Raw genomic sequence first — 103,843 nt, forward strand, 5'->3', positions numbered from 1 at the left:
CATCCAGATGTATTCGGATGTGGTGCTCGAGGTCGACCACCACAATTTCGAAGAGATCCTTGAGTACTACAAGGAAGAGCATGAGCGTACGCTCGACACGGACCTTACCGCCGAAGACTGGCTGGCGGTGATCGAGCGCTACAAGGCGCGCGTCGCCGAAGAGCTTGGCCGTCCCTTCCCGCAGGATGTGAACGAGCAGCTCTGGGGCGCGATCGGCGCCGTGTTCGGTTCGTGGCGCAATGCGCGCGCGGAGACCTATCGCCGTCTTCACAACATTCCCGAAAGCTGGGGCACCGCCGTCAACGTGCAGGCGATGGTTTTCGGCAATATGGGCGAGACGAGCGCCACGGGCGTTGCCTTCACGCGCAATCCCTCGACCGGCGAACGCGCGATCTATGGCGAGTTCCTCGTGAATGCGCAGGGCGAGGACGTGGTGGCGGGCATCCGCACGCCGCAATCGCTGACGAAGAAGGCGCGTCTTGAATCGAAGGACACGAAGCCCTCGATGGAAGAGGCGATGCCGGAAGTCTTCGGCGAGCTGACCGCCGTTTTCGAGCGCCTCGAAAAGCATTACCGCGACATGCAGGACGTGGAGTTCACGGTGCAGAGCGGCAAGCTCTGGATGCTCCAGACGCGGTCGGGCAAGCGCACGGCGAAGGCCGCGCTGAAGATCGCAGTCGAGATGGTGGGCGAAGGTCTCATCGACGAGAAGACGGCGATCACGCGCGTCGATCCGGCGGCCCTCGACCAGCTTCTCCATCCGACGCTCGATCCCAACGCGCCGCGCGACGTCATCGCGACGGGGCTTCCGGCCTCGCCGGGTGCGGCGGCGGGCGAAGTCGTCTTCTCTTCCGACGAGGCGGCGGCCGCCAAGAGCGACGGGCGCAATGTCATTCTGGTCCGCATCGAAACCTCGCCTGAAGACATTCATGGCATGCATTCGGCGGTTGCGATCCTGACCACGCGCGGCGGCATGACGAGCCACGCGGCGGTGGTTGCGCGCGGCATGGGCCGGCCTTGCGTTTCGGGCGTGGGCTCGATCCGCATCGACTACAAGGCCGAGCAATTCACGGTCATGGGCGTCACCATCAAGAAGGGCGACATCATCACGGTCGATGGTTCGACCGGTCAGGTCATCAAGGGCGAGGTGCCGATGCTCCAGCCGGAGCTTTCGGGTGATTTCGCCACGCTGATGGCTTGGGCCGACAGCCACCGCCGCATGAAGGTGCGCACCAATGCCGAAACGCCGCTCGACGCGGCGACGGCCCGCAAGTTCGGCGCCGAGGGCATCGGCCTTTGCCGCACCGAGCATATGTTCTTCGACGAGACGCGCATTGTCGCCGTCCGCCAGATGATCCTCGCCGACGACTCCAGGGGCCGCCGCGAGCCGCTGGCCAAGATCCTGCCGATGCAGCGGGACGACTTCCGCCAGCTCTTCGTCATCATGAAGGGCCTGCCGGTCACGATCCGTCTGCTCGATCCGCCGCTCCACGAGTTCCTGCCCAAGACGCCGGAAGAGATCGCCCAGGTTTCCGAGGCGACCGGCATCGCGGCGGACAAGCTGGCCCGCCGCGTTCAGGAGCTTCACGAGTTCAACCCGATGCTCGGCCATCGCGGTTGCCGCCTCGGCATCACCTACCCCGAGATCTACGAGATGCAGGCCCGGGCGATCTTCGAGGCGGCCATCGAGGCCGCCAGGGAGACAGGCGAGGCCGTCATACCTGAGATCATGATCCCGCTCGTCTCCATGAAGGGCGAGCTCGATATGCTGAAGGAAAAGATCGTCGGCGTGGCCGCGGCGGTCGAAAAAGAGAAGGGCGTGAGCCTCGTCTACCAGATCGGCACCATGATCGAGCTGCCCCGCGCCGCCCTGATGGCTGGGCAGATTGCCGAATCGGCCGAGTTTTTCTCCTTTGGTACCAATGACTTGACCCAGACGACCTATGGCATCAGCCGGGACGACGCGGCCAATTTCATGAACGACTACATGGCGAAGAAGCTCATCTCGCAGGACCCATTCGTCTCGCTCGACACCGAGGGCGTGGGCGAGCTGGTGCGTATCGCAGCGGAGCGCGGCCGGGCGACCCGTCCCGACATCAAACTCGGTATCTGCGGCGAGCATGGCGGCGACCCGGCATCGATCGCCTTCTGCGAGGAGGTTGGGCTCAACTACGTCTCCTGCTCGCCCTACCGCGTGCCCATCGCCCGCCTCGCGGCGGCCCAGGCGGCTCTTTCCGTCGCCGCCAATGCCGGCCACGAATGAGGGGCGGCGGCCGCTGAAAGACCGATTTTCCGGGCATTTTAGCGATTTCGTTAACGATTTGAGGGGGCCGAAAGGCCCCCTTTTTCGTTGCCTCGGGAGGCGTGTCGGGGCGCCGCGCGAATGGGCCGATGGGCCGGAAAAACTTCCGCGCGGCTCTCGCTATATATCAGTATACGGATATATATCTCGATTGTCGTTGTCGCCATATAATCCGTAAACGGAATATATGGACTCGTCCTCGTTCAAAACCGATTTTTGAAACGTTCTCATGGTGCTGAGATGTGCGGGTGCGAAAGATGCATGGGCCCCATGCGCTTCTTCGCTCACGCGTGCCATGTTTCTGCCGCAGTTGTGCCTGAATCAGTCTGCGTATCAATGCGCGAGATGCGACGATTGGACACTTCTGGTCGCGCATAAGGTGGCAAATTGGCCGTATTTTCCGATTTATTTCTCCACAAAAGCCCCGGAAACCCAACGACATAGCGGAATCTTGCTGGGGCACAGCAATGAAATGGTTGTCGTGCCGTTTTGTGTGTGCTACTTCGGGGTCACTTGTTAAGTGTGTGAATGCCCAGGTGTCGGGATGGCATCGGGCTCTGGCACGTACTGTCGGCGCTGTCCGCAGTATCTCGGTAAATCCCCAGTAGGGGGCAAAGGCAAATCGCACGAGCGAGATGCTCCGGGGACTGATTGAACAACAAAGCGGTCGGATTGGAGAACGATGCGTAAGCTTCTCGAGTGGCTCGATGCGAGCCACATCATATCTGGTGCACTTCATGTGACGGTTGGCCTTATCGGGCTCACCGTCGTCTCGGCAACGCTTCTCACCAGCATTACTTCGACCGAAGCGCTTCCCGTCGCGAGTCTCGCGAAGCAGCTCGCTGCCGTGCCGCAGGACGGCGGGCGCGTGGTGCAGGCGAGCTTCGACGGCGCCGCGCCTGCGTCGATCGCCATTCCCGCGGTCTTCCGGCCGTCGAACACAAAATCGGCGCTTGTCGAAAATGCAGTTCCGCTCGCTCCCGCGATCAAGATAGATCTGCGCAATCTCGAGAAGGAAAGGCGCTGCCTGACCGAAGGTATTTATTTCGAGGCGCGTGGCGAGAGCGCGATCGGCCAGCTTGCCGTCGCCGAGGTGATCCTCAACCGCGTGACGTCGGGCCTTTATCCAACGAGCATTTGCGGCGTCGTCTTCCAGGGGCAGAAGTCGAAGCAGTGCCAGTTCTCTTTCGCCTGCAACGGTGATCTCGATCGTCCGCGCGATCCGGTGGCGTGGCGTAAATCGCAACGCCTGGCGCATTACGTGCTGTCGGGCAGGGTGCGCAGCAGCCTTGTCGGTCCGGCGACCTATTATCACGCGAGCTATGTGAACCCGAACTGGGCGCAGCACATGGTCGAGGTCGCGAAGATCGGACAGCACGTCTTCTATCGCACGGCCGATGTAAGCAATTCCAATCCGTCGTAATGGGTGCTCCTTTGGCGGATTGAAAATGGCGGAGCCTGAGGCTCCGCCATTTGTTGTTTACAAGAGCCGCGAAGCCGAAATTATCAACCGGCCTTCGCTGCCTCTTCCGCGAGTTTCAGCATGTCGGCGATGGGACCAGTGGTCGCGAGCTGTTCGCGCACGAGTTCCGGTGTGTTGCCAGCCGCCTTGTCGAGTTCGACGAGTTCCGGCGGAACATACCAGTGCAGCTTGTCGGAACCATAGGCTTCCCAAACGGTCTTTGCGACTTCGACCGGCGGAATGGCGCGGAAGATGCCTTCCTTCGGCGCATTGGCGGCAGCGCCCGGCGGCAGGATCGGCGTGTCGATGAGGCCGGGCAGAACGTCCGCGGCGCGCACGCCATGGCGACGGAACTCGATGGAGAGCGCTTCCGTCAAACCCTTCACCGCATGCTTCGTTGCGGAATAGACGGCAATGCCCGGCATGCCATAAGTCGCGGACGAAGAGGAGGTGGTGAAGCACATCGAATTTGGCGTCGCCTTCAGAAGTCCGATGGCCGAATGAATACCGTTCAGTACACCGATGAAATTGACATTGACGACGCGAAGCACATCCTCGAAGGGCTGCTCGTCGAAAAATCCACCCGCGCCGATGCCGGCATTGTTGAAGAGAATGTCCATCTTTCCGCCGGTAGCCGCGCCGAATTCGGCCAGCGCCTGCTCGTAGTCCTTCTTGTCGGTGACATCGAGGCGGCGTGTGACGCAGTTCTCTGCGCCAAGCTCGGCTTCGAGCTTCTTGAGGCCCTCGGCGTTAACGTCGTAGCCGCCGACGAACCAGCCCTTTTGGTTAAAGAGCTGGGCCGTTTCGAGGCCCATGCCTGACGCAGCGCCGGTGATGAAAATGGACTTACGCCCGTTCGCACTTCCCATAATACATCCCTATTGGTCGTTTCTGATTTTAATAGACCGCATCCTAGTCAAGGTGCGGCCTTAAAGGCGAATAGAAAGCCGCGGGAACGGGGCACATCTGAACATACTTGCCGCGTTCGCGTCGCGATGCGCTCCACGGACGCACAGAGGGCCGGGAAACGCCGTTACAGGGGGTGGGCGGAGCTCAGGCCCTCAGGCTGTCGAAATCGAGGCCGAGGTCGAGTGTTTTGGCCGAATGGGTGATGGCACCCGACGAAATAAGGTCGACGCCAGCGGCCGCGATGGCGGGTGCGGTTTCGACGGTCACGCGGCCTGAGGCCTCCGTGATGGCGCGGCCCGCGACGAGGTCCACTGCCTCGCGGAGCTGGGCGGGGCTCATATTGTCGAGGAGCACCAGTTCAGCCCTGGCGGCGAGCGCCTCGCGAAGCTGGTCGAGCGTATCCACCTCGACCTCGATCTTGACCATATGGCCGACATGGGCGCGGGCGCGCTCGATGGCGGCGGTGATCCCGCCTGCAACGGCGATGTGGTTGTCCTTGATGAGAACCGCATCGTCGAGCCCGAAGCGATGGTTCTGGCCGCCGCCCGCGCGGACCGCATATTTCTCCAGCGCGCGGAGGCCCGGTGTCGTCTTGCGCGTGCAACAGATGCGCGCCTTTGTCCCTTCGATGGCGCGGGCGATGGCGCGGGTCGCCGTCGCGATACCAGAAAGATGGCCCATGAAATTGAGTGCGACGCGCTCGCCGGTGATGATCGCGCGCGCGGAGCCTTCGATGGCGCAGACGATGTCGCCGGGCATGACGTCCGATCCGTCGGGCTTCTGCACGGCGACTTTCAGCGAAGAGTCCATCAGGCGGAAAGCGGTGCGGGCGCAATCGAGGCCCGCGATGCGGCCGTCTTCGCGCGCGCGAATGACAACGCGGGCTTTCGCGCTAGCAGGGATCGTCGCATTGGTGGTGATGTCGCCTGCGCGACCCAGATCTTCCAGAAGCGCGGCCTTCACCGCCGGCTCGATCAGCATCGAGGGCAGGGGTTCGAGTTCCAGTGCGGTCATGCTTACGCGCTCGCCTTGCGTGATTGGGTCGTTGCCTCGGCGGCGATCCGGTTCGCCTCCGCCAGCGTGATGAAGGTGCGGTGGCGCCAGGCCTCGCGTGGTTCGGGGAAATCGCTGCGGAAATGCCCGCCGCGGCTTTCCTCGCGGGCGTAGGCTGCGGCCGCGATGAGACGCGCTGTCGTCGTCATGTTGATGAAGATGCTTGTTTCGTCCGCAGCCGCTTCGAGCCGCGCAATTTCCTCAAGCGCATGCGCGATGCCGTCGCCATTGCGAATGACGCCGACGTAGTCGGTCATCAACCGGCGAAGCGCCGTGACGAGGTTGGCCGGGCTCGGCTTCACACCGGAAAGCGTCGGCGGCGCAATCTTTCCTTCGATGGCGGGAAGCTCGCGCCCGTCTATGTCTCCCGCGATGCGCGCGCCATAGACGATCGCTTCGAGAAGCGAATTGGAGGCGAGGCGGTTCGCGCCGTGCGCGCCGGTCGATGTGACCTCGCCGCAGGCCCAGAGGCTGTCGAGGCTGGTGCGGCCCGTCGCGTCCACGCTGATGCCGCCCATATGGTAGTGCTCGGCGGGCGCGACGGGGATCGGGTCGCGCACGGGGTCGATGCCCATGCCGACGCAATTTTCATAGACGGTCGGAAAAGCCTCGGGCAGACGTGCGCCGACGGCGGCGCGCGTGTCGAGATAGACGGTGCGCCCTGCGGCAATCTCGCGGAAGATCGCGCGGGCAACGATGTCGCGGGGCGCAAGCTCCGCATCCGGATGAATGGCCGGCATGAAGCGACGGCCCGTCTCGTCGATCAGGATCGAGCCTTCGCCACGCAACGCCTCGGTGACGAGGGGCGCGGGATCGCGTGTGCCGGCAATGGCCGTCGGATGGAACTGGACGAATTCCGGGTCCGCGATCACGGCGCCGGCGCGGGCCGCCAGAGCGACGCCCTGTCCGCGCGCCTGAGGTGGATTGGTCGTCACCGCATAGAGTTGGCCGATGCCGCCGCTCGCAAGCACTGTCGCGCGGGCGGTGAGCAGCAGGCTCTCGCCTGTCACGACATGGCGCGCATAGACGCCCGCGACGCGATTACCCGCCTTGGCAAGTTCATAGGCCGAATAATGTTCGATGACGGTAATGGAGGGCGTCTGGCGGACAGCGGCGATGAGCGATTCCATGATCGCCTTGCCCGCGCGGTCGCCGCGCACATGCACGATGCGGCGATGGCTATGCGCCGCTTCGCGACCCACCGCGAGATGGCCTTCGAGATCGCGGTCGAAGGGAACGCCATAGCTCAGCAGATCGGCGATGCGGGCCGGGGCTTCGCGGGCCATCGAGATTGCGACATTCTCGTCCACGATGCCCGCGCCCGCGATGACGGTATCCGCCGCATGAGACTCGGGCGTGTCACCCTGTTCAACGGCGGCCGCAATGCCGCCTTGCGCCCAGGCGCTCGACGCGCCATCGCCGAGAGGGGCGGCGGCGAGCACGGTGACGGGACGGGGCGCGAGTTTCAGGGCCGTAAAAAGACCGGCAAGACCTGCGCCGACGATGAGAACATCGCCGGCATCCTTGGCATCGACGTGGGACATGGGCTTTGGCCCCTCATGCGCGAGGCTGCGCGCTTCAGTTCCCGAGATTGATCATCCGTTCGACAGCCCGGCGAGCGGGAGCGGCGATGGCGGGATCGATCGTCACTTCCTCGCGCATATAGACGAGGCTTTCGAGAATGTTCTTGAGCGAAATGCGCTTCATATGCGGGCAGAGATTGCAGGGGCGCACGAATTCGACGTCCGGATTCTCAACCGCGACGTTGTCGCTCATCGAGCATTCCGTGACCATGACGACGCGGGCAGGCTTGTGTTCCTTCACCCAGGAGATCATGCCGCTGGTTGAACCGGCAAAATCGGCCTCCGCGACGACTTCCGGCGGGCATTCGGGATGCGCGATGATGACGACGTTCGGGTCGTCCTTGCGGTACTGGCGGAGTTCTTCCGGCGTGAAGCGCTCATGCACTTCGCAATGGCCCTTCCAGGCGATGACCTTCACCTTGGTCTGCTTGGCGATGTTCTGCGCGAGATATTCGTCGGGGATGCAAAGCACGCGATCGGTGCCGAAGCTCTCGACCACCTTCAGCGCGTTGGACGAGGTGCAGCAGATGTCGCTCTCTGCCTTCACTTCGGCGGAGGTGTTCACATAGGTGACGACCGGCACGCCCGGATATTTCTGGCGAAGCAGGCGCACATCGGCGCCCGTGATCGACTCGGCCAGCGAGCAGCCAGCGCGCATGTCGGGAATGAGGACGGTCTTTTCCGGGTTCAGCAGCTTCGACGTCTCGGCCATGAAGTGGACGCCGCACTGAACGATGACGTCGGCATCGACCTTGGTGGCTTCCTTGGCGAGCTGCAGCGAGTCGCCGCGAATGTCGGAGACGCAGTGGAATATTTCCGGCGTCTGATAGTTATGCGCGAGAAGGACCGCGCCACGTTCCTTCTTCAGGAGGTTGATGGCGTGGATATAGGGCGCGAAGAAAGGCCATTCGATCGAGGGAATGACATGGCTCACCTTCTCGTAGAGAGGTGCCATCTCCTTGGCCAAGCCCGGCGTGTATTCGAGATGCGGCATTTCGAGCTGCTTGAACTTGCGCGGCTCTACGGTCGGCGATTGGGGTTTGCGAACCACCGTGTCGCGCTGCATTTCACCTGCGAGGGCCATCCCTGCCTCCTTTATGCTCATTGTGAGCATATCTTAGGGATCAAAAACGCCGGCACCTCTTGTCAGGGCCGGTTTGTGATCTTGGGATATGCTACGGCTGAGCATTAGCTGCGGTCAACACCGAATATGAAGGGAGCGCGACAGGCAGATTCAAGGGCCGATTTCCCAGGAAGCCGGTCCTTTACGAAAAAGGCCGGGCAGTTCGCGACTCCGCCTGGAGAAATCAGCCCTCCGCCGGATTTCGGAACACGACCTTCTGGTAGAAAAGACCGATTCCGATCAGTGCTCCGCCCAGACCCAGGAACGATGCCGCCCGCAGAATGCCGGTGAGGCCTGCCATGTCCAATATGAAGACCTTGGCGACCACCAGCATGACCACGGCAAGGGAGGTGAACCGCACCATTTGCGAGCGCGTGACGAAGGCGGCAGCGAGAAGCGCGCCGCCAAGGATGAGCCACGCGGCTGAGAAAGCGTAGCTCTCCGCCTCCGAACCCGGCGCAACCGACAGTGCGATGCTTCCGGTGTGGAAGAAGCGGCGCACCTCGAGCGAATAATACGCAAATCCGGCGATGAACGAGGCCGATGCCATGATCAGCGCGAGCCGGTGCCGGCTATCGCGGTTGGCGAGCGCCGAATAACAGGCGGCGATGAGAGCGGGCAGGAAATAGGCGAGCAGCATTCTGTCGAGAAGCAGCGGCTCGGTGATCGGCTCGTCGTCGATCAGGGGGCTGAAGAACGTCAACCCAATGATCAGAAAGATGTATGAGAGGAAGCGAAGAATAGTGGCTCCCGCGCGATAATGAGCGCGGGGAGTACTCATGTTACGTCTGAAGAGCAGGGCCGACGCAAGGAGCCAGACGATCAGATGCGCGCCATTCTGGGCGAGATCGTATTTGGCCAATGTGAAGGCATGGCCGTGAGCGAAGGCGTGGTTGATTTCAAGGTTGCTCAGAACTACGGCAAGCAGAATGGCCGCCGCTTCGAGCGGATCGGCAATCTCGTCTCGCGCGAGGCGACGATAGAGCCACGCTCCCCATGCGAGGAAGGCTGCCGGCGCGCCATAGCCATAGAGCAGCGCGTTGAAGATGATCGTTTCTCCGATGTCGTGCTGGAGCAGCGCAGGATTGAAGATCAGCCGCACAATGACGACGCCGGTGAGGATCACGGCGAGCCGTCCAAGCATGCGGAGCGGCAGATAGCTCTGGACCCATGCGAGTCCCGGCACCAGAAGCGCGAGCGCAACCGTCAGCCATTCATTTCGCAGGATGATGGCGAATGCCGCGGCGAGAAAGCCGACCGTTGCTGTCGCATAGGAGGCGGTCGCGGTCTCATAGCCGGGTTCGCTCAGGCGCAGGCTCATCTGCTTGGTGAGCATGCCGCAAAGAATGGCCAGGCCGATTGCAAATCCGGCCCACGGCGCTTCTGGCGTGAAGTTCGTTACGCGCGCATAGGCGACGACAAAAAGAGCGAGCGGCGTCAGGGCGGAAGCCAGCGACCACGTTCTGTGCGGACGACCTGAGGCAAGTCTGGCATATCCCGCGATAGCGTAGAGCGCCCCGGCAAGCGCCGAAGCCCAAAGAAAGGTGGAGACCGCATCTGCCGGCAAGGGCTGCGCGAGGAAATGCGTGAACCAGAAATCCGGCTCGCCCATCCAGTCGCCAAGCGGGATCGACCAGAGCGAAATGCCGATAATGGCGATCGGCGCCGAGGTTGCGACGGCGGGCAGGAACTTCTCACGTGCCCATGCGGCGGCGACGGATCCACTCGCATAGATGGCGAGGATCGCGAGTGCAGCCGGGCCGTCATGGCCTGCATCCAGAAGGGCTACGACGAAAAGACCGGTCAGAATGGCGCTTGCGCGTATCAGAGCCCCGGTCGATATGCGCCTTGGAGCCTGTGTTCCCGTCTCTTCGCTGCTTTCGCCCAGGTTGAGAAAGAGGCGAAGGCCGTAAAGCGCGAGCAGGTGAAACCCGACGACTAGCTCGTCGCCCGGTTGCCACGGCCCGGCGATCCAGAGCACTGGCCATATGATGCTCGCCACAAGCGTCGCCGCATCGAGCCAGCGCCATCCCCTGATGTTGCTTGTCGCCATGGACGTGCCGAGCACGAAGGTCAGATAGAGAAAGAGGATCTCCGGCTTCGGGCTTTCGGACTGTACAAGCGCTGGCGTGAGTACGCTGCCCATAAGACCGATGGCACCGACATAGCTTGCATGCAATCCAGCGAGCAGCATGGCGGCGATGGAGAGAAGGCCGAGAAGGATGAACGCGGCCATCGGCCCGATCATGTCGTAAAGGGCATAGGCGGCATATGTCGTCGCATATGCGGCGACGAGGCCTGCCGCAGTCAGGATCGGCGGCACTTGCGCGGCCCTGTCTTGCGGCAGCGGCGCGATGTGAGGTCGGCGGCGCATGAACTCGCCCGTCGCCAGCAATATTGCCGAAAGCAACGTGCTCAGCGCGACGCGGACGCCGGGGCCGAAATATCCGCTCTGAATGGAATATTGGACGAGGAAAATCGCGCCGAGGGCGATAGCGACGCCACCGAGCCACACGGTCCAGCGTGTGCCGAAAGCCTTCTCGAGACCCTCCCTCGCGGCGATGGGCTTGGCAGGCGCGGATGCGGCGGGCTGCGGGGTGGCAGCGGGCGGCGCGACGCTCCAGCCCGGATGAGCATGCGGTTCTTCGGCGGTTGGTTCTTCCCGCGCCGCAACCTCGGCAGGGATTCCGGCGTTCGTCGTCTTCTCAGCGTCGGGCGCGGCCGCTCTCGTTTGTTGCAATTCGCGTTTGAGGGCGGCGACCTCGCGTGCGAGGCCGTCAATTCGGGACCGGGATGTGGCGGTCGAGACCGTGATCCAGATGAACCAGCCGACAAGCCCGAGCGCGAGTAATGAGAAGAATTCCATTCCATCCCCCCTCAAGGAGGGAAAAGCATAGCCACAGGTGAGACGGACGGCCAGCGAGGAAGGCTCAGGAGTTCGCGCGGCTCTTCGAAGGTGCGAGCCGTAGTCCAGGGGCGGGGCGCTCGTTCAGCACTTCGCGGCGGAAGCGGAACTGCTCGGCGGGGCGTCCGCCCGTGCGCGTCGTCATGCGGCCCGTGCGCTCGACAAGGCCCGCATTCTCGACGAGGCGGCGGAAATTCTGCTTGTGAACATGAAGCCCCAGCAGCGCTTCGACTGTCTTCTGCAATTCGAACAGAGTGAAGGTCGGCGGCATGAGTTCGAATGCGACCGGGCGATATTTGAGCTTGGCGCGAAGGCGGCTCATCGCGGTCGCAAGGATGCGGCGATGGTCGAACTGCATCGGGCGGCCGAGGACGGGATCGTTCGGCCCACCGCGGGCGATGGCGTTGGGGCGTCCGTCGCGTGCCGCCTCGCGCACAAGGCCCGCTTCGTAAAGCAGCTCGTAGCGCTCAAGCACCTTTTCGTCGTCCCACGGCACACCATCGAGGCCGAAGCAGAGGCGCATGCGGTCGCGGCGTTTGCCGCGCGTCAGCTCGTCGTCGCTCGCATCCGCCTGATGCGACGCCCATTCGCGCAGCAGCGGCGCGATCACCTGATCGATGATGGCAGGCTTACCCTGCCGCCAGTCTTCCCATGGGCAATGCTCATACCAATCGCGCCAGGCGGCGCCGGAAAGATCGCCGTCATGTGTACGCGTCAGCGCAAGATAGCCGACGGAAACGACATGCTCGCCCGGCGCTTCAACTTCAAGCGCATGGCGGCCGCGATCGCCGAATGTGTAGAGCTGTTCCACATAGCCGAGTGCCAGATGCGTCTGCTCCTGCACCCAGTCGCGCAGACCGATTTCGAGTGTGCGATGCTTCAGGGGGTCGAAGGGGCCGAAGGGCAGGGCGTCCCAGCTTCCGGCGGTATTGGAGCGCTCGGCGGCCTGTGGCACGACAAGGATCTTGGGTTCTTCTTCCGTGACGGTGACGATCGCCGCGTTGAGGCCGATAATGACGGCCTTGCCCGCAAGCCCGGCGCCCAGCATGGCGCTGTATGACGATTGGGACTTCGAGGCTGCGGCAGGCCGCTCGGTCGATGTCATGGGCTTTGGCGCTCGGGATGAACGGGGATGGCGAAGAGTTCGCCTTCCCAGGTCGCGCGGCCCGGACCCAGCGCCTCGACGGCAGTGCGCATGCGGCCCTCGCGACCGAGAAGGTCGTCGGCGATGCGGACCATCAGCTTGTTCGGATGGGCATGCGAGCCTCGCTCCCGGACGAGGCGGGCGAGCTGCTCCTCGGGATAGTCTTCATTCAGTGTACAGAGCGCGATGAAGGCGGCCGCCGTCGAGCGGCTGATGCCGGCCCAGCAATGGACAAGCATCGGGCTCTGCTGATCCCAGTCGCGAATGAAGGCGATGAGGTTCGAGACATGCGCCTCGCTGGGCGAAACCAGCATGTCGGTCGGCTCCGCAATATCGTTCACCGAGAGGCGCAGATGGCGCTCGTGGGCGATGCCTTCCGGCGTATCGATCATGCTTTCGGGATCGAGCAGGCTCACCAGATGCGACGGGCGGACCGTCCGGATCGCCTCTGTCACGGCGCTGAGGGGGCTTACATAAATCATTTGCTAACAATAGCACGGATTCGTGAAAAGCACCCTTAAAATGCCTTTAATTATACGCTTTTTGACAATTTGGCGACGGCGCGAGACCGCACACCACGGCGTCAGCCGGCGGAAAGCTCGGCAAAGCGCTTGAGGAAGCGCGCCTGCGCGTCGCGGGTCGGCAGCGGCTTCAGGCGGAAGGGTGTGAGGCCGCGCGGGCGGCCGAAGATCACGGCGGCCTCCTCGTCCTCGAAGCCGGCGATCTGCGTCGCCTCGAAAAAGGCGGAGGCCTTGTCGGCGCGCTTGATGAGGTCTTCGACCGACTGCGGCAATTCCGGCGGCAGGCCGAAACGGCGATGGATTGCGGCGGCGAGACGATGCTCGAACGCCTTGTAGTCGACGCCGAGCGCCGCCTTGAAGGGGCTGATCATGTCGCCGATCACATATTCCGGCGCGTCATGCAGCAGCGCCGCGAGACGCCAGCGCATGGGCCAGCCGGGACGGAGGCGGGCGCAGATGTCGTCGACGAGGACGCAATGTTCGGCGACGGTGAAGGCGTGGTCGCCTTTCGTCTGGCCATTCCACCGGGCGACACGGGCGAGCCCATGCGCTATGTCCTCAATCTCGATGTCGAGGGGCGAGGGATCGAGCAGGTCGAGCCGCCGTCCGCTCAGCATGCGCTGCCAGGCCCGGGGAGCTTTATGCTGTTTGCCATTCTTGCTGCGGGTCGGCTCGGCCATGATCTGTCCCATTTCAGAAAGGCTGAAACTTAAGGCGAGGCCGCGGTCTTGTCACCAAGACGCTCGGCCGGGCAAGGGGTTTGCCGGACGGCATCGATGGACATAGACTCCGGGGCCGAAGGAATTCGCCCCGATAAAAGTAATGCCGCGTCCGCTCGCGGCTGGCAAAAGGCGACAAAGGAAAAGCATGGCCGTCGATCCAATTCCGGTGGATCTTCTCTATCGCGCTTGCGATCTCACGCAGTTCACCTTCGACACGACGGCCGAGCTCGAAGAGCTGCCCGGCCTCATCGGACAGGAGCGTGTGCTCGATGCGCTGAAATTCGGCACAGGCATCAAGCGGTACGGCTACAACCTTTTTGTGCTCGGGCCGGATGGTGCGGGCAAGCATGAGGCGGTGACGCGCTTCCTGGGCACCGTCGCCGCGCGGCAGAAGGCGCCTTCCGACTGGGCCTATGTGAATAACTTTCAGGCGCCGAACAAGCCCATCGTGCTGGAGATCGCGGCGGGCTCCGCGCGGGCGCTGAAGGAGGGCATGGGCCGGCTCGTCGAGGAATTGAAGGCGACCGTGCCGAGCGTCCTCGAAAGCGAGGAATATCAAAACCGCCGTCAGTCCATTGATGAGGAATATCGCGAACGGCAGGAACGGTCCTTCGAGGCGTTGCGCGAAAAGGCGGAAGGCGAAGGCATCGCCCTCCTGCGCACGCCGGCGGGCTTCGCGCTCGCCCCTGTTCATCGCGGCGACGGGCAGGAAGGCGAGGTGCTGAAGCCCGAAGAATTCAACAAGCTCCCCGAGGCCGAGCGCAAGCGCGTCGAGATGACGATACAGGGCCTGCAGAAGGAGCTCGCCGACATCCTCGAACACATCCCCGGCTGGGAGAAAGAGCATCGCGGCCGCGTGCAAAAGCTCAACAGCGAAGTGGCGGAAAAGCTCGTCGAGCAGGCGATGCGCGACGTCAGGGCACGTTTCGACACCATGCCTGCGGTGCGCGACTGGCTTGCCACTGTCGCCGCCGATCTCATCGAGAATATCGCGATCTTCGCCACTCCCGGCGACCAGCAACAGCAGCAGGCGATGCTGGCGATGCAGGCGATGGTGCAGGGACAAACGGTGCCCTTCGGCGCCCTCAATCCTCTTCGCCGCTATGAGGTGAATGTCGTTGTCGAGAACAACGATCTCAAGCGGCGCCCCGGCAGTTCGCCCTGGCAGGCTGAACCGGTGGTGGATGCGGGCGGCTATATCGGCGGCGGGGCGCCCATTGTCTATGAGGATCATCCGACGCTTCAGAACCTCGTCGGCCGCGTCGAGCACATACCTCAGATGGGCGCGCTCATCACCGACTTCATGCTGATCAGGAGTGGATCGCTTCATCGCGCCAATGGCGGCTATCTGCTCATCGACGCGCTCAAGATCTTGCGCGAGCCGCTGGCATGGGATGCGCTGAAGCGCGCGCTTCATCGCCGTAAGGTTGTGATCGAATCGCCGGGCGAGTTCCTGAGCCTCGTCAGCACCGTGTCGCTCGAACCCGACCCGGTGCCGCTTGATCTCAAGGTCATTCTTCTGGGCGACCGCTATCTCTATTACGTGCTTTCGAATGCCGATCCGGAATTCGGCGAGCTGTTCAAGGTGGCGGCCGATTTCGACGACGAGTTCGATCGCGAGCCGGAAAACGATATTCTCTATGCGCGGCTGCTGGCGGGCCTCGCGCGGAAGGAAGAGCTTCTGCCGCTCGACAAATCGGCTGTCGGCCGCGTCATCGAGCGGGCGTCGCGGCTCGCGGAGGATGCGGAGAAAATCACCACGGCGGTGAGGCCGATCGCCGACCTTCTGCATGAAGCCGATTTTCTGGCGCGGCGGTATGAAGCGACGCGCATTTCCGCCAAACATATCGACGAGGCAGTGGATGCGCAGATCGCGCGGGCGGATCGCATGCGCGAGCGCAGCCTTGAAATGATCACGCGCGACATTGTGATGATCGACACCGAAGGCTCTGTCATCGGTCAGGTGAACGGTCTTTCCGTGCTCTCCATGGGCTCCGTTTCCTTCGGGCGGCCGAGCCGCATCACGGCGCGGGTGCGCATGGGGATGGGCGGCTCGCGCGTTCTCGACATCGAGCGCGAGGTGGAGCTTGGCGGGCCCATTCATTCCAAGGGCGTGCTCATTCTCTCGGGCTATCTCTCGGCGACCTTTCTGCCGGAAATCCCTTTCTCCATGAGCGCGAGCCTCGTCTTCGAACAGTCCTATGGCGGCGTCGATGGGGACAGTGCATCCTCTGCGGAACTTTATGCGCTGATCTCGGCGCTGGCCGAGGTGCCGATCGAGCAGGGGCTCGCAGTCACAGGGTCGGTGAACCAGCTCGGCGAGGCGCAGGCGATCGGCGGCGTCAATGACAAGATCGAGGGATTCTTCGACATCTGCATGCGGCGCGGGCTGACGGGCGATCAGGGCGTACTGATCCCCGCGGCCAACGTGAAGCATCTGATGCTCAGGCAGGATGTGGTCGATGCAGTCGAGCGCGGCATGTTCGCGATCTATCCGGTGGAGCGCATCGAGGAAGGCGTCGAGCTTCTGATGGGCAAGCCCGCAGGCGCACGCGGGCCCGATGGAAAATTCACGCCGGGTAGCGTTTTCGCGCTTGCCGAGGCGCGGCTCGCCGCTTTCGCCGAGAACCAACGCCGTTTTGCTATGCGTCCTGCCGACAGCAACGGAAAGAAATAGTCATGGCGGAGAAGAAGGGAGCAGCCCCGCTTTCCGTTTCTCCTCCTAAGGGGGAAACCGCCGCTGCGCCTGTCGGGACACAAAAGACGCAAAGCCGCATCGTCGTCGGCCTCGACACCAATACTGCGGCGCGCGAGGCACTTTCGCTGGCGGCACGTCTGGCCGCCTCTGTCGATGCAAGGCTCAAGGGCGTCTTCGTCGAAGACGAAAATCTGCTTTCGCTTTGCGGCCTGCCTTTCGCGCGGGAAATCTCTTTCTCCGGCGAGGTGCGCCAGATAGATCATGAGCGCATGTTGCGGGCGATCCGGGCGCAGGCCGAGACGGCGCGGCGCGTCCTTCAGCGCATCGCCTCGGAAACGCATGTGGACTGGAGCTTCGACATAGCGCGCGGGCGCCCGCTGGCATCGCTCGCGGCATCCGTGACGTCCGAAGACACGCTCGTCATTCGCTCCCCGGAGGGGACTGCGCGCGAAGTCGGCCGCGCCGTTCGCTCGGCGACACATGAAACGAAGGCCGATGTTCTGCTCGTCGCGCGGGGCGTCGCGGCGAGCGGTCTTTTCGGCGTCACGGCGTCGCGAGCGTCGGGCGCTGTGGTGCTGCAGCCGGCGCGGCCCATTGCCGCGGTCGATGACGGCTCCAGCATCGGGCAGGCTTGCAGCGGCTTTGCGGCGGCGCTGGCGGCGCGGGCGGGGCTTCCCTTCTATCGACTGGCCCTGGGCGGGCGTGACCCGGCTGAAATCGCGGCGGCAGCGCGGCGGGCCCATGCGGGATTGATTGTCATCAATGCGGAAAGGCTCGGTAGCGACGAGGATGCCGCGAGGCTTTCGGCGGCAGCCGGATGCCCACTTCTTCTTCTTGGGGCCGGGCGTGAGCCACGGGGGCCTGCCATCAGTACAGAGAACAAAAACAGGGAGACCGGGCGATGAGCGTTCGCAAGATTCTCGTGCCGCTTTCGGGCGTGAGTGTTGAGGCCCCGGTGATCGGAACGGCGCTGGCCGCCGCGCGGAAATTCGGCGCGCAGGTGGTCGGCCTCTTCGTGAGGCCCGACCCGACGGAAGCCTTGCCCTATCTGGGCGACGGCGTTTCGGGTCAGGTTATCGAACAATTGATGACCGCGGCGAAGGAGGCATCCGATCTTTCCTCCTCCAAGGCGCGCGAGGCATTCGCCAATGCGGCGCAGACGGCGGGCGTGCCGCTTGTGCAGGAAGGCGGCGCGGGTACGCTGCCGTCTGCGCGTTTTCTCGACGTCACCGGCCACCGCGATGATGTGGTGGCGGCGCATGCGCAGCTCTCCGACATCATCGTTTTCGGCGAGGCGACATCCGGCGTAGCGGGCGGCAGCACGCTTGAGGCGGCGATGATGAGCGCAGGTCGCCCGGTTCTGATCGCGCCCAAGACGGCGGTGCCCGCCATTGGCTGCACGGTCGCCATAGGCTGGGACGACAGCCCCGTCGCCGCGCATGCCGTTACGGCGGCCATGCCCTTTCTCGACGAGGCGAAGAAGGTCATCATTTTCAGCATCGGCCGCAAGGAGCTCGATCCCGCGCCCGCCAGCATGCTTGCCGACTATCTCGCGCTGCATGGCGTCGTGGCCGATATCCATCTCGTCGAGGCGCAGGGCCAGCCCATCGGTAGTGTGCTGCTCTCAAATGCGGAAAAGGCGGGCGCCGATCTGCTAGTCGTCGGCGGCTACGGGCATAGCCGGCTTCGCGAATTCATTCTCGGCGGCGCGACGCAGCATATCCGCTCGCACGCGACGATCCCGGTTCTGATGGCGCATTGATCCTCGCGCCGCATTGAAGGAAGAAAAATATGACTCTCTATCGCGTCCGCATGGTGCTGGCCCGCAACGATGAATTCCCGGAGGGCTCGAACGCCCATGGTTACGATCTCGTCGTGCCGCTTGACGAGGCGGGCAAGCTCGATCCCGTGTCCTGGAAGAACCATACGAAGGATTGCATCGTGCATCGCTTCTGGGCGAACGCGGAAGACCGCCGCGGCATCCTGCGCCATTCGGGCAAGAACTGGTTCATCGACTACGATACGAAGACCGAGGGCGACGAAGAGCCCTTCTTCAAGCTCGAACGGCATGAGGTGAAGATTGGCGAATATCTCTCCGTCACGGAACCCGATGGCGACAGCCACACGTTCCGCGTCGTCACTCTGGAGCCCTATGTGAAGAAGTGACCCCCGCCCCGCCCACCTCGGCTCAGCCCGGGGTGGGCGGGGGCGTAGCGCTTACGCCCGCTTCCGCAGCAGAATATTGCCGGCGGAATAGCCTGCCCCGAAGCTGCAGATCAGCGCGAGGTCGCCGGCTTTCAGGTCTTCATTGTATTTGCTGAAGGCGATGATCGAGCCGGCCGAGCTCGTATTCGCATATTCGTTGAGAATGTTCGGCTGTTCGCCGGGCTCCGGTTCGCGGCCGAGCACCTTCTTGCCGATCATGTCGTTCATGCCCTTGTTGGCCTGATGGAGCCACATGCGTTTCAGATCTTTCGGGTCGAGGCCCATGTCGGCCATGTGCTCGAGAATGAGCTTCGAGACCATCGGCACGACTTCCTTGAAAACCTTGCGGCCATCCTGAACGAAGAGCTTGTCCTTCGCGCCGATGCCTTCCGGCGTCGCGCGGTTGAGGAAGCCGAAATTGTTGCGGATGTTGTTCGAGAACTTCGTCAGCAGGCGCGTACCGAGAACTTCCCACGCGCCCTTCGCGGTGCAGGTCTCCTCACGCTCGACGATCATGGCGGTGCAGACGTCGCCGAAGATGAAGTGGCTGTCGCGGTCGCGGAAGTTGAGGTGGCCCGAGCAGATTTCCGGATCGACGATGAGGACGCAGCGCACCGAGCCCGAGCGCAGCATGTCATAGGCGGTCTGGATCGCGAAGGTGGCCGACGAGCAGGCGACATTCATGTCGAAGCCGAAGCCCTCGATGCCGAGCAGGTCCTGCACTTCGACGGCGATGGCCGGATAGGGGCGCTCCAGGTTCGAGCAGGCAACGAGGACGGCGTCGATCTCGGCAGCGGTCTTGTTCGCCCGCGCCATCGCCTTCTTCGCGGCGTCGACCGCCATTTCGGCGAGAATGCCGGGTTCCTCGTTCGAACGCTGGCGCAGGCGCGGCGCCATGATCTCGGGATCGAGAATGCCTTCCTTGTTCATCACAAAGCGGGCTTCGATGCCGGATGCCTTCTGGATGAACTCCGCACTCGACTCGTTCAGCGGTTCGATCTCTCCCCTGGCAATCGCTTCTGCGTTCTTCTCGTTGAAGTTCCGGACGTAGGTATTGAAGGATTCGACGAGTTCCTGATTGCTGATCGAATTGGACGGCGTGAAGACACCGGTCCCGCTGATGACGACTTTTGTCAATTGCTCACCTGATTATTGTCGGCACGATATCCGGCGGCCCGCGGGTTAGCTCCCGTTCTGGCTCGCCTGGAGGCAACGTCCCACCCCAGAATGGGCGCTAAACTAGAACACCCCGGTGATGGTTTCCACTCCCTAACCGTAATATGGGGCGTGGCGGGTGGAGCGCCGAAGGCGCCGAACCCTTCTCAGGGCCAGCGTTCCGCTGCGTCGGGCCGGGTTCAGGTGGTTAATCACGAGGACGAGGTTCGCCGTCGCGGACACCGGCGTGCGCGCTCCCGGGAGAGCGTCGGAATACGCGCACGCAGGCTGGGTCCCCTTGCGTCGGCCTATTCAGGCGATTCAACGGGACTTCTGGAGACAGGTGAAGCGGTCGACGACGTCGGACGGGCAACGACCGCGCCGGCTTCGGCGGCCTCCACCTGACCGGTCAGGCGGCCTCCCTGTTCGACCTTGAGCTCTCCATAACGGATCGTGCCGGTGACCTTGCCGGTCGCGTTGATCGTCAGGCATTTGCGGACGACGAGCGTGCCGTCGAAGCGGCCCTGGATTTCCGCCTGATCGACGGTGGCCTCGCCGCGCACTTCGCCTGTTTCGCTGATGGTGAGCGTTCCGCTTTCGATGGTCGCCTGCACGTCACCTTCGATAACAAGGCTGTCGCAGGACTCGATCTTGCCCTCGAGCCTCAATCCGCGGCCGACATGCAGATTGGCTGGCGTCGCGTTGGCGGAATAGGAGGGGGGGCTCTGAAGCGTTCGCACGGCTGGTTTCCTTATCTCGTAAGCGGGGGTCACTGCGCGATTGGCGGACGAAGCATCGCCCTCGGTCCGCGCCGTTTTCTCGACGATGCGAGTGCCAACTGGCGGCGACTTGTCTTCCGCCGGCTTTGAATCCGGCGTGTCCTTTGGGCGTTTGAACATCGTCCCAAGCCTCCCTACGTTGTGTTTCGATACGACGCGAAACTAGAGCGGCAACTTGACGTGCATGCGTCCACAATGTGGCGAAACAAGGCGAAGCGGAAATAGAGCCGTTATTTCAGCGTTTTTTTGAACGCGCGAGTTCTGCGCATTCCTTGTGTCGCGTGCATCCGATCATGTGATCGTTGACCATTCCGACGGCTTGCGCAAATGCATAAACGATTGTCGGGCCGCAAAAACGGAAGCCTTCGGCCTTCAGCGCCTTCGAGAGCTTCTTGCTCATCTCGGTTTCCGCCGGAACCTCGCGCATGTTTTTCCACCTGTTCTGCAGTGGTTTTCCGTCGACGAAGCTCCAGATGAAATTGGAAAAGCCATCACGATCCATAATATCGGCATAGGCGCGCGCGTTGCCGATGGTCGCTTCGATCTTGCCGCGATGGCGAATGATGCCTTCGTTCTTCAGAAGCTTTTCCACGCGGGCCGGCGTGTAGCGCGCGATGCGCTCCGGGTCGAAATTGTCGAAGGCTTCGCGAAAATTCTCGCGCTTGCGCAGAATGGTGATCCACGAAAGGCCCGCCTGAAATCCGTCGAGGATCAGTTTTTCGAAAAGCGCGCGGTCGTCATACTCCGGTACGCCCCATTCGGTGTCGTGATAGGTGAGATAAAGCGGATCGGTGCCGGGCCATGCGCAGCCCGTTGTGGCTTCAGGCTTCATCGATCGCGCCCTCGAGTGCGAAGCTGGCCCAGTCGGGCTTTTCGGGCGTGAGGCTCGCGTCGCCCGCTTCGAGCACTGCGCCGTCGATGAGATCGAGGCGAAGCAGAGCGAGAATGCGGCTCGTCGGCGCGTCGCCCGAGAACACCATGCCCGCCTCGCGGCCTGATGAGCGCACCGGTGTATGCGGCTTCGGCAGATCGCCTTCGACGCGGCAGGGGAGCAGGCGCTTTCTCACGCTGCCGCGCCGCTTTGTGCGCGAGGTGACTTCCTGTCCGACGAAACAGCCCTTCTTGAAGTCGATGCCGTTGAGTTCGTCGAGATTCACTTCGAGCGGGAAGGTGCGGTCGGGCTCGAAGTCGCGGGCCGCATCACCCACACCGAATGCGATGCGGTGGCGGTGATAATCGGCGGGCGTCGCCGGGGTGAAGCTTTTCAGCGTTTCATCCGGTGTCGAGGTGACGATGCGGTGGCCGAGCGCGGCAAGGCGCGGATCTGGGAAGGCGCCCGCGGGTGCCGCCTCGCCATCCCACAATGCGGCGACGGAATGGGTAGCTCCCAGATTTTCGAGCGTCACATCGGCGCGGAGCTTGTAGAAGGCCAGGCGCTTCATCAGATCGGCGGCGCGGGCGCCGTCGCAATCGAGAAGCAGCCCGTCACCATCGGCGACGATGAAAAAATCGAAGAGGAACTTGCCTTGCGGGGTGAGCAGTGCGGCGTAGATCGCGCGTGGCCCCTCCACCAGATCGATATTGTTGGTGATGAGCCCTTGCAGGAAGGGCCGCGCATCGGCCCCGCCGACCCTTAAAACCCCGCGCTCCGGCAATATCGACGCCTTCAAGCCACTCATGTCTCTTTTATGACTTCCGTTCTGGTGTCCCGCCCGGTCCGGGCCTCACGGGACATTTGGTGAGCCCATTTGTCGTCCGCAAGCACCCTGCCTTGGCAGGGGCTAGCGGCACTCCTATACTCCGCACCCTTTTTCATTTTACGGCAAGGTCGGCGTTCCGCCGGATGCGTATTCTCTTCATCACTTCGAACCGGATCGGCGATGCCGTGCTCTCAACGGGGCTTCTGGCCGGCCTGATGGAGCGCTATCCGGGCGCCAAATTCTGGGTGGCGTGCGGGCCGCTCGCGGTTCCCATTTTTGAACATGCGCCGGGCGTCGAAAAGGTCATCGTCCTCAAAAAAGCCCCCTGGGCCGGACATTGGCGCAAACTCTTGCGCGAAACCATGTTCCGGCGCTTCGAGGCGGTGGTCGATCTTCGCGGCTCGGCCACGGCTTATCTGCTCTGCGCGAGGAAGCGGCATGTGCTGAAGGCCAACCACACGCTGCACAGGGTCATTCACAATGCGGGCGTGGCGGGCTTCGACCCTGCGCCCTGGCCCCGCGTCTGGCCGGGGAAGGAGGCGCGCAAACGGGCTCGCGAGTTGATCCCGGATGGCCGCGTGGTGCTCGCCCTCGGCCCCTCAGCCAACTGGCCGCGCAAGATGTGGCCGATCGAATATGGGGCAGAGCTTGTTCGCCGCCTGACGGGCCCGGGCGGTCCGCTCCAGGGCGTGTATGTGCTCATTGCCGCTGCGCCGGGCGAGCGCGAGCTGGTGAAGCCGATCATCGACGAGGTGCCGGACGAGCGGCGCATCGAACTCATTGGCGAGAATCTGAGCCTCGTCGCTGCTTGTTTCGAGCGAGTGCGGCTCTATATCGGCAATGATTCCGGGCTGATGCATCTTTCCGCCGCGGCAGGCGCGCCGACGCTCGGTCTTTTCGGGCCGACGCCGGACGGACGCTACGATCCCTGGGGCACGAACACCGCCCGGGTGCGCGGCCCGCGTTCCTACGAGCAGATTTTGGCCGAAGAGGGTGAGAAATATGCGGGCGAGAGCGCCATGCGCGACCTCTCCGTCGACAAGGTTTATGATGCCGCCTGCGCCCTTCTCGCGCGGACGGAACCCAAATCTCAGGAAAAGGACATCGCGTGAGCGCCAGCTACGATCTCATCTTCCGGGGCGGCACCATCGTCAATCACGACGGCGTGGGCCGGGGCGACGTTGCGGTGAAAGACGGGCGCATCGCCGCCATCGGCGATCTTTCACAGGCCAGCGCCGGTGAAATCGTCGACGTGACGGGGCTTCATGTGCTGCCCGGCGTCGTCGACAGTCAGGTGCATCTGCGCGAGCCCGGCAACGAGCATAAGGAAGACCTCGAGACGGGCGGCCGTGCGGCGGTGCTGGGCGGTGTGACCTCCGTCTTCGAAATGCCGAACACCAAGCCGCCGACGACGACGCCCGAGGCGCTGGCCGACAAGGTGGCCCGCGCTCGCCATCGTATGTATTGCGACTTCGCCTTTTATGGCGGTGCGACGACTGAGAATGTCGATCTGCTGCCGGAGATGGAGCGGATGGCGGGCTGCTGCGGCATCAAGATTTTCATGGGCTCGTCCACGGGTACGCTTCTCGTCGCGAGCGATGAGGATGTCGCCCGCGTACTTGCCGCAATCAGCCGCCGCGCGGCGGTTCACTCGGAAGATGAATTCCGGCTACGCGACCGGCGCCCGCTTGCCGAACTCGGCAAGGTCGAGACGCATCCGGTCTGGCGCGATGCCGAGGCGGCGGTGCTTTGCACGACGCGGCTTCTCAGGCTCGCGCGTGAGGCGGGCAAGCGCATCCATGTGCTGCATGTCTCGACCGCCGACGAAATTCCGCTGCTCGCCGCGGCGAAGGACATTGCCAGCGTCGAGGTGACGCCGCAGCATCTGACGCTCGCCGCGCCGGAATGCTACGAGGAACTCGGCTCCTACGCCGTGATGAACCCGCCGATCCGCGACGCGCATCATCGCGCCGGGCTCTGGGCGGGGCTCGCCGCTGGTGTGGTCGATGTGATCGGCTCCGACCATGCGCCGCATACGCGCGAGGAAAAGGCCGAGACCTATCCGAAATGCCCTTCGGGCATGCCGGGCGTGCAGACGCTGGTGCCGATCATGCTCGACCATGTGAATGCGGGCAGGCTGACGATCGAGCGTTTCGTCGATCTCACCTCGCACGGGCCGCAGCGCATCTTCGGCATGGCGCGCAAGGGCCGCATCGCCGTCGGCTATGACGCCGACCTCACCATCGTCGACATGAAGGCGAAGCGCACGATCACCAATGACTGGATCGCCAGCAAATGCGGCTGGACGCCTTATGACGGCAAGACCGTTACCGGCTGGCCCATCGGCACGGTGGTGCGCGGACGGCGCGTCATGTGGAACGACGAGTTGATCGGCGCCGCGGCGGGCGAGCCGATAGTCTTCCTCGAGGCGCTGCCGAGAGGGTAACGCCCACATTACGAAAGCGGCGCTGCGTCAATGCAGCGTTGCCATGTAATTCGCATACGGAAATTCGGTCGGACCGATGATCCGCTTCGTGGCGACGCGCACGGAGTGGAGCGGACCGTCGAGGTTTTTCTCCCAATGGTCGAGGAACTTCGTCAGCTCCGGATAGCGCGGGGCGAGGTCGTATTCCTGCCATAGGAAGGTCTGGATGAGGCCGTGATGATCCGGCATGTGGTAGAGGATTTCGGCTGTCACCAGACGGTAGCCGTCGAGCATTCTGGCGAACTCGGAAACTGTCGTCACGCAAGCACCCCCTGCTGTCCAATGACGGACGCGTGAGGCCCAACGACTCGCCCGGCCTGACGCGCCGATGAACGAATCCTAACGAAGGGGCAGGCGGCTCGTCGATGCCGGCGCGATCGTCGATCCGTGATTTTTCCTTCGTGTGACATTCACATTGGCACTCGTGGAGCCGGATGGCTGCCTGAAGTCTCGGAGTGCCGGAAAGCGTCGCTTGACCGGGGCGGCGATTTGGGTTCGTTTGTTCCCCAAAATGCCGGGCCGTCAGAGGCCCTTAGCCAGAAAAAACCCACGGGGAAGCCCATGTCCGAGACATTTCACGCCATTCGCGTGTCGAAATCCGATGCTGGCCAGAAGACGGATTTCGTCGATATCACCCTTGCCGATCTCATGGAGGGCGATGTCACCGTCGCCGTCGATTACTCGACCGTCAATTACAAGGACGGGCTGGCGCTGACCGGCTCGGCGCCCATCATCCGCAGCTTCCCGCTGATCCCCGGCATCGATTTCGCGGGCACGGTCGAGACCTCGTCGCACGCGGGCTTCAAGCCCGGCGACAAGGTCGTGCTCAACGGCTACGGCGTCGGCGAGGGCCATCACGGCGGTTATGCACAGAAGGCGCGGGTCAAGGGCGACTGGCTGGTGAAGCTCCCGGCCAATATCTCGACCGCCCATGCCATGGCGATCGGCACGGCGGGTTACACGGCCATGCTTTGCGTGCTCGCCCTCGAACATGAAGGCGTGACGCCCGATAAGGGCGATGTGCTGGTGACGGGCGCGGCGGGCGGCGTCGGCTCGGTGGCCATCGCGCTTCTTGCGAAGCTCGGCTATCGTGTCATCGCCTCGACGGGCCGCGCGTCCGAGGCGGCTTACCTGAAAGGCCTTGGCGCCGCCGACATCATCGACCGCAACGAGCTTTCGGCGCCGGGCCGTCCGCTCGGCAAGGAGCGCTGGGCAGGCGCCGTCGATGCGGTGGGCAGCCACACGCTCGCCAACGTCCTCTCGATGACGCGGTATGGCGGCGCGGTTGCGGCATGCGGCCTCGCGCAAGGTCTTGATCTTCCGGCCTCCGTCGCGCCCTTCATTCTGCGCGGCATCACGCTTTGCGGCATCGATAGCGTGATGGCGCCGATGAAGAAGCGCGAAGCGGCCTGGGCGCGCCTCGCGAAGGATCTCGATCTGGGCAAGCTCGACGCCATGACCTCGCGTGCGACGCTGAAGGATGTGCCGCAACTCGGCACTGACATTCTGGCGGGCAAAGTTCGCGGCCGCGTCGTCGTCGACGTGAACGCCTGACGTATTGGGGGAGAGAAGTATGGATATGTCGAAGCCGCCGTTCCGCGAGCCGAAATATGTCGAGCGCAAGGTGGAGGTGGAGCACAAGCCCGACGGCTCCATCATCCTGCGCAATCCGCATCCGCTGCGCGGCGTGCCGGAAAACCTGATTGCGCCCTTCCGCCGCTGGGCGGTTGAAGCGCCGGATCGCGTCTGGCTCGGCATGCGCAAGCCCGCCAAGCAGGGCTTCGGCGAATGGGAGCTTCTCACCTACAAGGATGCCGAACGGAAGATCAGCGCCATTGCGCAGGCGCTGCTCGACCGCGGGCTGGGTCAGAAGACGCCGCTGATGATCCTGTCGGGCAATTCGATCGAACACGCGCTCATCACCTATGGCGCGATGCTGGCCGGCGTGCCGGTTGCGCCCGTGTCGCCTTCCTACAGCACGATCAGCTCGGCTTTCGACAAGCTCGAATATGTCTTCGAGCTGATCGAGCCGAAGATGATCTTCATGCAGTCGGGCGCGCCCTTCGAGCGCGCGCTCGGCTCGCTCAATCTCGAAGGTATTGAACTCGTCTCGGTGGATGGATTGCACGGCACGCGCTTTGCCGATCTTCTGGCGACGGCGCCGGGGCAGGCGGTGGAAGAGGCCTATGCGCGTCTCAACGACGACATGGTCGCGAAGTACATGCTGACTTCCGGTTCTACCGGCATGCCCAAGGCCGTCATCATGACGGCGCGCATGATGTGCGTGAATTCGGTCATGCCGCGAAGTCTGACGCGACCGGAAGAAGACAATGTGCCGCCGGTGCTGCTCAACTGGTTGCCCTGGAATCATTGCTTCGGCGCCAACGCCATTCTCAACAACAACACGGTTGCGGGCGGCACGCTCTATATCGATGGCGGGCGTCCCGTGCCGGGCGGCTTCGCGGAGACGGTGCAGAACTTGCGCGAAATCGCGCCGACCAATTTTTCGAGCGTGCCCGCAGGCTACAACATGCTGGTCGACGAACTCGAAAAGGACGACGACCTGGCGCGGCATTTCTTCTCGCGCCTTCGCACGCTTGCTTATGGCGGCGCGGCCCTGTCGCAGGATCTTTACGAGCGCATCCAGCAGGTCGCGATCCGCATCACCGGCGAGCGCATCGTCTTTTCGTCGGGATACGGCGCGACGGAGACGGCGCCGACCATCATGAACGTGCATTGGGCGACCGAGCGCATGGGCCTCATCGGCCTTCCGCTGCCGGGCGTCGAGATCAAGCTAGCGCCGGTCGGTCAGAAGCTCGAAGTGCGTGCGCGTGGCGCGTGCATCACGCAGGGCTATCTCAACAATCCGGTGAAGACGCAGGAAGCCTATGACGAGGAAGGTTTCTACCGCCTCGGCGACGGCGCGCGGTTCGTCGATCCGGAGCATCCGGAAGAGGGCCTCGTCTTCGACGGCCGCGTGGCGGAAGATTTCAAGCTCTCCACCGGGACATGGGTGAGTGCGGGCAAGCTGCGCGTCGATGCGCTGGCCTTCACGAACGGCCTTCTCCAGGATGCGCTGGTGGCAGGGCTCGACCGCGACTATATCGGCATTCTCGGCTTCCCGAATCTCGTCGCTTGTCGCGCAGCTGCCGGCAAGCCCGATCTCGACGCTGAGGATATCGTGCGACATCCTGCCGTCCTCGAAAGTCTTGCGGCTGGATTACGCGCGCATAACAAGGACAATCCCGGATCGAGCACGCGCATCGAGCGGGCGCTTCTGATGGTCGAGGCGCCAAGTATCGGCGCTGGCGAATTGACCGACAAGGGGTATATCAATCAGTCTGTCTCTCTGGCCCGACGCGCGGCGCTGGTGGAGAAGCTCTATGCAAATCCGCCCGGCAACGACGTCGTGGTTGTGTAACGAGGAAGACGGACGGCGATGCTGGATCTGGGGCTTGTGGCGAGCGGACTTGTGATCGGAATTGCGGTCGCCGCTCCCATTGGGCCAGTTAACCTTATCGTCATCCGCCGCACACTTCGCCTGGGCACGCTGGTTGGATTTCTTTCCGGTGCGGGCGCGGCCGTCGGCGACGGAGTCTTCGCGACGATTGCGGGTTTCGGCCTTACCGCTGCCATCGATTTCGTGGTGCGCCATGAAATGACGCTGCAACTCATCGGCGGCCTGTTTCTTGTCGCGCTCGGACTTCATACCTTTCGGGCGCATCCTCATCTGGAGGATGCCGAAAATGAAAATCCGTCGGGTGCATTGGCGCGTGTCTTTGCGACGACATTCGCGCTCACCATCACCAACCCCGCGACCATGCTGGGCTTCATCGCCATTTTCGGTGGCGTGTCCCGGCTGACGGTGCAGGGCAATGGGTACGGCCACGCGGCTATGCTGGTGGGCTCAGTCTTTCTCGGTTCGATGCTCTGGTGGGCGGGACTTTCCGGCTTTGTCAGTCTTTTCCGCCAGCGCATGAATGATCACCTGCTAGAGCTGGTCAATCATGTCTCGGGCGGCCTTATCACGCTGTTTGGCCTTGCCGTGCTTGGACGTGTGGCATGGCGCTTTTTCGGTTAAGGTCGCAGGCCAAACGAAGCCGCGACGACAATAAATGAATATGGGAGACGGCGATGAGTGAGATGAACGGCGCAGAAAGCCTTGTGCGGACGCTTGTGGCTTCCGGCGTCGAGGTTTGCTTCAGCAATCCCGGCACGTCCGAAATGCATTTCGTCGCCGCTCTCGACAAGGTCGACGGCATGCGCGCGGTGCTCGGCCTTTTCGAGGGTGCGGTGACGGGCATGGCGGATGGTTATGGCCGCATGGCGGACAAGCCCGCGGCGACGCTGCTCCACCTCGGGCCGGGCCTCGCCAATGGTCTTGCCAACCTCCACAACGCGCGCCGCGCCTCGACGCCCATCGTCAATATCGTCGGCGATCACGCCACCTATCATGCGCAGTATGACGCGCCGCTCGCGTCCGACCTCGCGGGCTTCGCGCGGCCCGTTTCCGGCTGGCTGCATTCGAGCCCCAACGCGAAGACGGTCGCCGCCGACGGTGCCCGCGCGGTGCAGGCGGCGCGTTCGGCTCCTGGCCGTATCGCGACGCTGATCCTTCCCGCTGACACGGCCTGGCTGGAAGCGGATGGCCCCGCGCCGGCGCTTCCCGTGGCCGATCCTGCGCCCGTCGCGCCCGAGATGATCGATCTCGTTGCCAAGGCGCTGAAGAGCGGCCGCAAGGCGGCGATCATCATTCGCGGGCCTGGTCTTCGCAAGCGCGGGCTTCATGCGGCAGGCCGCATCGCGGCAAAGACCGGCGCGCGCATCATGTGCGATACCTTCGCGCCGCGCCTCGAACGCGGGGCAGGCATCGTTGCCGTTGAACGCATTCCCTATTTTGCGGAGCAGATCGTCGATACCTTCAAGGATGTCGAGGAACTGATCCTTGTCGGCGCGCAGCCTCCCGTCTCGTTCTTCGCCTATCCGGGCAAGGCGAGCTATTGTGCGCCGGAAAGCGCGAAGATCCATTATCTCGCGCAAGCCTATGAAGATGGCGTCGCCGCGCTCGAGGCGTTGGCGGACGCGCTGGGCGCGCCGAAAGATCCGATCCATGTGGCGCAGGGAACGAAAGGCGATCTGCCCAAGGGCAGGCTCGATCAATTCAGCGCCGGCCAGATCGTTGCGCACTTCCTGCCCGAAGGCGCGATCATTTCCGACGAGGCGGCGACATCCGGCCTTGGCTCGATGATTGCGACGGCGGCAGCGCCGTTTCACGATTACCTGTCGCTCACCGGCGGCGCGATCGGTCAGGGCCTTCCGCTGGCGACGGGCGCGGCAGTGGCGAAGCCCGACCGCAAGGTCGTCTGCCTGCATGGTGATGGCGGCGCAATGTACACGTTGCAGGCGCTCTGGACGCAGGCGCGCGAAAAGCTCGACGTTGTGAACGTCATCTTCGCCAACCACTCCTATGCGATCCTGAATATCGAGCTCGCCCGCGTCGGCGCCGGCAATCCGGGGCCCAAGGCGCTCTCCATGCTCGACCTGCACAACCCGGAACTGAACTGGGTGCATCTCGCGCAGGGCATGGGCGTCGAGGCGACGCGCGTCGAGACGGCGGAGGAATTCGCCGACGCCTATTCGAGCGCGATCAAGGCCAAGGGGCCGCGCCTCATCGAAGTGATGCTCTGAAAAAGGTAGCCGGGGCTAGTTCATTACGCGGTTGAGCGTGAACTCGCCCTGGCGGACACGATCCGGGAGGCCGGCGGCCATTTCGGCCACGGCTTCCTCTCCATAAGCCTCTACCATGTCGGAAAGGGCGGCGAAGATCGCAGTCGTGGCGAGGATATCTGCGGAAACGCCTTCGGCCAGCGCTTCGTCCCAGGCATCCAGAATGTTCTGGAGCGCCATGCGGCGCTGCTCGCTCTCATTCGGGGCGGAAGGGTCGAGACCTTCGTCGTCGATCGAATTGAACCAGGAATCACCGGAAGAATCTTCGGCCATCACGCCCTCTGCTTGCGCCCTCGGAGAGAGGGCACGGGCGGCACGGCGATGGAGAACGTCCCCATCAGGCACCCAAACCACCCATATTTTGCTCTTGTAACATATTTTGGGCAAAAGTCGCCTGTGTCGTGAAAGAGAGGTTAACGGCCGTGATGCATCGGCCACAGCTTCTCAGGAGCCGATGCGTTGCGGCTCGTTCACTTTTTCGGGCCATTGGGACCCACAAATGGCGCGTCCCGCCCCTTTGGGAGCGGGACGCGACCTTGCGGACGTCGCTGCGGCGATCAGAAGATCGAGTAAGCGCCATCGATGATGAAGGTATCGCCTGAATGATAGGAGGACGCATTCGAGGTCAGGTAGACGGCGACGCCGCCGAAATCCTCCGGCTCGCCCCAGCGGCGGGCGGGGACGCGCGGGATCACTTTTTCGGCGAATGCGCTGTTGGCCTGCGCGCCCGCCGTCATGTCGGTGGCAATCCAGCCCGGCAGGATGGCGTTGGCGCGGATACCGTAGCGCGCGAATTCGACGGCGCAGGATTTGATCATGGAGATGACCGCGCCCTTGGTGGCCGCATAGGCCTGATTGCGCGCTGCGCCCTCAATGGCGGCGAGGCTCGCGACGCCGATCAGTGAGCCGCCCGTGTCGCCGGTCTTCGCGCGCTCGACCATGTGGCGCGAGGCTTCGCGCAGCGTCCAGAACACGCCGTCGAGATTGACGGCCAGCGTCTTGCGGTAGATCTCGGTCGTCATGCCGATGAAGGAGGGCGCGCCGAAGCCGACGCCCGCATTGGCGAAGACGCTGTCGATGCGGCCGAGTTCGGCAACCGTCGCGTCGATGCCGTCGATGACTTCCTGTTCCCTGGAGACGTCGACCTTGCGCGCATAGACCTTGCCGCCATGCGCCTTCAGCTTCTCGACGGCCTTGGCCGTCTTTGCCTCGTTGGTGCCCCAGATGGCAACCGAGCCGCCGGCCTGGGCGATGGCATCGGCCATGCCGAGCCCGATGCCGCCATTGCCGCCGGTGACCAGCGCAACCTTGCCCGTGAGATCGAAGGGTTTGTAAGCCATGCATATTCTCCCTGTTTTGAATTCCTTATGGGGCGTTTATGCCCTCTTGGCCGATTGCGCTCAATGCGTTCCGGGCGCGAGGCCGGGTTGCGCAGGGGCGGCAGGCTTTTCCGGCGTTTCTTCCTTCAGTTCCGAACAGACGAAGCGAGGCTGATAGCTCAGATGCTCGGGGTCGGGTGGGATCATGCAGGAAAAGATCGAAGGACCTTTTTGCAGCACCAGCGAGGTGCCCAGATTGCCGCGGATCTCGTAGCCATCTTTCGCAAGCTCGCCAAGCGACCGGGGGGTCACGACGAAGGGTCCGGAGCGTGTGCCCACGGCATAGGGCTCTCCGGCAAAGACCGGACTCGCTGCGAAAAGCGACGTGGCGAGAAAAAGGGCAGCCGAAGCCGCGAGGCGGAAAGTCATGATGGATCCTGATTGGGTCCGAAACGGAGAGGCGTTCATTCGCCTGCGCGGCGAGTCTAGCCGAAGGAGGGCCTTGCGTCAGCCCGCGCAGCGGCCGCAAAGGCCCGCAATCTCGACCACCTTGCGTTCGACGGTGAACCGGGCGCGCTTCGCCGCCGCGTCGAGCGCCTGATCGAGTTTGGGGTCGACGATCTCCTCCGTCGTGCCGCAGGAACGGCAGATGAGAAACTGGCTCGTATGGGCCACGCCCGCTTCGCCGCAGCCGAGATAGGCGTTGAGAGACTCGATCTTGTGAATGAGGCCCTCGGCGATCAGGAAATCGAGCGCGCGATAGACCGTGGGCGGCCGCGCCGCCTTGTGCGTGCGGGAAAGCTCGTCGAGCACCTGATAGGCGCCGACCGGCTTGTGCGAGCGCCAGACGATCTGCAGCACCTTCTCGCGAATGGGCGTGAGCTGCACCGAGCGTTCTTCGCAAAGGGCGCGTGCCCGCGCGATCGCCGTGTCGATGCAGGCGTCGTGGTCATGCGGCTTTTCGGCGGCCCGGCCAGGACCAGAGTGATGGGGGCTCGTGCGATGCTCAACCATGGGGGGATGATACAATATAACTTTGGGGCTTGTCGCCCTCCCGCTACACTCGGCCCATGTGCGGACGCTACACCATCACCACGCCGCCGGAGCCGATGCGGACGCTTTTCGGCTTCGTGGAACATCCCAATTTCCCGGCGCGCTACAATGTGGCGCCGACGCAGCCCGTGCCCATCATCCGCCTCGACAGCGGGCAGCGGCATTTCGCGCTGGTGCGCTGGGGCCTTGTTCCCTCCTGGGCGAAAGAAGAGCCGCAATCGCTGCTCATCAATGCGCGGGCGGAAACCATCGCGGAGAAGCCCTCCTTTCGCGGCGCGTTCCGGCATCGCCGTTGCCTGATGCCGGCGGACGGCTTCTATGAATGGCAGGCGAAGGGGAGGGGGCCGAAGCAGCCCTATTACATCCGCCGCCGCGACGGTAAGCCCTTCGCCATGGCGGCGATCTGGGACAACTGGATGCCGGCGGATGGAAGCGAGCTCGAGAGTTGCGCGGTAGTGACGACCGATGCCAACGCCACGCTCGCGCCGATCCACAACCGCATGCCGGTCATTCTCGATGAAAAGGACTGGGCGCTCTGGCTCGATCCGGCGGCAACACCTCAGGAACTCGCGGCGCTCATGAAGCCCGCGTCCGACGATCTTCTCGAAGCGATCCCGGTGAACGACGCCGTCAATCGCGTCGCCAACGATCAGCCGGGGCTGATTGTCGAGGCGCATGTCGTGTCGCCCGAACCCTTGCCCGAGAAGAAAAAAAGGAAGTCTACGGATGATCGGCAGAGCAGTCTGTTTTGATCAGCGCGGTGCATCCGGATCGATATGCGGCGCGGGCTGCAACCGCTTCGACAGGGGAACCGTCTCGTCTTCACCATAGCCGAGCGATTTGTAGAAATCGATGACCGGGAGGTTCGACTTGCGAACCTGAAGGTTGAGCTTCCAGACGCCGCGGTTCACCAGCCAGGCTTCGGCAGCCTCCATGATGAGGCGGCCGAGGCCTTGCCCGCGATGCTCCGGGTCTGCCGAGACGTAGTAGACGCAGCCCCGGTGGCCATCATGGCCGACAATGACTGCGGCGAGGAGCTTGCCCTCGCATTCCGCGACCAGAACGTCGGAGTTCGGCCCGCGGCGGGCGAAGGCTATGTCGGTTGGGGCATCGTTCCAGGGGCGGGTGAGGCCGCAGGCGTCCCACAGAAGGACAAGGGCGGGCACGTCGCCGTCGCGGGCGGGGCGGACGGAAATGCCGGGCTTTGATTCGAGACGGGTGGGCGGCGCGGTGTCGGTCATGGGGCTTCCCCGAAAAAGGCGAGAAAGCGCGGAAGCCTAGCATATATCGCCGTTCCGGCGAGGTTGATTTCCACATATGGGGTGAGGTCTTAAGTCATTCGCGTGAAATGCCCTTGTGCCTGTATAATGAAGATTGACCGTGGTCCCCGGGGACAAGATGCTATCTGACATAGTCATTCTGCTCGTGATGATCCTTCTGAACGGGTATTTTTCGCTCTCGGAAATGGCGATTGTTTCCGCGCGCCGTCAGCGGCTTCAGGCGCTTTTGTCCGCCCGCAAGCGCAATGACGGGAATACGGCGGGCTATGAGGCCGCGCTGGCCCTTCATGCGGAACCCGGACGTTTCCTCTCCGCCCAGCAGATCGGCATCACGCTGGTCGGCGTGTTCAGCGGCGCCTTCGGTGGCGCGACGCTTTCCGACCCCATTGCCAAGGTCATCGCGCCGCTGCCCCTCATCGGCGCCTATGCCGAGACGATGAGTCTCGCGGCGGTCGTCATCGTCATCACCTATCTCTCGCTCATTCTCGGCGAGTTGGTGCCCAAGCGCCTTGCGCTCGCCAACCCCGAAGCCATCGCGGGCACCATCGCCCGGCCCATGACGGCCCTGTCGCGCATCCTCAGCCCGGCAGTCGATCTGCTTTCGTGGTCGACGGAAGCGGTGCTGAAACTCTACGGCATCACCGGTCAGCAGGTGCCGAAGGTCACGGAAGAAGAGATCAAGCATCTCGTCGAAGAGGGCGCCGCCGCAGGCGCAATCGACGGCGTGGAGCGCGACATCGTCAACCGCGTCTTCCGGCTCGGCGATACGCGCGTCACCGAGATCATGACGCCGCGCGTGCAGATGGTGTGGCTCGATACGGATTTCACGCTCGAGGAAAATCTCGCGCTCATCCGTTCCGAGCAGAAGATGCGCTATCCGATCCGGCGCGGCGCGACCGGCGAACCGCTGGGCGTAATCAGGCTCGAGGATCTTTATCTGACGCCAAAGTCCAATGATGAGCTGATGCGGAAAATGTCTCCGCCGCTCTACATTCCGCGCACGACGTCGGTGCTCAAGGCGCTGAGCATTCTGCAGGCGGAAAGCATGTATATGGCGCTGGTCATCGACGAATATGGCGATGTCGTCGGCTCGATCACCATGGCCGAAATTTTCTTTGCCATGATCGGCGACATTGCCGACCATTCGGCGGATTCGAACCCTGCCGTCGTCACGCGCGACGATGGTTCGTTCGTCGTCGATGGCGTCGTGTCGGTCGATGAAGTGCGCCGCCTGCTCAACCTGACGAAGCTGCCCGGCGACGAGCATGTCGAAGTGAACACGCTGGCGGGCGTCATGTTCAACTGGTTCGGGCGTCTGCCGCGGGAAGGCGATTATTTCGGCTGGAACGGCTATCGCTTCGAGATCGTCGACATGGACGGGCCGCGCATCGACAAGGTGCTGATCGTGCCCGCGCAGAACCTGCCCATCGGCAGTCCGCTGGCGCGAACGGCGGACTGAGGCAAGGCCCTCAATCCACCGAGACAACCTTGCCCGGATTGAGGATTCCCTTCGGATCGAGCGCGCGTTTCAGCGTGCGCATCAGTTCCATCTCGACCGGAGATTTCGTCGCTGCGATCTCGTCGCGCTTCATGCGGCCGATGCCGTGCTCGGCGCTGATGGAGCCGCCGAGTTCGCGGACGATGCCATGCACGATGGCGCTCATCTCGTCCCATCGCGCGAGATAGGATTCCTTGTCGCTGCCCACCGGCTGCGTCAGGTTGAAGTGGATGTTGCCGTCGCCGACATGGCCGAAAGGCACGGGGCGGATGCCTGGAAGTGCTGCTTCGACGGCCTTGGTCGCGCGGGAGATGAACGCGGCCACGGCGGAAACGGGGACGGAGACATCATGCTTGATGCTGCCGCCTTCGAGCTTCTGCACATCGGACATGGATTCACGCATGCGCCAGAAGGCTGAACGCTGTGCCTGCGAGACGGCAATCGCGGCATCGGTGACGAGGCCCTTTTCCATCGCGTCGCCGAGCAGGGTTTCGAGTGTTGCGGTCAGGCCGCTGCCATTGCCCGCTGAAAGCTCAATCAGCACATACCAGGGCGAGGGCGATGTCAGCGGATCGCTCGCGCCAGAGAGATGCTTCACCACGAAGTCGATGCCGATGCGGGGCATGAGCTCGAAACCGGTGACGAGGCCGCCCGTCGCGGCATCGGCAAGGCGCAGAAGTTTCACCGCCGCTTCGACATTGGGGACCGCGACGTAGGCAGTCGTCATGGCGCGCGGGCGCGGGAAGAGCTTCAGCACCGCGCCGGTGATGATGCCGAGTGTGCCTTCGGAGCCGAGGAAGAGCTGCTTGAGGTCATAGCCCGTATTGTCCTTGCGCAGACCTTTGAGGCCGTTCCAGATGCGTCCATCGGCCAGAACCACTTCGAGGCCGAGCACGAGTTCGCGCGCATTGCCGTAGTGGAGAACGGCGGTGCCGCCGGCATTGGTCGCCAGGTTGCCGCCGATTTGGCAGCTTCCTTCAGAGGCAAGGCTGAGCGGAAAAAGGCGGTCCGCGTCTTCGGCGGCGGCCTGCGCCGCGGCGAGCGTGACGCCTGCCTCGACCGTCAGCGTGTTGTTGTCGACATCGAGCGCAAGAACGCGGTTCATGCGCTGGAGCGAGAGGACGACTTCCTCGCCCGTCTCGAACGGAATCTGGCCACCGACAAGGCCGGTATTGCCGCCCTGCGGCACCACCGGCGTTCCTGTCTCATGGGCAATGCGCATCAGCGCGGAGACTTCTTCAGTGGACGCGGGTTTCAGGATCGCCGCCGCGCGGCCCTTGTAGAGGTCACGGCGCTCGACGAGATAAGGCGCCATGTCGGCTGCGCCGTCGATGAAGCCCTTCGGCCCGACGATCGCCTTCATCCTTGCCAGCATCTCCGCGGAGGCCATCACGCACCAGGCCTTCCGCAGGGGCGGCTGCGTGTCAACTCGTCAAGCAGAGATTTCATATCCGGCATTGTCGTCTTCGTTCTTCGCATTATGTTTCGCGAAGTCTAGCATGGCTGCAACAAAATGAAGCGTTCGAGGGTGGAATGACGGGAGAGGCACTGGTCGACGGTATAGACCGGATCATGATCGGCGTGAGGGATGTTGCAGAAGCGGAGCGTATTTATACGCGCATGCTTGGCCGTTCGCCCTCATGGCGATATCGGGATGGCGGCACGGAGCGCGTCATATATCGCCTCGGTAACATGTCGGTCGATCTTCTGTCCTCCTCCGAAACAGGCGCGCCTTGGGGAAGCCTCCTTTCGTCCCAGCTCGACAAGGCGGGCGAGGGCATTGTCGGTATCGTTTTCTCGACGCCCGATGCCGCGCGGACTGTCGAGGGGTTGAAGGCCCGGGGGTTGCCCGCCGTCCTTTTTCCCGAGGCGGAGGTTTCGGGCCCGGCCGGAGAGCGGCGGCGCTGGCGGAGCCTGATGGTTCCCGCCGAGATCGCGCGCGGTCTCTTCATGATGGGGCATGAACAGCTTTCGCCCGAGCCATTGCCCGGGGCGGCGCTGCGGCCCGGCTTGCGCGAAGACGAGGCGATTTCCGCGCTCGATCATGTCGTGGTGATGACGTCGGACGCCGACGCCTGCAAGCATCTCTTCGGGGAGCAATTCGGCATCCGGCTGGCGCTCGACCAGTCGAAGCCCGAATGGGGCGTGCGGCAGCTCTTCTTCCGCCTTGGCGGGGTGACGCTTGAGGTCGTGCAGCCGCTCGACAGCGGCAAGGCGCCGGAACGCGATCAATATTGGGGCCTTGCCTGGAAAGCAGGCAATGTCGGCACCGTCCGGGATCGGCTCGCGCGAGAAGGGGCGGATGTGTCGGAAGTGCGCAAGGGCCGCAAGAAGGGCACCGAGGTTGCGACCATTCGCAAGCCAACATGCGGCGTACCCGTGCTTCTCGTCGGCCCGGCGGCGGAAAGCGCCTGATCCCTCTGGAAATCTGGCGCGACGACGTTATATGTCGTCGTCCGCCATCTATAGAGGGTCTCATGAAATCCGTTGAGTTGCTGATCGAGCGCGTCATCCTGTCGAGCCGCTGGGTGCTCGTGGTCTTTTATCTCGGACTTGCGGCGGCGCTCGCGCTTTATGCAGCGAGCTTCACGCTGAAACTCGCCAAGGTGTTCCTCAATGCCTTCAGCTACAGCGAAGCCGAAATGATCCTGGCCATGCTCGGCCTGATCGACGCGGCGCTGGTGGCGAGCCTCGTTCTGATGGTGATGATTTCGAGCTACGAGAATTTCGTCAGCCGTTACGATGCGAAGGTCGATCTCACCTGGCTCGGAAAGCTCGATGCGGGGAGCCTCAAGGTGAAGGTCGCCTCCGCCATCGTTGCCATTTCATCGATCCATCTGCTGCAGATATTCCTGAATGCCGCGCAGTACACGGGCACGCAGATCATGTGGATGACGATCATGCATATGGCTTTCGTGGTGTCGGCGGTGGCACTCGGCTTCCTCGATCGCATGTCGCTCAAGGCGCATTAGCGCGGGGCGCGGCGGCGCGGCGCAGGCGGTCGTTGATCGCCTCGCCAAGGCCATGCGCGGGAATGGGCGTCACGGCGATACCCTTCCCGTGCGCCTTTTCGTCGAGCGCGCGCAGCATGGTGAAGAGATTGGCGGCTGCCTCGCGCAGGTCGCCGGCAGGCGAGAGATTGAGCGCGGCATTTTCCACGGCCCCGAAGCCGAGCAGCAATTCGCCGTTTCGCGCTTCCGCCGCGTCCAGCCGGAGCGCCGCGCGGGGCGCGTAGTGGCTGGCGAGCTGTCCGGGCGAGGAGCGGCCCGCTTCGCCGGAAGCTACATCGGCAGACGCTAGTGGCTGCCCCAGCACATGTTCGATGTCCTCGCGCGGGATTGCGCCAGGGCGCAGAAGTGTCGGCGTGCCGCCTTCCGGAAAGCCGATGACGGTCGACTCGAGGCCGAGCGGGCATTGCCCGCCATCGAGGATCAGCGACAGCAGATCGGTATGTCCGAGCGAGGCCATGACATGCGCCGCGCGAGTGGGGCTCACTTCGCCCGACGCATTGGCTGACGGCGCGGCGATGGGCCTGCCTGCCGCGCGGATCAGAGATTGGGCGATTTCATGCGCGGGCGCGCGCAGCGCCACCGTGTCGAGACCGGCGCTGACGAGCAGCGAGATCGGCGTCGTCTCAAGGCGCGGCAGCACGAGCGTTATGCCGCCCGGCCAGAAGGCGCGGGCGAGCGCATCCGCCTCCGGCGTGAAGCGGGCGTGCCGCGCTGCCTCCTCGCGGCCGGAAACATGCACGATCAGCGGATTGAATGTGGGCCGCCCCTTCGCCTCGAAAATGCTCGCGACGGCGCGGTCGTTCGTCGCGTCGGCGCCGAGGCCGTAGACGGTTTCGGTCGGGAAGGCGACAAGCCGTCCTTCGCGGATGAGCGCGCCGCCGCGCGTAATGGCTTCTTCGTTCGCAGGCAATAGTTCAGGCGGCACGGGGCTTCGCCTTCGCATTGCGCTGGTTCCGCGCCATCAGGGAATGGACGAGGCGCTGGGGCAGGAGCCGCGCAAGCAGCGCAATGAAATTGTTGATGCCGCCATTGATGATGACGGGCCGTCCCGCCATCACCGCGTCAAAGGCCTGCCGAGCGACGACGTCGCCCGTCATCCAGATGATTTTCGGCAGCTTGTTCATTTCCTCGCGATTGCCCGCGACGTCATGAAATTCCGAATAGGTGAAGCCGGGGCAGAGCGCCGTCACATGGACGTTGTTGTTGATATTTTCGAGAGCGAGGCTCTCGGACATCTTGATGACGAAGGCCTTAGCCGCTGCGTAGAGCGTGCCGCCCGCCGCGCCCGGCAAGTGGCCCGCGAGCGAGGCGACGTTGATGATGCGGCCATAGCGCCGCGCGGCCATGCCCGGCCCGAACAGATGGCACAGCTCGGCGACCGCAGTCACCATAACTTGTATGAGGCCCTTCTGGTCCTCCCAATGCGTGTCGCGGAAATAGCCCGGAACGGAGAAGCCTGCATTGTTGACGAGGGCATCGACCATGATGTGGCGGCGGGCCATTTCGTCGAAGATCTGACGCGGTGCGGCGGGGTTGGCGAGATCGATGGTCATAATATGGGCTTTCACACCGAATTTGCCCTGCACCTCCTGCGCCAGCGCCTCCAGCCGCTCCTTGCGGCGGGCGACGAGCACCAGATCGAAGCCGTGTTCGGCGAAAACCAGCGCGAGTTCGCGCCCGATGCCCGCCGAGGCGCCGGTGACGAGCGCAGTGCGTGTTTTTTGGTCATTGCCCGTCGTCATGCGGGCCTCCTATCTGTCGCAGTTCAAACGCAGGCCAGAATAGATTAAAACGCCCCCGGCTGTTAGAACCGGTTCAATATTTGCTTGAGGATTTTCCATGACTTATCGCGCCCCCGTCCGTGACATGGCTTTTGTGCTTCAGGAAGTAGCGGGGCTCGGATCGCTCGCCGGGAAGGGCGACTTCGCCGAATTGACGCCCGATCTCATCGAGGCGGTGCTTGAAGAGGGCGCGAAGCTCGCGGGCGACGTTCTGGCACCTCTGAACAAATCCGGCGACCATGAAGGTGCCCGGCTTGAAGCCGATGGTGTGAAGACGGCGAAGGGCTTCCGCGAAGCCTATGCGCGCTGGGTCGACGGCGGTTGGGGAAGCCTCGCAGCCTCGCCTGAATTCGGCGGACAGGGGCTTCCGCTGGCGCTCTCCACGGCCATGCAGGAGATGTGGAACGCCGCCAATATGGGTTTCGGCCTTTGCCCGATCCTGAGCCAGGGCACCGTCGAGGCACTGACAGCGCATGGCACGGAGGAGCAGAAGCGGCTCTATCTTCCCAAGCTCGTCTCCGGCGAATGGACCGGCACGATGAACCTCACGGAACCGCAGGCGGGTTCGGATCTCAATGCGCTGAAGGCCAAGGCCGTGCCGCAGGGCGACGGCACCTATCTCATCACCGGCACCAAGATCTTCATCACCTATGGCGATCACGACATGGCCGAGAACATCGTCCATCTCGTTCTCGCGCGTCTGCCGGATGCGCCTGCGGGCACGAAGGGCATTTCGCTTTTCCTCGTGCCGAAATTCCTCGTCCATGCGGATGGATCGCTGGGCGCGCGCAACGATGCGAAATGCGTCGGGCTCGAAGAGAAGCTCGGCATTCATGGCAGCCCCACCTGCGTCATGTCCTATGGCGATAATGGTGGCGCCATCGGAACGCTGATCGGGCAGGAGAACAAGGGCCTCGCCTGCATGTTCACAATGATGAACAATGCGCGGCTTCTCGTCGGCACGCAGGGTGTCGCGGTGGCGGAGCGCGCCTATCAGCATGCGCTGGCCTATGCGACGGAACGCAAGCAGGGCAGGTCCATCGGTTTGACGCTCGCGCCGGGCGAGATGGAGCCTATCGTCGTGCATCCCGATGTGCGGCGCATGCTTTTCACCATGAAGTCGCTGACCGAAGCTTCGCGCTCCATCTGCTACGCCAATGCGGTGGCGATCGACCGCGCGCATCATGGCGCAACGCCGGCGGAGCGCGCCGAGGGCCAGGCCCGCGCCGACCTGCTGACGCCGATTGCGAAAAGCTTCTCCACCGATATTGGCTGCGAGGTCGCCTCCATCGGCGTGCAGATCCATGGCGGCATGGGCTTCATCGAGGAAACCGGCGCGGCGCAATATTATCGGGATGCCCGAATTCTGCCGATCTATGAAGGCACCAATGGCATTCAGGCGATCGATCTTGTGACGCGCAAGCTGCCGCTCGGCAATGGTGCGGTGGTGAAAGGCTTCATTGCCGAAATGCGTGAGACGGCGGCGAAGGCGCGGGGCGCGAACCATGAATGCCTCGCTTTGATTGGCGCCGCGCTCGATCAGGGGCTCGACACGCTCGACAAGGCGACGGACTGGATGCTCGCACGGCTGAAATCTGCGACCGATGATTGCCTTGCTGGCGCGTCGCCCTATCTGCGCCTCTTCGGCACGGTGGCGGGCGGCCATTTCCTTGCGCTGGGCGCGCTCGTGGCAGCGAAGGCCGAGGGCGACGCTTTCCTCGCGGCGCGGCTTGCGACGGCGCGCTTCTATGCAGTCCAGCAGCTGCCGCTCGCGGAGGGCCTGCTTGCGCCCGCGACAGCCGGTGCGGAGACGCTCTACGCGCTCGATGCCGAGGGCCTCGGCGCCTGAGATTCCCCAGCGGCGGCCTGCGGATAATTGCCAGCGTTTGACCTCTCCCGCCGACGCGCCTATCACGGGTGCAAGGAGAATTCATATGTCAGACGTGTCATTGACCGAACCGGTCGAAAGCGCCTTGCGCTATCCGTTGTCGAGGATTCCTGCGCCCGGAGAAGCGATGGAAGCGGCCCCGGGGATTTATTGGGTCCGTATGCCGCTGCCTTTTCAGCTCGACCACATTAACTTGTGGCTGCTCGAGGAAGATGACGGCTGGACGGTGGTCGACACCGGCGTCTCCAGCGACGAGGTCATGGATCTCTGGCGGCAGGTCTTCGCGACGGGCCTCAAGGGCAAGCCGATCACGCGGCTCGTCGTCACGCATCTTCATCCGGATCATGTCGGTCTTGCGGGCTGGTTCACGCGCGAATGGGGCATCGATCTCCATATGTCGCGCACCGATTTCCTGATGTGCCGCAACCTTGTTCTCGACACAGGCCGCGAGGCACCCAAGGCCGCGCTCGACTTCTACCGTGCGGCGGGCTTCAGCGAGCGCGGGCTCGAAAGCTATTCCAAGCGCTTCGGCGGTTTCGGCGAGCGCGTGTCGCCGCTGCCCGATATATTCCGCAGACTGAAGGCTGGAGACGAAATGACCATCGGCGGACGCCGCTGGCAGATCGTCATCGGCTCCGGCCATGCGCCCGAACATGTCTCGCTTTATTGCGAGGAAGCGAAGATCCTGATCTCCGGCGATCAGGTCCTGCCGCGTATCTCGTCGAATGTCAGCGTGCATCCGACCGAGGCTTACGAAAATCCGCTGGAGGACTGGCTCGAAAGCTGCCATCGCATACGTGCGACGCTTCCCGCCGATCTGCTGGTTCTACCCGCGCATAACGAGCCCTTCTACGGACTCCATACGCGCATGACGCAACTCATCGACGGCCATGAGGAAGGGCTTTCGAGGCTCCATGATCTGCTTGCGGAGCCGAAGCGCGTCATCGACGTTTTCCCGGCGCTCTTCAAGCGCAAGATCGGGCCGGAAGTCTTCTTCATGGCGACGGGCGAAAGCATCGCCCATCTCAACTGCCTGCTGGGGCGAGGCAAGGCAAGTGTCGAACGCAACGAGAAGGGCGTCGACTGGTACCGCGCCATCTAGACAGCGCGGTACCGCGTCGTTTGTCTAACGCTGCTCAGGCAGCGTTCTGGGTGCCGCTGGTCAGACCTTCGAGAATCGTTTCCATGCTCTGGCGCAGGCGGTGGGCAGCTTCGCTCACCTCGCCCGAGACATCGCGCAGATAGGTGCAATGCTCGGTGGCGGTGCGCGTCTGGCCCGCGACTTCGACGATCTTCGCCGAGACGTCCTGTGTGCCGGCCGCCGCTTCATCGACATTGTGCGAGATATGCGCGGCGGCGGCGGTCTGCTGCTGCACGGTCGCGGAAACCTCGATCGAAATGCCGTTGATTTCGCCGATCGTCTCGTTGATATCGGCAATTGCGCTCATGGCGAGGCCGGTTGCTTCGCGGATGCTGTTCACCTGACTGGTGATGCCTTCCGTTGCGCGCGAGGTCTGGTTCGCGAGAGCCTTAACCTCGGCGGCGACGACCGCGAAGCCGCGTCCCGCTTCGCCCGCGCGGGCGGCCTCGATGGTGGCGTTGAGCGCCAGAAGATTGGTCTGGCTCGCGATGTCGGCGATGAGCTTCACCGTGTCCGAGATATTTTCGCTGGCGCTGTGAAGCGCGGCGATGCTTTCTGCCGCGCGTTCGGCGCGGACCACGGCTTCCTGTGCGATGATCGCGGAATGGCCGACGCGCTGATCGACGTTTCTGACCGCATCGGAGAGTTCGCGCGTGGCCCGCGCGCTTTCCTGCACGTTGGTCGTTGCTTCTTCCGAGGCCGAGGCGACGGCGCTCGCGCGGTCCTCGACCGCGATCATCGCGTCGGTAATCTTCGCCGCTGCATCGCGCACTTCGTTGCCGCGCTGCGCCATCTGCTCGACGGCCTCGCCAATGCCGCTGCTGAGCTCCGCCGCGACGGTACGCAGGTCCATCAGGCGGCGTTCCTGACCTTTTTCGAGATAGACGGAGATCGCAAGTTCCATGTCGAGAGCGATGGCCTTCGACATAGCTGCGATGGCGGCGGCGAGCCGTGCCGGCTTCCAGCGATATTCGCTTGTCAGCGCAGGCGCGAGTTCAGACATCACATAGGCATAGGCGCCGATATACCAGCGCGGCGTCAGGCCGATGCGCTCATGCGCCTCGCCGATGCGGATGGCCTGTGCGATGAACTGCTCGCTGAAATCGCCCCTGAAAAGACCAGCCCAATGCTGCCTCTGGGCAGCCTTGAGCCGGGGAATGTTGGAGGGGTCGCCGATCAGTTTGGCGAGTTCCGGCTCGCGGCTCACATGAGCATAAAAGCCGTCGAGGATGCGCTCGATATGCTTGGGAAGAACGGCGTTGATATCGTCAAATGCTTGTTGGTCGGCGTCGCTGAGACGAACGAAGGCCAGATGCTCGAAGCGGGACATAATTGTTACCTTACTCACTTAATGGAGATCCCTTACTCAAATATGCAACGCTACGCGGACAAGGGACCGCGCTCGTTCATTTCGCCGGTCCAGACATTTGGAATGGTATCGGCAGCGCATTAACGAGGCGTTGAAACCAGGGGTCCTGCGACCTTTGACCGCGCCTCCCGCGCATCGTCACAAAAAAGACGGAGCGGGCGATGGGACGTTGGCCACGCGCCGGTGCTAGGATACGAAGTCTCAAGCTCCGGATTGTTCATGGATACTCTTCTCGTCAGCCATTCAGCCTGTCTCGCCCACGAGACACCCGAAGAGCATCCCGAATGCCCCGACAGGCTCCGGGCCGTGCTCGGCGTCCTGGAGGCGGAGGAGTTCATGCTGCTCCATCGGGTCGAGGCCCCGCGCGCGACGGTCGAGGCGATCGAACGTGTCCACCTGCCGATCTATGTCGAGGCGATCCTGAACGGCGCGCCCGAGCAAGGCTTTCGCCGCGTCGATGCAGACACCATGCTTTCGCCGGGCTCTGTCGAGGCGGCGCTTCGGGCCGCGGGCGCGGTGACCTTCGCCGTGGACGAGGTGATGTCGGGCCGGGTGCGCAATGCCTTCTGCGCGATTCGCCCGCCGGGGCACCATGCGGAACCCGACCGGGCGATGGGCTTCTGCTTTTTCAATAACGTCGCCATCGGCGCGCTTCATGCGCGGCATGTGCATGGGCTCTCGCGCATCGCCGTCGTCGATTTCGACGTACATCACGGCAATGGCACGCAGGCCTGCTTCGAGACGGACCCGAACCTCTTTTATGCGTCCACGCATCAATGGCCGCTCTATCCGGGTACGGGCCGGGCGGGCGAACATGGGCTCGGCAACATCCTCAACCGCACGCTGCCGCCGGGCTCTGGTTCCGCCGAGTTTCGCGAGGCGTTCAGCGATGTGATCCTGCCTGCGCTGGAGATGTTCCAGCCGGAATTCCTGCTGATCTCGGCGGGCTTCGACGCGCATACCGCCGATCCGCTTGCCAATCTGCGGCTCACGGAAGACGACTTTGCCTGGGTTACGACCGAGCTGGTGCGGCTTGCCAACAAGTTCTGCAACGGCCGCGTTGTTTCCACGCTTGAGGGCGGGTATGACTTGGCTGCGCTGGCTTCGAGCACCAGAGCCCATGTGCGGGCGCTGCAACTCGGGGCCTGACCGAAGGAGAATGACATGGCGGCTCCCGCATCCGACATCGAAAAACTGAGCTTCGAGGATGCGCTGGCGCAGCTCGAAAAGATCGTGAGCCAGCTTGAATCCGGCGAAGCGCCGCTCGAAAAGTCGATCGAGCTTTACGAGCGCGGCACGGCGCTGAAGGCCCATTGCGAGGCCCGGCTCAAGGCGGCGGAAGCCAAGGTCGAGAAGATCACGCTGTCGGCAGGCGGTGAGCCCACTGGCACCGAACCGCTCGACGTTGAATAAGCCCGCATGACCCGCTCAGACGCCGCGCAGAGCTTTGAAGAGGCCATGGCCGAGGTCGTGGCCAAGGTTGAGGAGGCCATCGACCGGTTCCTGCCGCGTACCGACGGTCCCGAAGGACAGCTCTTCGAGGCGATGCGCTATGCGGTTTTTTCGGGCGGCAAGCGTTTCCGGCCCTTCCTCGTTTGCGAAAGTGCGCGGCTTTTCGGCGTCGGCAGTCAATCGGCGCTCAGGGCGGCAGTCGCCATTGAATGTGTGCATATCTATTCGCTGATCCATGACGATCTGCCCTGCATGGACGACGACGATCTGCGTCATGGACAGCCGACCGTGCACCGGAAGTTCGACGAGGCGACCGCCGTGCTGGCGGGCGATGCGCTGCTGACGCTTGCCTTCGAGCTGCTTTCGGGCGTGGATACGCATGAGGATGCGCGGGTTCGTCTCGATCTCGTCCGCCGTCTCGCGGAGGCCGCGGGCGGGCACGGCATGGTGGGCGGCCAGACGATCGATCTGGCGAGCGAGGGCGTCACCCTCGATATCGGCTCGATCACCCGGCTGCAGCGGCTGAAGACCGGTGCGCTGATCGCCTTCGCCTGCGAGGCAGGCGGGGTGCTTGGCCATGCTTCCCCGGAAGCGCTGCATGCGCTCCATGCCTATGCCCATGATCTCGGGCTTGCCTACCAGATCGCCGACGATCTTCTCGACGCCGAGGGAGATGCCGAACTCATGGGCAAGGCTGCCCGCAAGGACGCGGAGGCGGGCAAGGCGACCTTCGTTTCGATCCTGGGGCTCGACCGTGCGCGGGACCAGGCTCGGCTACTGTCGGATCAGGCGATCCAACACCTTGATTTATTTGATGAAAAGGCCGACCTTTTGCGTGAGGCGGCGCGGTTCGTTATAAACCGCCGCAACTGAGCTTCCGGGGGTTCCGGAAGGTACCGGCTGCGGCCGAGGGTAGACTTGAGCAATATTTCCAAAACGCCTCTTCTCGACGGCATCAACAGTCCTGCCGATCTGCGCGCGCTGCCGGAATCCGACCTGCGCCAGGTGGCGGACGAGCTACGTGCCGAGACCATCGACGCTGTCTCCGAAACAGGCGGGCACCTGGGTGCCGGCCTTGGCGTGGTCGAGCTAACGGTTGCGATCCACTACGTCTTCAATACGCCTGACGACCGTCTGATCTGGGACGTGGGCCATCAGGCCTATCCGCACAAGATCCTGACCGGTCGCCGGAGCCGCATTCGTACGCTGCGGCAGGCGGGCGGGCTCTCCGGTTTCACCAAGCGCGCGGAGAGCGAATACGACCCCTTCGGTACCGCCCATTCCTCGACCTCCATTTCGGCGGGTCTCGGCATGGCGGTGGGACGCGACCTCAAGGGCGCGAAGAACAATGTCGTTGCCGTGATCGGCGATGGCGCCATGTCGGCCGGCATGGCCTATGAGGCGATGAACAATGCCGGCGCGATGGACAGCCGGCTCATCATCATCCTCAACGACAACGACATGTCGATTGCGCCGCCCGTGGGCGGCATGAGCGCCTATCTCGCGCGGCTCATTTCCGGCAGCACCTATCGTTCCGTGCGTCATCTGGGCAAGCAGATCGCCAAGCTCTTTCCGAAGGGCATCGAGGAAAGCGCGCGACGCGCCGAGGAGTTTGCGCGGGGCATGGCGACGGGTGGCACGCTCTTCGAGGAGCTGGGCCTCTATTACGTCGGGCCGATCGACGGCCACAATCTCGATCATCTGCTGCCCGTGCTGAAGAATGCGCGCGATGCGGGCGAGGGGCCGATCCTCGTTCATGTCGTGACGCAGAAGGGCAAGGGCTATGCGCCTGCCGAAGCCGCCGAGGACAAGTATCACGGCGTGTCGAAGTTCGATGTCATCACCGGCGCGCAGGCAAAGGCCATCGCCAATGCGCCGAGCTACACCAAAGTTTTCGGCGAAAGCCTGATCGCCCATGCCGAAAAGGACGACAAGATCGTCGCCATCACGGCGGCGATGCCTTCGGGCACGGGCATCGACATGTTCGGCGAGCGTTTCCCGACGCGCACTTTCGACGTCGGCATCGCCGAGCAGCATGCGGTGACCTTCGCGGCGGGTCTTGCGACGGAAGGCTTCAAGCCCTTCTGCGCCATCTATTCGACCTTCCTGCAGCGCGCCTATGACCAGGTCGTGCATGATGTGGCGATCCAGAAACTGCCGGTGCGTTTCGCCATCGACCGCGCCGGTCTTGTGGGTGCGGATGGGCCGACCCATGCGGGCTCCTTCGACCTCACCTATCTCGGTTGCCTGCCGGATTTCGTCATCATGGCCCCTGCCGACGAGGCGGAGCTGAAGCATATGGTGGCGACTGCGGTTGAGATCGACGACCGGCCTTCCGCCTTCCGCTATCCGCGCGGCGAGGGTGTCGGCGTCGAGATGCCGGCGATTGGAATGCCGCTCGAGATCGGCAAGGGCCGCATCGTCCGTGAGGGGACGAAGGTGGCGATCCTCTCGCTCGGCACAAGGCTTGCCGAGGCGATGAAGGCGGCGGAACAGCTCGCCGCACTCGGCCTTTCGACCACGGTGGCGGATGCGCGCTTTGCGAAACCCCTCGACGAGACACTGGTGGCGCGGCTCGCCCGCGAGCATGAAGTGCTCATCACGGTCGAGGAGGGCACGGTGGGTGGCTTCGGCAGCCATGTGCTCGACTATCTCGCGCGGTCGGGCGCTCTTGATCACGGGCTGAAAGTTCGGCCTATGGCCTTCCCGGATGTCTTCATCGATCAGGACAAGCCGGAAAAGATGTATGAGCGCGCCGGCCTCAATGCCTCTTCCATCGTCGAGACGGCGCTTTCGGCGCTCGGCCTGCAGAACGAGATCGCCGAACTCGCGGCGATCCGGGCCGCCACCCCGAAGCTCGTCTGAACATCATGAGCGAGCCACGCAGGCGCCTCGATCAGATGCTGATCGAGCGCGGCATATTTCCATCGCGCGCCAAGGCCCGAGCTGCGATCGAAGGCGCTCTCATCCATGTCGATGGAAAGCTCGTCACCAAGGGCGCGCAGATGGTCGGCGAGCATGTGACGATAGATGTCGACCCCTCGGCGCATCTCTATGTTTCGCGTGGCGCGTTGAAGCTCGAACATGCGCTGAAGAATTTCGCCATCAATCCGGTGGGGCTCGACTGTCTGGATATCGGCGCTTCGACAGGCGGGTTCACGCAAGTGCTTCTCGCTCATGGGGCGCGCCATGTGACGGCCGTCGATGTGGGCCATGGTCAGCTTGCCGCCGAGCTTGCGTCCGATCCGCGTGTCACGTCGCTTGAAAATCTCAATGCCAAGGACCTGACGGTGGGGCATCTCTCGCATGAAGTCGATCTCATCGTCGCCGATGTGAGCTTCATCAGCCTGACCAAGGCGCTGCCCGCCGCACTGGCGCTGGCCACGCCGGGCGCGAGGCTCATTGCGCTCATCAAGCCGCAATTTGAAGTCGGCAAGGGCAAGGTCGGCAAAGGTGGTATCGTGCGCGATGTGGCGCTACACGCAGAAGCCTGCGAAACCGTGACCGGCTGGCTCGCCGCCCTGCCGGGCTGGCGGGTGCTGGGCGTTACCGACAGCCCCATTGAGGGCGGCGACGGCAACAGGGAATTCCTTGTCGCCGCCGTTCTGGACAGAAAGAACACGTGACCGATATTCGCACTGCAGAAATTGAAGTGACTATTGCCTCGCTCGGGCATCTGGGCGACGGCGTTGCGGAGACACCCGCGGGCGAGGTCTTCGTGCCTTTCGTGCTGCCCGGCGAGCGTGTGCGCATTCGCCCGACAGGCGAGGGCAGGGCCGAGCTTCTCGGCATCGTCACACCGTCGGCGAGCCGGGTTGCGGCACCGTGCCGTCATTTCCGCCAATGCGGCGGTTGCGCCCTCCAGCATGTGGAGGCGAAGGCCTATGGCGAATGGAAACGGGAACAGGTCGCGGCGGCCTTGGCCCCGCGCAGCATTGAGATTGAGGTCGATCCGATCGTTCCCGCCACACCGAAGAGCCGCCGCCGCGCGACCTTTTCCGCGACGCGCACCAAGAAAGGTGTGACGCTCGGATATTACAGCCGATCCAGCCACACGATCATTCAGCTGACGGAATGCCCGCTGGTCGTGCCTGAGATCGAGGCGGCGTTGCAAGGCCTTGCCCATCTCGTCGAGCCCGGACTTTCGCGCAAGGGCCACGCCTCGGTCGCTGTGACGGCAACCGAGACCGGCCTCGATGTGGCAGTTACCGGCGGCAAGGATGTCGATGGGCCGCTGCGGGCGGAACTTGCCAAGCGCACATCGGCGCATGATCTCGCGCGGCTCGTCTGGAACGGCGAGATGATTTCCGAACGCCGCGCGCCTGTGGTGACGCTTTCGGGCCTCAAGGTCGCACCGCCGCCGGGAAGCTTTCTTCAGGCGACGGCCGATGGCGAGGCGACACTTGTTCGCCTTGTGGTCGAGGCGGTGGGCGATGCAAAGCGCGTCGCCGATCTCTTCGCGGGCTGCGGCACATTCACGGCTGCGCTGGCGAAGCACAGTTCGGTGCTCGCCGTCGAAAGCGAGAAGCCACAAATCGGCGCGCTCGACCGGGCGCTCCGCGAGCAGGGGCCGGCGCTCGGCCTCAAACCCGTCGAAATCCTGATGCGCGATCTTTTCCGCCGTCCGATCCTGCCGAGCGAACTGCTCAAGACCGACGCCGTGGTCTTCGATCCGCCCCGCGCGGGCGCCGCGGCGCAGGCCGAGCAACTGGCGAAATCGGCCGTGCCGCTCGTCATCGGCGTGTCGTGCAATCCGGCCACCTTTGCGCGGGATGCCCGGACGCTGATCGATGGCGGCTATCGCCTGACGCGCGTAACCCCTGTGGACCAATTCCTCTGGTCGCCCCATATTGAACTGGTCGGCATTTTCCGCAGGGAGTGACGGATGGCAGGGCCCTTGTCCCGGATCGGCTATGGCGTGCAGCAAGGTGCGCGGGTCGCCTGGTATGCGGGCCATTACATCGCGCTCAATCGCATGCGCGGGCCGCTGGTGCCGCCGGGCGAGGAGCCGGTATCCGTCAAGGGCAAGGTGCCGAAATGGCCGACCCTTGTCGCCGGGATGCGGGAGCTTTTCGAACGCGACTGGAAGAACATTGCGGCGGGGCTTTATCGCGCGCCGGACGGATTGCTTCCGCCGTCAGCCGCCATTCGCGCCAGCCTTCGTTTCTTCAAGGATGCGCGAAGGGTGGATGAGCGGCGCTTGTCGCGGCGCCATTCCGAAGTGCTGACGCCAGAGCTTCGCAAGCGCTATCCGCGCTACTATCTCCAGAATTTCCACTATCAGACCGGCGGCTGGTTCTCGGACGAATCCGCGAAACTCTATGACACGCAGGTCGAGGTGCTGTTCACCGGCACGGCGGACACGATGCGCCGTCAGGCGCTGGTGCCGCTCGCCAATGCGTTCAGGGGGCGCGACCAGCGCAAGCTGCATCTCCTCGACGTCGCTTGCGGGACGGGGCGGTTTCTCGATGACGTGACCGCGAATTATCCGCGTCTCAAGGCGGCGGGGCTCGAACTGTCTCCCGCTTATGTCGCAGAGGCGCGCAAGCGGTTGAAGCGGCGGCGTTCTGTTGAGGTCATGGAGGCCAATGCGGAAAAGATGCCGGTGGCCGACGCGTCGCAGGATGCGGTTACCTGCATCTATCTTTTCCACGAATTGCCGCCCAAGGTTCGCAAGATCGTGGCTGCGGAGATTGCCCGTGTGCTGAAGCCGGGTGGCATCGCCGTCATTGTCGATGCGCTGCAGACAGGCGACCGGCCTGATTATGACGGGCTTCTCGAATTCTTCCCCGTCGGCTTTCACGAGCCTTATTTCGGCTCCTATCTTGCCGAAGATTTCGCGGCGCTTTTCGCGCGCACGGGACTCGCTTTCGATGGTTCAACACCGGCCTTTCTGTCGAAGGTCATGGTCTTCCGGAAAGTTGTGGACTGATGGCTAGCCTCTTTGCGCGATATATCGTCTTTGCTCTTTGTGTGGCGGTGATGCTGCTGACATTACCCTTCGTCGCAGGGGTGAACGGGCTCTGGATCGTTACGCTTGGTGCTGCGCTCCTTTCGTTTCTCGGCATTGTCGATATCTCGCAAGCGCGGCATGCGGTCCGCCGCAACTATCCCGTCATCGGCAATATCCGCTATCTCGTCGAAGAGATCAGGCCTGAGATAAGGCAATATCTCCTTGAGGGCGATGACGAGAAACTTCCCTACTCGCGCGCGCAACGCTCGCTCGTCTATCAGCGTGCGAAAGATGTTGTAAGCGAAAAGCCGTTCGGAACGCTGCTCGACGTTTATGGCGACGGTTATGAATTCATCGGGCATTCGGCGCAGCCGGCGTTGAATGTCGATCCGTCGGGCTTCCGTATCTCGATCGGCGGGCCGCAATGCACGCAGCCTTATTCGGCTTCCGTCTTCAATATTTCCGCGATGAGCTTCGGCGCCTTGAGCGCCAATGCGATCCGTGCCCTGAACAAGGGTGCGAAAGCGGGTGGTTTCGCCCATGACACGGGCGAGGGAAGCATCAGCCCTTACCACCGTGAATTCGGCGGCGACCTCATCTGGGAAATCGGCAGCGGCTATTTCGGTTGCCGCACCAGGGATGGGCATTTCGATCCCGGGAAATTCGCCGCTCAGGCCACGACGCCGCAAGTGAAGATGATCGAAATCAAGCTGAGCCAGGGCGCGAAGCCCGGCCATGGCGGGATCCTGCCCAAAGGCAAGGTGTCGGCTGAAATTGCGCTGACGCGCGGTGTCGAGACGGGCGAGGAATGTATTTCTCCCGCGCGGCATTCGGCTTTCAGTACCCCCATCGAGATGATGCATTTCATTGCTCGGCTGCGGGAGCTTTCGGGCGGAAAACCCGTCGGTTTCAAGCTCTGCCTCGGCCACCCATGGGAGTTCATGGGACTCGTCAAGGCGATGCTCGAAACGGACATCCTGCCGGATTTCATCGTCGTCGACGGCGCGGAGGGCGGTACGGGCGCGGCCCCGGTGGAGTTTACCGACCATATCGGTGTGCCAATGCGCGATGGACTGCTTTTCGTTCACAACGCGCTGGTCGGCACAGGCCTTCGCGACCGGATCAAGATCGGCGCTGCCGGGAAGATTGTCAGCGCCTTCGACATTGCGAGCACACTGGCCATCGGTGCTGACTGGGTCAATGCGGCGCGCGCATTCATGTTTGCGGTTGGCTGCATCCAGTCGCAGAGTTGCCATACCAATCGGTGCCCGACCGGAGTTGCGACGCAGGACCATCTGCGGCAGCGCGCGCTTGTCGTTCCAGACAAGGCGACAAGGGTTTTCAACTATCACCGTCATACGATGAAGGCGCTGGCCGAGATCCTCGCCTCGGCTGGTCTCGACCATCCCGATCAACTGGGCCCGCATCATCTCGCGCGCCGGACCGGTTCGACGGAGATCAAGCTGTTCTCGCAGATTCATTATTTCGCCAAGCCCAGCGAGCTGGTCGCCGGTACATCGGCCAGCGAGTTCTATCGCGCGAACTGGGCGATGGCGCGGACGGACAGCTTCGATCCTATCCGTCTCTAGAAGCCGGCTTCAGCCGTTCTGGCCGCGATGGCGCAGGAAATGATCGGCCAGCACACAGGCAAGCATGGCTTCGCCGACCGGCACTGCGCGGATGCCGACGCAAGGGTCGTGACGGCCCTTGGTCATGATCTCTGTTTCCTCGCCCGTCACCGTGATCGACTTGCGCGGTGTGAGGATTGAAGAGGTCGGCTTCACGGCGAAGCGCGCGACGATGTCCTGACCCGACGAAATGCCGCCCAGAATGCCGCCCGCATGGTTCGTCGTGAAATAGGGGCCCTCATTGCCGATGCGGATTTCGTCGGCATTTTCTTCGCCGGTGAGCGCGGCGGCGCCGAAGCCTTCGCCGATCTCGACGCCCTTGACTGCGTTGATGCTCATGAGCGCCGCGGCGATGTCGGAATCGAGCTTGCCATAGATCGGCGCGCCCCAGCCTGCGGGAACGCCCGAGGCCACGAGTTCGATCACGGCGCCGCAGGACGAACCGCTCTTGCGCACACCGTCAAGATAATCTTCCCAGAGCGTGGCGGCTTTGCTGTCCGGGCACCAGAAGGGATTCCTCTCGGTTTCCTCCCAGCTCCAGTTTCCGCGGTCGATCTTGTGCGGGCCCATCTGCACGAGGGCGCCGCGAATGGTAACCCCGGAAAGGATCTTCCGCGCGATGGCGCCAGCGGCGACGCGCGCCGCAGTTTCGCGCGCAGAGGAGCGTCCACCGCCGCGATAGTCGCGGATGCCGTATTTCGCCATGTAGGTGTAGTCGGCATGGCCCGGGCGGAACTTGCTCGCGATGTCGCCATAGTCCTTCGAGCGTTGATCGACATTTTCAATCATCAGCGAGATCGGCGTGCCGGTCGTCACTTCCTCGCCCGTATCATCGGAAACGAAGGTGCCGGAAAGAATCTTCACTTCGTCGGGTTCGCGGCGCTGCGTCGTGAAACGCGACTGGCCGGGCTTGCGCTTGTCGAGATAGGTCTGGATGTCCTCTGCCTTCAGCGGAATGCGCGGCGGCGTTCCGTCGACCACGCAGCCGAGCGCGGGCCCGTGGCTTTCGCCCCAGGTCGTGACGCGGAAGAGTGTGCCGAAGGTGTTGTAGGACATGGTCTGTCAGACGATGCTGATGTCGGGCGCGTCTTCGGCCTTCATGCCGATGACGTGGTAGCCGGCATCGACGTGATGCACCTCGCCGGTAACGCCGGAGCCGAGGTCGGAGAGAAGATAGAGCGCGGTATTGCCCACCTCCTCGATCGTGACCGTGCGCTTCAGCGGCGAGTTCAGCTCATTCCACTTGAGGATGTAGCGGAAATCGCCAATGCCGGAGGCGGCAAGCGTCTTGATCGGGCCGGCGGAGACCGCGTTGACGCGGATATTGTTGCGGCCGAGATCGACGGCGAGATAGCGCACGCTCGCCTCGAGCGCGGCTTTCGCGACGCCCATGATGTTGTAATGCGGGATCACCTTCTCGGAGCCGTAATAGGTCAGCGTCACGATGGAGCCGCCATCCGTCATCAGCTTTTCCGCGCGCTGGCAAAGCGCGACGAAGGAGTAGCAGGAGATCGCCATGCTCGCGGTGAAGTTGTCGAGCGACGTGTCGACATAGCGGCCGTCGAGTTCGTCCTTGTTCGAATAGGCGATGGCATGGACGAAGAAGTCGATCTTACCCCAGTCCTTTTTCAGCGTTTCGAACACGGCGTCCATGCTGGCCGCGTCGGTCACGTCGCAGGGCAGGATGTGCTGGGAGCCCACCGATTCCGCGAGCGGCACGACGCGCTTCTGCAGAGCTTCGCCCTGATAGGTGAACGCGATCTCGGCACCCTGATCGGCGCAGGCTTTGGCGATGCCCCAGGCAATCGAGCGATTGTTGGCGACACCCATGATGAGGCCGCGTTTGCCGGCCATCAGGCCGCCCCTGGCGCCAGTTTGGGTGTTTGTGATGGCTTCGCTCATCGCGTCCTCGTGGTTCTTCGCTCGCAGCCTAAATTCGCGCGCATCCTACACAATAGCCGGGTTCGGTCCACCAAAAAGCCGGGGGCGAGCCGGGGCGCGTGTCGGATTTTGTCGTTGCTTCAAGCACTTGCACTGATCGGTTGTCAGAAGTTTCGCCGCGGGTCCTGCGAAAGCCCCGCCGCCCAGCCTGCCGCGAAGTTGCGGAGCGCGTCGTCCTGAACATCGGGAAGGACGAGTTCCAGCGTTACATACTGGTCGCCGGGCGGGGCCACGGTCTCGGGCGCAATGCCCCGCCCCTTGAGGCGAAGCCGCGTGCCCGTATTGGCGCCTTTGGGGATCGTGAGGCTCACCGGGCCGGAGATGGTCGGCGCATCGACCTTTGCCCCCAGCACAGCCTCGGGCAGCGTCACGGGCAGCGTCAGGTGGATGTCGAGACCGTCGCGTCGGAAATGGGGGTGCGGCTCGATCGAAACCTCAATCAGCGCGTCGCCCGGTTCGGCACCGCCATGACCTTCACCGCCCTGGCCGCGCAGCCGGATCTGGCGGCCTTCGTCGACGCCGGCGGGGATGCGAACCTCAAGGACCTTGCCGCCGCCCAGGGCTATGCGCTTTTTGCTGCCGCAGGCGGCCTCGAGGAAGGTGACAGGGAGGCGATAGGTCTGGTCTTGCCCGCGCGCGCGGAAGACGCGCTTGCCTGCGCTGCGCAGGCCCTGAAAGAGCTCGGAGAAGAGGTCGTCGGAGGGCTTTTCCGGGCCGGCCTCATAGGTCGCTTCGAAAATATGCTCGGTCTTGCGGGCGGAATTGGCGAAGGGCGCTTCCTCGAAGGGGGCGGGCTTCGCGGCGGATGCGGGCCGAGCGTGGGGCCTCGGACCGCGATGGCGTTCCGCGTCGAAACGCGCGCGTGCCGAGGCGTCCTTCAGAAGATTGTAGGCGGCGGTCACTTCCTGAAAACGCGCCTGTGCCTCCGCGCCCGCAGGATGACCTTGCGTGTCGGGGTGCAGGCGTTTCGCGAGCCGCCGGTAAGCGGATTTGATCTCCGCAGGGTCGGCAGCGGGCGTCAGGCCGAGAATTTCATAAGGGTCACGCAAAGCTCACTCCGGCGGGCCGAAAGCCTGAGCATAGGGCTCACGCCGATACGAATTCGTTAACCGTGCCGGTGGGGATTATTGGCTGTCCGTGCCGCGCAGTTCGAATTCGGGCAGAGGCGGAGCGGGCGCGACCTGCTGCGCCGGGGCATCGGCAGGCTTCGGCGGCTTGGGGCCTGCAAGGCTCGGGACAAGAACGGCGAGCCGGTCGAGCGCGAGTTGGCTACCGGAGCGGGACGCGATCGCATACCAGCCGAGTGCTTTCGGGAGATCCTTCTCCACGCCCTGTCCGCGCTCATACATGACGGCGAGGTTGTATTGGGCGATGGGGCTCCCGGAGAGCGCGGCGGCGTGAAACCAGAAGGCTGCGGCTTCGAGATTCTCGGGAATGCCGTCGCCCTTCAGATGCATGAAGGCGGCATTGAGCTGGGCGAGGCCGAAGCCCTTGCTGCCGGCCTCTTCGTAGAACCAGAGGGCGCGCTTCGGGTCGCGGTCCGTTCCCTTTCCGGTGCGGAGCAGCAATGCGACATTGCGCATGGCCGCGAGGTCGCCACCCTGGGCGAGCGGTAGCCAGATATCGAACGCTTGTTTGAAATCGCCTGAATCATATGCCGCCACGCCCTTGAGGAATCGTTCGCTGGGCGGCGGCAGGGGGGCGGGCTGTTTGAGCGTCTGGACGGGCTCTGCCAAGGCAACGGCTGCGCTCCAGAGGAACGCAGCCGCCACGAGGCCGAGCAGAAAGATGGCGGGCCTAGCCCGGATGACCGATGCCATGCCCGCGGTATCCGCTTACTGGTTCACGATCTGCCAGGAACCGTCCGGCTGACGGCAGGCCGTGCCATAGGCGCGTTCGGTCTTGCCGCCGATATTCACGGTCTGGGTGTATTCGCGGCAGTAGGAACCATTGTCCTGATACGCCTTCTGCGGCGTCACGGAGCCGTAATGGCCCGAATCCGGATTACGCCATTCGACGGCCTGACCCGAGGGGGCGCTTTCGAGCGCATACTGGGTCCGGTCGGACATGTACTGGCGGTCGGCGCGGTCGAGCGATTTGCCAATCTCGCTGCCGATCAGGCCGCCGAGAAGCACACCGGCACCGGTCGCCCAGAGGCGGCCCGTGCCGCCACCGATCGTGGAGCCCGCAAGGCCGCCAAGGACAGCGCCGCCGACGGTGCCGATATTCTGCTTCGGGCCTGCGCCCTCCTGGCAGCCAACGAGCGACACTGCGAGGAGGCCGATTGCCAAACCTTTGAAAACTTTCATCTCATTCAATCCTGTTTCTGCGTCCGCAACGGCCCCCCCAACTTGGCCAGCGGGACAAACCCCTATGGGGGACTATATAAGACATCAATTGTGGCAGGAAATATGGCAAGACCATAGAAGACCCGCCAGATTTACGCCCTCTTGTGCGTTGGAGTGACGAAGTGAGCGATCAGCCAGAAAATACCGAAAGAGATGACCCCGCCGATTGGGCAGCGGCCGGCGATCCCTTCCGGCTGTTTCACGAATGGCTGGACAAGGCCAGAGAGACCGAGATCAACGATCCCAACGGCGTGGCGCTGGCGACGGCCGATGCTTCCGGCTTTCCCGACGTGCGTATGGTGCTGCTGAAGGATGCGGATGAGCGTGGCTTCGTCTTCTACACCAATCTGGGGAGCGCAAAGGGGCAGGAACTGGCGGAAAATCCGCGCGCCGCGCTCTGCTTTCACTGGAAGAGCCTGCGCCGTCAGGTTCGTGTGCGCGGGCATGTCAGCCCGGTGACGCCGGAAGAGGCGGATGCCTATTTCGCCACCCGCCATCGTGAAAGCCAGATCGGTGCCTGGGCCTCGCGCCAGTCGCGCCCGCTGGAGACGCGCTTCGAGCTCGAAAAGGAAGTCGCCCGCTATGCGGCAAAATTCGGTCTGGGCAAGGTGCCTCGTCCGACGCATTGGTCGGGCTTCCGTATTGCGCCGGTGAGAATCGAATTCTGGCGCGACCGTCCTTTCCGCCTGCATGACCGGCTCGTCTTCGAGCGCCCCCAGCCCGAGGGCGGCTGGCAAACGATGAAGCTCTTCCCATGACCGCCCAGGTTTCGCGCAGCGAGAAGAATGGACAACTGATGCGGCGCGCGACCTATGCGGCCGTGCTGGTCGCGGTCACGCTGATCTGCATCAAGGGTGTCGCGTTCTACCTGACGGGCTCGGTGGCGATGCTGGGCACGCTGATGGACTCGCTGCTCGACGGCGCGGCCTCGCTCCTGAACCTCGTCGCCGTTGGTCATTCGCTGACGCCTGCCGATGACGAGCACCGCTTCGGCCATGGCAAGGCCGAGGCGCTGGCGGGGCTCGGTCAGTCGATCTTCATTTTCGCATCGGCCGGCTACATCGTCATTGAAGCCGTGACGCGCTTTTTCACGCCGGAGCGGGTGGAGAATTCGGGTATAGGCATCGCGGTGACGATCGCGGCCATCCTCATCACGCTCGCGCTTGTCGCGTTTCAGCGCCATGTGGTGGCGCAGACGAACTCGCTCGCCATCGAAGCGGATTCGACGCATTACCGCGGCGACCTCTTCATGAACCTTTCGGTGCTTGCGGCGCTGGCACTGTCGGGCCTTTTCGGCGTCGACTGGGCCGACCCTTTCTTCGGCATCGCCATTGCCGCGCTGATCGGCATTTCAGCGGCGCAGATCGTCTATGGCGCTTACAACCAGCTCATGGATCGCGAGCTTTCGGAGGATGAGCGCGAGCGCATCAAGGCGATCGCGCTTTCGCATCCCGAAGCGATCAATATTCACGATCTGAGGACGCGCACCTCCGGCACGAGAAGCTTCATCCAGTTCCATCTCGAACTGGACAGCTCCATCTCGCTGATGAACGCTCACCGCATCTCCGACGATGTCGAAGCGCGGATCATGGAGGCGTTCCCCGATGCGGAAGTCATCATCCATCAGGATCCGGCGGGACTCGAAGACCTGACGCTCCTGCAGCGCATTTGAGCGCCATGACGGACGAGGGCACCGGAGCAGATATCGCCGCCTTTCTTTCGCGGCCCGAGACCTATGGGCTTGGCGCCGAGGACAGGATCGGTTGCATAGAGACCCATGCCTCGCGTGTCTATCTCGCGGGCGAGCACGTCTACAAGCTGAAGAAGCGCGTCGATTTCGGCTTTCTCGATTTTACGACGCTCGAAAAGCGCCACGCGGCTGCCGAAAACGAAATCGCGCTCAACCGCCGTACGGCGCCGGATATCTATCTCCGCACGGTGCCCGTGCGCCGCAAGGATGGTGAGTTGCGGCTCGGCGGACACGAAGGCGAGATCGTCGATTGGCTGGTCGAGATGCGCCGCTTTCCCGCCGAGGGGCTTTTCGCGCGGCTGGCCGATGAGGGGCGGCTCACCCGCGATGAGATCGAGACGCTGGCCGCCGATGTCGCCGTGTTTCACGCGCATGCGGAAGTGAGACGCGAGCGCGGCGGGGCGGCGCTTTTCGCCCGCATCGTGGCGGGCAATGATGACAATCTGAAAGATTCGGCCGGTAAGGTTTTCGAGGCTGAAAAGGTCGCGCGTCTGAAGGCGGAGAGCGACCGCCTGATCGCGACCCATGCGGCGTTGCTCGACGGGCGGCGCGACGCGGGCTTTGTGCGCCGGTGTCATGGCGATCTGCATCTCGGCAATGTGACGCTGATCGGCAATCGGCCCGTCATTTTCGACTGCATCGAGTTCAGCGACGACATCGCCTCGATCGATATCCTTTACGATCTCGCCTTTCTGCTGATGGACCTTGCCTTCCGCGCGAACACCGATGCGCGGCTGGCGGGCTTCGCCAACCGGGCGCTCAATGTCTATCTCGATCATGTCGGTGAGGAAGCTATAGCGCCGACGCTTGATGGCCTTGCGCTGTTGCCGCTGTTCGTGGCGACGCGGGCGGCTGTGCGCGCGAAGGTGACGGCGGTGATCGCCGATACGGAAGAAAAACGCGACCGTTCCCGCTCCTATCTCGATTTCGCGCTGGCGGCGCTTGGCGCCTCGCCTCCGCATCTTCTCGCGGTGGGAGGACTGTCCGGCACCGGCAAGTCGACGCTCGCCGCGGCGCTTGCGCCCGGACTCGGCGGTCCGCTCGGCGCGATCCATCTGCGCACCGACATTATTCGCAAGCGTCTCTTCCATGTCTCACCGCTCGAGCGCCTGCCTGAGGCTGCCTATGCGAAGGAGGTGGGGCGCCGCGTTTACGACGAAATGCTGAAGCTCGCGGGCGTGGCGCTCAGGGCCGGTATGCCCGTCGTGGTTGACGCCGTTTTTTCGCGCGAAGGGGAGCGGGGACGAGCGGAACGCCTTGCGGCCGAGACTGGCGTTCCCTTCCGGGGGCTCTGGCTGGAAGCCCCGGCGACGACCCTTGAGGCGCGGGTCACGGCGCGCACGGCAGAAGCGCGCGACCCGTCGGATGCGGATGTTCGCGTGCTGCACCAGCAACTTGGCTATGATCTCGGCCTCATGCGCTGGGCGAAGGTCGACGCTTCCGCGACGCCGGGCGAGTGCCTTGCGTGCGCCATGAGGCTGCTCGAAAAGCCGCAGGACTGATGGTTTCCACCGCTGGCGCCTGTCGCGGCCATGGACTAGATTGCCCCTCATGAGCACCCAGGACAAATCCGAACGCAAGACACTGATCCTTACCGGCGCGAGCCGGGGCATCGGCCACGCCACCGTGAAGCGCTTTTCGAGCGCGGGCTGGCGGGTCATCACCTGTTCGCGGCACCCCTTCCCCGAGGATTGTCCCTGGGAGATGGGGCCTGAGGATCACATTCAGGTCGATCTCGCGGACCCGAAAAACACCGAAGAGGCCATCGCCGTCATGCGCGAGCGGCTGAAGGATCAAGGCAGCCGCCTTCATGCGCTGGTCAACAATGCGGCGATCTCGCCCAAGGGGCCGGGCGGCGCGCGGCTCAACGTGTTCAGCACCGACATGGAGACGTGGCACAAGGTTTTTCAGGTGAACTTCTTCGCGCCGGTCATGCTTGCCCGCGGCCTTGTAGATGAGTTGAAGGCGGCGCAAGGCTCGGTCGTCAATGTGACGTCGATTGCTGGCATGCGCGTTCATCCATTCGCGGGTTCGGCCTACGCGACGTCAAAGTCGGCGCTTGCGGGCCTCACGCGCGAAATGGCGGCAGATTTCGGACGGCTTGGCATTCGCGTCAATGCCATCGCGCCCGGCGAGATCGATACGGCAATCCTTTCGCCCGGCACGGAAAAGATCGTCGCCGAAATCCCGATGCAGCGCCTCGGCAAGCCCGAGGAAGTGGCTCGCACGATCTATTTTTTGTGCACGGATCAGTCGAGCTACGTCAACGGCGCCGAAATCCACATCAATGGCGGGCAGCACGTCTAGGCGGGCGCCTCACGCGAGAAATATCACCGCGCTCTGGCTGTCGCGCAGCATGGCGTTCTCGCCGACGGTGAAGGCGGAAACCATATAGCCTGTCGCGCCTTCGAAGGCGCCGGTGCCGCTGACGATGCGGCGAATGACATAGCCATATTGCTGCGAGGGATCGGGGCACTCGCCGATGAGGCCTTCGCCTTCATTGACGAAGTTCACCGTGCCGCCGCCGAAGACGATCTGGCCTTGCTCCGTGAAGTGGCCATATTGGTCGGGCTCCACTACCGCTTCGAGGACTGCCTGCGGTGCGCCAGTCGTGAAGACCGGGTCGAGGCCAGCGCCGAAGCTTGCGCGGGTTTCGATGCGCATGCGCGAGCCCATTTCGTCCTCGGGCGTAACCTTGCCTTCGAAAAGAAGCTGGTAGCGAACTTCCTTCATGGTCAGGCGCTCCTCAGACTTTCTTTCGTCACCGTCGCTTCCACATCGTCGAGTGCGTGTTCGGCGCGGTCGAAGATATCGTCTATATCGGCGTCCTTGACGATGAGCGGCGGGCAGAAGGCGACAATGTCGCCACCCAAGGCGCGCACGATGAGGCCGTGCTTCTCGGCGGCCTTCACCACGGCGGCGCCGATACCGGCCGCGGGATCGAAGCTGCGCTTCGACGTCTTCTCGGCGACGAGTTCGATGGCGCCGATGAGGCCCTTGGCGCGGGCATGGCCGACCAGCGGATGCTCGGCGAGGCGCGCCACGCGGGCTTCGAATTTCGGCGCGACGCTACGCACATGGCCGACGATGTTGCGCTTGTCATAAATTTCGAGTGTCTTCGCCGCGACGGCTGCAGCAACCGGATGCGCGGTATAGGTGAACCCGTGGCCGAAGGTGCCGATCTTTTTGCTCTCGTCGAGCATCGCCTGATACATGTCCTCACCGATGGTGACGGCGGCGATGGGGACGTAGGCGGATGAGAGCGCCTTGGCGACCGAGATCGAGTCCGGCTTGATGCCGAAGGTCTGGCTGCCGAACATGTTGCCGGTGCGCGCGAAGCCGCAGATGACTTCATCGGCGATGAAATAGATGCCGTATTTGTCGAGCACGGCCTGAATTTTCTGGAAATATCCTTCGGGCGGAATAATGACGCCGCCCGCACCCATGATGGGCTCGGCGATGAAGGCTGCGACCGTTTCGGGGTCTTCCTCGATGATCATCTTTTCGAGGTTCTGCGCGAGCCGCGTCGTGAACTCGTCTTCCGTCTCGCCCGGCTCCGCATAGCGATAGTAATGCGGGCAATCGGTGTGGCGCGCAAAGGAAAGCGGCAGGTCGAAATCGCGATGATTGGGCAGGAGGCCGGTGAGGCTCGCCGACGCCACCGTAACGCCGTGATAGGCGCGTTGGCGCGAGATGATCTTCTTGCGTTTCGTCTGACCCCTGGCGTTGTTGTAATACCAGACGAGCTTCACCTGCTGGTCGTTCGCTTCCGAGCCCGAACCGCAGAAGAGGATCTTCGATGCCTTGTGCGGCACGATCGCCTTCAGCTTCTCGGCGAGTTCGGCCGCGCGCTCATGGCTCTTGCCGCCAAAGACATGGGTGAAGGGAAGCTGGCGGAGCTGCTCGGTCGCCGCCTCGATCAACTCCGGCTCGTTATAGCCGAGCGAGGTACACCACAGACCGGCGAGACCTTCGATATATTTGCGTCCGTCCGCGTCCCAGACATGAATGCCTTCGCCGCGCTCAATGATCATGGGCCCTGTGCCGCGGAAAGCATCGAGATTGGTATAGGGGTGGATCACCGTCTCGATATCGCGGACAGCGGCGTTGCTCAAACTCGTCATCGTTAGCTCCCTCGGGCTTTGCGCCGAACGGGGCGTAATATGGGAGCGTTGGGGCAGGGTGTCAAAAGGGCTCAGAATCCCGGCGGGGCGCGGAAGCCGCCGAGGAGTTCTTCGAGCATGCCGGCCACTGCGATGGTCGTGCGGTCGCCGAAATGCGGGCCGATGATCTGGACGCCGACGGGAAGCCCTTCGCTGGTGAGGCCAACGGGCGCGACGCTTGCCGGGAGATGCGCGACCATGGCGGGGCCCGCCCAGATCAGCACGTCGAAATATTCGCGCTCCTTGCCGTTCACGGCGATGCGGCGCTTGTGCCAGTTCGATTGCTGGTCATGCGGGAAGGCGGGGCGCATCAGCATCGGCGCGAGGACGACGTCATAGTCGCGGAAGAAGTCGACCCAGGCCGCCTTCAGTCGAGCCTGATGCTCGTGCCAGACGAGACGGTCGGCATAGGAAATATTCGCGCCGCGCGCTTGCAGTGAGAGGTGGCTCCGGTCATCGGCGGGAAGTTTTGCGCGCATGTCGGAAAGGCGCTGCTTCACCGTTTCGGGGAAACGCGACGCGGTGATCGAGTGTAGCAACGTCAGATAAACCTCGTTCGACCATTCGAGCGTGAAGTCGGGACGCGCGGACCAGTCGACCTTCGCACCCGCATCCTCAAGCGCCTTCGCGGCGTTGTTCAGAAGAGCGGCGGATTCCGTGTCGATGTCGCAGAAGGGGTCGTCGATCCAGACGGCGACACGCAGGTTCTTCGGGCTTGTCGCGCGCGCCGGTGCAAGATCGAGCTTCCATCCCTCCGATGCGATCTCGTCGGGACCTGCGACGATGGAGAGCAGGAGGTCGAGGTCTTCCGCGCTGCGTCCCAACGGTCCGGCGACCGACAGATCGCCTTCCGCCAGATGACCGGGTGGCGGCGAGATGTGGCCGCGCTTGGGAATGATGCCGAAGGTCGACTTGTGCCCGAAAACGCCGCAGAGATGCGCGGGCGTTCGGATCGAGCCGCCTATATCGCTGCCGATTTCGAGGCCTGTCAGGCCTGCGGCCAGTGCCGCCGCAGAACCGCCCGATGAGCCGCCGGGACCGCAGGCGAGGTTCCAGGGATTGTTCGTCGTGCCATAGACATCGTTGAAGGTCTGGAGATCGCCGGAGAGGAAAGGCACGTTGGTCTTGCCGAAGATATTGGCGCCCGCCTTCTCGATGCGCTCCACTGGCGCCGCGCTTCTCTCCGGCACATGATCCTCATATTCGGGCGAGCCGCCCGTCGAGGTCAGGCCCTTTACCTCGTAGGCGTCCTTGATGGTCATGGGGAGACCGTGGAGGGGCCCCCAGACCTCGCCGCGTGCCAGCGCTTCATCGGCGGCCAGCGCCTTTTCGCGCGCGGCGTCGAAATCGCTGGCGACAATGGCGTTGATCTTCGGATTGTGGAGAACCGTGCGGGCGATGAAATGCTCCAGCAATTCGCGCGAGCTGATTTCGCGAGACTGGATCATGCGGGCGAGCTCGGCGGCGGATTTGAAGTGAAGTTCGGTTGCTGCGGCCATGTGGTCCTCGACTTTCCCTTTTCCGCCAAGATTAACGGTCAGCGGCCCGGCCGACGCAATAAAATTGCCGTCCGGCGCCCCTTCCGACGACATTGTCGGCGAGGGGCCGAGCCGCTAGACTGCGCCAAAACCTGCGCAAAACGCTGCGTCCGGCTGGAACGGCGCCGTTTTTCGCCAATTATTGTCAGGGACAGGGAACTATGAAGGGATTGATGCAGGATTGGCCGCTGCGCGTGTCGAGCATTCTCGATCATGCGGCGCGCTTTCACGGGGATCGCGAGATCGTTTCGCGCTCGGTGGAAGGGCCGATTGTCCGCACCACTTATGCCGAGATGGCCGTTCGCGCCCGCAAGGTAGCGCAGGCGCTCCGCCGGCTCGGGGTCAACGAGGGCGATGTGGTCGCCACGATGGCCTGGAACACAGGACGGCACATGGAGGCCTGGTACGGCATCATGGGCCTCGGTGCCGTCTGCCACACGCTGAACCCGCGCCTCTTCGCCGAGCAGCTCGTCTACATCGTCAATCACGCCGAAGATAAATATATCCTGCTCGATCTGACCTTTGTGCCGATCGTCGAGGCAATCGAGGCGGAGTGCCCGAATGTGAAGGGCTATATCATCATGACGGACGCGGCCCACATGCCGCAGACCAAGCTCAAGAACGCGCTCTGCTATGAAACGCTGCTCGAGGCGGAAGACGGCAAGTTCGACTGGGTCGAGGTGGATGAGAACGCGGCTTGTGGGCTCTGCTACACGTCCGGCACGACCGGCAATCCGAAGGGTGTTCTCTATTCGCATCGCTCCAATGTGCTGCACGCGCTGATTTCGGCGACGGCCGACGCGATGGGCCTGGGTTCGACGGATTGCGTGATGCCGGTGGTGCCGATGTTCCATGCGAATGCCTGGGGCATCACCTTCTCCGCGCCCATGGTCGGCGCCAAGATCGTCATGCCGGGCCAGAAGATGGACGGCGAGAGCATCTATGAACTTCTCGATACGGAGGGCGTGACCTTTACCGCCGCCGTGCCGACCGTCTGGTTGATGCTGCTCCAGTATCTCGAAAAGACGGGCAAGAAGCTTCCGCATCTGACGCGTGTCGTCATCGGTGGCTCGGCCGCGCCGCGCTCGATGATCGATGCGTTCGAGCGCAATTACGGCGTCGATGTACGCCATGCCTGGGGCATGACGGAACTTTCACCGCTGGGCACTCTCGGCAGCTTCAAGGCGGGCATGGAGACGCTTTCGTATGACGAGAAGCTCGACATCAAGGTGAAGCAAGGGCGGCCGCCCTATGGCGTCGAGATGAAGATCACCGACGACAATGGCAATGAGCTTCCTTGGGACGCCAAGGCTTTCGGCCATCTGCTCGTTCGCGGTCCGGCTATCGCCGGTGCCTATCTCAAGGGCGAAGGCGGCCAGATTCTCGATGAAGGCGGCTGGTTCGACACGGGCGATGTCGCGACGCTCGACCCGCTCGGCTTCATGCAGATCACCGACCGCGCCAAGGACGTCATCAAGTCGGGTGGCGAATGGATTTCCTCGATCGATCTCGAAAACCTCGCGGTCGGCCATCCGAAGGTTGCCGAAGCCGCCGTTATCGGTGTCGTCCATCCGAAGTGGGACGAGCGGCCTCTGCTTATCGTCGTTCTGAAGGAAGGCGAGACGGCGACCAGGGAGGAAATTCTCCATTACATGGATGGCAAGATCGTCAAGTGGTGGATGCCTGACGATGTCGCCTTCGTTGCCGAAATTCCACATACGGCGACGGGCAAGATCCAGAAGCTCGCGCTGCGCGAGATGTTCAAGGGTTACACGCTACCTTCCGCCACTGCGGCGGAATAATCGGCCGCGAGGCCAAAGGGGAGGACGGGATGGAAGGAAAATCACGCGCCGCGCGTTGGGGCGGGCGGATCGGCATCGTGGCGATCCTGCTGCTGGCCGCCGCCATTGCGGCCAACCATCTCGGCCTGCTCGGTTATGAGCTGCCGCTCATGGGCATCGCGGTTGCCGCGCTGCTCGGTGTCATAGCCATTCTGGTCTCGCTCATCGGCCTCATCATTACATTGCGTGGCAAGCCGGGCGCGGGGGCGGCGGTTCTCGGCGTGGTGCTTGGGGTGGTGGCGGCTGCGCCGCTTGCCTCCACCTTCGTTCTCGGTCGTGGCGTGCCGCGCATTCACGACATCACGACCGATCTCGCGAACCCGCCTCAGTTCGAGGCGGTCGTCGCTCTGCGTCAGGGCGCGCCGAATGCGCTCGACCGTTCGACGCCAGCCGATCTCGCGGAGCAGCAGCAGAAGGCCTATCCTGATCTTGTGACGCTCACCGTGGCGGAGCAGCCGGGCAAGGTCTATGTGGCCGCGCTCGAGACTGCGAAGGAGATGGGCTGGACGCTCGACCGCTCGACGCCTGAAAAAGGATTGATCGAGGCAACTGCGGTGACCAGGCTCATCGGCTTCAAGGATGATGTCGCGATCCGCATCACGGAGAAGGATGGCGGCACGGCAGTCGATCTTCGCTCCGTCTCGCGCGTTGGCGTGAGCGATCTCGGCGCCAATGCGAAGCGCATCCGCGCATTTCTCGATGCGCTGAAGGCGAAGCTCGCGACGCAGGGCTCCTGATCAGGGTAAGCGATATTCTGCACCGAGCGCGGGCTCGCCGTCAGTCACGACGCGGCCCTGCTGGACAAGCCGTCCCATATGCGCAAGCACGGAACGGGCGGCCGCCGGATAGAGCCTCTTGTCGACTGCGGCATAGATCACCGGCACCATGTCCGCGATGCGGGTGTGGCCCGCCTTCAATTGTTCGATGATCTGGCTTTCGCGATCCTCGCGATGGGCGATGAAGGCGCGGACGAAGGGCTTGGGGTCGCGGATCGCGGGCCCGTGCGTCGGCCAGTAGGTTTCGTCGTCACGTGTGAGCAGCAGTTCGAGCGAGTTCATGTAGTCGCTCATATTGCCATCGGGCGGGCTGACGATGCTGGTGGACCAGCCCATGACGTGGTCGCCGGAGAAGAGCGCCTTTTCCTCGCGGAGCGCGAAGCAGATGTGGTTCGAGGTGTGGCCCGGCGTATGGACGCATTCGACGCTCCAGCCCTCGCCCTCGATGATATCGCCATGCCGGATTTCGACATCCGGCACGAAGGACATGTCGCCATCTTCCTCGCCGGCGCCGCCGGCATGCGGACCGTAACCATAGGTCCTGGCGCCCGTGCGCGCCTTGAGCGGCGCTGCCGCCGGCGAGTGGTCGCTATGGGTGTGGGTGATGAGGATATGGGTAACTGTCTCGCCTTCGAGCGCGCGCATCAGCGCCTCAACATGCTTTTCGTCGAGCGGGCCGGGATCGATTACCGCGACCGTGCCACGGCCGACGATATAGGTGCCCGTACCCTTGTAAGTGAAGGCCGAAGGATTTTCCGCGACGACGCGGCGGATCAGCGGCGAAACCTGCTCGCTTTCGCCATAAGTGAATTCGATCTCGCGCACGTAAGGAATTTCGACGGCCATCGGAATATCTCTCATTTTGCCGCGGCTGTTTGCGACTGTGCCGCAGCATGGACCGGGCAGGCGGTCAGTTCAACGGCTCTCAGTCCATCACTGCATGGGCGGCCTGATCGGCGGGTATCGGGTTGGTCATCTTCGGCGAGCGCATCAGATAGACCGCCGGGACGGCAATCAGTGTCAGCCACATCATCAGCTTGAAGCCGTCGATATAGGCTATCGCGGCCGCCTGTTGCGTCACCAGCCCATTGATAACGCTCAGGCCCCGCGGGTTGTCGATCGAGAAGGAGGCGTATGCAGAGCCAGTGCGCAGCAGGGGATTGAACGGGCTTATATGCGCGGCAAGCTGCGCGTGGTTCACCTGCGTCATCGTTGCGATCATCGCCTGAGTGGTGGCGATGCCGATACTCGATCCGACATTTCGCATGAGGCTGAAGAAGCTTGTTCCTTCGGTGCGCAGATGTGCCTGGAGCGTCACGAAGGAAAGTGTCGTCAGAGGTGCGAAGATGAAGCCGAGGCCGAGGCCCTGCATGACGCCGGTGCGAACGATTTCCATCTCGCTCACATTGAGGTCGAATTTGCTCATTTCCCACAGCGTGAAAGACGTGAGAGCAAAGCCGCCAGAAATGATGAGACGCATGTCGACGGAGTTGATGATGCGTCCGGCGACCACCATGGCGACCATCGTTCCGAAGCCGCGCGGGGCGAGCACGATGCCGGTGGTGATGACCGGATAGCCCTTCAGATTCTGCAGGAAGGTCGGCATCAGCGCCATGGTGGCATAGAGCACGAAGCCGACCGCCATGGACAGGCAGAGGCCGAGCATCAGATTGCGATCCTTGAACAGATCGAGATCGATGAAGGGCTGCCGCGTCGTCGACGAATGTACGATGAACAGATAGAGGCCGAAGGCGGCGAGCAACGCCTCAAGGATGATCTCGCTTGATCCGAACCAGTCCTGAATGTTGCCGCGGTCGAGCATGAGCTGCGTGGCGCCGATGGCGAGGCTCAGAAACGCGAAACCGAGCCAGTCGAAGCGGCGCTCCTTTGAAAGCATCGACTCCCGCAATGCGCCGACAATTGCGCTGAAGGCCAGCACACCGAATGGTACGTTGATGTAGAAGACCCAGCGCCAGCTGTAATTGTCGGTAAGCCAGCCGCCGAGCGCGGGCCCGACGATTGGCCCCACCATGACGCCAACGCCCCACAGCGCCATCATCTTGCCGCGCTGCTCCATCGTGTACATGTCGAACATGATGGTCTGTGAGAGCGGCACGAAGGCGGCGCCGAACGCGCCCTGGGCGAGCCGGAAGAAGACAATCTGGTCGAGCGTTTGCGCCGCGCCGCAGAGCATCGACGTGACCGTGAAGCCGACGACTGAAATCGCCAGAAGCCGCTTGCGCCCGAAACGGATCGCAAGAAAGGCGGTGAGCGGCGTCGCGATGGCGGCGGCGATGATGTAGGAGGTCAGGACCCAGGCGATCTGATCCTGCGTCGCCGCCACGCTGCCCTGCATGTGGGGCAGGGCGACGTTCGCGATCGTTGAGTCGAGCGTCTGCATCACCGTTGCCAGCATGACGCCAGCGGTGACGATCGCTTTGCGCATCGTCTCGTTCATTGAGCGCCGCTCGCCGTCTGGAGAGACGTGACCGGCTCCGACTTCGTGTCGATCTCGATATTGGCGCTCATGCCGGCGCGGATTTCGGGGTCGCCCTGCTTGCGGTCGATTGCGATGCGGACAGGAATGCGCTGCACGACCTTCACCCAGTTGCCTGTCGCGTTCTGCGCGGGGAGCACGGAGAACTCCGAACCCGTCGCCTGGGAGATGCTTGCGACATGGCCGGTCCATTTGTGGCCCGGATAGGTGTCAATGTCGATCTCGGCCAATTGTCCGGCATGGACGTTGGTGAGGTCGGTTTCCTTGAAGTTGCCTTCGATCCAGACATTGTCATGCGAAACGACGCTCAGGACGGCCATGCCGGGCGCAATCTGATCGCCGACCTGGGGCTGCTTGCCAGCCACGCCGTCGAAGGGCGCGCGCACGGTCGTGCGCTCGAGATTGAGCGCGGCGTTGTCGCGCATGGCCTTGGCGGCAAGATAGGAGGCATGCGACTCCACCGGCGCGTCGGGCGCGCCGTCGAGTTGCGCCGAAATCTGTTCGAGGCTCTGCCGCAGCACGCCGTCAAGCTGGCTCGCCGTATCGAAATTATGACGCGCCGTGTCGAGGTTGGACTGGCTGGCGAAGTTGCTCTTGGCGAGCGCCGACTGGCGTTCGAACTGACGCTTGTAATAGGCGATGCTGGTCGCCGAAAGGCCGAGCTGCGCGACGGTCATTTCATACTTTGCGCGCAGCGCCTTCACATTCGCGGTCGCAGTGGCGAGCTGCGCCTCAGCCTGCGCGAGCGCGATCTGGTAAGGGGCGGGGTCGATCAGGAAGAGAGGATCGCCCGCCTTCACAAACTGGTTCTCCCTCACGAAGACCTTGACGATGCGCCCGCCGACATCGGGGCTCACCGAGACCATATCCGCCTTCGCATAGGCGTTATCGGTGCTCACGTAGCGACCGCCCGTAAAATAGAAATAGGCGATGAGCGCGATGAGGAGGGCTGGGACGCCGATCAACAGGATCGGGCGAAGCTGCGCCCTGTCGCTCAAGAGGCGCCGCGCCGTGTTCGAAACGGGGGCGAATGTCACCGACATGCTTGATGCCTTTCAATTCCAAATGACGAATATCGAGTGGTGGAACGGCGGACGGCCGTCAGTCGCCGCGCGTCGGCGCAGAAGAGGCGCCGAGATGCACGGCGGCGACATTGCCGCGTAACCGTTCAAGAAGGCCCGCGAGCGCCTCTACTTCAGAGCGCGCGAAACCACCAAGAATGGTGCCGTAGATTTCTTCCGCAATGTCCCAGATCTGATCAAGAAGCGGGGCCGCCTGCTCGGTGAGAAACAGACGTTGCGCGCGCCGATCCTTGGGGTCCGGGCGCCGCTCCACAAAACCCGCCGCGACGAGCTTGTCGATCAGGCGCGCGACCGTGATCGGCTGAACGTCCAGCAGATCGGCCAGGCTTACCTGGTTGAGCCCCTCATTGCGCGACAGGTGTACGAGCGCGCGCCACTGCGCCTGTGTCAGGCCAAGGGGTGCGATGCGCTCGTTGAAGATGCGTCGGAGCATCCGCGACGAGTCGCCGATCAGGAAGCCGATCCCGAGATCGAGGGAGCGGACGACGGGGAGAGGTTTATGCAGCATTGCTGTTTAAAGGCCTTACACTTAATAAGCCTTACTTATTATACAAAGACAATAAAAGCCTCGGCAAGGGGGCTTTTGTGGGGGGGGAGGGGCAGATTGATTTTGGCTCGGCTACCAATTCAAAGGGGCGATACTTTAGATGCCCTCTAAACTGGGCCGCCCGGTTTCCCGCCTCCATCTGTTCCTTGCTTTGGAGAGGGCGCTTGCATCCGGCGGCGGTTCCCAGCTCTTGCCGATCTGCTGCAGGGCAGGACGAATCCGTGGCATGAGCTGATCTGCCGCAAGCCGGCCTATATGCCGTCGAAGCCACTGAGATATCTCAGCGTCAAAGGCTCCTCACCGTGCTCAGCGGCATCGACCGGCGCATGGATGGCAAGGTCCAACGGAGGAATCTCAAGAGTTGATTTGGGCCGCTCTGCGCGCATCATCGACGCGATGAGGTGCAAAAGATGGCATTCAACATAGAGCGTTAAAATAGTTTGCTTACAGATTTATTTTGACCGATCTGTTCTACTTTCTCTTCGGGTTCAGGGAGGGTCTGATCGTCTGCGTACATCAAGTGTGTGAGAGCAATTCTCAGTCCTGTTTCATCTCAGGCTACCGACGCCCCTGCCGGCCCCATCATTCTTCGTGTCGGCCAGCGAGCATCTCGGCAAAAAGCCACGGATCGCAGCCGCACTTCTACGTCGGTACATTCATTACCGATGTGTAATGTCGTTGAACTTTTTTTTGACTTATAGGAAGCAGGTTGGCGGCACGTTTTTGCGGCGTATATGCGAACGATGCGCATTGTTTCTGTCTTCCGACTGCGTGGTCCATGACCTCCTGCGGAAATTGTCTCCGCTCGTTAATTCTCCAAGAAACTCCAAACAGGAATCTGTTTAAGTCGCAAAGAATGCAGCGCTGTAGCTGCTTATGAAATGGGCAATTTTTACAATACCGCCAAATGCGGACAAACTTTAAAGAAGCCTCCGCACGCGGGAGGCTTTACCGAAAGTGCCGGAATTTTTCGCTCTCCGGAACGGCAGTCATTGTTTCTGCCATTTTCCGCGAACAGGGGGATGTCGTGTACCGCGTTTTGATAGTCGATGACGATGTCGAACTCACAGAGTTGCTGCGCGAATATATAGAGCTTGAAGGCTTCACGGTGGAGTGCGTCCATGACGGCCTCGCCTGCTTGCGCAGCGATGTCGATGTCCATGATCTCATCGTGCTCGACGTCATGCTCCCGTCGATTTCCGGCTTCGAAGTTTTGAAGAGGTTGAGGCAGCGTTCGAAGGTTCCGGTGATCATGCTGACCGCGCGCGACGGTGATGTCGATCGTGTCGTTGGTCTTGAGTTGGGAGCAGACGATTATGTGTCCAAGCCCGTCAATCCCAGGGAACTGATCGCCCGCATAAGAGCAGTCCTTCGCCGCACAAACCCGGCAGAGTCAGGGTCTTCAGGCGAATTGGAGGTCGGTGACATTCGCCTGGATGCCGCATCGCGCAGCGCATGGGCGATTGGTCGACGTCTTGAGCTCACCACCGCCGAATTTGATCTGCTTCAGCACCTCATGCGCAATGCGGGAATTATTGTGTCGCGCGACGAACTGTCCTCGGCGGTATTCGGGCGCAAGCACGCCGCGTCCGCCGACCGTAATGTCGACACGCTGGTGAGCAAGGTCCGACGAAAGATAGTGCCTGCGGGCGGCGTCGAGACATGCATAAAGACGATCCGCAATGTCGGATATCTCTATGCACTTCCGTCGGCATCGACGCCGGACAGAGACCGCCGGCGGGCCGCTGTCGATGATTGAACGGTTCGACAGTCTCTCGCGTTTGACGGTCGGTCTTGCCGCGGTCGGACTTGCGTCGTGTCTGACAAGCAACCCGGCATATGCAGGCGGAAAGTATCAGCTTGGCAGTGGCTATGACGTGGGGCCGTTCAATTTCTCGGGCTACATGAATTTTGTGGTGGCCTTGCCGGATCAAGGGCCGAAGTCCGCCACCCTCGAAGACCTCAGCCTCTTTGCAGCCGGCCATATCTCGAAACTCATAAATCCCTTTGTGGAGGCGGAGCTGACGCATCTTGTCGTCGCCGACACCGACCATTCGGGGGAGAACAACACCGGCGCGGAACTGGTTCTGGAGCGCTATTACAACGACTCCTATCTGTCCGACAGCGTCATACTGCGTTTGGGCAAGATGCTCGCGCCGGTTGGCGAGTGGAATTTGAATCATGCCGCGCCTCTTGTTCTGGCGACCTCGCGGCCTGCGGTGACCTTCCGGAATTTTGCCGCTTACATTCAGGGCGTTTCCCTTCTGTACAGCGATCCGGAGGGAGGCGCTCCCGACATGCAGGTCTATTGGCAACCTGATTGGGAAGAGACGGAAAAGCCGCGCGGCGTGGTCTTCGAACAGCACAAGATGGCCGAGGGGATTCACGTCAGCGTTCCGATTCTCCAGTTCGACAAGGTAGGATTTTCGTTTCAGCGGGTTGTCGACTTTCACGGTGTAACTCAATCGCTCGTCGGCGGAGATTTTCGCTACACGCTTCAGAACGTCACCCTGCAAGGGGAAGCGACCTATTCAAGTCTTTCAGGCGGAGACATGACGCGCCTCAGAGATGATGAGTCTGGCGGATATCTCTCCGCCACCTATGCGTTCAATCCGAGATGGTCGGCCTATTCGTGGTATGAGGCATTCATGGACCGAACCCAGACATCGGCGGCGCAGGATGCGCTTGTGGGCGTCGCATATCATCCCGTCGATGTGATGGTCGTCAAACTCGAATATCTGCAGAATTTCGGTGGAACCCCTGTAAATCCGACGGGACTGTTTGCGTCCTGGTCGGTGCTATTCTGAACCGTGCCAATAGCAAGAGCCACATTCTTCCTCGTCGTCGTTATTAATCTGCTTACGGTGCAAGTGGCCGTGGCCGAAGAGCTTCTTATCATCGCCAATCCATCTGTCGGCCCGATTGCGCCGATGACACTGAGGCAGATTTCCGCGATTTATCTGTTGAGGATGATTTCCTGGCCGGATGGCAGCCACGTCATTCCCGTCAATCGGGAGCTCGGGAGCAGGGCGCGGGAAAGGTTCACCACCTTGGTGCTTCGTGAAGACAATGCCGCTCTGGTCGACTACTGGAACAAGATGCACTTCCAGGGAAAGTCGCCGCCTGTGATTCAGGAGTCTGAGCAGGCGATGCTCGCTTTCGTGCGCAGCGTGCCGGGCGCGGTCGGGTATGTATCTGCATCGACGCCTGTCGATGGAGTAGAGGTCCTCGACCATGTTCCATAGACTTTGCAGGGAGTGGAGTGGCGGTCCGGGCGAGTTCTTACGTCGCTCGATTTCCCGCAAGATTCTGGCCGCTTTGGTAGCGATCTATGTCGTGACCTATGCGTCGACCGCATTCATCGTCTATTCCAGCGTCTCCACGTCCATTGTGGATTCAAATATGCAGGCGCTGCACGAGTTGGCGCAGCGCAAATATGAGCGGGTAGAGAGCGTATTGGGCGCGGCGGCGACCGATCTCACCGCTTGGTCGCAGCTGGAGGTGATGAACGATCTGGTGTCTGGCGATCTCGACAAGCGCATCGATTCGACGCTTGACGGGTTGAAGCGGCTCTATGACTTGAGCGGCGATATCTACGCTTATGATATCAAGGGAAGGCTGATTTCCAGTACGCGCGCTGACAATCCGGCGGGCGAACTGCCATCCGTATGGAGAAGGCCGGAAAAGCATCTTGTTTTCATCGACAAGCATGTGGATCCGGTTTCGCACGCCGATATCGTCGCTCTGGAAATTCCGGTGTTCGGGACTTTCGACAAGAATTATCAGATCGGATGGCTGGTGCTCACCTATCCATGGGCGGGTGTCGAGCGGTTGCTTTTCAGCGGCGACACGGCAACGGTTCTCAAGGCGACTGGTAGTCAGACATCGATACTGGCGGCCGACTGGGGCCCGTTTGCGGGTCGTGCCGATGCCGATGAACGTCAGGCATGGCTCAGCGGCAAAGATGGCGACATCGTTGCCGGGCGTTCCGCGCCGAGCAAAGGCATTCTCGGGCACTGGCAGGTTTTCGCCCTGCAGAAGACGAATGTGACCGCGCATCTCCTTTGGCGTATCGGTGGGGAACTCATCATGCTGGGGGGAGCATTGGCCGTGCCGATCATCGGCGTCGGGCGATGGCTCTCAAACAGGCTGACGGCGCCGGTCGTGGAATTGACGCGGGTCGTCAGCGAAATCACAGAGACCGACAATCTCGATGTCAGGGTTCCGGAGGCGAGCACGGACGAGCTGGGCACACTGGCGCGTTCCTTCAATCGAATGACTGAAAGCCTTCAGCGCGCGGCCGGCGAAAGAGAACGATTTGTGGAAGATCTGGAGGCGCTGAACCAGACGCTTGAGACGAAGGTGGCGGCGCGCACGGAGGAACTTGAGGTCGCGGTCGCGACTCAAAAGCGCCTCATCGGTGATATCTCCCACGAAATCAAGTCGCCGCTGGCGCGCCTCGGAATGGCGCTCGGCCTGCTTCGGCGATCCGTCAACGACAGCCGTACGACGAAGCATTTCGATCGCATGGAGCGCGAGATCGACAATATCTCCGCATTGGCGAGCGAGCTTCTGACGCTCATGCGGCTTGATACAGCCGCTGACGCCGTCGAGTTCATGGTTGTCGATATTTGCGAGGTGATCACGCAGATCGCGTCCGATGCGACTTATGAAGCGCCGAACCGGAAAGACGACATGCATCTGTTTTTGCCGACGGCGGCTGTCTTTGTAATGGGCGACGCCCAGCTGCTTGCCCGGGCGATCGAGAATGTCGTGAGGAACGCACTTTTTTACACAACCGAGAAGACACCGGTTGACGTCATCGTTCGCGCAGAGGGCGACGGGCAGGTGGTGATAGAGGTGCATGATTTCGGCCCGGGTGTTCCACCGGCCGCCCTTGCCCAATTGTTCGAGCCTTTCTATCGCGTCGACGATGCCAGAGCCCGCAATACGGGTGGCTCTGGCATCGGCCTGGCAATTTGTCAGCGCGTCATGATTCTTCATGGCGGAACTGTCCGCGCACGCGACAATGATCCTAAAGGTCTCGTCGTGGAGATGACGCTGCCGACAAACCGGAGCGCGGCATAGCAAAGGACCGGGCAATGGACTTTACGATGCTTTGCTTCCGCAGCCCGATGAAACTCCACATTCCTGGCTGTCTTCTCTGCACAACTCGAAGAACCGATCTGTAGGTTCGCATTGCAGCGACAACCGGACGTGCGGAGCGATCCGTCGATGTCCGGGCTGCCCGCGAGCGATGTCCGCTCCGCGGAGGGGGAGTGCTTGGCACCATGGCTCGATTGAACTGGTCGATGATCCTCGACCGATTGCCTGCGCCGACGATCGGTCTCGCGGCGTTGATGGCGGCAAGCACGGCGGCCGCCGCCGACCTGAAGGTGGTGGTCCACGGCGTTAGGCCAGGCGATGGAAATGTCCGTGTAGCCCTTTACGAGAAGGCCGAAGGTTTTCGTCATGAACAGAATGCCCGCAGCGTTCTGTCCGTCCCGGCGACGAGTGGCGACGTTTCGGTCACCTTCCCCCATTTACCAGCAGGGCGCTATGCGGTGATCGCCTACCACGACGAGAACGGCAACAAGAAGCTCGATCTGCTAATGGGCATGTTTCCGCAAGAAGGATGGGGGTTCTCCAACGATCCGACCGTTATCGGTCCTCCGGGATTCGACGCCTCCGCCTTCGATCTCGCGGACAAGGGCGCGAACGTCGACGTGAAGCTGCACTACTGAAGGCGGCGCACTGGCTGGCGCATCTCTCGCGTCAATCTCCATGGGTTCGGTGCTCTTCTCCACACAACTCGAAATTTGGATGGGTAGGCTCGTGATCACAGGACGGAACAGCGGATTTTACAACTCGGGTCTAGCGCCGCAGAGTTCAAAGGAGATGACAGTGCTCGAAATTTCCTTCAGGTCGGATGCAAGGATTTGCGGCACGCTCTTCATGGACAGGAACCACGTCGAACGTCTGACCAATCTTGTTCCGTCTGAAATTTCCCTCACCCAATGGTCTCAGCCTGGCCGCGAGCGTGTCGAACAATTCATCGAGAATATCTACGCACAAGGCTACGGCTCGAAAATCACGCAGCATTATCCTACGCTGGTGAATGTCCGGGACCAGCAGGGGAACGTGATTGCAGCGGTCGGCTTGCGCATGGCTGCAGAAGAGCCGCTGTTTCTCGAACGCTATCTGGATGCGCCGATCGAGAAAATCGTCGGCAAGGCAACGGGCGCCGCGACGGCTCGGGACGAGATCGTCGAGATCGGAAATCTGGCATCCGCTGGAAAGGGCGCATCGGTCTTTCTCTTCGTGACACTTGCGGCCTATCTCCGGCAACGAAATTTGTCCTATGCGGTTGTGACCGCCACAAAGGCGCTGCGCCGATCTTTCGCGCTCTTTGGTATCGAGTTTGCGGAACTCGCCCCGGCCAAGGCCGCTGCGCTGCCGGACAATGGCGTGGCGTGGGGAAGCTACTACACGCGCGACCCGCGGGTTCTGGTCGGCGCAATCCAGCCGGCGTTCTCCAAACTGGAGCCGTTCCTTCCGCTTTCATCCAACGACGATCTGCAACGTCTGTTCGCCCGCCTGTGTCCTCCGGCGGAAGGGGTACTGCAATGAGTTTGATTCTTGAAACCGTGCAGGAGCACGCGCGGCAGCGTCCGGACGAAGTAGCGCTGATGGACGGAGCGGTTAGCCTCTCCTACGGATCATTGTCGGCAGAGATCGTGACGCTGGCGAAGGTGCTCGAGGTCAAATGCCGTCGGCCGGGGGCAATCGCCTATTGTCTCGACAATTCGGCGGCCTGGGTTGTGCTCGATCTGGCTTTTGTGGAGCTGCGGCGGCCAGTCGTTCCGCTTCCGCCATTTTTTACGTCCGCTCAACGCCGGCATGTCCTCGAACAGGCCGGCGTATCCTACCTGATCGTCGACCGGCCATTGGCGGATGAGAACCCATCCGGCAGCATGACTGTGTGTGGTCGCGACATTCACTGGTACGAATACGACGCCTGGCCCGTTGATCTTCCTCCGGGCACCGCGAAGATCACCTACACTTCGGGAACGACCGGACAGCCAAAGGGTGTTTGCCTTTCCCAGGAAGGTCTTGAACAGGTTGCGATCTCCCTCGTCGACATTATCGGCACGGAGTATGCGGGCATCCATTGTGCCGTTCTGCCGCTCGCCATTCTCCTCGAAAATATCGCGGGATTGTATCCTACGTTGCTTGCAGGCGGATGTTACCATGCACCGTCGCTGATGAAGCTCGGCTTCGCGAATACCTTCTCCCCCGATTTCGGAACGCTTGTGCGGGCGCTGAAGAGCTGCGATGCCACAAGCATCATTGTGGTGCCTGAAATTCTACGGGGCCTTCTGGCAGCCCTTGTCGCGACTTCGACATCGCTGCCCGCGATGAAACTGATCGCGGTCGGCGGCGCCAAGGTACCTCGCGCATTGCTCGAAACGGCCGAAGCCATGGGGCTGCCGGTGTTTCAGGGTTACGGGCTGAGTGAAGCTGCGTCGGTGGTGGCGTTCAACACGCATTATCGAAACCGGCTCGGAAGTGTCGGACGACCTTTACCCCATACTTGCATCGAACTCGCCGCCGACGGAGAGATCCTCATTTTCCAACCGGCGCTGCTTGGCTATGTGGGCGAAGCGGCAATGCCGAGAGTTCTCGCGACCGGGGATATCGGACGGTTCGACGAGGACGGATTTCTTCATATCGAAGGGCGGAAGTCCAACATCCTGATCACCGCATTCGGCCGGAACGTGGCGCCCGAGTGGGTCGAGAGCGAGCTCTTGTCACAGCCCCAGATCGGTCAGGCCATCGTCTTCGGCGAAGGTCGCCCCGCGCTCGGCGCGCTGATCGTGCCGTCGTCGCTCAACGTAACCGATGCGGACATTGCGCGCGCCGTAGAGCAGGCCAACCGGAATTTACCCGACTATGCCCGGATCGTTCACTGGGCCAAGGTCATGCCCTTCACGCCGATCAATGGGCAGCTGACGGACAATGGGCGTCTCAAACGACCGGCCATCCTCGACGCCTACCATTCAACCATCGCACGCTGCCTCGAACGGAAGGGACAATATGTGAGCTTCTTCGAAACGCTGATCATCGAGACGACACCGGAGCGCGAATATCTCCAGGCTTCTCCGCAAATTCGCGACGGCCTTCAGGGCAAGATATCGCGACAGGCCTATCTGGATTATCTGGCCGAGGCGTTTCATCACGTAAAGCATACGGTGCCATTGATGACGCTTGCGGCGCAAAAGATACCGCCGGAAAAGGCGTGGCTGCGCGAATTGCTCGGCCACTACATCGAGGAAGAGACAGGCCACGAAGAGTGGATTCTCGATGACATCAGGCATGTGGGGGGCAATCCCGATGCCGTGCGTCACGGAGTGCCGAGGCTCGAGACTGAACTGATGGTGGCCTATGCCTATGACTTTGTCGGGCGAGTCAATCCAGTTGGTTTCTTCGGCATGGTCCTCGTTCTCGAGGGAACGAGCATGCAGTTGGCCTCGCGCGGAGCGCACGCTCTCATGCAGTCTCTCGGCCTGTCTGAAAGCTGCTTTCACTATCTTCTCTCTCACGGCGCGCTCGACATTGATCACATAAAGTTCCTCGAAAATCTGATGAATCGTATCGACGATCCGTCCGATCAAGCCGCCATTATTCATATGGCGAAAGCCATGTTCATTCTGTTTGCGAATGTGTTCCGCAGCATTCCGCACAATGCGGAGGAAGCAGATGCCGCTTAGCCAGAAGAAAATCGCCTTGACTGGCGGCACCGGCGGCATCGGCACGCTTGTCGCCGCAGAGCTTCGGGCGGCGCAAGCCAATGTCGTGATCGTAGACCGCTCGGAAACGAGGTCATCCGACTCGATGCAGATCAGAGGAGACCTGTCGACAATGGAGGGAATTTCGGATGTCGCCGCGACGCTTGCGCTCTGGTCGCCGGATATTCTGATCAATCTGGCCGGCACGCAATTCTTTGGTCCATTCGAGGATCAGTCGCCAGATGATATTCGCTCAACCTATATGATCAATCTGGTTGCACCGGCGATGCTTACGCAGGCGGTCGTTCCTTCCATGAAGAGACGTGGATCTGGCCATATCGTGAATATCGGATCGATATTCGGGTCGATCAACTACCCGCACTTCGCCACCTATTCGAGCGCGAAGGCAGGGCTTCGCGGCTTGAGCGAAGCGCTGCGTCGCGAGCTCGGCGGAACCGGTATCGACATCACCTACATCGCCCCGCGCGCGGTCAGGACCGGTTTGAGCAGCGGAAACGTCGGACGATTTGTCGAGATGGCAAATATGCAACTGGATGAGCCGACGGCCGTCGCGCGCCGCATCGTCCGGGCCATACAGACCCGCAAGAAGGAGCTCTTTATCGGCCTTCCGGAGCGCTTCTTTGTTGCGCTCAACGCGGTTGCGCCGCGGCTGGTTGATGCCGGTCTGACGGCGCAAACCGTGAAGGCAAGAGCACTGTTCAACTCATAGAAGCGAGACTTCCGACAATGCCTAAACTGGATCAATTTCTCTTCGCGGCCGCCTTGGGCGGTGCCTTGTTCGCCACTGCGCCGGCCAGCGCCGATCAGCCTTCTATGCACGCGGATGTTCATCGGCTGGAAGCCGAGTGGGCCCGGGTCAAGTATCAGGTGAAAGATGAAGGCGAACAGCTCACAGAAATCGAAAGCCTGAAGAAGCAGGCAGACGCTGTGGTCAGGCAATATCCGGGACAGGCCGAGCCACTCCTTTGGGATGGCATCGTCACCAGCGAGAATGCCGCATTGGCAAATATCTTCCAGCAGCTCGGCCTTGCCAAGGAGGCGCGCGGGTTGTTCGAGCGCGCTCTTGCGATTGATCCGTCGGGATTGAACGGCGCCATATCCATGAGCCTCGGCGTTCTCTACTATCGTGTGCCCGGATCTCCGCTCGGCTTCGGAGATGACGATATGGCCCGAAAGGATCTCGAGACGGCTCTTGCGAAGGACCCAAACGGACTAGATGCCAACTATTTCTACGGGGATTTTCTGGTCGAGCAGGGCGAATACGACAAAGCCAGGAACGTCCTTGTTCACGCTCTGGATGCGCCGGTCGACAAGGAACGCCCGGTCTGGGATGCGGGGCGCCGCGAGGAAGTTCGTCAGCTGATTGCCAAGGCCGAAGCGCATGTGCGCAGCTAATGTGTCGCGGCAGGGCCGAGCGTGATGTGGCACAGCATCGGGAGGCAACTCCGTAATCCAACGGGGATGGGCGGCCTTTTGACCGGTAGCCTTATGCGCTTTGTCAACGAAACGCCGAACAGGCTGGCGATTGACGCGCTGCATATCGGGTCGACGGACACCGTTCTTGAACTTGGCTTCGGTCCCGGACACGCGATCAAGCTGGCCGCAGCGCGCACTTCGGGGCTGGTCTATGGTGTAGATCAGTCGCGGGTCATGCTCGAGCAGGCGCGCAGAAGAAATCGGACTGCCATTCGTGAAGGACGTGTCGTCCTGCATCAGGGTCGCTTCGATCTTCTGCCCGTTGGGGATGCGTCGGTCGACAAGATCCTTGCTGTCAATGTCATCTATTTCTGGCGCGACGTTCAGGCGATCGCGAAGGAAGTGCGCCGCGTGCTTCGTCCGGATGGCAGGGTTTCGATCTATGCCACCGATGCATCGACAATGCAGAAATGGAAGTTTGCCAGCGAAGACACCCATCGGCTGTTCGCGGCGGCCGATCTGTCTTCCACGTTGCGGGAGGGCGGCTTCGATGAAGACGAGATCGCCGTAAACGAGGTTCGCCTCACCGGCGGAATCCAGGGCTTGCTCGCAACCATTGTGAACCGCGCCTGACGACAAAAATACGCAGCGCGAACATCAATCGCCGTGCCGGATAAGCGGCCGGTGAACCTCGTCGGCAATCCGACATGAAGGAGAGAAGGTTATGACTACGCATCAGTCCATCGTTGCGCTGCTGGCGGCTATAGCGGGAGCCGCGATGGTATCAGTCGTCGCTCCAGCCTATGCCGCGGCGACGGACGTCAAACATGAGATTTCGGCCGCAGCGGTACACGCGCACCTCGCCGGGAATTCCGCCGATCTGGCCGGCGTGCACAGCCACCTGCATCACACGCTCAATTGCCTGGTGGATCCGAAGGATGCGGCGTTTGACACAAAAGAAATGAACCCCTGCGCAAGCATGGGAGAGGGTGCCATCCCCGATGCATCGGACGCCACGCTCAAGGCCGCGCTCCGGGCGGCGGCCAAGGAGGCCGAGGCAGGCATCGCTGAGAGCGATCTTTCCAAGGCGCAGACAGATGCGCGCGGCACGGAGAGCATGCTGATCACTCTCGCGAAGTAATCGTTCTTGACGCGGGAGAGCGGCGCAGACGAAGCAGAATATCAGGCTTCTCTGCGCCCATCGGTCATGAATGCGAGGCTCGGACGCGGGTCAATAGACGGCGAACGCGTGACCGACGAAGGCGAGGCCGTAGAACCCGATGAAAGCGGCAATGGCAGCGGCTGTCGCGTCGCCGGGATTGAAGTTGAGTGTCGCCTTGGCGAGATCGTGAACGGCGCGGCCGGCCCGTGCCCATGCATGGGCTGCAAGGGTTTCTGCGCCAGTCAAGGCTTCGAAGACGATCCGGGGGGCAGCAGTCATGATGTCGTCCTTTGCAATCAGAGGGCTAGCCCTCTTGGACGTCTCATTCCCTTTGCCGTCGCCTCAAGGCGCTTCTGGCGTGCTGCGGAACAGAGCTGACTACGCATACAGACGAATTGCGATGAGCCGGACCCAAGCACCAGCCCGATTCATCATACAATTTGATAATATGCTGCACCGCACAAAATGACAAGATGTCAGTGCGTGAAGAATGCGCGACGCCTTAGATGCGACGCCCTGCCGCCTCCCAATAGGGTTCGCGGAGCTTGCGCTTGAAGATCTTGCCGGAATCCTCGCGGGGCAATTCGGTTCGGAACTCAACCCGCTTGGGCACCTTGTAGCCGGCGATGCGCTCGCGCAGGAAGGCGCGGACCTCTGCCTCGCCGAGATCGGCGCCGGGCTGGCGCTGCACGACGGCACAGAGCTGCTCGCCGAATTCCTCGTCGGGAATGCCGAAGACGGCGCAGTCAGCCACGCCGGGCATTTTGTGAAGTTCAGCTTCGATTTCGGCGGGATAGATGTTCACACCGCCCGAAATCACCATGTCCTTCTGACGGTCGCAGAGATAGAGAAAACCGTCCTGATCGAGATAGCCGACATCGCCGAGCGTGATGAGGCCGCGTTTTTCCGCGCGGCGGCGCTTCTCGTCGTCGCCGTGATAGGTGAAGTCCGGAATGAGGTGGGAGCGGCAGACGATTTCGCCGGTCGCGCCCTTGGCGAGTTCGTCGCCATTCTCGCCGATCACCAGTACCTCGGCTCCATCGATCGCCTTGCCGACGGTGCCAGGATGGGCGAGCCATTCCTTCGAGTCGCAGAAGACGACGGCGCCCGTTTCCGTGCCGCCGTAATACTCATAGATCACCGGCCCCCACCATTCGATCATGGCCTGCTTCACATGGACCGGGCAGGGGGCGGCCGCATGAACGACGAAGCGCAGGCTCGACAGGTCGTATTTGCGCTTCACGTCTTCGGGCAGTTTCAGCAGGCGTACGAACATGGTCGGTACCATGTGGAGATGGGTGACCTTGTCGCGTTCGATGGTGGCAAGAAGTTCTTCTGGATCGAAGCGCGGCTGGAGAATGACGCTCGCCCCATAACGGAAGGCATAAAGCCCGTAGGCGTTGGGAGCGGAGTGATACATGGGGCCGGTGATGACGGTGACCGTGTTCTCCGGTGCGCCGAATTTCGGTTTGAAGCCCATGACATGGCCGATGATCGCGGTCCATGCCGCTGTCTGCTCGGCCGTCGGCGGATTGCGGCGTACGCCCTTGGGATGGCCCGTGGTGCCGGAGGTGTAGATCATCGAGCCCGGCGCCTCGTCAGGCCCTTGAGCCCTGGGCGGGAACTTCGCGAGCCAGTCATGCCAGAGCGCAATACCTGCGGGTGCATGCGCGGCCTCGGTAGAAATTCCGTAAGCAGACAATATTTCCGGCGGCGTCTCGACAACGAAGACGGGCACGCCTTTGGGAATTGCCCGCGCGATGGTGTGATAGAGATCCGCATGGATCACGATGGCCTTGGCGCCCGAATTCTCGAAGATATAAGCGGCCTCGTCCGGCGAATTGTGCCAGTTGACGGGCGTTGAATAGGCGCCGACGAGGCCTGCGGCCATCGATGCCTCGAAGAAGGCAAGATCGTTGCGAAGATAGACGGCAACGACGTCGCCATGTCCGATGCCGAGTTCGGCAAAGCCGGTTGCGGCACGAGCCGCATTCCCGCCGAGCGTCGCAATATCCGCGGCGCGAGCGCCGGAACGCACGTAAGAAGCCATTGGTCCCTCCCCATCAGCTTTTCTTGTTGCTGAAAGTGTAGCAGGCGGGGAAGGGGGGTACAGGCGATTTTCAGACCGGCGGGCTTACAAGCCTGTCGGCAAGTGGAGGCGGGAACCCATAGGTAAGGTGGGCTCCCGCATGTTCCTAGCTGTAGCGGGCTTCGCGGGCCGCGCCAGTCATGCCCGCCTTCACCTGTTCGACGGCCCAGGCGATGTCGGCGAGGTAGGTGTCCGCCACCTGGAGGTGGAAGGGCGAGAGCATGAGGTGGAGGCCCGCGGGCACCGTCGTCAGGCTCGTGAACCAGCCGCGTTCGAACAGCTTGCCCCAGACGGCCATGCAGTCGATCTCGTCATGGGTGAAGGCGATGATGCCGAGCTGCGGATTGCCGACGACGCGGAAGCCTAGCGCTTCGACGCCCGCCGCGATCTTTTCGCGGGCATCGGTGACCTGCTTGTGCTTGGCCCGGTAGCCTTCAACGCCGAGAAAATTCATCACGGCCCATGCGGCCGCGATGGCGCCACCAGGGCGCGTACCCGCAAGCGTCGGCGTGATCATGCGTCCGCCCGGCCAGTCGTCGCAATCGAAGATCATATGCGTACGGAGCGCCTCGGAACGGAAGAGGACTGTCGAGGCACCCTTGGCGCAATATCCGTATTTGTGGAGGTCCGCCGACATGGAGGAGACACCCCGTACCTCGAAATCGAAGGGCGGAACGTCGCCGCCATTCATGCGCGCGAAAGGCGCAATATAGCCGCCGACGCAGGCGTCGACGTGCAGCCAGAGGCCGCGTGCCTCCGCAAGCTTGCCGAGTTCGCCGATCGGATCAATGAGGCCGTAGGGGAAGCAGGGCGCAGAGCCCACAATCATGATCGTCTTGCCGTCGGCGGCTTTTCCCATCGCCTCCACATCCGCAAGATAGTCGCGGACGGGAATACGCCGCACCTCGATTTCCATCACCTTCGCGGCCTTGTCGAAGGCGGGATGCGCAGACCATGGAATGACGATATTGAGTGTGCCCTTCGCGCCCTTGGCACTGCGCGCATAGTCGCGCGCGGCCTTCATCGCCATGGTGATCGAATCCGTGCCGCCCGAGGTGATGTTGCCCGCGGCCCCTTCTGGTGCATGGAGCAGGGAGAGGCCCATGGCGACGACTTCGTCCTCCATCTTTTTCAGGCTGGGAAAGGCCATCGGCCCAAGGCCGTTTTCGGACATGAAAAGCGTATAGGCTTCCTTCTGCACGCGCTCCACATCGGGCCCTGCGTTGAAGACGTAGACGGCGGTCTTGCCCTCGCGCCACTTCACGTCATTGCCGGCCCGCGCCAGCATTTCCTGCTTTAGGCTCTCCCAATCGGTCCCCTTTTCGGGCATCGGCATAGTCTTGTCCTTTTCCTTGTGCCAGCGGCGGGCTTCAGCCTCGCGCCTCTTTGCGCCTATACTCCCCGAAATGCAGCCGGCTTGGAAGTAGGCGTCACAAAAGAGCGCCAGCCCGCTTGCATACCTACAGGAGAGGGAGAGAACCATGCCGCATTACGAAGATCTGACATACGAGGTGAAGGGCCGCGTTGCGCTTCTGACACTCGATCGCCCGGACAAGCTCAATGCATGGACGGCCGCGATGGAGAAGAGCCTGAAGCAGGCGCTGGCCGCTGCCGTCGCGGACGACAATGTCCGCGTTATTGTGGTGACGGGTGCAGGTCGTGGTTTCTGCGCGGGTGCCGACATGGGGCTTCTGCAAAGCATCAAGGCGGACAATTGGGAAGAGCGCGAGCTTGCGCAGGCGGCGCGGGAAGAGGAAGTCGATTTCGCGAGCGGATTGGGCCCGGATGTCTCGCCCCATTATGGCGGTCGCTTCGGCTATCTCATGCAGGTGAAGAAGCCGATCATCGCAGCGATCAATGGTCCGGCGGCCGGGCTCGGCCTCGTCGTCGCTCTTTATGCGGATATGCGCTTTGCTGGTTCGGATGCCAAATTCACCACAGCCTTCGCGCAGCGCGGCCTGATTGCCGAGCACGGCATTTCCTGGCTTCTGCCGCGCCTCGTGGGCCCCGCCCATGCTCTCGATCTGCTGTTGTCGGCGCGTAAGGTCACCGCCGACGAGGCCGAACGAATGGGGCTCGTCAACAAGGTCTTCGAGCAGGTGAATTTCATGGGTGCTGTGATGGACTACGCGAGAGCACTTGCGGAAACCGTCTCACCGCGCTCGATGGGCGTAATGAAAGCACAGGTCTGGAAGTCGCTCTTCCAGGATTTCAACGAAGCGCTCGCGGTTGGCGACAGCGAAATGCAGAAGAGCTTTGCGACGGCGGATTTCAAGGAAGGCGTCGCGCACTTCGTCGAGAAGCGCAAGGCGAACTTTACCGGCCGATAGCCATTAAAAAAGGGCGCGTGGAGATTGTTTCTCCACGCGCCCCGTTTGGTTTCTGCATTCGATCAGAACGTCACGGCAATACCCGCAAGCGCTTCGATGCCCGGTGCCTGGAAGCCGTTGGCCGGCTCGTATTGGCGGTCGAGCAGGTTGTTGACGCGAGCAGTCAGCTCGATGCCCTTCGCGATGATGCGCGATGCGGAGAGGTTCACCACGAGATAGCTGCCCGGCTTCGTGTAGACGAAGGTGTCTCGTGTTATATCAAGATAGGGATCTACCCACTTGATGTCGCTCCCGAGGGTGGTGACTTCGTCGAGCTTCCACTCTGTCGTCCAGTTTGCCGTATGGCGCGGGCGGCGCGTCAATGTTGTGCTGAACGTGTCGGCGTCGAGCACCGTGAGCGTGTAGTTCAACCGGGTGGTCAGCGAGGGGAGCGGCGTTGCCTCTATGAAGGCTTCCACGCCATGCGTGTTGAACGCAGGCGTGTTCTGTGCGGTTGAGTTGCCGGCGAGGTCATAGACGATCGACACCGCGTTCTCGATGCGGTTGTCGAAATAGGTCACTCCGGTCCGCAGCATGTCCGGAACGAGTCCCTGCTCGAGGCCGAGTTCCCAGCCGCGGCTTTCCTCGGCCTTCAGGTTCGGATTCCCGGTATAGATAGAGGCGGGAAAGGGCGGGCTCTGCGAGATCGAGTAGCCGAAGCGCTGATAAAGCGAAGGTACCTTGAATGAGGTCGCATAGCTTGCCGTGAAGCGGGTGTCGGTCGACGGGATGTAGTATCCCGGCGCGATTGACCAGGTCATCTTCTTCTTGAAGTTTGACGGCATGTCATAGCGGAGGCTCGCCGTCGCAAACCAGTTTTCGCCCCATGTCTGGTGGTCGGACAGCGAGAGGCCATAGGCGTTGGTCGACGCGCTCGACGCAGGCGTGATGAGATATCCATCGAAATCCTGCAGGCCGTTCGACGAGAAGGATTCGTGTGAGTAGTCGGCGCCAAATGTCAGCGTGTTGGTCGCGCTGAGGTCGATCGCATTGTCGAGGGCGGCGTTGACCCGCTCTCCGCGCGTATTGATATTCTCCGAATAGACGTCGAGGAGCCGATCCGGATAGTCGACGGTGTTCGTCGCATAGTGGCTGTAGGCGAGGGTGAACTTCGGGCGCCACTTACCATCCGCGAAGCGGCCGGCGAGCGAGCCCGTCACGAAGGCCTGCTGCGCACGGGAGCGATTGGCGAGATCCTCGAACACGGGATTGAAGGAGGAGTTGTATCCGCCTTCGTCAAGCTCCATTCGATTGTCATTGTACTGCACGAAGAAGGAGCCGCTGAGATATTCGTTGAAGGCGCGGTCGAGCTGACCCGAAAAGGCCATGTTCTCGCTCGCATCCTTTTCTTCTCCGGCACCGAAGCGCAGATGCGCCGGCGTAACGTCATTGCCGTCGGTCGCTTGCCGGGAGAGCGAGAGAAAATAGTTGGTATCCTCAACGTTTCCCGCGGAAGTGAGGCTCGTGTTGAGCGTCCCGAGTGTGCTCGCTTCGATGCGCGCTGTTGTGGTCGGCGAGGACTTGCCCTGCTTCGTGATGATGTTGATGACGCCACCCATGGCCTGACTGCCATACAGCGCGCTTTGCGGCCCGCGCACGATTTCGATGCGCTCAACATTGTCGAGCGTCAGGTTGGCGGCGTTGAAGGCGCCACGCGGATCAGATGGATCACCAATACGCTGGCCGTTCAGGAGAACGAGCGTCTGGTTGGAATTCGTACCTCGCATGAAGATCGAAGCTACGCTGCCGGTTCCGCCGGACTGGATGACGGTCACACCCGGCACCGAGGCCAGAGCCTGAGGCAGTGTGCGATATTGATGGGCCTCGATCTCTTGCGCGGTGATGATCGTGTAGGAGCTCGCGACTTCCTTGGTCGGCAGCGGTTCCGAGCCGCTGGTGACGAGGATTTCGGGAGGGAGCGTTGCCGTGTCGGCAAGCGCGGGTGTGGCGGCGAATGCCGACAGGCCCAATGTGGCGGCCAGGAAAGGCCAGCCGAAGAATGAGTAGTTCATACGTGTACCCCGTTCTCTTTCGCGGCCAACCCCGGCCGCTAGGACCGGTGGAGGGACATGAGAACGAGACGGGGGTAGGCAGGGGCAGGCGCGGCAGGGTTCCGATGGCATTGCATGCAACGCGGATATAAACCTGACGCGTCACCGATGCGGCTCTCCGCCCCGCTGGCACACCCCGGCCACCGGCAGATGACGCGCTGGACGGCAGGTTTCCTGGCTTGCGGGTCATCGGCCTTGTTCCGCCTTCCCAGCGTCATGTCCAAAAGGGCATGACGGCCAGTGGCTTAGTGGAACCGGGCCTCGCCGCTTACAGTTGCGGGGGCAGCCGGGGAATTGGCGCTGGAGACGCCGCACCCCGTTCCCTCTTGCCTCCTTCGGCCGCGAAGTCGCGCGCCTCGGGAACCATCGAGCGGGGGCACTATAGAAGTGGAGCAGGATGTGTCAAATCCGGTGGGCGGCACTGGAAACGATAGCGGTGGTGCTGCTGCGGAGTACGTTGTTATGATGTTCTGGCAAGGGAATCGTCATGGCACAGCGTTGCGCACTTGTTCGGTTGTCGGACGGAATTGTCGAGAACGTGATCGTTGCCGATCCGGAAGTGGATCGGGTGGCCGATGGCTACCTGCTTGTCCCGGCCGATGCGGCATCGCCGGGGGATATGTATAGGTACGGGACATTCTCGCGCCCGGGTCTCGCTCCGAATATTTCCGTCAGGGCGCAGAGCGCGCTCGACGCCTCAGACAAGATAGTCCTGCGCTGCTATGAGAACGGCGTTCCGGTCCCGGCAGCCTGGGTGACATATCGGGCAGCGCTTCGTGCAATCATAAGCGGTAAACAATCCGGCCCATTCCCCGCGCGCCCTCCCTATCCTCACGGTACCTAGTCTGAGCCTCAAGGGAATCAGTCGCGAAAAGGCTTCCTGCGCAGGCTTGCTGCGGTCCCTGCTTTGCTGGATGTCTGGCTGTGTTGGCGGGGCGCGTCGACAAGGTCAACAAGGCGCCTTGCAACCGGGCTTTGCCCGAATTTCTGCCCGATCTGGTACCGGGCGCCCTGAAAACCCAGGGAAAGACTGGTCGGAGTGAGAGGATTCGAACCTCCGACCCCCTCGTCCCGAACGAGGTGCGCTACCAGACTGCGCCACACTCCGTATCCAATCTGAGGCGGCGTTATAGCGTCCCGGATAGGGGTCCGCAAGGCCTCTCCGCACTCCGAAATAGAGAGAATCCGGTAAACCCGCGCCGGTTGCGCCCACACCCCGTTGCGGCTATCTTCCGCCCCGTTTCGCAGGGAGGCTACGCACCTCACGGCTCCTGCTGGGGCGTCGCCAAGTGGTAAGGCAACGGATTTTGATTCCGTCATACGGAGGTTCGAATCCTCCCGCCCCAGCCAAACTTACCCGTTGAAGCAACACCGATTTTTCCGGCGCTTCCGCCTGTGTCGCACAGACCTGTGCCACAGGCCGCAACCGGAGTCGGTTCAATGGCGGCGCACTTACACATAATTAAGCGTGATGGAATCTACTACTTGCGGCGGCGATTGCCCCACGCATTGGCGCGGCTCGTCTGTCGCACACATTTCTGTCGGTCTCTTCGCACCAAAGACCCGGAAGTAGCGCGGCGGCTCACGCACCGCGTGGCTGTCGCTTTTGACGACCTCGCGCTACGGGTTTCATTGATGGCGAAGCGACGCGAACCAACACAAGCCGACCTCGACCGGCTCCTCTTGGACATCTTCAATGATATCCTGACGCGTGGCGAGCAGAATCGTATTGCACGCCCTCAAGGCTACTCGCCATGGGTCATCGATGGAAACGAGTGGGCGGACGAAGACCTTTGGATGCACCCCAGCGCTGACGACGACGCGGAGGTATGGCGGACTTTGCTCGAATTCAATCGTCTTGATGCGGCGTATCCCACCGTCGAGGCGCATTTGTCCGAGCGGAATCTCGAAATGCCGCGCGACGATGGTCGGCGAAAAATTCTTCTTCGCATGGCGCTGGCGACGATTGCGTCCGCCTGCGCGTACGACGCCGAGCGCGAAGAAGGCGTTTATCGACCGGTTGTCCCGCCCTTCGGTCTGAATGGAGGGGTTCCGCTCGCGGCCATCGACACTTTCGTTTCTGATTTCGCAATGAAGCCATTCAGCGAGGTTTTCAAAGCCTATGCTGACGCTAAGGTGAGGAAGGGAGACTGGTCGGAGAATTCCGCCAACAAGAATCCGAGTAAGGCCAACCTGTTCATTCGCGTTGTAGGGGACATTCCTTTCACGCACGTCCAGAGGCGTGATGCGCTCCGCTTCCGTGAAGTGTTGGAGAGGCTTCCGCGCCTTCACGGCAAATCGATTTACACCGGGCTTGCGCCGGCTGATTGCGTAGCGCGGGCGGATACGATTGCCACGCAGCTTGCCGACAAAAAGAAGCAGCAGATTGAAATCGACGGAACAAAATATCGTCGCGCTGAGGCGGAGAAATTCGTTGAGCGTCTGGACCCTACGACCATCAATGCAACGCTCTCAACGGTCGGCGGCGTCTTCGAATGGGAACACAGCAACGGCGCCTATCCCGGGCGCAATCCATTCGATAAGCTTCAAGCGACGAAACGGCAGGTGGAGAAGCGCAAGCAGGGCAAAGTGGGCCGGGAGATGTGGGAGCCGGAGCACCTTGAGGCCCTGTTCGCTTCGCCGGTCTGGACCGGATGCGCGTCGGAAAAGCGGCGCAACAAAAAGGGAGCATTCGTCATAGAGGACGCAAGATTTTGGCTCCCATTAATTGCCTTGTTCGCCGGATTGCGCGCCGACGAGGCGCTGACGCTCTATGTCGAAGACATTCGGGAGCACCAAGGCATCTGGTTCTTCGACCTCTATGAAGACGGCGATCGCTCTTACAAGACGAAGAACTCGACTCGTATCATTCCCATTCACGAGGAGTTGATACGCATCGGCATCCTCGAATATAGGGACGCGGCGGAGGCCGCAGGCTTCCATCGGCTATTCGAAGATTTCGGAGCGCGGAACAAGTCTGGAAAATTCTCCGACGCATATAGCAGGTGGTTCGGAGACTACCGGCGCGATGTCGTAGGGCAGGGAGACCGCTATCGCGACTTTCATGCGCTGCGTACGACCTTCGATACCTTCCTTGAACGGAATATGTCGGGAAACTCAGTGATGGTGCGGCGGGTGATGGGTCATCAGGGGCACAAAAACGGGACCACTGACGACTATTTTAAGGGTTACGAGGCTAAAGACCTCAAGCCGCTTATCGACCTGCTCCAATATCCCATCAGCTTGGCGCACCTCTATGTGGATAAGCAAAAGCGGCTTCGACCACTCAAGCCATATGCCCGCAAGCCTAGGGGAAATGTCGTCCGCGTTCTCGCCGCTGACTGATTTTTTGTCCGCTGGGCCGTATCCGCCGCTAGTGCGAAACGAGAGGTCTGAAATTTAAGGTCCGCTTAAGGTGCCGGAACCATTTCTCCATTGTTCCAATGTGAGGAGATTTTCTATGCGCGACGAAGCCACCGCAAATTTTACGAACGACTTTGATGCGCCGTTCGGGCTGGTCGAAGCGAACAGACTTATATGGGCGACCATCCGTCTCGCGGGAGGCGAGACCGCGCTCAATGATGTAAAGCGTTTTATCGAGTTGAGCGGCGCAGCGAAGACCGATGAAGGGAAAAATGCGATGTGGGCGATGCTCGATTTGTTGAGCAAGAATGTCCAAGAATTCGTAAAAATCTTTAGGGAAGTCGAAAGTGCGGTAGCCGTGCTCCGCGCGCGTCGGCCTTCAAGCGGAGGCTGGGCGAGCGTCAGAAAGGGAAGCACGAGGCCGCAGGTTCGGTGAGGTTTTAGCGAGGGCGCACTTTAGGGAAATTCCTTCGGAAGTTTCCCGTGCTCTCGGGAGAGGAGGAAAGGTTGAGCCTCTACAGTTTCAACCTCAAAACCATCTCCAACTCGGACCCCGGCAGTCGGGGCAAGACCGCCGCGCGCCTCTGCTATGCCTGCTTGCGCGACAGCGCGCAGGTGCTGGGCGCGCGAACCGGCATCGAAACGGTATCGCGGAGCCGGTTGTCGGCCTTCGCGGCGGCGCGGGAAGAACTGGCGGGGCGGAATGGTCGCGTGGCCGAGTGCTTCATTCTCGCCTTGCCCATCGAGGCGCCCGGCGAGCAGCAGGCCGCACTCGTCGAAGCTTTCGCCGAAAAAATGACCAAGGGTGTGGCCCCGTGGATTGCCGCGCTCCACACCGACAAGCCCCACAATCCTCACACCCATCTCTATCTCTTCGACGAACAAGCGCCCCGCGAGCCCGGCAAGAGAGGGCGCGCGGAAAAAATCATCGGCCTCTCGCGAAGGGGCGCTTTGGAGGAAGCGCGGGCGCTATGGGCGGAGCTTCATAATCGGATGATGGCGGGTGTCGCGCCGCCCATCGACCACAGGTCGTTGGCGAAGCAGGGCCGGGAGGAACTGCCAACGCTTCACGAAGGAGCCGCCGCCCGCGCCGCGCGGTCCAGAGGCTGGGACTTGAGAAGTAGAGACAAGATTGACGAACGCGGTCGGGAAGTCCGGTGGAAGGACATCGACGAGGGGCAGACGCGGGACCAGACCAATGACCAGATTCGAACTATCAACGGGCTGAAACGGCAACTGAAGGAGACCACGGCAAATGGAAGACGAGATGACGGAGTTCCTGCTGAAGCTTCAGCAGCGGAATCTTCAGGTCGCGAAGTCGGCGACTTCGACTTTGGCCGACATCAGGGCCGAGAACCGGAAGGTCGCGGACCTCGCCCTGAAAGCGGGGCAGACATTCGCGGCCTGTCAGGAACTGCTGGCGCAAATGCGGAAAGTCGCCGAGGCGAACCAGCGGCCTCGCAATCGGACGCTGCTCGACCGGCTGTTGGGCCGCTGACGGAGGCCGGGCGTGAGAGGTGGCGGTTTCGTCCCTCGGCGTTGAGGCGCGTCGAGTCGAGCCTCGTTCATTTGCTCAACGCGGCCCGGCTGCGCGCCGCCGCCCTGCTTATGCGGGCGGGCAACTGGTCGAAATTGCGCCTCCCTGCTGCCAGCGCCAGACCGAGGCAGCGCGAGGCCGACCGGGGCCGGGAACGCTGACGCGATAGCGCGACCTTCCCCGCCGAATCTGTGTAGGCTATCAATCAAATGGGGAGCGGAGGGGCTTATCGCCCTTCCGCTGCTGGATTTCAACGCGCCGCCGATTATTCCGAGACGAACGCACCGGGAAAGGCGAGTGGGGGTCGTATGCCGGAGCTGATATTCAAGGGCAAGGAATTTGTCTATAACCACCACCTGTCCGTGCCTTTCAGGCCGCTGGTTCCCCACGCGAAGAAATCCATCGGCGGAACGCATCTCGACGGCAACCTCATCATCCACGGCGACAATCTCCACGCGCTGAAGGCGCTCCTGCCGATGTATGCGGGGAAAGTCGATTGCGTCTTCATAGACCCGCCTTACAACACGGGCAACGAAGGTTGGGCTTACAACGACAATGTGAATAGCCCGATTATGAAGGAGTGGCTCAAGGCAAATCCCATCGGCCTTGATGACGGTCTGCGCCACGATAAATGGCTCGCAATGATGTATCCACGCGTCAAACTTCTTCACGAATTGATGTCTGAACAAGGCAGCTTGTGGATGACGCTCGACGACAATGAGTCTCATCGTGCGCGATTGATGTTGGACGAAATATTCGGTGAAAGCGGATTTGTAGCGAACATCGCGTGGGTGAAGCGCTATACGCGCAGCAACAACGCAAAAATGTTCTACTCTTTGAAAGACACGCTGCTGGTCTATCGAAAAACTATCGCATTGGACACTGTCAAAGAACCCCGGACTGAAAAATCAGATTCCAACTACACGAACCCTGACAATGACCCGCGCGGTCCGTGGATGACATCTTCTTATGTTAATCCGGCGACGCGCGAGCAGCGCAAGAGACTCGTTTATCCGATAAAGAATCCTTTTACCGGCAAGATGGTCGAGCACCCTACGCATGCTTGGAAATACAAGCTCGACGAAAACAGACGACACATTGAAGAAAATCGCCTTTGGTGGGGAGAAAAAGGAGACGCCGAGTATCCGCGCCTTAAGCTTTTTCTCGATGAAGCCGAGCAATTGGTGCCCATCGACGTCTGGAGTTATGAGGATGTTGGGTCGTCAGACGACGGCGGCGACGAGCTAAAGCGCATTTTTGGTAAGGCAGTATTTGAGAACCCGAAGCCCACTCGTTTGATATCGAAAGTTTTATCGCTCGTTCCTAACCGGGACGCACTGGTATTAGATTCATTTGCTGGCTCCGGTACTACGGCCCACGCGGTCCTTGCTGCGAACAAGAGCGATGACGGAAATCGCAAGTTTATTCTCGTAGAGGGCGAAGAATATGCGGACAAAATAACCGCAGAACGAGTTCGTCGCGTCATCAAAGGCTATGAATTTTCCGGAACGCAGCGGGAGGAATTGCTGCGGGAGAATATTACCTTCAGCAAACTCAAAAACCCGAATGACCTGCTGGACCGTATTGCCGGAATTGAAAACCTCGACGCCCATCGCTTCGACAATATCAGCAAGACCGTGAAAAACGGCGAGCTGCTGGTTGTCGGCGAAAAGGCCGTGAAGGAACGCGCCGAGGGACTTGGCGGCAGTTTCACTTATTGTTCGCTTGGTGACGCCGTCGAGCTCGACAAGATTCTCACCGGCAAGACGCTACCGTCGTTCGAAACGCTTGCCGCGCTCCTGTTCCATACGGCGACCAATGAAGCCTTCGACCCGAAGGCGATGGTCGTGGAAGGAAACGAAGGCTATCTCGGCGAGTCGTCCGCCTATCACATCTGGCTCATCTACAGGCCGGACATCGAGTTTCTGAAATCGCGCGACGCGGCGCTGACGCTGACCAAGGCGGAGGCGATAGCGGCGTCTCGGCCGGACAAGCAAAATCTGGTTTTTGCTCCGGCGAAGTTTGTGTCGCAGAAACTTCTCAACGACAGAAGCCTGAATGTCGAGCACGCGCCATTGCCATTCTCTCTCTATCGCCTAGAGCGGTCATAGAGGGCGACGCAGATGGTTATGCGCGACCTCGAATATCAGACAAAGGTTCTCCGCTCCTTTGAGGCGTATCTTTCCGAACTGTCCGCGCAGAAAAAGCGGGCGGATGGCATCGCGGAAGTCGCGAAGACGCAGCCGGACCTCAATCTGCCTGTCCCCGATTTCACGGGGGAAGCGTGGAGCGGACTCAAGGCGAAAGGCGTGCTGCCCGCATCGCGTTCCGATATTCCATTCAGCCCGCGCATCGATGGTGTCGGGCGGCCCGTGCCCAATGCCTGTTTCAAGGTGCCGACAGGCGGCGGCAAGACCTATCTCGCGGTCGGTGCGCTCTCGCGGCTATTTGGGACTTATCTCGGCAAGAATGTCGGATTCGTTCTCTGGATTGTGCCGAACGAAGCGATTTACACCCAGACGAAAAAGCAACTCACCGACCGCGAACATCCTTATCGGCAGATGCTCGACCGGGCGGCGGCGGGGCGGGTAAAAATCCTGGAGAAGGAAGACCCGCTCGACGCGCGCGATATTGAATCGAACCTGTGCGTGATGTTGCTGATGCTCCAGTCCGCCAATCGGGATACGAAAGACTCGCTCAGAATGTTTCGCGACCGGGGAAACATTCGCGGCTTCTTTCCGCCCGAGACCGACGGAGAGGCGCATCGCGCGTTGCTTGATGCGATTCCAAACCTTGCCGCCTATTCCGACGCCGAAAGCTTCTGGCCGGTCATCAAGGATTCGCTCGGTAATGCCCTGCGGATAGTCCGGCCTGTCGTGGTGATGGACGAGGGACACCGCGCCGTGTCGGACCTCGCCTTCAGGACGCTCTACGACTTCAATCCCTGCTTTGTGCTGGAACTGACGGCGACGCCGAAGGACCGCAAGGCAAAGGAGCGCACAGCGCCCCCCATCTACGCGAACTTGCTCGTCGATGTGATGGGGGCGGATCTCGACCGCGAGGGAATGATAAAAATGCCGCTCAATGTCTTCGTGAAGAACGAAGAGGACTGGCGGAGCACGCTTCAGCAAGCAAAGGAGAAGCTGGAAGAGCTGGCGAGCGCCGCCGAGCGTTTGCGCGCCGACCGCGACCGCTACATTCGTCCCATCCTGCTGGTTCAGGTGGAGCGAACCGGGAAGGACCAGCGGGACGGACATCATATTCACGCTGAAGACGCCAAGGATTGGCTTGTGCGCGCGGGCTTCGACGAGCGCCAGATAGCAATCAAGACCGCCGAAACAAACGACCTGACCGCCCCGGAAAATATCGACCTCCTTTCGCCGCTCTGTCCGGTGCGTGTGATTATCACGAAGCAGGCGCTACAGGAGGGCTGGGATTGTCCCTTTGCCTATGTGCTTTGCGTGCTGGCGGCGAGCACGAACCTTTCGGCAATGACGCAGTTGGTTGGGCGAATTTTGCGCCAGCCGCAGGCGGAGAAGACCGGCGTCGCGGCGTTGGATGAATGCTATGTCTTCTGCCACCATATGGAGACCAGTTCCGTCGTCGCGGGTATCAAGCAGGGCCTCGAAGATGACGGTATGGGCGACCTTGTGAAGTATGTCGTGGCGCGGGACGAGAAAACCGGCAAGAAGAGCGGCGCCCGGAAGGTTGCGCGGCGCGAGAAGTTCAGGGACACGGAAATCTATTTCCCGCTCGTGCTCAATGTGTCGGAAGCGGATATTCGTCCGCTCGATTACGAGCAGGATGTCGTCTTTGGAATCGATTGGAACAAGCTGGATGTGGCGGCGTTGGCGGCGTCCATTCCCGCCAATGCGCAGGTTCCCGAAACGCAGATGAAGCGGATTCGACTGTCCGATGCCGGCGGCGAGCGTATTGTGTCGGAGGACACCGGGCACATTGCCGAAGCACAGAGCTTCGACCCCGTTTATCTGGTCCGGATGGTTTCAGACATCGTTCCCAATCCTTGGACCGCCCGCGAAATCGTCGGCAATCTTGAGAAGGCTTTACGCAAGCGGGGCTTCGACAATGCGATGCTCGGTGCCCAATCGGGGCTGATTGTCGGCCAATTGCGCGCCGAACTTCTGAAACAGCGGGACGACTTGGCCGAAACGGTTTTCCGGGCGGCGGTCGAGGCCGGGCGTATTCAATTCCATCTCCGCACTGATGAAAACAATTGGCGGATGCCACATTTCATCGAAACGGAGCAGCCGGAGAACGCCCGCACCCTTCGGAGGAAGAACGACAATCCGATTGAGCGGAGCCTTTTCGCGCCTATCTACGAGGCCGATTTCAGCAGCCAAGACGAACGCGATATAGCCGTTTATCTGGACGGCGAGGCGGCGCTGAAGTGGTGGCATCGAAATGTTGCGCGCGCCGGTCAATATTCGCTCCAAGGCTGGCGCAAGGATAAGGTCTATCCCGACCTTCTCTTCGCGCTGCAGCGTGGAGACGATATCCAGCGTCTGGTTGTGCTTGAAATGAAGGGCGAACACCTGTCCGGGAATCCGGACACGGAATATAAGAAGTCGCTCCTGAAACTCGTTGCGGAGAGCTATCAGTTCGAGCAAGTCACATCGGCGGGGAAGCTCGAACTGGTTCAGAAGGGAAAGACCACGGTCGAATGCGATTTGGTCCTGATGACCGATTGGCAACGGCGATTGCCGGGCGAATTTTTGACCTAGGTGTTTAGTCCTTCTGAGCCGCGTCTTCCAAGAATCGGTCCAAGGTGGGCGTGTCTGGCCTGGCATCGGCGCGGAACGTCGCAACGGTCAGTCGCTTGCTCAGCATGCCGTGCGAATGCTTGGCAAATATTACGCGCGTATAGAACGGGGCAAAACGCCGCTGGTCGGCCGCAAGCGCCCAAATTTCGTTGGGATTCAGGCAATAGATATATCCGCCAGCCTCACGCATGGTGATTAGCGCCCCGGTTTCTTCGAGATGTCGCACGTGCGTCCGAATGGTGCGAGCTGTCACCCCGAGCGCCTTCGCAAGATCGGATTGCGTGATAACGAGCGCGCCATTTGGCCCGGCATGCTCTGCGAGGTAGGCCCAGAGCCGCAACGCGGTTTGGCTTTTGCGAGCTAGGCGTTGTACCCGCTGCCACCCCGCCCGGAACACCATCTTAAAGCCGGAATTTTTTGCCGACTCGTGATCCTTCAGCGCAGCATCCACCGCTTCATAGACGTCCTCAACGTTGGCGGGCAATTCTCCATTACGCTTCGCTGACTGGGTCTCTTTTTTACTCACAGACTGTATCTCCTTGTTTAATACAGCAGGAGACATAGGAACGCCGAAGCAGCTATCTACCTTTCGCAAGCAGAAATGATCGGAAAGCTAACGCTTCCGATAGAGCGGAAATCTACGCTTCCTATTTAGGGGCCGTAAGTCATTGGTGGAGAAGCACTTTTTCGTTCGTGTTCTAATCTGAATATAACCGGCATGAATGCCGGTTTTTCCTTGCAAGGAGGCCTTTCCTTAGCGAGTTGAGTGTTGCAGCACGCGCTGCGCCCCGCCGCCTGTTGGCTCACCGCAGGAGAGGATTGCAGCACGCCTTGGCACGGCACGTCCTTCAGAAGGGAAAGACCACGGTCGAAGCGAACAGACTTATATGGGCGACTGACAACGGCTATTGCCGGGGGAGTTTTGAGTTGAAGAGTTGCCCCGTGCATCAATGCGCGAATCACTTTTTGGATACAGAAAACAAGGAGATTCGTAGTTGAATTTGTAAAGCTCATCGGGTTTCCAAACACCTCCCGCTGCCGTTGGCGTGCCAGTTGGTCAGCCCAAAGAATTTTGGTGACTCTGTCTTGAACACGGCCACCCATAACCCACATAGAGTGTATTGTTCATCTGGCCGTTTCTGGGCTGGCCCGAAGTGGGCGCAGGTCGTGAAGTTGGTCAGGGTCGTCGCATCGTCGATGTGGCGGCGCGGGTCGGTGCTGAAGCAGCCGGTAGGCTGGTCCGTGCTCCCGATGGACGAACGCTCTACCCGGCTATTGCTGTTTCCGCCGAAGCCCATCTTCAATTCAGGGTCCATCAACCGGCTGGTAGGCATTTATCTCGGGAGGGTGCCCGGACGGGCGCGATTTGCTTGCCGCCGGAGCCGAAAAAGGTAGCTTCGTCCGACTCGAAGCGCCGAAGGAGGCTCCGATGAATGTATGCAAAAACGTGCCACGCTTGCGCGGCTGACTTTTGCGTTGGTCGCGCTGTTCATCTGGCCGTTTCTGGGCTGGCCCGAAGTGGGCGCAGGTCGTGAAGTTGGTCAGGGTCGTCGCATCGTCGATGTGGCGGCGCGGGTCGGTGCTGAAGCAGCCGGTAGGCTGGTCCGTGCTCCCGATGGACGGAACTGCCGCCAATAGTCGGGACGGGCAAGTTGATGGGTCCTGCGAGAGAGGAAAGATGGGGGAACTCCATAAGGAGCTTCGTCGGTCTCGGGCGTTGGAGGCCGCTTGGAGGGTTGTCAGGAGGAACGGGCTAGGACCGAATACGTCGCTTAGGACGAAGGCGGAGGTTCTGGAATTTGAGGAAAATGCAGCCCGAAATCTGAAGTCAATTCAGTCTCGTTTGGTCAAAGGCACCTTCCAATTTGCGCCCCAAAAGGGAGTCGCCATTCCGCGCCCCGGCAAAAAATCGCGGCCTATAGTCATTGCGCCGGTCGAAAATCGTATCGTTCAGCGAGCACTCCTCAATGAGATGACGCGCAGAATAGACGCTGTTCGCGATGTTCTGAATATCGAAACTAGTGTGGGTGGCATTGAAGGGCGTGAAACCGCAATAGCCATAGCGTGGCGTGAAATCAAAAATGGGGCGAAGTGGTTCGTGCGTTCCGATATCCCGGACTTCTTCACGAAGATTCCCAAAAAGCCAATTGCCGATTTCTTACGAGCGCATTGCGACGACCTCGAATTCGTTGCGCTTTATGAGCAGGCAATTGAAACGGTGCTTGGCAACGAGGCCGACCTCGGACAAGAATCGAAACTGTTTCCAAGTGCGGAAGTGGGTGTTGCTCAGGGTTCGGCATTAAGTCCCTTGGCAGGAAATATTTTACTTCGCGATTTCGATAAGAAAATGAATGGGCGCGGCATCGTCTGCGTTCGCTATATCGACGATTTCCTAATTCTCGGGCCATCGCGCGAGAAGGTTGCTGCGGCATTCAATTCTGCGCGCGCATCGCTCGAAAAATTTGGCTTGGGCGCATACGACCCGGCAACGCACCCAAACAAGGCAGCCATCGGACCAATTGATGATGGCTTTGATTTTTTAGGCTGCCATATCGTTCCGGGATTGATTCAGCCCTCATCTGACGCTAGGAGCGCGCTTCTTGGCAAGGTGCGAGAAATTTTGAACGATAGTGCGAGGGCGGTAAAAGACGCGTTGAGAGGAAAGGGAACGGCAGCGACGGAAAGGCGGAGGTTTGCGCAGACGCTTGAGCACCTCGACAATCGGCTCAATGGTTGGCGGCACGCCTATCAGTTCTGTAATGGAGTTCAGTCCATCGAGAGCCTAGACGCCGAGATAGACAAGTTGTTGCGCCGATATCTGACCAGCATTAATTCGTTGTTGGACTCGGAATCATTTCCAGCGTGGCGGCGGGGCTTGGGTGTCGCTGTTCTGGCTGATGTTCCGCGCGTCGACATCAATCAGATAAAACGGAACTTGAAAAATTAATTGAGAATCGAAACAGCTTTGACACGGCGATAGCTCGATTTGTGAATTATGACCGTGCGCTATGCCGAAGGTTTTGTCTGATTGGATATCGGTCGGGCTTGGCGGAAAAGGAGCAAGATAGGAAAAATGTATGTCATCCCAAAAGCGAATTCTTGAAAGCAAGCACGGCGTCGTTCTAACCGAGGTTAGCCTTATGGCGGGAACGCCTGCCTCTGTTGCGGCGGTTGCCTACAGCATTTCAAGCAAACGGACACCGGAGACTTGGAACGCCGGAACCTTGACGGAAGCCAAGCGCCTTTTTGACGAGGAATTGGCAATGTGTGGCGGAAAATAAGCGGTCGCGGGACAGGCGGCGGGGTTAGATGGACTGTCGCACAGACCTGTGGCACACTTTACCGATTCTTGCCGGTGATTTCGCTTTGATTCAAATGGTTTAGATAATTGGCAGGGAATCCTCCCGCCCCAGCCAAACAGCCCGGTCTCTGCGGGGGATTTTCCCCGTCTATAAAAGACCGGGCGATTTCGCGCACTTTGCGGCGGGAACGTCATTCAGAGCACAATGATGCGCATCTTTTGAAGGGATGACTGGTGCCATTACGCCGCAAGTCTCTTGGATGTCTTTTTGAATATCCGTTTTTATCGGGGCTGAGCGTTAGAGACCGGTTCGAATATCACTGAGACCGGTTGGGCCTCGCTGGGTCGAGCACATCTGATGGTGTTGTCGCTAGAGAAAGTGGCGAGAGCGCTAGAACGCCACAGCTGACGCTCTAGCATATGCCGGCAGCCCTATCGCTAGTTGTCGGGCAGACTCCGTCGAGACCAATTATTCGGCAAAGACGTTTTGGTCTTCCCACCGATCGTCGACGCGCTGCGCGAGACCGGTGACGGTGTGACGTGCCACTGAGATTTTCGTCCAGAAGGATTTAGAGTCCGGCCCTATGGAAGGGAGACGGACGATGAAGAGGCAGCGTTTTACGGAAGAGCAGATC

90 protein-coding genes, 2 tRNA genes, 2 pseudogenes and 1 riboswitch (1 of these 95 only partly in view) are annotated in these 103,843 nt (G+C 61.9%); of the genes and pseudogenes, 54 read left to right on the forward strand and 40 right to left on the reverse strand.

Annotated elements, in window-relative coordinates; translation table 11 throughout:
• Together ppdK and F2P47_RS10415 are read left to right on the forward strand one after the other, a co-directional pair.
• Positions 1 to 2,263 carry the 3' portion of a pyruvate, phosphate dikinase gene (gene ppdK / locus F2P47_RS10410; protein WP_152216292.1) on the forward strand. 425 nt of this gene lie to the left of the window's left edge, so 2,263 of the gene's 2,688 nt are visible here — the last part of the coding sequence; the start codon falls outside the window, past its left edge; its stop codon occupies positions 2,261 to 2,263.
• Between the two features lie 721 nt (positions 2,264 to 2,984).
• On the forward strand, positions 2,985 to 3,725 hold the full coding sequence (locus tag F2P47_RS10415; protein ID WP_152216293.1) for a cell wall hydrolase: 741 nt from the start codon (positions 2,985 to 2,987) through the stop codon (positions 3,723 to 3,725).
• An 83-nt stretch (positions 3,726 to 3,808) separates the two neighbouring features.
• Here the strand turns inward: F2P47_RS10415 and F2P47_RS10420 are convergent, their stop codons facing one another.
• From F2P47_RS10420 to F2P47_RS10455, 8 genes are all read right to left on the reverse strand, one after another.
• A complete protein-coding gene (locus F2P47_RS10420; protein ID WP_152216294.1) occupies positions 3,809 to 4,633 on the reverse strand; it encodes an SDR family oxidoreductase in 825 nt (274 codons plus the stop codon).
• Between the two features lie 184 nt (positions 4,634 to 4,817).
• Positions 4,818 to 5,687, reverse strand: coding sequence for a carboxylating nicotinate-nucleotide diphosphorylase (nadC, locus tag F2P47_RS10425; RefSeq protein WP_152216295.1), 870 nt, complete (start codon positions 5,685 to 5,687; stop codon positions 4,818 to 4,820).
• A 2-nt stretch (positions 5,688 to 5,689) separates the two neighbouring features.
• Positions 5,690 to 7,270: an L-aspartate oxidase gene (locus F2P47_RS10430; protein WP_152216296.1), complete on the reverse strand. Its 1,581-nt coding sequence runs from the start codon at positions 7,268 to 7,270 to the stop codon at positions 5,690 to 5,692.
• A 34-nt stretch (positions 7,271 to 7,304) separates the two neighbouring features.
• Complete coding sequence (gene nadA, locus F2P47_RS10435) at positions 7,305 to 8,393, reverse strand: quinolinate synthase NadA (protein ID WP_152216297.1); 1,089 nt, start codon at positions 8,391 to 8,393, stop codon at positions 7,305 to 7,307.
• A 223-nt stretch (positions 8,394 to 8,616) separates the two neighbouring features.
• Entirely contained in the window at positions 8,617 to 11,298 is a 2,682-nt protein-coding gene (locus tag F2P47_RS10440) for a DUF2339 domain-containing protein (protein WP_152216298.1), read from the reverse strand.
• Between the two features lie 64 nt (positions 11,299 to 11,362).
• Positions 11,363 to 12,385 carry an NUDIX hydrolase gene (locus tag F2P47_RS10445; RefSeq protein ID WP_152216382.1) on the reverse strand — a complete coding sequence of 341 codons (1,023 nt, stop codon included), beginning with the start codon at positions 12,383 to 12,385 and terminating at the stop codon, positions 11,363 to 11,365.
• A 53-nt stretch (positions 12,386 to 12,438) separates the two neighbouring features.
• Positions 12,439 to 12,963, reverse strand: a complete 525-nt coding sequence (locus tag F2P47_RS10450) for a tyrosine phosphatase family protein (protein WP_152216299.1) — start codon at positions 12,961 to 12,963, stop codon at positions 12,439 to 12,441.
• A gap of 101 nt (positions 12,964 to 13,064) precedes the next feature.
• Positions 13,065 to 13,682 (reverse strand): HD domain-containing protein, encoded by a 618-nt coding sequence (locus tag F2P47_RS10455; protein ID WP_152216300.1) that lies wholly within the window; start codon positions 13,680 to 13,682, stop codon positions 13,065 to 13,067.
• A gap of 187 nt (positions 13,683 to 13,869) precedes the next feature.
• Between F2P47_RS10455 and F2P47_RS10460 the strand changes: the two genes are divergently transcribed.
• The 4 genes from F2P47_RS10460 to F2P47_RS10475 are packed head-to-tail and all read left to right on the forward strand — an operon-like array spanning position 13,870 to position 18,588.
• The gene (locus F2P47_RS10460) at positions 13,870 to 16,401 is read left to right on the forward strand and encodes a Lon protease family protein (protein ID WP_152216301.1); all 2,532 of its coding nucleotides are present in this window, start codon (positions 13,870 to 13,872) and stop codon (positions 16,399 to 16,401) included.
• Positions 16,402 to 16,403: 2 nt separating this feature from the next.
• Positions 16,404 to 17,327 carry a hypothetical protein gene (locus F2P47_RS10465; RefSeq protein ID WP_152216302.1) on the forward strand — a complete coding sequence of 308 codons (924 nt, stop codon included), beginning with the start codon at positions 16,404 to 16,406 and terminating at the stop codon, positions 17,325 to 17,327.
• Positions 17,324 to 18,184, forward strand: coding sequence for a universal stress protein (locus F2P47_RS10470; RefSeq protein WP_152216303.1), 861 nt, complete (start codon positions 17,324 to 17,326; stop codon positions 18,182 to 18,184). The genes F2P47_RS10465 and F2P47_RS10470 overlap by 4 nt, the downstream gene beginning before the upstream one ends.
• A gap of 29 nt (positions 18,185 to 18,213) precedes the next feature.
• A complete protein-coding gene (locus F2P47_RS10475) occupies positions 18,214 to 18,588 on the forward strand; it encodes a bifunctional DNA primase/polymerase (RefSeq protein ID WP_152216304.1) in 375 nt (124 codons plus the stop codon).
• Between the two features lie 51 nt (positions 18,589 to 18,639).
• Here F2P47_RS10475 and F2P47_RS10480 read toward each other — a convergent pair whose 3' ends face one another.
• The 4 genes from F2P47_RS10480 to ygfZ all read right to left on the reverse strand — a co-directional run bounded on the left by F2P47_RS10480 (position 18,640) and on the right by ygfZ (position 22,240).
• A complete protein-coding gene (locus F2P47_RS10480; RefSeq protein ID WP_152216305.1) occupies positions 18,640 to 19,764 on the reverse strand; it encodes a beta-ketoacyl-ACP synthase III in 1,125 nt (374 codons plus the stop codon).
• Between the two features lie 326 nt (positions 19,765 to 20,090).
• Positions 20,091 to 20,681 carry a bactofilin family protein gene (locus F2P47_RS10485; protein ID WP_152216306.1) on the reverse strand — a complete coding sequence of 197 codons (591 nt, stop codon included), beginning with the start codon at positions 20,679 to 20,681 and terminating at the stop codon, positions 20,091 to 20,093.
• A gap of 115 nt (positions 20,682 to 20,796) precedes the next feature.
• Positions 20,797 to 21,393 (reverse strand): DNA-3-methyladenine glycosylase I, encoded by a 597-nt coding sequence (locus F2P47_RS10490; protein ID WP_152216307.1) that lies wholly within the window; start codon positions 21,391 to 21,393, stop codon positions 20,797 to 20,799.
• Entirely contained in the window at positions 21,383 to 22,240 is an 858-nt protein-coding gene (gene ygfZ, locus F2P47_RS10495) for a CAF17-like 4Fe-4S cluster assembly/insertion protein YgfZ (RefSeq protein WP_152216308.1), read from the reverse strand. The genes F2P47_RS10490 and ygfZ overlap by 11 nt, the downstream gene beginning before the upstream one ends.
• 164 nt (positions 22,241 to 22,404) lie before the next feature.
• Here ygfZ and F2P47_RS10500 point away from each other — a divergent pair, with 164 nt between their 5' ends.
• Together F2P47_RS10500 and F2P47_RS10505 are read left to right on the forward strand one after the other, a co-directional pair.
• Positions 22,405 to 23,373 (forward strand): glycosyltransferase family 9 protein, encoded by a 969-nt coding sequence (locus F2P47_RS10500; RefSeq protein ID WP_152216309.1) that lies wholly within the window; start codon positions 22,405 to 22,407, stop codon positions 23,371 to 23,373.
• The gene (locus tag F2P47_RS10505; protein ID WP_152216310.1) at positions 23,370 to 24,707 is read left to right on the forward strand and encodes a dihydroorotase; all 1,338 of its coding nucleotides are present in this window, start codon (positions 23,370 to 23,372) and stop codon (positions 24,705 to 24,707) included. The genes F2P47_RS10500 and F2P47_RS10505 overlap by 4 nt, the downstream gene beginning before the upstream one ends.
• Positions 24,708 to 24,734: 27 nt before the next feature.
• Here the strand turns inward: F2P47_RS10505 and F2P47_RS10510 are convergent, their stop codons facing one another.
• Entirely contained in the window at positions 24,735 to 25,007 is a 273-nt protein-coding gene (locus F2P47_RS10510) for an usg protein (RefSeq protein WP_246176835.1), read from the reverse strand.
• Positions 25,008 to 25,307: 300 nt separating this feature from the next.
• Between F2P47_RS10510 and acuI the strand changes: the two genes are divergently transcribed.
• The 4 genes from acuI to F2P47_RS10530 all read left to right on the forward strand — a co-directional run bounded on the left by acuI (position 25,308) and on the right by F2P47_RS10530 (position 30,434).
• Positions 25,308 to 26,300: an acrylyl-CoA reductase (NADPH) gene (gene acuI / locus F2P47_RS10515; RefSeq protein ID WP_152216311.1), complete on the forward strand. Its 993-nt coding sequence runs from the start codon at positions 25,308 to 25,310 to the stop codon at positions 26,298 to 26,300.
• A 19-nt stretch (positions 26,301 to 26,319) separates the two neighbouring features.
• Positions 26,320 to 28,167: an AMP-binding protein gene (locus tag F2P47_RS10520; RefSeq protein ID WP_152216312.1), complete on the forward strand. Its 1,848-nt coding sequence runs from the start codon at positions 26,320 to 26,322 to the stop codon at positions 28,165 to 28,167.
• 18 nt (positions 28,168 to 28,185) lie between these two features.
• The gene (locus tag F2P47_RS10525; protein ID WP_152216313.1) at positions 28,186 to 28,827 is read left to right on the forward strand and encodes a LysE family translocator; all 642 of its coding nucleotides are present in this window, start codon (positions 28,186 to 28,188) and stop codon (positions 28,825 to 28,827) included.
• A 62-nt stretch (positions 28,828 to 28,889) separates the two neighbouring features.
• Positions 28,890 to 30,434 (forward strand): acetolactate synthase large subunit, encoded by a 1,545-nt coding sequence (locus F2P47_RS10530; protein WP_152216384.1) that lies wholly within the window; start codon positions 28,890 to 28,892, stop codon positions 30,432 to 30,434.
• A 15-nt stretch (positions 30,435 to 30,449) separates the two neighbouring features.
• Here F2P47_RS10530 and F2P47_RS10535 read toward each other — a convergent pair whose 3' ends face one another.
• The 4 genes from F2P47_RS10535 to F2P47_RS10550 form a co-directional block, all read right to left on the reverse strand.
• Positions 30,450 to 30,746, reverse strand: a complete 297-nt coding sequence (locus F2P47_RS10535; RefSeq protein ID WP_185681063.1) for a hypothetical protein — start codon at positions 30,744 to 30,746, stop codon at positions 30,450 to 30,452.
• A 284-nt stretch (positions 30,747 to 31,030) separates the two neighbouring features.
• The gene (locus F2P47_RS10540) at positions 31,031 to 31,813 is read right to left on the reverse strand and encodes an SDR family NAD(P)-dependent oxidoreductase (protein ID WP_152216314.1); all 783 of its coding nucleotides are present in this window, start codon (positions 31,811 to 31,813) and stop codon (positions 31,031 to 31,033) included.
• 60 nt (positions 31,814 to 31,873) lie between these two features.
• On the reverse strand, positions 31,874 to 32,221 hold the full coding sequence (locus tag F2P47_RS10545; protein WP_152216315.1) for a hypothetical protein: 348 nt from the start codon (positions 32,219 to 32,221) through the stop codon (positions 31,874 to 31,876).
• 78 nt (positions 32,222 to 32,299) lie between these two features.
• A complete protein-coding gene (locus F2P47_RS10550) occupies positions 32,300 to 32,806 on the reverse strand; it encodes a Fur family transcriptional regulator (RefSeq protein WP_152216316.1) in 507 nt (168 codons plus the stop codon).
• A gap of 56 nt (positions 32,807 to 32,862) precedes the next feature.
• On the opposite strand from F2P47_RS10550, the gene F2P47_RS10555 reads away from it, so the two are divergent.
• Positions 32,863 to 33,597, forward strand: coding sequence for an SOS response-associated peptidase (locus F2P47_RS10555; protein ID WP_152216317.1), 735 nt, complete (start codon positions 32,863 to 32,865; stop codon positions 33,595 to 33,597).
• Here F2P47_RS10555 and F2P47_RS10560 read toward each other — a convergent pair whose 3' ends face one another.
• Complete coding sequence (locus F2P47_RS10560) at positions 33,598 to 34,086, reverse strand: GNAT family acetyltransferase (RefSeq protein WP_152216318.1); 489 nt, start codon at positions 34,084 to 34,086, stop codon at positions 33,598 to 33,600.
• 157 nt (positions 34,087 to 34,243) lie between these two features.
• Between F2P47_RS10560 and F2P47_RS10565 the strand changes: the two genes are divergently transcribed.
• Positions 34,244 to 35,584 carry a hemolysin family protein gene (locus tag F2P47_RS10565; RefSeq protein ID WP_152216319.1) on the forward strand — a complete coding sequence of 447 codons (1,341 nt, stop codon included), beginning with the start codon at positions 34,244 to 34,246 and terminating at the stop codon, positions 35,582 to 35,584.
• Positions 35,585 to 35,594: 10 nt separating this feature from the next.
• Here the strand turns inward: F2P47_RS10565 and F2P47_RS10570 are convergent, their stop codons facing one another.
• Positions 35,595 to 37,013: an FAD-binding oxidoreductase gene (locus tag F2P47_RS10570; RefSeq protein WP_152216386.1), complete on the reverse strand. Its 1,419-nt coding sequence runs from the start codon at positions 37,011 to 37,013 to the stop codon at positions 35,595 to 35,597.
• A 143-nt stretch (positions 37,014 to 37,156) separates the two neighbouring features.
• Between F2P47_RS10570 and F2P47_RS10575 the strand changes: the two genes are divergently transcribed.
• Together F2P47_RS10575 and F2P47_RS10580 are read left to right on the forward strand one after the other, a co-directional pair.
• Positions 37,157 to 38,038, forward strand: a complete 882-nt coding sequence (locus F2P47_RS10575) for a VOC family protein (protein WP_152216320.1) — start codon at positions 37,157 to 37,159, stop codon at positions 38,036 to 38,038.
• Positions 38,039 to 38,100: 62 nt separating this feature from the next.
• Complete coding sequence (locus F2P47_RS10580; RefSeq protein ID WP_152216321.1) at positions 38,101 to 38,595, forward strand: TIGR00645 family protein; 495 nt, start codon at positions 38,101 to 38,103, stop codon at positions 38,593 to 38,595.
• On the opposite strand, the gene F2P47_RS10585 is transcribed toward F2P47_RS10580, so the two are convergent.
• Entirely contained in the window at positions 38,582 to 39,577 is a 996-nt protein-coding gene (locus tag F2P47_RS10585) for an L-threonylcarbamoyladenylate synthase (protein WP_152216322.1), read from the reverse strand. The two genes, F2P47_RS10580 and F2P47_RS10585, sit on opposite strands and share 14 nt — an antisense overlap.
• Positions 39,549 to 40,376: an SDR family NAD(P)-dependent oxidoreductase gene (locus tag F2P47_RS10590; RefSeq protein WP_152216323.1), complete on the reverse strand. Its 828-nt coding sequence runs from the start codon at positions 40,374 to 40,376 to the stop codon at positions 39,549 to 39,551. The genes F2P47_RS10585 and F2P47_RS10590 overlap by 29 nt, the downstream gene beginning before the upstream one ends.
• A 97-nt stretch (positions 40,377 to 40,473) precedes the next feature.
• On the opposite strand from F2P47_RS10590, the gene F2P47_RS10595 reads away from it, so the two are divergent.
• Positions 40,474 to 42,264: an acyl-CoA dehydrogenase gene (locus F2P47_RS10595; RefSeq protein WP_152216324.1), complete on the forward strand. Its 1,791-nt coding sequence runs from the start codon at positions 40,474 to 40,476 to the stop codon at positions 42,262 to 42,264.
• 85 nt (positions 42,265 to 42,349) lie between these two features.
• Positions 42,350 to 43,405 (forward strand): MBL fold metallo-hydrolase, encoded by a 1,056-nt coding sequence (locus F2P47_RS10600; protein WP_152216325.1) that lies wholly within the window; start codon positions 42,350 to 42,352, stop codon positions 43,403 to 43,405.
• A 34-nt stretch (positions 43,406 to 43,439) separates the two neighbouring features.
• Here F2P47_RS10600 and F2P47_RS10605 read toward each other — a convergent pair whose 3' ends face one another.
• Complete coding sequence (locus F2P47_RS10605) at positions 43,440 to 44,792, reverse strand: globin-coupled sensor protein (protein ID WP_204886621.1); 1,353 nt, start codon at positions 44,790 to 44,792, stop codon at positions 43,440 to 43,442.
• A 240-nt stretch (positions 44,793 to 45,032) separates the two neighbouring features.
• On the opposite strand from F2P47_RS10605, the gene F2P47_RS10610 reads away from it, so the two are divergent.
• From F2P47_RS10610 to F2P47_RS10645, 8 genes are read left to right on the forward strand one after another with little or no spacing between them, the layout of a single operon-like run.
• Complete coding sequence (locus F2P47_RS10610; protein WP_152216326.1) at positions 45,033 to 45,962, forward strand: histone deacetylase family protein; 930 nt, start codon at positions 45,033 to 45,035, stop codon at positions 45,960 to 45,962.
• Between the two features lie 15 nt (positions 45,963 to 45,977).
• Positions 45,978 to 46,226 carry an exodeoxyribonuclease VII small subunit gene (locus F2P47_RS10615; RefSeq protein WP_152216327.1) on the forward strand — a complete coding sequence of 83 codons (249 nt, stop codon included), beginning with the start codon at positions 45,978 to 45,980 and terminating at the stop codon, positions 46,224 to 46,226.
• 6 nt (positions 46,227 to 46,232) lie between these two features.
• Entirely contained in the window at positions 46,233 to 47,138 is a 906-nt protein-coding gene (locus F2P47_RS10620) for a polyprenyl synthetase family protein (RefSeq protein WP_152216328.1), read from the forward strand.
• A gap of 45 nt (positions 47,139 to 47,183) precedes the next feature.
• Complete coding sequence (gene dxs, locus F2P47_RS10625; protein ID WP_152216329.1) at positions 47,184 to 49,130, forward strand: 1-deoxy-D-xylulose-5-phosphate synthase; 1,947 nt, start codon at positions 47,184 to 47,186, stop codon at positions 49,128 to 49,130.
• A 5-nt stretch (positions 49,131 to 49,135) separates the two neighbouring features.
• On the forward strand, positions 49,136 to 49,891 hold the full coding sequence (locus tag F2P47_RS10630; protein WP_422561159.1) for a TlyA family RNA methyltransferase: 756 nt from the start codon (positions 49,136 to 49,138) through the stop codon (positions 49,889 to 49,891).
• The gene (locus F2P47_RS10635) at positions 49,888 to 51,147 is read left to right on the forward strand and encodes a class I SAM-dependent RNA methyltransferase (RefSeq protein WP_246176838.1); all 1,260 of its coding nucleotides are present in this window, start codon (positions 49,888 to 49,890) and stop codon (positions 51,145 to 51,147) included. The genes F2P47_RS10630 and F2P47_RS10635 overlap by 4 nt, the downstream gene beginning before the upstream one ends.
• Before the next feature lie 3 nt (positions 51,148 to 51,150).
• Positions 51,151 to 52,197 carry a class I SAM-dependent methyltransferase gene (locus F2P47_RS10640; RefSeq protein WP_152216331.1) on the forward strand — a complete coding sequence of 349 codons (1,047 nt, stop codon included), beginning with the start codon at positions 51,151 to 51,153 and terminating at the stop codon, positions 52,195 to 52,197.
• Entirely contained in the window at positions 52,197 to 53,807 is a 1,611-nt protein-coding gene (locus F2P47_RS10645; protein ID WP_204886623.1) for an FMN-binding glutamate synthase family protein, read from the forward strand. Before F2P47_RS10640 ends, F2P47_RS10645 begins: the two co-directional genes overlap by 1 nt.
• A 9-nt stretch (positions 53,808 to 53,816) precedes the next feature.
• Here F2P47_RS10645 and aroC read toward each other — a convergent pair whose 3' ends face one another.
• From aroC to F2P47_RS10670, 5 genes are all read right to left on the reverse strand, one after another.
• Entirely contained in the window at positions 53,817 to 54,902 is a 1,086-nt protein-coding gene (aroC, locus tag F2P47_RS10650; protein ID WP_152216333.1) for a chorismate synthase, read from the reverse strand.
• Between the two features lie 6 nt (positions 54,903 to 54,908).
• Entirely contained in the window at positions 54,909 to 55,748 is an 840-nt protein-coding gene (fabI, locus tag F2P47_RS10655) for an enoyl-ACP reductase FabI (protein WP_152216334.1), read from the reverse strand.
• A 143-nt stretch (positions 55,749 to 55,891) separates the two neighbouring features.
• Positions 55,892 to 56,836, reverse strand: coding sequence for a DnaJ C-terminal domain-containing protein (locus F2P47_RS10660; RefSeq protein WP_152216335.1), 945 nt, complete (start codon positions 56,834 to 56,836; stop codon positions 55,892 to 55,894).
• 75 nt (positions 56,837 to 56,911) lie between these two features.
• Positions 56,912 to 57,607: a tetratricopeptide repeat protein gene (locus F2P47_RS10665; RefSeq protein ID WP_152216336.1), complete on the reverse strand. Its 696-nt coding sequence runs from the start codon at positions 57,605 to 57,607 to the stop codon at positions 56,912 to 56,914.
• A gap of 15 nt (positions 57,608 to 57,622) precedes the next feature.
• On the reverse strand, positions 57,623 to 58,096 hold the full coding sequence (locus F2P47_RS10670; RefSeq protein ID WP_152216337.1) for an RT0821/Lpp0805 family surface protein: 474 nt from the start codon (positions 58,094 to 58,096) through the stop codon (positions 57,623 to 57,625).
• 161 nt (positions 58,097 to 58,257) lie between these two features.
• Here F2P47_RS10670 and pdxH point away from each other — a divergent pair, with 161 nt between their 5' ends.
• The 4 genes from pdxH to F2P47_RS10690 are packed head-to-tail and all read left to right on the forward strand — an operon-like array spanning position 58,258 to position 62,192.
• Positions 58,258 to 58,893 (forward strand): pyridoxamine 5'-phosphate oxidase, encoded by a 636-nt coding sequence (gene pdxH, locus F2P47_RS10675; protein ID WP_204886624.1) that lies wholly within the window; start codon positions 58,258 to 58,260, stop codon positions 58,891 to 58,893.
• Positions 58,890 to 59,807 (forward strand): cation diffusion facilitator family transporter, encoded by a 918-nt coding sequence (locus tag F2P47_RS10680; RefSeq protein ID WP_152216339.1) that lies wholly within the window; start codon positions 58,890 to 58,892, stop codon positions 59,805 to 59,807. The genes pdxH and F2P47_RS10680 overlap by 4 nt, the downstream gene beginning before the upstream one ends.
• A 5-nt stretch (positions 59,808 to 59,812) precedes the next feature.
• Complete coding sequence (locus F2P47_RS10685; RefSeq protein WP_246176847.1) at positions 59,813 to 61,387, forward strand: bifunctional aminoglycoside phosphotransferase/ATP-binding protein; 1,575 nt, start codon at positions 59,813 to 59,815, stop codon at positions 61,385 to 61,387.
• A 49-nt stretch (positions 61,388 to 61,436) separates the two neighbouring features.
• On the forward strand, positions 61,437 to 62,192 hold the full coding sequence (locus F2P47_RS10690) for an SDR family NAD(P)-dependent oxidoreductase (RefSeq protein ID WP_152216341.1): 756 nt from the start codon (positions 61,437 to 61,439) through the stop codon (positions 62,190 to 62,192).
• A gap of 9 nt (positions 62,193 to 62,201) precedes the next feature.
• Here the strand turns inward: F2P47_RS10690 and F2P47_RS10695 are convergent, their stop codons facing one another.
• The 3 genes from F2P47_RS10695 to F2P47_RS10705 form a co-directional block, all read right to left on the reverse strand.
• A complete protein-coding gene (locus tag F2P47_RS10695) occupies positions 62,202 to 62,618 on the reverse strand; it encodes a hypothetical protein (RefSeq protein WP_152216342.1) in 417 nt (138 codons plus the stop codon).
• Positions 62,619 to 62,620: 2 nt separating this feature from the next.
• Positions 62,621 to 64,009: an aminotransferase gene (locus tag F2P47_RS10700; RefSeq protein WP_152216343.1), complete on the reverse strand. Its 1,389-nt coding sequence runs from the start codon at positions 64,007 to 64,009 to the stop codon at positions 62,621 to 62,623.
• Between the two features lie 71 nt (positions 64,010 to 64,080).
• Positions 64,081 to 65,547: an amidase gene (locus F2P47_RS10705; protein WP_185681064.1), complete on the reverse strand. Its 1,467-nt coding sequence runs from the start codon at positions 65,545 to 65,547 to the stop codon at positions 64,081 to 64,083.
• A gap of 200 nt (positions 65,548 to 65,747) precedes the next feature.
• Between F2P47_RS10705 and F2P47_RS10710 the strand changes: the two genes are divergently transcribed.
• Together F2P47_RS10710 and F2P47_RS10715 are read left to right on the forward strand one after the other, a co-directional pair.
• Complete coding sequence (locus F2P47_RS10710; protein ID WP_152216345.1) at positions 65,748 to 67,388, forward strand: 3-(methylthio)propionyl-CoA ligase; 1,641 nt, start codon at positions 65,748 to 65,750, stop codon at positions 67,386 to 67,388.
• A 29-nt stretch (positions 67,389 to 67,417) separates the two neighbouring features.
• Entirely contained in the window at positions 67,418 to 68,164 is a 747-nt protein-coding gene (locus tag F2P47_RS10715; protein WP_152216346.1) for a DUF1499 domain-containing protein, read from the forward strand.
• On the opposite strand, the gene F2P47_RS10720 is transcribed toward F2P47_RS10715, so the two are convergent.
• From F2P47_RS10720 to F2P47_RS10735, 4 genes are all read right to left on the reverse strand, one after another.
• Positions 68,165 to 69,049, reverse strand: coding sequence for an MBL fold metallo-hydrolase (locus tag F2P47_RS10720; RefSeq protein ID WP_152216347.1), 885 nt, complete (start codon positions 69,047 to 69,049; stop codon positions 68,165 to 68,167). It lies immediately after the preceding gene.
• A 79-nt stretch (positions 69,050 to 69,128) separates the two neighbouring features.
• Positions 69,129 to 70,661 (reverse strand): DHA2 family efflux MFS transporter permease subunit, encoded by a 1,533-nt coding sequence (locus F2P47_RS10725; RefSeq protein WP_152216348.1) that lies wholly within the window; start codon positions 70,659 to 70,661, stop codon positions 69,129 to 69,131.
• Positions 70,658 to 71,743, reverse strand: coding sequence for an HlyD family secretion protein (locus F2P47_RS10730; RefSeq protein ID WP_152216349.1), 1,086 nt, complete (start codon positions 71,741 to 71,743; stop codon positions 70,658 to 70,660). The genes F2P47_RS10725 and F2P47_RS10730 overlap by 4 nt, the downstream gene beginning before the upstream one ends.
• A gap of 58 nt (positions 71,744 to 71,801) precedes the next feature.
• Complete coding sequence (locus F2P47_RS10735; RefSeq protein WP_152216350.1) at positions 71,802 to 72,290, reverse strand: MarR family winged helix-turn-helix transcriptional regulator; 489 nt, start codon at positions 72,288 to 72,290, stop codon at positions 71,802 to 71,804.
• 946 nt (positions 72,291 to 73,236) lie between these two features.
• Between F2P47_RS10735 and F2P47_RS10740 the strand changes: the two genes are divergently transcribed.
• The 11 genes from F2P47_RS10740 to F2P47_RS10790 all read left to right on the forward strand — a co-directional run bounded on the left by F2P47_RS10740 (position 73,237) and on the right by F2P47_RS10790 (position 83,696).
• Entirely contained in the window at positions 73,237 to 74,088 is an 852-nt protein-coding gene (locus F2P47_RS10740; protein ID WP_204886627.1) for a response regulator transcription factor, read from the forward strand.
• On the forward strand, positions 74,081 to 75,136 hold the full coding sequence (locus tag F2P47_RS10745) for a hypothetical protein (protein ID WP_152216351.1): 1,056 nt from the start codon (positions 74,081 to 74,083) through the stop codon (positions 75,134 to 75,136). Before F2P47_RS10740 ends, F2P47_RS10745 begins: the two co-directional genes overlap by 8 nt.
• Before the next feature lie 69 nt (positions 75,137 to 75,205).
• Positions 75,206 to 75,574 carry a type 2 periplasmic-binding domain-containing protein gene (locus F2P47_RS10750; protein WP_152216352.1) on the forward strand — a complete coding sequence of 123 codons (369 nt, stop codon included), beginning with the start codon at positions 75,206 to 75,208 and terminating at the stop codon, positions 75,572 to 75,574.
• Positions 75,564 to 77,417 (forward strand): sensor histidine kinase, encoded by a 1,854-nt coding sequence (locus tag F2P47_RS10755; protein ID WP_152216353.1) that lies wholly within the window; start codon positions 75,564 to 75,566, stop codon positions 77,415 to 77,417. Before F2P47_RS10750 ends, F2P47_RS10755 begins: the two co-directional genes overlap by 11 nt.
• 203 nt (positions 77,418 to 77,620) lie before the next feature.
• Entirely contained in the window at positions 77,621 to 78,073 is a 453-nt protein-coding gene (locus tag F2P47_RS10760; RefSeq protein ID WP_204886629.1) for a DUF2141 domain-containing protein, read from the forward strand.
• A 40-nt stretch (positions 78,074 to 78,113) separates the two neighbouring features.
• Positions 78,114 to 78,959 (forward strand): thermostable hemolysin, encoded by an 846-nt coding sequence (locus F2P47_RS10765; protein WP_152216354.1) that lies wholly within the window; start codon positions 78,114 to 78,116, stop codon positions 78,957 to 78,959.
• Positions 78,956 to 81,100 (forward strand): AMP-binding protein, encoded by a 2,145-nt coding sequence (locus F2P47_RS10770; protein WP_152216355.1) that lies wholly within the window; start codon positions 78,956 to 78,958, stop codon positions 81,098 to 81,100. The genes F2P47_RS10765 and F2P47_RS10770 overlap by 4 nt, the downstream gene beginning before the upstream one ends.
• A complete protein-coding gene (locus F2P47_RS10775; protein ID WP_152216356.1) occupies positions 81,090 to 81,848 on the forward strand; it encodes an SDR family NAD(P)-dependent oxidoreductase in 759 nt (252 codons plus the stop codon). The genes F2P47_RS10770 and F2P47_RS10775 overlap by 11 nt, the downstream gene beginning before the upstream one ends.
• A gap of 17 nt (positions 81,849 to 81,865) precedes the next feature.
• Positions 81,866 to 82,534, forward strand: coding sequence for a tetratricopeptide repeat protein (locus tag F2P47_RS10780; protein ID WP_204886631.1), 669 nt, complete (start codon positions 81,866 to 81,868; stop codon positions 82,532 to 82,534).
• 24 nt (positions 82,535 to 82,558) lie between these two features.
• The gene (locus tag F2P47_RS10785; RefSeq protein ID WP_152216357.1) at positions 82,559 to 83,188 is read left to right on the forward strand and encodes a class I SAM-dependent methyltransferase; all 630 of its coding nucleotides are present in this window, start codon (positions 82,559 to 82,561) and stop codon (positions 83,186 to 83,188) included.
• A gap of 91 nt (positions 83,189 to 83,279) precedes the next feature.
• The gene (locus tag F2P47_RS10790; protein WP_152216358.1) at positions 83,280 to 83,696 is read left to right on the forward strand and encodes a hypothetical protein; all 417 of its coding nucleotides are present in this window, start codon (positions 83,280 to 83,282) and stop codon (positions 83,694 to 83,696) included.
• A 90-nt stretch (positions 83,697 to 83,786) separates the two neighbouring features.
• On the opposite strand, the gene F2P47_RS10795 is transcribed toward F2P47_RS10790, so the two are convergent.
• The 3 genes from F2P47_RS10795 to F2P47_RS10805 form a co-directional block, all read right to left on the reverse strand.
• Positions 83,787 to 83,996 carry a hypothetical protein gene (locus tag F2P47_RS10795; RefSeq protein ID WP_152216359.1) on the reverse strand — a complete coding sequence of 70 codons (210 nt, stop codon included), beginning with the start codon at positions 83,994 to 83,996 and terminating at the stop codon, positions 83,787 to 83,789.
• A 223-nt stretch (positions 83,997 to 84,219) separates the two neighbouring features.
• The gene (locus tag F2P47_RS10800; RefSeq protein WP_152216360.1) at positions 84,220 to 85,767 is read right to left on the reverse strand and encodes an acyl-CoA synthetase; all 1,548 of its coding nucleotides are present in this window, start codon (positions 85,765 to 85,767) and stop codon (positions 84,220 to 84,222) included.
• A 145-nt stretch (positions 85,768 to 85,912) separates the two neighbouring features.
• Positions 85,913 to 87,142, reverse strand: a complete 1,230-nt coding sequence (locus tag F2P47_RS10805; RefSeq protein ID WP_152216361.1) for a pyridoxal phosphate-dependent decarboxylase family protein — start codon at positions 87,140 to 87,142, stop codon at positions 85,913 to 85,915.
• A 145-nt stretch (positions 87,143 to 87,287) separates the two neighbouring features.
• Between F2P47_RS10805 and F2P47_RS10810 the strand changes: the two genes are divergently transcribed.
• Positions 87,288 to 88,136 carry an enoyl-CoA hydratase gene (locus F2P47_RS10810; RefSeq protein ID WP_152216362.1) on the forward strand — a complete coding sequence of 283 codons (849 nt, stop codon included), beginning with the start codon at positions 87,288 to 87,290 and terminating at the stop codon, positions 88,134 to 88,136.
• Between the two features lie 62 nt (positions 88,137 to 88,198).
• On the opposite strand, the gene F2P47_RS10815 is transcribed toward F2P47_RS10810, so the two are convergent.
• Both F2P47_RS10815 and F2P47_RS10820 read right to left on the reverse strand, forming a co-directional pair.
• On the reverse strand, positions 88,199 to 90,187 hold the full coding sequence (locus tag F2P47_RS10815; protein ID WP_185681065.1) for a TonB-dependent receptor plug domain-containing protein: 1,989 nt from the start codon (positions 90,185 to 90,187) through the stop codon (positions 88,199 to 88,201).
• 186 nt (positions 90,188 to 90,373) lie between these two features.
• A riboswitch (cobalamin riboswitch) is annotated at positions 90,374 to 90,609 on the reverse strand.
• A 648-nt stretch (positions 90,610 to 91,257) separates the two neighbouring features.
• Positions 91,258 to 91,334 (reverse strand) — tRNA-Pro (locus F2P47_RS10820).
• A gap of 167 nt (positions 91,335 to 91,501) precedes the next feature.
• Between F2P47_RS10820 and F2P47_RS10825 the strand changes: the two genes are divergently transcribed.
• From F2P47_RS10825 to F2P47_RS10850, 8 genes and pseudogenes are all read left to right on the forward strand, one after another.
• Positions 91,502 to 91,576, forward strand: a tRNA-Gln gene (locus F2P47_RS10825).
• Positions 91,577 to 91,666: 90 nt separating this feature from the next.
• A pseudogene (locus F2P47_RS18135) lies at positions 91,667 to 91,828 on the forward strand (DUF6538 domain-containing protein); the annotation flags it as partial.
• Between the two features lie 33 nt (positions 91,829 to 91,861).
• Positions 91,862 to 93,571 (forward strand): site-specific integrase, encoded by a 1,710-nt coding sequence (locus F2P47_RS10830; RefSeq protein WP_185681066.1) that lies wholly within the window; start codon positions 91,862 to 91,864, stop codon positions 93,569 to 93,571.
• 115 nt (positions 93,572 to 93,686) lie between these two features.
• Positions 93,687 to 94,025 carry a hypothetical protein gene (locus F2P47_RS10835; RefSeq protein ID WP_152216365.1) on the forward strand — a complete coding sequence of 113 codons (339 nt, stop codon included), beginning with the start codon at positions 93,687 to 93,689 and terminating at the stop codon, positions 94,023 to 94,025.
• 275 nt (positions 94,026 to 94,300) lie between these two features.
• Positions 94,301 to 94,627, forward strand: a pseudogene (locus F2P47_RS18140) (MobA/MobL family protein); the annotation flags it as partial.
• A 217-nt stretch (positions 94,628 to 94,844) separates the two neighbouring features.
• Complete coding sequence (locus F2P47_RS17935) at positions 94,845 to 95,087, forward strand: hypothetical protein (protein WP_246176840.1); 243 nt, start codon at positions 94,845 to 94,847, stop codon at positions 95,085 to 95,087.
• Positions 95,088 to 95,434: 347 nt separating this feature from the next.
• Positions 95,435 to 97,237 (forward strand): site-specific DNA-methyltransferase, encoded by a 1,803-nt coding sequence (locus F2P47_RS10845; protein ID WP_152216367.1) that lies wholly within the window; start codon positions 95,435 to 95,437, stop codon positions 97,235 to 97,237.
• A 12-nt stretch (positions 97,238 to 97,249) separates the two neighbouring features.
• Positions 97,250 to 99,868 (forward strand): DEAD/DEAH box helicase, encoded by a 2,619-nt coding sequence (locus F2P47_RS10850; RefSeq protein WP_204886633.1) that lies wholly within the window; start codon positions 97,250 to 97,252, stop codon positions 99,866 to 99,868.
• A gap of 4 nt (positions 99,869 to 99,872) precedes the next feature.
• On the opposite strand, the gene F2P47_RS10855 is transcribed toward F2P47_RS10850, so the two are convergent.
• Positions 99,873 to 100,433, reverse strand: a complete 561-nt coding sequence (locus F2P47_RS10855; RefSeq protein ID WP_185681068.1) for a helix-turn-helix domain-containing protein — start codon at positions 100,431 to 100,433, stop codon at positions 99,873 to 99,875.
• 911 nt (positions 100,434 to 101,344) lie between these two features.
• On the opposite strand from F2P47_RS10855, the gene F2P47_RS17700 reads away from it, so the two are divergent.
• Positions 101,345 to 101,545 (forward strand): hypothetical protein, encoded by a 201-nt coding sequence (locus F2P47_RS17700; RefSeq protein WP_185681069.1) that lies wholly within the window; start codon positions 101,345 to 101,347, stop codon positions 101,543 to 101,545.
• Positions 101,546 to 101,585: 40 nt separating this feature from the next.
• Positions 101,586 to 102,854, forward strand: a complete 1,269-nt coding sequence (locus F2P47_RS10860; RefSeq protein WP_185681070.1) for a reverse transcriptase domain-containing protein — start codon at positions 101,586 to 101,588, stop codon at positions 102,852 to 102,854.
• Positions 102,855 to 103,843: the final 989 nt, after the last annotated feature.

Origin of the sequence: Parvibaculum sedimenti (assembly GCF_009184905.1) — a bacterium.
In the GTDB taxonomy this organism is placed as follows: domain Bacteria; phylum Pseudomonadota; class Alphaproteobacteria; order Parvibaculales; family Parvibaculaceae; genus Parvibaculum; species Parvibaculum sedimenti.

Excerpts from the sequence above, each read along its gene's own strand:
- F2P47_RS10415 (WP_152216293.1), top strand. The coding sequence starts at position 2,985 with ATGCGTAAGCTTCTCGAGTGGCTCGATGCGAGCCACATCATATCTGGT.
- F2P47_RS10420 (WP_152216294.1), bottom strand. The coding sequence starts at position 4,633 with ATGGGAAGTGCGAACGGGCGTAAGTCCATTTTCATCACCGGCGCTGCG.
- nadC (WP_152216295.1), bottom strand. The coding sequence starts at position 5,687 with ATGACCGCACTGGAACTCGAACCCCTGCCCTCGATGCTGATCGAGCCG.
- F2P47_RS10430 (WP_152216296.1), bottom strand. The coding sequence starts at position 7,270 with ATGTCCCACGTCGATGCCAAGGATGCCGGCGATGTTCTCATCGTCGGC.
- nadA (WP_152216297.1), bottom strand. The coding sequence starts at position 8,393 with ATGGCCCTCGCAGGTGAAATGCAGCGCGACACGGTGGTTCGCAAACCC.
- F2P47_RS10440 (WP_152216298.1), bottom strand. The coding sequence starts at position 11,298 with ATGGAATTCTTCTCATTACTCGCGCTCGGGCTTGTCGGCTGGTTCATC.
- F2P47_RS10445 (WP_152216382.1), bottom strand. The coding sequence starts at position 12,385 with ATGCTGGGCGCCGGGCTTGCGGGCAAGGCCGTCATTATCGGCCTCAAC.
- F2P47_RS10450 (WP_152216299.1), bottom strand. The coding sequence starts at position 12,963 with ATGATTTATGTAAGCCCCCTCAGCGCCGTGACAGAGGCGATCCGGACG.
- F2P47_RS10455 (WP_152216300.1), bottom strand. The coding sequence starts at position 13,682 with ATGGCCGAGCCGACCCGCAGCAAGAATGGCAAACAGCATAAAGCTCCC.
- F2P47_RS10460 (WP_152216301.1), top strand. The coding sequence starts at position 13,870 with ATGGCCGTCGATCCAATTCCGGTGGATCTTCTCTATCGCGCTTGCGAT.
- F2P47_RS10465 (WP_152216302.1), top strand. The coding sequence starts at position 16,404 with ATGGCGGAGAAGAAGGGAGCAGCCCCGCTTTCCGTTTCTCCTCCTAAG.
- F2P47_RS10470 (WP_152216303.1), top strand. The coding sequence starts at position 17,324 with ATGAGCGTTCGCAAGATTCTCGTGCCGCTTTCGGGCGTGAGTGTTGAG.
- F2P47_RS10475 (WP_152216304.1), top strand. The coding sequence starts at position 18,214 with ATGACTCTCTATCGCGTCCGCATGGTGCTGGCCCGCAACGATGAATTC.
- F2P47_RS10485 (WP_152216306.1), bottom strand. The coding sequence starts at position 20,681 with ATGTTCAAACGCCCAAAGGACACGCCGGATTCAAAGCCGGCGGAAGAC.
- F2P47_RS10490 (WP_152216307.1), bottom strand. The coding sequence starts at position 21,393 with ATGAAGCCTGAAGCCACAACGGGCTGCGCATGGCCCGGCACCGATCCG.
- ygfZ (WP_152216308.1), bottom strand. The coding sequence starts at position 22,240 with ATGAGTGGCTTGAAGGCGTCGATATTGCCGGAGCGCGGGGTTTTAAGG.
- F2P47_RS10500 (WP_152216309.1), top strand. The coding sequence starts at position 22,405 with ATGCGTATTCTCTTCATCACTTCGAACCGGATCGGCGATGCCGTGCTC.
- acuI (WP_152216311.1), top strand. The coding sequence starts at position 25,308 with ATGTCCGAGACATTTCACGCCATTCGCGTGTCGAAATCCGATGCTGGC.
- F2P47_RS10520 (WP_152216312.1), top strand. The coding sequence starts at position 26,320 with ATGGATATGTCGAAGCCGCCGTTCCGCGAGCCGAAATATGTCGAGCGC.
- F2P47_RS10525 (WP_152216313.1), top strand. The coding sequence starts at position 28,186 with ATGCTGGATCTGGGGCTTGTGGCGAGCGGACTTGTGATCGGAATTGCG.
- F2P47_RS10530 (WP_152216384.1), top strand. The coding sequence starts at position 28,890 with ATGAACGGCGCAGAAAGCCTTGTGCGGACGCTTGTGGCTTCCGGCGTC.
- F2P47_RS10535 (WP_185681063.1), bottom strand. The coding sequence starts at position 30,746 with ATGGCCGAAGATTCTTCCGGTGATTCCTGGTTCAATTCGATCGACGAC.
- F2P47_RS10540 (WP_152216314.1), bottom strand. The coding sequence starts at position 31,813 with ATGGCTTACAAACCCTTCGATCTCACGGGCAAGGTTGCGCTGGTCACC.
- F2P47_RS10545 (WP_152216315.1), bottom strand. The coding sequence starts at position 32,221 with ATGACTTTCCGCCTCGCGGCTTCGGCTGCCCTTTTTCTCGCCACGTCG.
- F2P47_RS10550 (WP_152216316.1), bottom strand. The coding sequence starts at position 32,806 with ATGGTTGAGCATCGCACGAGCCCCCATCACTCTGGTCCTGGCCGGGCC.
- F2P47_RS10555 (WP_152216317.1), top strand. The coding sequence starts at position 32,863 with ATGTGCGGACGCTACACCATCACCACGCCGCCGGAGCCGATGCGGACG.
- F2P47_RS10560 (WP_152216318.1), bottom strand. The coding sequence starts at position 34,086 with ATGACCGACACCGCGCCGCCCACCCGTCTCGAATCAAAGCCCGGCATT.
- F2P47_RS10565 (WP_152216319.1), top strand. The coding sequence starts at position 34,244 with ATGCTATCTGACATAGTCATTCTGCTCGTGATGATCCTTCTGAACGGG.
- F2P47_RS10570 (WP_152216386.1), bottom strand. The coding sequence starts at position 37,013 with ATGGCCTCCGCGGAGATGCTGGCAAGGATGAAGGCGATCGTCGGGCCG.
- F2P47_RS10575 (WP_152216320.1), top strand. The coding sequence starts at position 37,157 with ATGACGGGAGAGGCACTGGTCGACGGTATAGACCGGATCATGATCGGC.
- F2P47_RS10580 (WP_152216321.1), top strand. The coding sequence starts at position 38,101 with ATGAAATCCGTTGAGTTGCTGATCGAGCGCGTCATCCTGTCGAGCCGC.
- F2P47_RS10585 (WP_152216322.1), bottom strand. The coding sequence starts at position 39,577 with ATGCGAAGGCGAAGCCCCGTGCCGCCTGAACTATTGCCTGCGAACGAA.
- F2P47_RS10590 (WP_152216323.1), bottom strand. The coding sequence starts at position 40,376 with ATGACGACGGGCAATGACCAAAAAACACGCACTGCGCTCGTCACCGGC.
- F2P47_RS10595 (WP_152216324.1), top strand. The coding sequence starts at position 40,474 with ATGACTTATCGCGCCCCCGTCCGTGACATGGCTTTTGTGCTTCAGGAA.
- F2P47_RS10600 (WP_152216325.1), top strand. The coding sequence starts at position 42,350 with ATGTCAGACGTGTCATTGACCGAACCGGTCGAAAGCGCCTTGCGCTAT.
- F2P47_RS10610 (WP_152216326.1), top strand. The coding sequence starts at position 45,033 with ATGGATACTCTTCTCGTCAGCCATTCAGCCTGTCTCGCCCACGAGACA.
- F2P47_RS10615 (WP_152216327.1), top strand. The coding sequence starts at position 45,978 with ATGGCGGCTCCCGCATCCGACATCGAAAAACTGAGCTTCGAGGATGCG.
- F2P47_RS10620 (WP_152216328.1), top strand. The coding sequence starts at position 46,233 with ATGACCCGCTCAGACGCCGCGCAGAGCTTTGAAGAGGCCATGGCCGAG.
- F2P47_RS10630 (WP_422561159.1), top strand. The coding sequence starts at position 49,136 with ATGAGCGAGCCACGCAGGCGCCTCGATCAGATGCTGATCGAGCGCGGC.
- F2P47_RS10640 (WP_152216331.1), top strand. The coding sequence starts at position 51,151 with ATGGCAGGGCCCTTGTCCCGGATCGGCTATGGCGTGCAGCAAGGTGCG.
- F2P47_RS10645 (WP_204886623.1), top strand. The coding sequence starts at position 52,197 with ATGGCTAGCCTCTTTGCGCGATATATCGTCTTTGCTCTTTGTGTGGCG.
- aroC (WP_152216333.1), bottom strand. The coding sequence starts at position 54,902 with ATGTCCTACAACACCTTCGGCACACTCTTCCGCGTCACGACCTGGGGC.
- fabI (WP_152216334.1), bottom strand. The coding sequence starts at position 55,748 with ATGAGCGAAGCCATCACAAACACCCAAACTGGCGCCAGGGGCGGCCTG.
- F2P47_RS10665 (WP_152216336.1), bottom strand. The coding sequence starts at position 57,607 with ATGGCATCGGTCATCCGGGCTAGGCCCGCCATCTTTCTGCTCGGCCTC.
- F2P47_RS10670 (WP_152216337.1), bottom strand. The coding sequence starts at position 58,096 with ATGAAAGTTTTCAAAGGTTTGGCAATCGGCCTCCTCGCAGTGTCGCTC.
- F2P47_RS10680 (WP_152216339.1), top strand. The coding sequence starts at position 58,890 with ATGACCGCCCAGGTTTCGCGCAGCGAGAAGAATGGACAACTGATGCGG.
- F2P47_RS10685 (WP_246176847.1), top strand. The coding sequence starts at position 59,813 with ATGACGGACGAGGGCACCGGAGCAGATATCGCCGCCTTTCTTTCGCGG.
- F2P47_RS10690 (WP_152216341.1), top strand. The coding sequence starts at position 61,437 with ATGAGCACCCAGGACAAATCCGAACGCAAGACACTGATCCTTACCGGC.
- F2P47_RS10695 (WP_152216342.1), bottom strand. The coding sequence starts at position 62,618 with ATGAAGGAAGTTCGCTACCAGCTTCTTTTCGAAGGCAAGGTTACGCCC.
- F2P47_RS10700 (WP_152216343.1), bottom strand. The coding sequence starts at position 64,009 with ATGACGAGTTTGAGCAACGCCGCTGTCCGCGATATCGAGACGGTGATC.
- F2P47_RS10705 (WP_185681064.1), bottom strand. The coding sequence starts at position 65,547 with ATGGCCGCAGCAACCGAACTTCACTTCAAATCCGCCGCCGAGCTCGCC.
- F2P47_RS10710 (WP_152216345.1), top strand. The coding sequence starts at position 65,748 with ATGAAGGGATTGATGCAGGATTGGCCGCTGCGCGTGTCGAGCATTCTC.
- F2P47_RS10715 (WP_152216346.1), top strand. The coding sequence starts at position 67,418 with ATGGAAGGAAAATCACGCGCCGCGCGTTGGGGCGGGCGGATCGGCATC.
- F2P47_RS10720 (WP_152216347.1), bottom strand. The coding sequence starts at position 69,049 with ATGGCCGTCGAAATTCCTTACGTGCGCGAGATCGAATTCACTTATGGC.
- F2P47_RS10725 (WP_152216348.1), bottom strand. The coding sequence starts at position 70,661 with ATGAACGAGACGATGCGCAAAGCGATCGTCACCGCTGGCGTCATGCTG.
- F2P47_RS10730 (WP_152216349.1), bottom strand. The coding sequence starts at position 71,743 with ATGTCGGTGACATTCGCCCCCGTTTCGAACACGGCGCGGCGCCTCTTG.
- F2P47_RS10735 (WP_152216350.1), bottom strand. The coding sequence starts at position 72,290 with ATGCTGCATAAACCTCTCCCCGTCGTCCGCTCCCTCGATCTCGGGATC.
- F2P47_RS10740 (WP_204886627.1), top strand. The coding sequence starts at position 73,237 with ATGCGGACAAACTTTAAAGAAGCCTCCGCACGCGGGAGGCTTTACCGA.
- F2P47_RS10745 (WP_152216351.1), top strand. The coding sequence starts at position 74,081 with ATGATTGAACGGTTCGACAGTCTCTCGCGTTTGACGGTCGGTCTTGCC.
- F2P47_RS10755 (WP_152216353.1), top strand. The coding sequence starts at position 75,564 with ATGTTCCATAGACTTTGCAGGGAGTGGAGTGGCGGTCCGGGCGAGTTC.
- F2P47_RS10760 (WP_204886629.1), top strand. The coding sequence starts at position 77,621 with ATGGCTCGATTGAACTGGTCGATGATCCTCGACCGATTGCCTGCGCCG.
- F2P47_RS10765 (WP_152216354.1), top strand. The coding sequence starts at position 78,114 with ATGGGTTCGGTGCTCTTCTCCACACAACTCGAAATTTGGATGGGTAGG.
- F2P47_RS10770 (WP_152216355.1), top strand. The coding sequence starts at position 78,956 with ATGAGTTTGATTCTTGAAACCGTGCAGGAGCACGCGCGGCAGCGTCCG.
- F2P47_RS10775 (WP_152216356.1), top strand. The coding sequence starts at position 81,090 with ATGCCGCTTAGCCAGAAGAAAATCGCCTTGACTGGCGGCACCGGCGGC.
- F2P47_RS10780 (WP_204886631.1), top strand. The coding sequence starts at position 81,866 with ATGCCTAAACTGGATCAATTTCTCTTCGCGGCCGCCTTGGGCGGTGCC.
- F2P47_RS10785 (WP_152216357.1), top strand. The coding sequence starts at position 82,559 with ATGTGGCACAGCATCGGGAGGCAACTCCGTAATCCAACGGGGATGGGC.
- F2P47_RS10790 (WP_152216358.1), top strand. The coding sequence starts at position 83,280 with ATGACTACGCATCAGTCCATCGTTGCGCTGCTGGCGGCTATAGCGGGA.
- F2P47_RS10795 (WP_152216359.1), bottom strand. The coding sequence starts at position 83,996 with ATGACTGCTGCCCCCCGGATCGTCTTCGAAGCCTTGACTGGCGCAGAA.
- F2P47_RS10800 (WP_152216360.1), bottom strand. The coding sequence starts at position 85,767 with ATGGCTTCTTACGTGCGTTCCGGCGCTCGCGCCGCGGATATTGCGACG.
- F2P47_RS10805 (WP_152216361.1), bottom strand. The coding sequence starts at position 87,142 with ATGCCGATGCCCGAAAAGGGGACCGATTGGGAGAGCCTAAAGCAGGAA.
- F2P47_RS10810 (WP_152216362.1), top strand. The coding sequence starts at position 87,288 with ATGCCGCATTACGAAGATCTGACATACGAGGTGAAGGGCCGCGTTGCG.
- F2P47_RS10815 (WP_185681065.1), bottom strand. The coding sequence starts at position 90,187 with ATGAACTACTCATTCTTCGGCTGGCCTTTCCTGGCCGCCACATTGGGC.
- F2P47_RS10830 (WP_185681066.1), top strand. The coding sequence starts at position 91,862 with ATGGCGAAGCGACGCGAACCAACACAAGCCGACCTCGACCGGCTCCTC.
- F2P47_RS10835 (WP_152216365.1), top strand. The coding sequence starts at position 93,687 with ATGCGCGACGAAGCCACCGCAAATTTTACGAACGACTTTGATGCGCCG.
- F2P47_RS17935 (WP_246176840.1), top strand. The coding sequence starts at position 94,845 with ATGGAAGACGAGATGACGGAGTTCCTGCTGAAGCTTCAGCAGCGGAAT.
- F2P47_RS10845 (WP_152216367.1), top strand. The coding sequence starts at position 95,435 with ATGCCGGAGCTGATATTCAAGGGCAAGGAATTTGTCTATAACCACCAC.
- F2P47_RS10850 (WP_204886633.1), top strand. The coding sequence starts at position 97,250 with ATGGTTATGCGCGACCTCGAATATCAGACAAAGGTTCTCCGCTCCTTT.
- F2P47_RS17700 (WP_185681069.1), top strand. The coding sequence starts at position 101,345 with ATGCAAAAACGTGCCACGCTTGCGCGGCTGACTTTTGCGTTGGTCGCG.
- F2P47_RS10860 (WP_185681070.1), top strand. The coding sequence starts at position 101,586 with ATGGGGGAACTCCATAAGGAGCTTCGTCGGTCTCGGGCGTTGGAGGCC.